Annotated in this window: 128 protein-coding genes, 1 tRNA gene and 2 other RNA genes (2 of these 131 cut by a window edge); 104 read left to right on the top strand and 27 right to left on the bottom strand. The window is 29.1% G+C overall.

Going from position 1 to position 113,399, the window contains the following annotated elements:
• Nucleotides 1–393, bottom strand: the 5' portion of a protein-coding gene (locus HMPREF9309_RS07285) for a DUF1804 family protein (protein WP_016647291.1). 69 nt of this gene lie to the left of the window's left edge; only the first 393 of its 462 coding nucleotides appear in the window; its start codon is at nt 391–393; its stop codon lies off the left edge, out of view.
• A gap of 254 nt (nt 394–647) precedes the next feature.
• Here HMPREF9309_RS07285 and HMPREF9309_RS07280 point away from each other — a divergent pair, with 254 nt between their 5' ends.
• From HMPREF9309_RS07280 to HMPREF9309_RS07170, 23 genes are all read left to right on the top strand, one after another.
• Nucleotides 648–1,484, top strand: a complete 837-nt coding sequence (locus tag HMPREF9309_RS07280; protein WP_016647290.1) for a phage protease — start codon at nt 648–650, stop codon at nt 1,482–1,484.
• Nucleotides 1,484–2,338: a Mu-like prophage major head subunit gpT family protein gene (locus HMPREF9309_RS07275; protein WP_016647289.1), complete on the top strand. Its 855-nt coding sequence runs from the start codon at nt 1,484–1,486 to the stop codon at nt 2,336–2,338. Before HMPREF9309_RS07280 ends, HMPREF9309_RS07275 begins: the two co-directional genes overlap by 1 nt.
• Before the next feature lie 272 nt (nt 2,339–2,610).
• Nucleotides 2,611–2,910 carry a hypothetical protein gene (locus tag HMPREF9309_RS07270; protein WP_016647288.1) on the top strand — a complete coding sequence of 100 codons (300 nt, stop codon included), beginning with the start codon at nt 2,611–2,613 and terminating at the stop codon, nt 2,908–2,910.
• Nucleotides 2,907–3,263 (top strand): hypothetical protein, encoded by a 357-nt coding sequence (locus tag HMPREF9309_RS07265; protein WP_016647287.1) that lies wholly within the window; start codon nt 2,907–2,909, stop codon nt 3,261–3,263. The genes HMPREF9309_RS07270 and HMPREF9309_RS07265 overlap by 4 nt, the downstream gene beginning before the upstream one ends.
• Complete coding sequence (locus HMPREF9309_RS07260) at nt 3,264–3,686, top strand: DUF5675 family protein (protein ID WP_016647286.1); 423 nt, start codon at nt 3,264–3,266, stop codon at nt 3,684–3,686.
• Nucleotides 3,683–4,015 carry a hypothetical protein gene (locus HMPREF9309_RS07255; RefSeq protein WP_016647285.1) on the top strand — a complete coding sequence of 111 codons (333 nt, stop codon included), beginning with the start codon at nt 3,683–3,685 and terminating at the stop codon, nt 4,013–4,015. Before HMPREF9309_RS07260 ends, HMPREF9309_RS07255 begins: the two co-directional genes overlap by 4 nt.
• Complete coding sequence (locus HMPREF9309_RS07250; RefSeq protein ID WP_016647284.1) at nt 4,005–4,298, top strand: hypothetical protein; 294 nt, start codon at nt 4,005–4,007, stop codon at nt 4,296–4,298. Before HMPREF9309_RS07255 ends, HMPREF9309_RS07250 begins: the two co-directional genes overlap by 11 nt.
• Nucleotides 4,291–4,632 (top strand): hypothetical protein, encoded by a 342-nt coding sequence (locus tag HMPREF9309_RS07245; protein WP_016647283.1) that lies wholly within the window; start codon nt 4,291–4,293, stop codon nt 4,630–4,632. The genes HMPREF9309_RS07250 and HMPREF9309_RS07245 overlap by 8 nt, the downstream gene beginning before the upstream one ends.
• A 71-nt stretch (nt 4,633–4,703) precedes the next feature.
• Complete coding sequence (locus HMPREF9309_RS07240) at nt 4,704–5,618, top strand: hypothetical protein (protein WP_016647282.1); 915 nt, start codon at nt 4,704–4,706, stop codon at nt 5,616–5,618.
• A gap of 57 nt (nt 5,619–5,675) precedes the next feature.
• Nucleotides 5,676–6,152, top strand: a complete 477-nt coding sequence (locus HMPREF9309_RS07235; RefSeq protein WP_016647281.1) for a hypothetical protein — start codon at nt 5,676–5,678, stop codon at nt 6,150–6,152.
• 128 nt (nt 6,153–6,280) lie between these two features.
• Nucleotides 6,281–6,460, top strand: coding sequence for a hypothetical protein (locus HMPREF9309_RS07230; protein WP_016647280.1), 180 nt, complete (start codon nt 6,281–6,283; stop codon nt 6,458–6,460).
• Nucleotides 6,453–6,674, top strand: coding sequence for a hypothetical protein (locus tag HMPREF9309_RS07225; protein ID WP_016647279.1), 222 nt, complete (start codon nt 6,453–6,455; stop codon nt 6,672–6,674). Before HMPREF9309_RS07230 ends, HMPREF9309_RS07225 begins: the two co-directional genes overlap by 8 nt.
• Nucleotides 6,671–9,010, top strand: coding sequence for a tape measure protein (locus HMPREF9309_RS08850; protein ID WP_016647278.1), 2,340 nt, complete (start codon nt 6,671–6,673; stop codon nt 9,008–9,010). Before HMPREF9309_RS07225 ends, HMPREF9309_RS08850 begins: the two co-directional genes overlap by 4 nt.
• 228 nt (nt 9,011–9,238) lie before the next feature.
• On the top strand, nt 9,239–10,408 hold the full coding sequence (locus HMPREF9309_RS07215; RefSeq protein ID WP_016647277.1) for a hypothetical protein: 1,170 nt from the start codon (nt 9,239–9,241) through the stop codon (nt 10,406–10,408).
• 2 nt (nt 10,409–10,410) lie between these two features.
• The gene (locus tag HMPREF9309_RS07210; RefSeq protein ID WP_016647276.1) at nt 10,411–11,478 is read left to right on the top strand and encodes a hypothetical protein; all 1,068 of its coding nucleotides are present in this window, start codon (nt 10,411–10,413) and stop codon (nt 11,476–11,478) included.
• Nucleotides 11,475–12,482 (top strand): hypothetical protein, encoded by a 1,008-nt coding sequence (locus HMPREF9309_RS07205; RefSeq protein WP_016647275.1) that lies wholly within the window; start codon nt 11,475–11,477, stop codon nt 12,480–12,482. The genes HMPREF9309_RS07210 and HMPREF9309_RS07205 overlap by 4 nt, the downstream gene beginning before the upstream one ends.
• Nucleotides 12,479–13,042, top strand: a complete 564-nt coding sequence (locus HMPREF9309_RS07200; RefSeq protein WP_016647274.1) for a hypothetical protein — start codon at nt 12,479–12,481, stop codon at nt 13,040–13,042. The genes HMPREF9309_RS07205 and HMPREF9309_RS07200 overlap by 4 nt, the downstream gene beginning before the upstream one ends.
• On the top strand, nt 13,035–13,781 hold the full coding sequence (locus tag HMPREF9309_RS07195) for a phage BR0599 family protein (RefSeq protein WP_016647273.1): 747 nt from the start codon (nt 13,035–13,037) through the stop codon (nt 13,779–13,781). Before HMPREF9309_RS07200 ends, HMPREF9309_RS07195 begins: the two co-directional genes overlap by 8 nt.
• Nucleotides 13,782–13,790: 9 nt before the next feature.
• Entirely contained in the window at nt 13,791–14,015 is a 225-nt protein-coding gene (locus HMPREF9309_RS07190) for a hypothetical protein (protein ID WP_016647272.1), read from the top strand.
• 1 nt (nt 14,016) lies between these two features.
• On the top strand, nt 14,017–16,071 hold the full coding sequence (locus HMPREF9309_RS07185; protein WP_016647271.1) for a phage tail protein: 2,055 nt from the start codon (nt 14,017–14,019) through the stop codon (nt 16,069–16,071).
• A gap of 11 nt (nt 16,072–16,082) precedes the next feature.
• Entirely contained in the window at nt 16,083–16,454 is a 372-nt protein-coding gene (locus HMPREF9309_RS07180; protein ID WP_016647270.1) for a hypothetical protein, read from the top strand.
• Between the two features lie 2 nt (nt 16,455–16,456).
• Nucleotides 16,457–16,846, top strand: coding sequence for a hypothetical protein (locus HMPREF9309_RS07175; protein WP_016647269.1), 390 nt, complete (start codon nt 16,457–16,459; stop codon nt 16,844–16,846).
• A 90-nt stretch (nt 16,847–16,936) separates the two neighbouring features.
• Nucleotides 16,937–17,728, top strand: coding sequence for a DNA adenine methylase (locus tag HMPREF9309_RS07170; protein ID WP_016647268.1), 792 nt, complete (start codon nt 16,937–16,939; stop codon nt 17,726–17,728).
• 26 nt (nt 17,729–17,754) lie between these two features.
• Here the strand turns inward: HMPREF9309_RS07170 and HMPREF9309_RS07165 are convergent, their stop codons facing one another.
• Nucleotides 17,755–17,970 (bottom strand): hypothetical protein, encoded by a 216-nt coding sequence (locus HMPREF9309_RS07165; protein ID WP_016647267.1) that lies wholly within the window; start codon nt 17,968–17,970, stop codon nt 17,755–17,757.
• Between the two features lie 154 nt (nt 17,971–18,124).
• Between HMPREF9309_RS07165 and HMPREF9309_RS07160 the strand changes: the two genes are divergently transcribed.
• Together HMPREF9309_RS07160 and HMPREF9309_RS07155 are read left to right on the top strand one after the other, a co-directional pair.
• A complete protein-coding gene (locus HMPREF9309_RS07160; RefSeq protein WP_016647266.1) occupies nt 18,125–18,784 on the top strand; it encodes a S24 family peptidase in 660 nt (219 codons plus the stop codon).
• Between the two features lie 119 nt (nt 18,785–18,903).
• Nucleotides 18,904–19,605: a sensor histidine kinase gene (locus tag HMPREF9309_RS07155; protein WP_081634534.1), complete on the top strand. Its 702-nt coding sequence runs from the start codon at nt 18,904–18,906 to the stop codon at nt 19,603–19,605.
• Here the strand turns inward: HMPREF9309_RS07155 and HMPREF9309_RS07150 are convergent.
• The 4 genes from HMPREF9309_RS07150 to glmS all read right to left on the bottom strand — a co-directional run bounded on the left by HMPREF9309_RS07150 (nt 19,602) and on the right by glmS (nt 23,497).
• Complete coding sequence (locus HMPREF9309_RS07150) at nt 19,602–20,378, bottom strand: cache domain-containing protein (RefSeq protein ID WP_016647264.1); 777 nt, start codon at nt 20,376–20,378, stop codon at nt 19,602–19,604. The genes HMPREF9309_RS07155 and HMPREF9309_RS07150 overlap by 4 nt on opposite strands.
• Before the next feature lie 272 nt (nt 20,379–20,650).
• Entirely contained in the window at nt 20,651–21,217 is a 567-nt protein-coding gene (locus HMPREF9309_RS07145; protein WP_016647263.1) for a YceI family protein, read from the bottom strand.
• An 84-nt stretch (nt 21,218–21,301) separates the two neighbouring features.
• Complete coding sequence (locus HMPREF9309_RS07140; RefSeq protein WP_016647262.1) at nt 21,302–21,670, bottom strand: HIT family protein; 369 nt, start codon at nt 21,668–21,670, stop codon at nt 21,302–21,304.
• 12 nt (nt 21,671–21,682) lie between these two features.
• On the bottom strand, nt 21,683–23,497 hold the full coding sequence (gene glmS, locus HMPREF9309_RS07135) for a glutamine--fructose-6-phosphate transaminase (isomerizing) (RefSeq protein WP_016647261.1): 1,815 nt from the start codon (nt 23,495–23,497) through the stop codon (nt 21,683–21,685).
• Nucleotides 23,498–23,674: 177 nt separating this feature from the next.
• On the opposite strand from glmS, the gene mqnE reads away from it, so the two are divergent.
• The 7 genes from mqnE (at nt 23,675) to HMPREF9309_RS07100 (ending at nt 30,247) form a co-directional block, all read left to right on the top strand.
• Nucleotides 23,675–24,751 (top strand): aminofutalosine synthase MqnE, encoded by a 1,077-nt coding sequence (gene mqnE / locus HMPREF9309_RS07130; protein WP_016647260.1) that lies wholly within the window; start codon nt 23,675–23,677, stop codon nt 24,749–24,751.
• The gene (locus HMPREF9309_RS07125) at nt 24,751–26,031 is read left to right on the top strand and encodes an NCS2 family permease (RefSeq protein ID WP_016647259.1); all 1,281 of its coding nucleotides are present in this window, start codon (nt 24,751–24,753) and stop codon (nt 26,029–26,031) included. Before mqnE ends, HMPREF9309_RS07125 begins: the two co-directional genes overlap by 1 nt.
• A gap of 8 nt (nt 26,032–26,039) precedes the next feature.
• Nucleotides 26,040–26,495, top strand: coding sequence for a phosphoribosyltransferase (locus tag HMPREF9309_RS07120; protein WP_016647258.1), 456 nt, complete (start codon nt 26,040–26,042; stop codon nt 26,493–26,495).
• Between the two features lie 35 nt (nt 26,496–26,530).
• Entirely contained in the window at nt 26,531–27,676 is a 1,146-nt protein-coding gene (locus HMPREF9309_RS07115; RefSeq protein WP_016647257.1) for an MFS transporter, read from the top strand.
• On the top strand, nt 27,673–28,881 hold the full coding sequence (locus HMPREF9309_RS07110; RefSeq protein WP_016647256.1) for a glycosyltransferase family 39 protein: 1,209 nt from the start codon (nt 27,673–27,675) through the stop codon (nt 28,879–28,881). The genes HMPREF9309_RS07115 and HMPREF9309_RS07110 overlap by 4 nt, the downstream gene beginning before the upstream one ends.
• A 33-nt stretch (nt 28,882–28,914) precedes the next feature.
• Nucleotides 28,915–29,622, top strand: a complete 708-nt coding sequence (locus tag HMPREF9309_RS07105; RefSeq protein WP_016647255.1) for a pilus assembly FimT family protein — start codon at nt 28,915–28,917, stop codon at nt 29,620–29,622.
• Nucleotides 29,623–29,689: 67 nt separating this feature from the next.
• Nucleotides 29,690–30,247, top strand: coding sequence for a pilus assembly FimT family protein (locus tag HMPREF9309_RS07100; protein ID WP_016647254.1), 558 nt, complete (start codon nt 29,690–29,692; stop codon nt 30,245–30,247).
• Between the two features lie 402 nt (nt 30,248–30,649).
• On the opposite strand, the gene rpoD is transcribed toward HMPREF9309_RS07100, so the two are convergent.
• Nucleotides 30,650–32,542: an RNA polymerase sigma factor RpoD gene (rpoD, locus tag HMPREF9309_RS07095; protein WP_016647253.1), complete on the bottom strand. Its 1,893-nt coding sequence runs from the start codon at nt 32,540–32,542 to the stop codon at nt 30,650–30,652.
• A 97-nt stretch (nt 32,543–32,639) separates the two neighbouring features.
• On the opposite strand from rpoD, the gene HMPREF9309_RS07090 reads away from it, so the two are divergent.
• Nucleotides 32,640–33,377, top strand: a complete 738-nt coding sequence (locus tag HMPREF9309_RS07090) for an AzlC family ABC transporter permease (RefSeq protein ID WP_016647252.1) — start codon at nt 32,640–32,642, stop codon at nt 33,375–33,377.
• On the top strand, nt 33,340–33,690 hold the full coding sequence (locus HMPREF9309_RS07085; RefSeq protein ID WP_034907913.1) for a branched-chain amino acid transporter permease: 351 nt from the start codon (nt 33,340–33,342) through the stop codon (nt 33,688–33,690). The genes HMPREF9309_RS07090 and HMPREF9309_RS07085 overlap by 38 nt, the downstream gene beginning before the upstream one ends.
• Before the next feature lie 132 nt (nt 33,691–33,822).
• Here the strand turns inward: HMPREF9309_RS07085 and HMPREF9309_RS07080 are convergent, their stop codons facing one another.
• Complete coding sequence (locus HMPREF9309_RS07080; protein WP_016647250.1) at nt 33,823–35,121, bottom strand: dicarboxylate/amino acid:cation symporter; 1,299 nt, start codon at nt 35,119–35,121, stop codon at nt 33,823–33,825.
• A 127-nt stretch (nt 35,122–35,248) separates the two neighbouring features.
• Complete coding sequence (locus tag HMPREF9309_RS07075; RefSeq protein ID WP_414526231.1) at nt 35,249–35,674, bottom strand: hypothetical protein; 426 nt, start codon at nt 35,672–35,674, stop codon at nt 35,249–35,251.
• A gap of 151 nt (nt 35,675–35,825) precedes the next feature.
• Between HMPREF9309_RS07075 and HMPREF9309_RS07070 the strand changes: the two genes are divergently transcribed.
• The 10 genes from HMPREF9309_RS07070 to glyS all read left to right on the top strand — a co-directional run bounded on the left by HMPREF9309_RS07070 (nt 35,826) and on the right by glyS (nt 43,896).
• The gene (locus HMPREF9309_RS07070) at nt 35,826–36,311 is read left to right on the top strand and encodes a 3-isopropylmalate dehydratase small subunit (RefSeq protein WP_016647248.1); all 486 of its coding nucleotides are present in this window, start codon (nt 35,826–35,828) and stop codon (nt 36,309–36,311) included.
• A gap of 3 nt (nt 36,312–36,314) precedes the next feature.
• The gene (gene leuB, locus HMPREF9309_RS07065; RefSeq protein ID WP_016647247.1) at nt 36,315–37,391 is read left to right on the top strand and encodes a 3-isopropylmalate dehydrogenase; all 1,077 of its coding nucleotides are present in this window, start codon (nt 36,315–36,317) and stop codon (nt 37,389–37,391) included.
• Nucleotides 37,378–37,605, top strand: coding sequence for a hypothetical protein (locus HMPREF9309_RS07060; protein ID WP_155827361.1), 228 nt, complete (start codon nt 37,378–37,380; stop codon nt 37,603–37,605). Before leuB ends, HMPREF9309_RS07060 begins: the two co-directional genes overlap by 14 nt.
• Nucleotides 37,602–37,994, top strand: a complete 393-nt coding sequence (locus HMPREF9309_RS07055; protein WP_016647245.1) for a CiaD-like domain-containing protein — start codon at nt 37,602–37,604, stop codon at nt 37,992–37,994. Before HMPREF9309_RS07060 ends, HMPREF9309_RS07055 begins: the two co-directional genes overlap by 4 nt.
• A complete protein-coding gene (locus tag HMPREF9309_RS07050) occupies nt 37,951–39,081 on the top strand; it encodes a tRNA nucleotidyltransferase/poly(A) polymerase family protein (RefSeq protein WP_016647244.1) in 1,131 nt (376 codons plus the stop codon). Before HMPREF9309_RS07055 ends, HMPREF9309_RS07050 begins: the two co-directional genes overlap by 44 nt.
• Nucleotides 39,082–39,152: 71 nt before the next feature.
• The gene (gene purU / locus HMPREF9309_RS07045; RefSeq protein WP_016647243.1) at nt 39,153–39,992 is read left to right on the top strand and encodes a formyltetrahydrofolate deformylase; all 840 of its coding nucleotides are present in this window, start codon (nt 39,153–39,155) and stop codon (nt 39,990–39,992) included.
• A complete protein-coding gene (locus tag HMPREF9309_RS07040) occupies nt 39,992–40,459 on the top strand; it encodes a tRNA (cytidine(34)-2'-O)-methyltransferase (RefSeq protein ID WP_016647242.1) in 468 nt (155 codons plus the stop codon). The genes purU and HMPREF9309_RS07040 overlap by 1 nt, the downstream gene beginning before the upstream one ends.
• Entirely contained in the window at nt 40,456–41,772 is a 1,317-nt protein-coding gene (locus tag HMPREF9309_RS07035; RefSeq protein WP_016647241.1) for an endonuclease/exonuclease/phosphatase family protein, read from the top strand. The genes HMPREF9309_RS07040 and HMPREF9309_RS07035 overlap by 4 nt, the downstream gene beginning before the upstream one ends.
• Nucleotides 41,769–41,891 carry a hypothetical protein gene (locus tag HMPREF9309_RS09225; protein ID WP_016647240.1) on the top strand — a complete coding sequence of 41 codons (123 nt, stop codon included), beginning with the start codon at nt 41,769–41,771 and terminating at the stop codon, nt 41,889–41,891. Before HMPREF9309_RS07035 ends, HMPREF9309_RS09225 begins: the two co-directional genes overlap by 4 nt.
• Nucleotides 41,875–43,896: a glycine--tRNA ligase subunit beta gene (gene glyS / locus HMPREF9309_RS07030; protein ID WP_016647239.1), complete on the top strand. Its 2,022-nt coding sequence runs from the start codon at nt 41,875–41,877 to the stop codon at nt 43,894–43,896. Before HMPREF9309_RS09225 ends, glyS begins: the two co-directional genes overlap by 17 nt.
• Nucleotides 43,897–43,990: 94 nt before the next feature.
• Here glyS and HMPREF9309_RS07025 read toward each other — a convergent pair whose 3' ends face one another.
• Nucleotides 43,991–44,698, bottom strand: a complete 708-nt coding sequence (locus HMPREF9309_RS07025; protein ID WP_016647238.1) for a lipid-binding SYLF domain-containing protein — start codon at nt 44,696–44,698, stop codon at nt 43,991–43,993.
• Between the two features lie 108 nt (nt 44,699–44,806).
• Between HMPREF9309_RS07025 and pgp3 the strand changes: the two genes are divergently transcribed.
• The 11 genes from pgp3 to HMPREF9309_RS06970 all read left to right on the top strand — a co-directional run bounded on the left by pgp3 (nt 44,807) and on the right by HMPREF9309_RS06970 (nt 54,164).
• The gene (gene pgp3 / locus HMPREF9309_RS09170) at nt 44,807–45,622 is read left to right on the top strand and encodes a peptidoglycan metallopeptidase Pgp3 (RefSeq protein ID WP_016647237.1); all 816 of its coding nucleotides are present in this window, start codon (nt 44,807–44,809) and stop codon (nt 45,620–45,622) included.
• Nucleotides 45,623–45,766: 144 nt separating this feature from the next.
• Complete coding sequence (locus tag HMPREF9309_RS07015; RefSeq protein WP_016647236.1) at nt 45,767–46,387, top strand: trimeric intracellular cation channel family protein; 621 nt, start codon at nt 45,767–45,769, stop codon at nt 46,385–46,387.
• On the top strand, nt 46,384–47,544 hold the full coding sequence (locus HMPREF9309_RS07010; protein WP_016647235.1) for an aspartate aminotransferase family protein: 1,161 nt from the start codon (nt 46,384–46,386) through the stop codon (nt 47,542–47,544). The genes HMPREF9309_RS07015 and HMPREF9309_RS07010 overlap by 4 nt, the downstream gene beginning before the upstream one ends.
• A gap of 5 nt (nt 47,545–47,549) precedes the next feature.
• Nucleotides 47,550–48,518, top strand: coding sequence for an SAM-dependent methyltransferase (locus HMPREF9309_RS07005; RefSeq protein ID WP_016647234.1), 969 nt, complete (start codon nt 47,550–47,552; stop codon nt 48,516–48,518).
• Between the two features lie 2 nt (nt 48,519–48,520).
• A complete protein-coding gene (locus HMPREF9309_RS07000) occupies nt 48,521–48,847 on the top strand; it encodes a hypothetical protein (protein ID WP_016647233.1) in 327 nt (108 codons plus the stop codon).
• A complete protein-coding gene (rsmD, locus tag HMPREF9309_RS06995; RefSeq protein ID WP_016647232.1) occupies nt 48,840–49,415 on the top strand; it encodes a 16S rRNA (guanine(966)-N(2))-methyltransferase RsmD in 576 nt (191 codons plus the stop codon). Before HMPREF9309_RS07000 ends, rsmD begins: the two co-directional genes overlap by 8 nt.
• Nucleotides 49,415–50,176, top strand: a complete 762-nt coding sequence (locus HMPREF9309_RS06990) for a TIGR02757 family protein (RefSeq protein ID WP_016647231.1) — start codon at nt 49,415–49,417, stop codon at nt 50,174–50,176. Before rsmD ends, HMPREF9309_RS06990 begins: the two co-directional genes overlap by 1 nt.
• A gap of 12 nt (nt 50,177–50,188) precedes the next feature.
• Nucleotides 50,189–50,947 carry a TSUP family transporter gene (locus tag HMPREF9309_RS06985; protein ID WP_016647230.1) on the top strand — a complete coding sequence of 253 codons (759 nt, stop codon included), beginning with the start codon at nt 50,189–50,191 and terminating at the stop codon, nt 50,945–50,947.
• A gap of 73 nt (nt 50,948–51,020) precedes the next feature.
• Nucleotides 51,021–51,704, top strand: a complete 684-nt coding sequence (locus HMPREF9309_RS06980; RefSeq protein ID WP_016647229.1) for a F0F1 ATP synthase subunit A — start codon at nt 51,021–51,023, stop codon at nt 51,702–51,704.
• Nucleotides 51,705–51,836: 132 nt separating this feature from the next.
• Entirely contained in the window at nt 51,837–53,261 is a 1,425-nt protein-coding gene (gene gatB / locus HMPREF9309_RS06975) for an Asp-tRNA(Asn)/Glu-tRNA(Gln) amidotransferase subunit GatB (RefSeq protein ID WP_016647228.1), read from the top strand.
• A 9-nt stretch (nt 53,262–53,270) separates the two neighbouring features.
• Nucleotides 53,271–54,164 (top strand): NAD(P)H-dependent glycerol-3-phosphate dehydrogenase, encoded by an 894-nt coding sequence (locus HMPREF9309_RS06970; RefSeq protein ID WP_016647227.1) that lies wholly within the window; start codon nt 53,271–53,273, stop codon nt 54,162–54,164.
• A 38-nt stretch (nt 54,165–54,202) separates the two neighbouring features.
• Here the strand turns inward: HMPREF9309_RS06970 and HMPREF9309_RS06965 are convergent, their stop codons facing one another.
• The 10 genes from HMPREF9309_RS06965 to HMPREF9309_RS06920 are packed head-to-tail and all read right to left on the bottom strand — an operon-like array spanning nt 54,203 to nt 61,648.
• Nucleotides 54,203–54,790 carry a YiiX/YebB-like N1pC/P60 family cysteine hydrolase gene (locus HMPREF9309_RS06965; RefSeq protein ID WP_016647226.1) on the bottom strand — a complete coding sequence of 196 codons (588 nt, stop codon included), beginning with the start codon at nt 54,788–54,790 and terminating at the stop codon, nt 54,203–54,205.
• Nucleotides 54,772–55,158, bottom strand: coding sequence for a DUF4878 domain-containing protein (locus HMPREF9309_RS06960; RefSeq protein ID WP_016647225.1), 387 nt, complete (start codon nt 55,156–55,158; stop codon nt 54,772–54,774). The genes HMPREF9309_RS06965 and HMPREF9309_RS06960 overlap by 19 nt, the downstream gene beginning before the upstream one ends.
• A 42-nt stretch (nt 55,159–55,200) precedes the next feature.
• Nucleotides 55,201–55,923: a 3-deoxy-manno-octulosonate cytidylyltransferase gene (kdsB, locus tag HMPREF9309_RS06955; RefSeq protein WP_016647224.1), complete on the bottom strand. Its 723-nt coding sequence runs from the start codon at nt 55,921–55,923 to the stop codon at nt 55,201–55,203.
• On the bottom strand, nt 55,920–57,353 hold the full coding sequence (gene thrC, locus HMPREF9309_RS06950; RefSeq protein ID WP_016647223.1) for a threonine synthase: 1,434 nt from the start codon (nt 57,351–57,353) through the stop codon (nt 55,920–55,922). The genes kdsB and thrC overlap by 4 nt, the downstream gene beginning before the upstream one ends.
• A gap of 2 nt (nt 57,354–57,355) precedes the next feature.
• On the bottom strand, nt 57,356–57,655 hold the full coding sequence (cutA, locus tag HMPREF9309_RS06945; RefSeq protein WP_016647222.1) for a divalent-cation tolerance protein CutA: 300 nt from the start codon (nt 57,653–57,655) through the stop codon (nt 57,356–57,358).
• Entirely contained in the window at nt 57,652–58,491 is an 840-nt protein-coding gene (gene argB / locus HMPREF9309_RS06940; protein WP_414526230.1) for an acetylglutamate kinase, read from the bottom strand. Before argB ends, cutA begins: the two co-directional genes overlap by 4 nt.
• A gap of 17 nt (nt 58,492–58,508) precedes the next feature.
• Nucleotides 58,509–58,814, bottom strand: a complete 306-nt coding sequence (locus HMPREF9309_RS06935) for a monooxygenase (protein ID WP_016647220.1) — start codon at nt 58,812–58,814, stop codon at nt 58,509–58,511.
• A gap of 39 nt (nt 58,815–58,853) precedes the next feature.
• The gene (locus HMPREF9309_RS06930) at nt 58,854–59,768 is read right to left on the bottom strand and encodes a tetraacyldisaccharide 4'-kinase (RefSeq protein WP_016647219.1); all 915 of its coding nucleotides are present in this window, start codon (nt 59,766–59,768) and stop codon (nt 58,854–58,856) included.
• Nucleotides 59,761–60,891: a DegT/DnrJ/EryC1/StrS family aminotransferase gene (locus HMPREF9309_RS06925; protein ID WP_016647218.1), complete on the bottom strand. Its 1,131-nt coding sequence runs from the start codon at nt 60,889–60,891 to the stop codon at nt 59,761–59,763. The genes HMPREF9309_RS06930 and HMPREF9309_RS06925 overlap by 8 nt, the downstream gene beginning before the upstream one ends.
• Nucleotides 60,872–61,648, bottom strand: coding sequence for an NAD+ synthase (locus tag HMPREF9309_RS06920; RefSeq protein WP_016647217.1), 777 nt, complete (start codon nt 61,646–61,648; stop codon nt 60,872–60,874). Before HMPREF9309_RS06920 ends, HMPREF9309_RS06925 begins: the two co-directional genes overlap by 20 nt.
• A gap of 131 nt (nt 61,649–61,779) precedes the next feature.
• Here HMPREF9309_RS06920 and HMPREF9309_RS06915 point away from each other — a divergent pair, with 131 nt between their 5' ends.
• From HMPREF9309_RS06915 to HMPREF9309_RS06900, 4 genes are all read left to right on the top strand, one after another.
• Nucleotides 61,780–62,478, top strand: coding sequence for a metallophosphoesterase (locus HMPREF9309_RS06915; RefSeq protein ID WP_016647216.1), 699 nt, complete (start codon nt 61,780–61,782; stop codon nt 62,476–62,478).
• A gap of 96 nt (nt 62,479–62,574) precedes the next feature.
• Nucleotides 62,575–63,777, top strand: coding sequence for a methionine adenosyltransferase (metK, locus tag HMPREF9309_RS06910; RefSeq protein ID WP_016647215.1), 1,203 nt, complete (start codon nt 62,575–62,577; stop codon nt 63,775–63,777).
• 137 nt (nt 63,778–63,914) lie between these two features.
• On the top strand, nt 63,915–64,886 hold the full coding sequence (locus HMPREF9309_RS06905; protein WP_016647214.1) for a hypothetical protein: 972 nt from the start codon (nt 63,915–63,917) through the stop codon (nt 64,884–64,886).
• 130 nt (nt 64,887–65,016) lie between these two features.
• Nucleotides 65,017–65,949: a hypothetical protein gene (locus HMPREF9309_RS06900; RefSeq protein ID WP_016647212.1), complete on the top strand. Its 933-nt coding sequence runs from the start codon at nt 65,017–65,019 to the stop codon at nt 65,947–65,949.
• Nucleotides 65,950–66,024: 75 nt separating this feature from the next.
• Here the strand turns inward: HMPREF9309_RS06900 and HMPREF9309_RS06895 are convergent, their stop codons facing one another.
• Complete coding sequence (locus tag HMPREF9309_RS06895) at nt 66,025–66,771, bottom strand: SDR family NAD(P)-dependent oxidoreductase (RefSeq protein ID WP_016647211.1); 747 nt, start codon at nt 66,769–66,771, stop codon at nt 66,025–66,027.
• A complete protein-coding gene (locus tag HMPREF9309_RS06890; protein ID WP_016647210.1) occupies nt 66,768–67,799 on the bottom strand; it encodes an HdrB C-terminal domain-containing protein in 1,032 nt (343 codons plus the stop codon). The genes HMPREF9309_RS06895 and HMPREF9309_RS06890 overlap by 4 nt, the downstream gene beginning before the upstream one ends.
• A gap of 85 nt (nt 67,800–67,884) precedes the next feature.
• On the opposite strand from HMPREF9309_RS06890, the gene HMPREF9309_RS06885 reads away from it, so the two are divergent.
• From HMPREF9309_RS06885 to HMPREF9309_RS06810, 17 genes are all read left to right on the top strand, one after another.
• Nucleotides 67,885–68,709, top strand: coding sequence for a thiamine-phosphate kinase (locus HMPREF9309_RS06885; RefSeq protein WP_016647209.1), 825 nt, complete (start codon nt 67,885–67,887; stop codon nt 68,707–68,709).
• Nucleotides 68,678–69,796 (top strand): tRNA pseudouridine(13) synthase TruD, encoded by a 1,119-nt coding sequence (gene truD, locus HMPREF9309_RS06880; protein WP_231370853.1) that lies wholly within the window; start codon nt 68,678–68,680, stop codon nt 69,794–69,796. Before HMPREF9309_RS06885 ends, truD begins: the two co-directional genes overlap by 32 nt.
• Nucleotides 69,797–69,851: 55 nt before the next feature.
• Nucleotides 69,852–71,189, top strand: a complete 1,338-nt coding sequence (gene hemG / locus HMPREF9309_RS06875; protein WP_016647207.1) for a protoporphyrinogen oxidase — start codon at nt 69,852–69,854, stop codon at nt 71,187–71,189.
• A 36-nt stretch (nt 71,190–71,225) separates the two neighbouring features.
• Nucleotides 71,226–71,554, top strand: an RNA gene (rnpB, locus tag HMPREF9309_RS08795) — RNase P RNA component class A.
• A 137-nt stretch (nt 71,555–71,691) separates the two neighbouring features.
• The gene (locus tag HMPREF9309_RS06870) at nt 71,692–72,645 is read left to right on the top strand and encodes an NAD(P)-binding domain-containing protein (protein WP_016647206.1); all 954 of its coding nucleotides are present in this window, start codon (nt 71,692–71,694) and stop codon (nt 72,643–72,645) included.
• Nucleotides 72,642–73,352, top strand: coding sequence for a tRNA1(Val) (adenine(37)-N6)-methyltransferase (locus tag HMPREF9309_RS06865; RefSeq protein WP_016647205.1), 711 nt, complete (start codon nt 72,642–72,644; stop codon nt 73,350–73,352). Before HMPREF9309_RS06870 ends, HMPREF9309_RS06865 begins: the two co-directional genes overlap by 4 nt.
• Nucleotides 73,345–73,716, top strand: coding sequence for a YkgJ family cysteine cluster protein (locus tag HMPREF9309_RS06860; protein WP_016647204.1), 372 nt, complete (start codon nt 73,345–73,347; stop codon nt 73,714–73,716). Before HMPREF9309_RS06865 ends, HMPREF9309_RS06860 begins: the two co-directional genes overlap by 8 nt.
• Nucleotides 73,692–74,954 (top strand): tetratricopeptide repeat protein, encoded by a 1,263-nt coding sequence (locus tag HMPREF9309_RS06855; protein ID WP_016647203.1) that lies wholly within the window; start codon nt 73,692–73,694, stop codon nt 74,952–74,954. Before HMPREF9309_RS06860 ends, HMPREF9309_RS06855 begins: the two co-directional genes overlap by 25 nt.
• On the top strand, nt 74,951–75,739 hold the full coding sequence (trpC, locus tag HMPREF9309_RS06850) for an indole-3-glycerol phosphate synthase TrpC (protein ID WP_016647202.1): 789 nt from the start codon (nt 74,951–74,953) through the stop codon (nt 75,737–75,739). Before HMPREF9309_RS06855 ends, trpC begins: the two co-directional genes overlap by 4 nt.
• 23 nt (nt 75,740–75,762) lie before the next feature.
• Nucleotides 75,763–76,260, top strand: coding sequence for an HIT family protein (locus tag HMPREF9309_RS06845; RefSeq protein ID WP_016647201.1), 498 nt, complete (start codon nt 75,763–75,765; stop codon nt 76,258–76,260).
• 13 nt (nt 76,261–76,273) lie between these two features.
• Complete coding sequence (locus HMPREF9309_RS06840) at nt 76,274–77,284, top strand: bifunctional 3,4-dihydroxy-2-butanone 4-phosphate synthase/GTP cyclohydrolase II (RefSeq protein ID WP_016647200.1); 1,011 nt, start codon at nt 76,274–76,276, stop codon at nt 77,282–77,284.
• Between the two features lie 8 nt (nt 77,285–77,292).
• Entirely contained in the window at nt 77,293–78,471 is a 1,179-nt protein-coding gene (locus tag HMPREF9309_RS06835; RefSeq protein ID WP_016647199.1) for a Y-family DNA polymerase, read from the top strand.
• 10 nt (nt 78,472–78,481) lie between these two features.
• The gene (locus HMPREF9309_RS06830; RefSeq protein ID WP_016647198.1) at nt 78,482–79,021 is read left to right on the top strand and encodes a hypothetical protein; all 540 of its coding nucleotides are present in this window, start codon (nt 78,482–78,484) and stop codon (nt 79,019–79,021) included.
• 14 nt (nt 79,022–79,035) lie between these two features.
• The gene (lgt, locus tag HMPREF9309_RS06825) at nt 79,036–79,860 is read left to right on the top strand and encodes a prolipoprotein diacylglyceryl transferase (RefSeq protein WP_016647197.1); all 825 of its coding nucleotides are present in this window, start codon (nt 79,036–79,038) and stop codon (nt 79,858–79,860) included.
• Nucleotides 79,861–79,937: 77 nt separating this feature from the next.
• Nucleotides 79,938–80,621 (top strand): fumarate reductase cytochrome b subunit, encoded by a 684-nt coding sequence (locus tag HMPREF9309_RS06820; RefSeq protein WP_016647196.1) that lies wholly within the window; start codon nt 79,938–79,940, stop codon nt 80,619–80,621.
• A gap of 13 nt (nt 80,622–80,634) precedes the next feature.
• Nucleotides 80,635–82,641 (top strand): fumarate reductase flavoprotein subunit, encoded by a 2,007-nt coding sequence (locus HMPREF9309_RS06815; RefSeq protein WP_016647195.1) that lies wholly within the window; start codon nt 80,635–80,637, stop codon nt 82,639–82,641.
• Nucleotides 82,634–83,353 (top strand): fumarate reductase iron-sulfur subunit, encoded by a 720-nt coding sequence (locus tag HMPREF9309_RS06810; RefSeq protein WP_016647194.1) that lies wholly within the window; start codon nt 82,634–82,636, stop codon nt 83,351–83,353. Before HMPREF9309_RS06815 ends, HMPREF9309_RS06810 begins: the two co-directional genes overlap by 8 nt.
• A 207-nt stretch (nt 83,354–83,560) precedes the next feature.
• On the opposite strand, the gene HMPREF9309_RS06805 is transcribed toward HMPREF9309_RS06810, so the two are convergent.
• From HMPREF9309_RS06805 to HMPREF9309_RS06795, 3 genes are read right to left on the bottom strand one after another with little or no spacing between them, the layout of a single operon-like run.
• Nucleotides 83,561–84,610: an AI-2E family transporter gene (locus HMPREF9309_RS06805; protein ID WP_016647193.1), complete on the bottom strand. Its 1,050-nt coding sequence runs from the start codon at nt 84,608–84,610 to the stop codon at nt 83,561–83,563.
• On the bottom strand, nt 84,597–85,610 hold the full coding sequence (gene ruvB, locus HMPREF9309_RS06800) for a Holliday junction branch migration DNA helicase RuvB (protein WP_016647192.1): 1,014 nt from the start codon (nt 85,608–85,610) through the stop codon (nt 84,597–84,599). The genes HMPREF9309_RS06805 and ruvB overlap by 14 nt, the downstream gene beginning before the upstream one ends.
• Before the next feature lie 5 nt (nt 85,611–85,615).
• On the bottom strand, nt 85,616–86,281 hold the full coding sequence (locus HMPREF9309_RS06795; RefSeq protein ID WP_016647191.1) for a tetratricopeptide repeat protein: 666 nt from the start codon (nt 86,279–86,281) through the stop codon (nt 85,616–85,618).
• A gap of 101 nt (nt 86,282–86,382) precedes the next feature.
• On the opposite strand from HMPREF9309_RS06795, the gene ssrA reads away from it, so the two are divergent.
• The 22 genes from ssrA to HMPREF9309_RS06695 all read left to right on the top strand — a co-directional run bounded on the left by ssrA (nt 86,383) and on the right by HMPREF9309_RS06695 (nt 107,017).
• Nucleotides 86,383–86,775: a transfer-messenger RNA gene (gene ssrA, locus HMPREF9309_RS08845) on the top strand.
• A 299-nt stretch (nt 86,776–87,074) separates the two neighbouring features.
• Entirely contained in the window at nt 87,075–88,343 is a 1,269-nt protein-coding gene (locus HMPREF9309_RS06790) for a tyrosine-type recombinase/integrase (protein ID WP_016647190.1), read from the top strand.
• 2 nt (nt 88,344–88,345) lie between these two features.
• Nucleotides 88,346–89,107, top strand: a complete 762-nt coding sequence (locus HMPREF9309_RS06785) for a hypothetical protein (protein ID WP_016647189.1) — start codon at nt 88,346–88,348, stop codon at nt 89,105–89,107.
• A 207-nt stretch (nt 89,108–89,314) separates the two neighbouring features.
• Complete coding sequence (locus HMPREF9309_RS06780; RefSeq protein WP_016647188.1) at nt 89,315–89,569, top strand: MerR family transcriptional regulator; 255 nt, start codon at nt 89,315–89,317, stop codon at nt 89,567–89,569.
• The gene (locus HMPREF9309_RS06775) at nt 89,566–89,889 is read left to right on the top strand and encodes a hypothetical protein (RefSeq protein ID WP_016647187.1); all 324 of its coding nucleotides are present in this window, start codon (nt 89,566–89,568) and stop codon (nt 89,887–89,889) included. Before HMPREF9309_RS06780 ends, HMPREF9309_RS06775 begins: the two co-directional genes overlap by 4 nt.
• Nucleotides 89,861–91,033, top strand: a complete 1,173-nt coding sequence (locus HMPREF9309_RS08790) for a hypothetical protein (RefSeq protein WP_016647186.1) — start codon at nt 89,861–89,863, stop codon at nt 91,031–91,033. The genes HMPREF9309_RS06775 and HMPREF9309_RS08790 overlap by 29 nt, the downstream gene beginning before the upstream one ends.
• The gene (locus tag HMPREF9309_RS06765; RefSeq protein ID WP_016647185.1) at nt 91,020–92,231 is read left to right on the top strand and encodes an AAA family ATPase; all 1,212 of its coding nucleotides are present in this window, start codon (nt 91,020–91,022) and stop codon (nt 92,229–92,231) included. Before HMPREF9309_RS08790 ends, HMPREF9309_RS06765 begins: the two co-directional genes overlap by 14 nt.
• A gap of 499 nt (nt 92,232–92,730) precedes the next feature.
• Entirely contained in the window at nt 92,731–92,934 is a 204-nt protein-coding gene (locus tag HMPREF9309_RS06760) for a hypothetical protein (RefSeq protein ID WP_016647184.1), read from the top strand.
• Nucleotides 92,921–93,199 carry a type II toxin-antitoxin system RelE/ParE family toxin gene (locus tag HMPREF9309_RS06755; RefSeq protein ID WP_016647183.1) on the top strand — a complete coding sequence of 93 codons (279 nt, stop codon included), beginning with the start codon at nt 92,921–92,923 and terminating at the stop codon, nt 93,197–93,199. The genes HMPREF9309_RS06760 and HMPREF9309_RS06755 overlap by 14 nt, the downstream gene beginning before the upstream one ends.
• A 1,066-nt stretch (nt 93,200–94,265) precedes the next feature.
• The gene (locus HMPREF9309_RS06750) at nt 94,266–94,475 is read left to right on the top strand and encodes a helix-turn-helix transcriptional regulator (protein WP_016647182.1); all 210 of its coding nucleotides are present in this window, start codon (nt 94,266–94,268) and stop codon (nt 94,473–94,475) included.
• 2 nt (nt 94,476–94,477) lie between these two features.
• Nucleotides 94,478–94,642 carry a hypothetical protein gene (locus tag HMPREF9309_RS08965; RefSeq protein ID WP_016647181.1) on the top strand — a complete coding sequence of 55 codons (165 nt, stop codon included), beginning with the start codon at nt 94,478–94,480 and terminating at the stop codon, nt 94,640–94,642.
• 395 nt (nt 94,643–95,037) lie between these two features.
• Nucleotides 95,038–95,682: an SEL1-like repeat protein gene (locus HMPREF9309_RS06745; protein WP_016647180.1), complete on the top strand. Its 645-nt coding sequence runs from the start codon at nt 95,038–95,040 to the stop codon at nt 95,680–95,682.
• A 611-nt stretch (nt 95,683–96,293) separates the two neighbouring features.
• Nucleotides 96,294–98,879 carry a DNA gyrase subunit A gene (gene gyrA / locus HMPREF9309_RS06740; protein ID WP_016647179.1) on the top strand — a complete coding sequence of 862 codons (2,586 nt, stop codon included), beginning with the start codon at nt 96,294–96,296 and terminating at the stop codon, nt 98,877–98,879.
• A complete protein-coding gene (locus HMPREF9309_RS06735) occupies nt 98,872–99,903 on the top strand; it encodes an aspartate-semialdehyde dehydrogenase (protein WP_016647178.1) in 1,032 nt (343 codons plus the stop codon). The genes gyrA and HMPREF9309_RS06735 overlap by 8 nt, the downstream gene beginning before the upstream one ends.
• On the top strand, nt 99,882–100,622 hold the full coding sequence (locus HMPREF9309_RS06730; protein ID WP_016647177.1) for a hypothetical protein: 741 nt from the start codon (nt 99,882–99,884) through the stop codon (nt 100,620–100,622). The genes HMPREF9309_RS06735 and HMPREF9309_RS06730 overlap by 22 nt, the downstream gene beginning before the upstream one ends.
• A 21-nt stretch (nt 100,623–100,643) precedes the next feature.
• On the top strand, nt 100,644–101,666 hold the full coding sequence (gene hemE, locus HMPREF9309_RS06725) for a uroporphyrinogen decarboxylase (RefSeq protein WP_016647176.1): 1,023 nt from the start codon (nt 100,644–100,646) through the stop codon (nt 101,664–101,666).
• Nucleotides 101,667–101,678: 12 nt separating this feature from the next.
• A complete protein-coding gene (locus HMPREF9309_RS06720; protein ID WP_016647175.1) occupies nt 101,679–102,980 on the top strand; it encodes an SH3 domain-containing C40 family peptidase in 1,302 nt (433 codons plus the stop codon).
• Between the two features lie 159 nt (nt 102,981–103,139).
• On the top strand, nt 103,140–103,541 hold the full coding sequence (locus tag HMPREF9309_RS06715; protein ID WP_034907908.1) for a hypothetical protein: 402 nt from the start codon (nt 103,140–103,142) through the stop codon (nt 103,539–103,541).
• Nucleotides 103,538–105,172: an FAD-binding oxidoreductase gene (locus tag HMPREF9309_RS06710; protein ID WP_016647173.1), complete on the top strand. Its 1,635-nt coding sequence runs from the start codon at nt 103,538–103,540 to the stop codon at nt 105,170–105,172. The genes HMPREF9309_RS06715 and HMPREF9309_RS06710 overlap by 4 nt, the downstream gene beginning before the upstream one ends.
• Nucleotides 105,156–105,512, top strand: coding sequence for a c-type cytochrome (locus HMPREF9309_RS06705; protein WP_016647172.1), 357 nt, complete (start codon nt 105,156–105,158; stop codon nt 105,510–105,512). The genes HMPREF9309_RS06710 and HMPREF9309_RS06705 overlap by 17 nt, the downstream gene beginning before the upstream one ends.
• 75 nt (nt 105,513–105,587) lie before the next feature.
• A complete protein-coding gene (locus HMPREF9309_RS06700) occupies nt 105,588–106,370 on the top strand; it encodes a patatin-like phospholipase family protein (RefSeq protein WP_016647171.1) in 783 nt (260 codons plus the stop codon).
• An 8-nt stretch (nt 106,371–106,378) separates the two neighbouring features.
• Nucleotides 106,379–107,017 (top strand): HAD family hydrolase, encoded by a 639-nt coding sequence (locus HMPREF9309_RS06695; protein ID WP_016647170.1) that lies wholly within the window; start codon nt 106,379–106,381, stop codon nt 107,015–107,017.
• A gap of 31 nt (nt 107,018–107,048) precedes the next feature.
• Here the strand turns inward: HMPREF9309_RS06695 and HMPREF9309_RS06690 are convergent, their stop codons facing one another.
• Nucleotides 107,049–107,540: a CreA family protein gene (locus HMPREF9309_RS06690; protein ID WP_016647169.1), complete on the bottom strand. Its 492-nt coding sequence runs from the start codon at nt 107,538–107,540 to the stop codon at nt 107,049–107,051.
• Nucleotides 107,541–107,644: 104 nt separating this feature from the next.
• Between HMPREF9309_RS06690 and HMPREF9309_RS06685 the strand changes: the two genes are divergently transcribed.
• The 5 genes from HMPREF9309_RS06685 to HMPREF9309_RS06665 all read left to right on the top strand — a co-directional run bounded on the left by HMPREF9309_RS06685 (nt 107,645) and on the right by HMPREF9309_RS06665 (nt 111,780).
• Nucleotides 107,645–108,574, top strand: a complete 930-nt coding sequence (locus HMPREF9309_RS06685) for an aspartate carbamoyltransferase catalytic subunit (RefSeq protein WP_016647168.1) — start codon at nt 107,645–107,647, stop codon at nt 108,572–108,574.
• Nucleotides 108,571–109,851, top strand: coding sequence for a dihydroorotase (locus HMPREF9309_RS06680; protein WP_016647167.1), 1,281 nt, complete (start codon nt 108,571–108,573; stop codon nt 109,849–109,851). The genes HMPREF9309_RS06685 and HMPREF9309_RS06680 overlap by 4 nt, the downstream gene beginning before the upstream one ends.
• 137 nt (nt 109,852–109,988) lie before the next feature.
• A tRNA-Asn gene (locus HMPREF9309_RS06675) sits at nt 109,989–110,063 on the top strand.
• Nucleotides 110,064–110,752: 689 nt separating this feature from the next.
• Entirely contained in the window at nt 110,753–111,013 is a 261-nt protein-coding gene (locus tag HMPREF9309_RS06670; RefSeq protein WP_016647166.1) for a C1 domain-containing protein, read from the top strand.
• Nucleotides 111,014–111,174: 161 nt separating this feature from the next.
• Nucleotides 111,175–111,780, top strand: coding sequence for an MBL fold metallo-hydrolase (locus tag HMPREF9309_RS06665; RefSeq protein WP_016647165.1), 606 nt, complete (start codon nt 111,175–111,177; stop codon nt 111,778–111,780).
• Here the strand turns inward: HMPREF9309_RS06665 and HMPREF9309_RS06660 are convergent.
• Nucleotides 111,777–112,868: an FtsW/RodA/SpoVE family cell cycle protein gene (locus HMPREF9309_RS06660; RefSeq protein ID WP_016647164.1), complete on the bottom strand. Its 1,092-nt coding sequence runs from the start codon at nt 112,866–112,868 to the stop codon at nt 111,777–111,779. The genes HMPREF9309_RS06665 and HMPREF9309_RS06660 overlap by 4 nt on opposite strands.
• Nucleotides 112,869–112,921: 53 nt before the next feature.
• Here HMPREF9309_RS06660 and HMPREF9309_RS06655 point away from each other — a divergent pair, with 53 nt between their 5' ends.
• A protein-coding gene (locus HMPREF9309_RS06655; RefSeq protein ID WP_016647163.1) for an RluA family pseudouridine synthase crosses the window boundary here: on the top strand, nt 112,922–113,399 show its 5' portion. Its footprint extends 485 nt past the window's final position; only the first 478 of its 963 coding nucleotides appear in the window; it begins with the start codon at nt 112,922–112,924; its stop codon lies beyond the right edge, outside the window.

The raw sequence follows: 113,399 nt of genomic DNA, 5'->3' as shown, positions 1-113,399 counted from the left end.
GTTTTCTTTTTTGGCAATATCAGCAATGATCTCAATTGCTTTGCTTATACTTTCTAAAATCTTGGCTTTATCATCTACTTTTAAAGGGGCTTTTAGTTTGTAGTAGGTATTTGTATATTCTTTTAAAATTTCAAGTTGGTCTTTTGGGCTTAGTTCTTTTATCTTATTAAAAGCTAACTCATAGCTATTTATTAGGGTTAAAATAAACTCATTTTCACTTAAACTTGCTTTGTTCCTACTTGAGTTTAATGCCAGTGCGTCCCAATCAATTCCGTTTTTTAAATCATCAGCTTTTTTATTATACACAGTTTGTCTTGTTATACCAAAGGTTGTAGCGATATCAGAAATGCTAAAACCTTTGATATACATATTTCTTAATTTTTCATTATTCAAATTTTATCCCTTTGTTTTAAAAACGAATTTTAAGGCGTTTAGAGGGCGTTTAGGATTTAAAATCTTTTTAAACTTATACAAAAGTATTAATCACACTTAAAACGTCTTTTAAAGCCCTTTAAAAACTTTCAAACTTATGAATCTGCATTTTACCTTTAAAAAAGTTTTCTTTCACTCTAGATAGCCCATATATAGAGTGATTTAAAGAGATTTTACAGCTAAAATTGTGCCAGTTTTTTTAAAAGGAGAGATTTTTGAACATCTTAAGCCTTAACTACAAAAATGGCGAACTTATAAAAGTTAGTCCTATTGGAGAGATTGAGGGAGCTGATGGAAGGACATTTAAAATCGATGCCAAAAAAATAATAGAAAATATCAAAAAAAGTGGTGTTGATATTGTTTTAGATGAAAACCATAGTTTCGCAGGTGCGGTTGGCTGGTTTGATAAGGATAGTTTTGAAGCAAAAGATGATGGAATTTATGCAAAACTTGAACTTAATAAAAGAGGAATGGAGTTAGTTAAAGACAAAATTTACAGATATTTAAGCCCTGTTTATGATCTAAGTGGCAGGGATGTTTTATCGATTGAAAGTGTGGGACTTGTTAATAAGCCAAATGTATTAAATAACGCATTAAACAGCAAAGGAGACAAAGTGGAAAAAGAAAAAAATAGTGAGCTTGATGCTCTTAATGAAAAAGTTAAAAAACTTGAAGAAACAATCACATCTTTAAACAAAGAACTTGAGGGTTTTAAAAAAGATGACGATAAGGCTAATGAAAGTGATAAGGCTAACGAAAGCCAAAAGGTTAATGAAAGTGGTAAGGTTGATGAGGACTCAAAAGAGTTAAACTCAAGAGTTTTAAAAATCGAAAACATTCTTAAAGATTTTAAAAAAATAAAAAATGAAAGTGATAAAAACAAAGAGGTAAACTCAAGGCTTGAAAGCATGGAAAATACCTTAAAAAATATAAGTTCGTTTTTTGGTAAGAAAAACTTAGAAACAAACTCAAAGTCTGATTTAAGTGATGATGAAAAAAAGGTCGCTTTAATGCTTGGACTTAGTTTTGATGAATACAAAGGAGCAAAATAATGGCACATTTCGAAGAAACAGCAATCGGCTTTAAAGCTATATTTCAAAAAACATTTAATGATGTTAAAAGCGAAGCTGATATTTTAGCTATGAGAGTAAATAGCAATAATTTAAGTGAAAAATATGTTTGGCTTGGAAATTTTCCGATGATGAAAGAGTGGGTTGGAGATAGAGATATCAAAAAGTTTAAAGACTATGGATATACCTTAGAAAACCAGCCTTTTGAAGCAACTGTAACAGTTCCTAATAACCACTTAGAGTATGACAAGGTAGGTTTATATAAACCAGCTATACAACAAATGGCATTTAATGCTAAAAAATTTGGTGCAAAACTAATAGCTGATATTTTAAAAGATGCTGGGACTAATAAATGCTATGACGAAAAGCCGTTTTTTAGTGACACGCATGTAATTGGAACTGATACTTATGCAAATTTAGGCACAGGGGTATTAAGCAGTGATAACTTATTAGCAGCAGAGGCTTATATGATGAGCATTAAAGGTGATACTGGTCAAAGCCTAGGTGTAATGCCAACTCATCTAATTTGTGGTCCTAAAAACTTAGCAAAAGCAATACAATCAATAGAAAAAGCATATCTAACAGGTGGGGAAACAAATCCAACCTACAAAAGATACAGCCTACTTGTGCTACCTGAAATAACTGATACTAGTTGGTATTTAATGGATCTTGGAAAGCCTGTTAAACCATTTGTTTTACAAGTTGCAAAGGATGGCGTGTTTGAGGCAAGTAATGACCATAAATTTATGAAAGATGCTGCACTTTTTGGATGTAAAAGTTTTATGAATGCAGGATATGCATTGTGGCAACTAGCCTATAAATCAAGTGGAGCTTAAAAAGATTTAAAATCTTGATGACCTTATTAAAAAACTCTTAAAAATCCATGGCGTCACATACAAGAAGTATGCTCCTTGTGGATTTTACGAGTTTTTTATAATACCGCCTATTTTTGAAAATCTAGGCTTTGGCGTAGTGAATTTCAATAAGGCTTAAAAATAACTTAGGAGAGAAAAGATGCATTATAGCGTTGATATGTTTAAGGAAAAAACTAGTTCTAGTGTCCAGACAGAACAAAACACAGATGATGAATTAATCAGTGGAGATAACGATGAACAAGAAACTAAAACTAAGAGCCAAACAAAGCCTACAAAACGAAGCAGAAATAACAGACAAAATAGTGGAAATAGCACTAAAAGAGGCAAAGGATCTAACGAAGAACTTACCTCTTCCTGAGGCTTTGATATTAGATATTGCGATGTTTAGGCTAAAGCTTTTATTAAAAATTGAACCAACGGAGCTAGATCTTATACTTTTTAGAGATGCTTTAAAAATGGCTGATAAATTTAATGAAAATGGTGAAATTGTAAGTAATAGTTTATATGGTATGAGAAAAAGCGAGTTTTTATGAAAACACTAAAAGAGGCATATGAAAAAGTAAAAGAGATTTACCCTGGGGCAGTTGATGTTAGTAGTGATGATATCAAACAACCTGGGATTTATCTTTTACTAAATGGAGTTAGCAAACTTGACTGGCAGGTTGATTTGGTAAGCTTTAAAATTTACGTTGCTGCAAGAAGTATGATGAGTGATAATTTAGGTGTTATAAGCTTACTTGATGAACTAAGGCTAAAAGCCATAAAAGAGGCTATTAATTTAAAAGATGATCCAATTAGTGAAATTTCATTTTTAGGCTTTAAAGATAGTCTTTATATTTATAACTTTGAAATAGGTCTTAAAATTTATAGAAGCAAGGAAAACTAAATGAAAAAGATGATTATAAAAAGAATTGAAGAGATAAAAGACGCAACAATTGGTGTTTTTAGTATCTTTGATGAGCTAGGGGATGAACTCCTTACTGGCTATACACTTGAACCAGAGGGACCTGATACAACTGTATCAAATCAAGATAAAAGGATTCCACAAGGAAGGTATAACGCTGTTTGGAGCTATAGCCCTAAATTTAAAAGAAAATTGCCACTACTTTTTAATGAAGCTGTAAGCAAGGATAGAAGGATTTTAATCCATCAAGGAAGATACGGCTCTGATACAAGTGGGTGCATAATAATAGGCTCGGATCTAGGAAAAAATGGAATTTTTAACTCAATTAAAAAGTTTAAAGAGTTTTTAGAAGTAGTTAAATTTGATGATTTTATAGTTGAGATTGATAACGCAGGTGCGATATGAAAGTATTAAACCTCATACTTAAATATAAAAATGCTTTAAATTTTGTAGGCATAGTTTTAAGCATAATTTATTTTATCTATTTATCACTTCAAATTTCAGCTAAAAATAGTGAGATAAAAACGCTTAAATTTGACCTAGCAAATGCTAAATTTGAGCTTTTAAAGTGTGACAAAAGTTTAGAGACTCAAAACAATGCTATTAAAGAGCTTGAAATAAAAGGCACTCCAAAAGAGCCTCCAGACGTAGAAAAAGTTAAAAAAATTTATATTAAAGATCAAAGTTGTGTAGCAGAGCTAAAAGCTTATAAGGAGCTTTTTGATGAAATCTAAATTTCTTATATGCCTAACAAATACCAGCTCAAAGTTACAACACTTAAAATTTATCTTAATTGTAGGTTTTTTAGCTCTTTTTACTGGTTGCAGCATCAAGCCCGAGCCTGTTTATAAAGAAGTTTTAACGCCTATTAGATGTCAGGCTAAAATGCCAGTTAAACCAGTAAATGACGGCAGTTTTGAAGCTCATAAAAATAAAATGATTTATTATCTAAGATGTGAAAGCACACTTAAATACTGTTTAGGGCTTAGCCAGCTAAAAGGAGATAAAGATGATTGAAAGCGATGTTATAGATAAAAGTGGAAATTTCATAGCTGGGGCTGATAAATGGGGAACTTTAAGCGTGACTGTGTTTTTTGTGATTATCTTTTTGCTTTTGATTGCGGGGTTATGCTACTTTATGAAGTTTTTGTTAGGTGAGATAAAAAGAAGTGTTGATGAAAACACAAAAGCTACAAGAGATAACGCAACTCTAAACAAAGAAATAGCCAAAGGCATAAGCGAATCAAACCAAAACACCTCCAAAAACAAAGAAGTAGTGAATAAAATTTCAATTAAACAAGATGAAATTCATGAAGATGTAAAAGAGATTTTACGTCTTACAAAAAAGTAGAAACAATGTCGCAAATACTGACTAAAAAGCTTTATTTGCTTAATTAATCAAAATTTAAACAAGGAGAGATAATGGCACGAGTATTAAGTAGAACTGGTTTAAAGGTAGGCATAGAAACAACATCAGGCACTTACAAAGAACCTACTCAAGTTTTAAAAGTTACTTCAAACATCCAGCCAAAAGTAAGCTTTGATGAAGTGGAAATTCCAAATTTTGGCTTTTTTGGAGGGGCAAAAGATGTTGTAACCATAGCGGACTGGGGACAAATGGAAATTGAGGCTTCAACTTGCCTTTATAAAGATATAAATTTTTATGATAATTTGTTTTTGATGTGTAACCTTAAAAGTAAAGAAGACACTACTAAAAAAACTATTACTTACACACCAGATACTCACTCGCCAACTACTGGAAGTGTGGATCTAATTTTGCCTGATAGGAAATTTAAAGGCAAAGGAGCAAAGGCTGGATTTTCAATAAGCGGCAAAGTTGGCGATAAATTAGAGATGAAATTTAACATTAAAGCTGCATATGATGGTGAAGTGGTTGAGCCTCAAAGTATAACTGATATTAAAGCTGGTGAGGCTTTACTAATAAGACGCTTAGGAGCTATGAGTTTAAATGGGGTGCAGATTAATCTAAGTGAGTTTAGCTTTGATATGGGAAATGTTATTAACTATGAGAAATTTACAAATATCGGTGAGTTTCATATGAGTGATTATGAACCAAAGCTAACTTTAAAAATGAGACTTGAAAGTGGTGGTGATAGTGGCTTTAGGGAGTTTGCAAGTGGCGATGTGATGAGTTTTGAGGCTATTTTTAAAGATAGTGCTGGAAAGGACATATTTAAGCTTAGCATACCAAGAGCAAAGATATCTAAAACACCTGAGTTTGAGGATATGGATGGGATTTATGTGATTGAGCGTGAATTTTTAGCGTTATCAAACAAAGGTGATGATAATTTTAGTTTAACTTACTATAAGGAGTAGGAAAGATTTAAAATCTAGGCTACGCGGTAGCAAAATTAAATTAAAAAGGATAAAGAAATGATAACAACAGAATATAAAATAAATTTAAAAATAGATGATGAAGTTTTTGAACTAGAGATAAAAGATCCAAGCAAAAAGGAAAAACAATCCTTAGAAGCTAAAGCAAACGAAAGCATGAAAACCTTAAACGAACTTCAAAATTTAAATGATGAGTTAAGTCTAAATGAGAGCATTATAAAAACAAACAGTGATTTAATTAAGCAAAACTCTGCCTTGGATAAAACTAAGCTTTTGCTAGAAAATAAAGAGCTTTATGTAAGAAATGCAGCCATTAAAAAAGATCTTTCAGATTTGCAAAACCAAGATGATATATCAGCAAACCTAGAAAGACTTTTTAGACTTAGAAGTGAGCTTTTTATTAGTGGTGGGGATAAAGAAAGGTTATTTAAAACCCTTGATGAAAAAGGGGTGAGATATGAGAGCTTATGGGAGCATTTAAATAAAGAGATTTTAAAGGAAAACGAAAAAAAGTAACTAAGCTTTGTAAATTTATAATCCAGCTTTATAAAAATAAGGAGTTTCCACCAACTCCAAAGAGCAAGGCTGATAAAGAAAATTTAGAAAGCTTAGGTGTTGTATTTTTAGATAGTGAGTTTGAGACTTTGGTAGTAAAAATCTTTTTAAACTCACTTAAAAGTCAAGATTTTGGATATGAGATGGAGTTTTTATATGTTAGGGAAATTTGCTTAAAGCATGGTCTTGATATAGAGATGATTTGGGAGATTTTAAATAAGATGCTAAATGCGCTAAATAGTGAGCTAGTAAGGAAAGTTAATGTTTAAGACTAAAACTACTACAAAAAACAATATAGAAAAAATACTATATGAAAATATCTTTTTAAAGTCGCTAAAGTTTGATCTTGGCTCACCCTTTTTTGGAAAAACAATTATAGCTAGTATAAAAAGTGCTATAAAAAGCGTTAATACTCCGAAATTTGGAACTAAAATCATTTTAAATCCTTTTATTTATTATAGCAAATTTAGGTTGAAAAAATGAAAAATTTAAATATAAAAATTTCAGTTGATAGTGCAAATGCCAACTCAAATGTCGATAAACTAAGCAAAAGTTTTAAAAACTTAAAAGATCGAGTGGACTTTGGAGCTCATTTATCACAGTTTGCAGCTGGACTTAGTGCTTTAAGTGGAAGCATTGCAGGTATGATAGATAGGTCTTTTGAACTAGCTGATAGTTATAAAAGCCTTGTTGCAAGAGTTAATCTAGTAAGTAGTTCAAATAACGAGTTTATAGCAGGAATGCGTGAAATATACGCTATCTCTCAAAGCACCGCATCAGGTTTTGAAAGCACTGCAGGGCTTTATACTTCACTTAAAACAGCTACTGAAAGTTTAGCCATTTCACAGCGTGATTTATTAGGCGTAACAAAAACAATCAATCAAACTTTAACTATAAGTGGAGCAAGTGCAAGTGCAAGTAGTGCTGCGCTAATTCAGTTATCCCAAGCCTTTGCAAGTGGAGTTTTAAGAGGTGATGAGCTTAACTCCATACTAGAACAAAGCCCAAGGTTAGCAAGAGCAATAGCTGATGGTATGGGTGTCACAGTTGGAGCACTAAGAGAGCTTGGAGCCCAAGGCAAACTCACTGCAGAAGAAGTTTTTAATGCTTTGCAAAATCAAGCAGATACTATTAATGATGAGTTTTCAAAGATGCCTTTAACCATCAGTAACGCAAGGGTTAAAATTTCAAACTCTCTTTTAAGCTTGGTTGGTGATTTAGATAGTGTTAGTGGGGCAAGTGGCGGTGTGGCTGATAGCTTAAATCAGCTTTCAAACTGGATAGATAAAAATAAAAGTAAAATTATAGAGTTTGGATCTGATACGTTTAAAAGCTTTCAGCTAATTGGCTCAAGCTTAATTTTAGTAGTAAATGCAGTTAGAGAAGCTTTTTTAAGTGCAGTTACTTTGGTAGCAAGTGGGGTTAAAAATCTAAGTGATAGCATAAATAAAACAATTAACTCTATCTTAGAAAAAGTTGAGATTGCAATAAATTCTTTTAATAATTTCATTGGAGTTGGTGAAATAAGCCTAGGGCGAGTTGATGTTGGAGCAAATATCAATTTAGATGCTTTAAAGGCTGAATTAAATAAAGCAAGAAGCACAACAGATGAAATTTTTAAAAGTATTAAATATCAAATTAGTGATATTGCTAAAGATAGTGCCGCCGAAGCTAATAAAGAGCTTGAAAAAATTAAAGTAAGCGATATTAAAAACAAAGTAAATAGCTCTAAAACACTTATTAAAGCCCCTTTAAAGGGTGTTAAAACAAAACTTATTGATCCAAAAAAAGAGTATTTAGATAGGCTAAATCATCAAATAGCTTATTATGATGCGATAGATGATCTAGAAAACAAACGCTTAAAACAAAGAGAAAAACGCTCATTTGAGTTAAAAGAACTTGGGCTTAATGAACTTCAAATTTCTAAAAAATTAGCCGATGAAGAGCTTAAATATAAGCAAGATAAAGACCTTGAGTTTTTACGGTTTAAAGAGAGGTATTATGAGCTTTTAGGAGATAAAGTAAAAGCAAGTAATTATCGCTTAAAAGGGCGTGAAATAGAGATGAGGCGTGATGGATACTCAGGTCTTGAGATCTCAGATGCCCTTTATGGTAAAGATGCAAGAGATCAAAACTATGAGAATTTAAACAGTTCTATGGGTTATGATCTAGGCATAACTAATCAATTTCAAAACAGACTTAATGCCCTTGATGAGTTCCAAGCCATGGAAGCAGCAAGAATTGAAGCTCACTATGCATCACTTGAGCAAACCCAGTCAAACCATAGAGCCAAGCAGCTTGAGTTAGATAGACTTGGGATGCAATACCGAATGAGCATAGCTGGTGCTGGGTTTGATGGCTTAGCAAATTTAGCAAAGATGTTTTATGATGCAAGTGGTGGCAAAAATAAAGCAGCTTTAAGAGCTTATCAATCAATGATGGTAGGAAAAGCTATTGTAAATACTTACACCGCTGCAACTAATGCTTATGCAACTGCTGGTAATCCATATCTTGGAGCTGCTCTTGCAGCTATTGCTATAGCTCAAGGAATGGCTCAAGTTGCAATGATAAAAGCGCAAAAATTTCATACAGGTGGGCTTGTAGGTGGTGGATTAGAGCGTGATGAAGTCCCAGCTATTCTCCAAACAGGAGAGTATGTTTTAAGTAGGCGTGATGTGGCAAATTTAAAGGATAACTCTAAAAATGAGAGCAATGATGGTGTTGTGATAGTTAATACTTTAGATAGTGCTGTGTTTGAGCAGTGGGCAAATAGTAGAAATGGAAAAAGGGTTATAAAAAATGTTATATCAGGGGAGTAGTTTATAAATCCCTTGTTCGCATCAAAAAACAGCCCCCACGATTGATGCTCACAAGGGATTTACTTTAAATATTTGATGAGTTTTAAAATAGCTTAGGATAAATTGGGGCGTATTCGTGCAAGTCGTAGTGAATTTACGAAGCGAGTTATCGTCTGATAATGAGCGAGTAAATTTGCTAGGACTTGTGAGAAGGTGTGGCTGTTTAGAAGTTTTAAAAAAGGAGTAAAGATGTATGTAGAAGGAACTTGCACTGGAATGTTTGAGTTACTTGAAGTTATAAAGCAAACTGCAATAAGTGTGGGGTGGGTGCTTCAAAAAGAGGTTAGCTTACCTTTTAATAAAGTTTATAACAACGAAAGCTTTATAAACTCAAACCCAAATTTAGTGGATGATTTATTAACTACAAAAGGGCTTGAGAGTTTTATAAACTTACCTAGAAAAGAGAGCATTAAAGGAGTTGTTATAAAAGGGCTTGAAAGTGGTGGAGTAGTTAGCATATATGGAGTGCTTGAAGACAATACCGAAATCTTAATCAAAGATAATCTAACAAAAAGTATAAATTTTGAGAGCTTACAAAAATATAATAGATACAAAACTTCATCAACTAAAAATGTATCAGAGATAAACTTAAGTATTAACTCTAATGATATAGTTCAAAAAGAGATCTATTTACAAAGTAGTGGAAGTAGCGATATGGAGCAAATTTGCGTTAATTTTAAAGCTTTTTTAGTTCCAAATGATTATACAAATTTAATGTGTAGCACGGCTTTAAGTTTTTCAGATGCACTTAGTTTTAATGACCAGCTTAATAGCCTAACTTCAAACATTGCAGGGCTTGATAATGAGATAAAATATTTTTTAAACATTGATAAAAACCGCATAATTTTAGCTATTAAAGTCTTTAATGAAAATGACCCATACCAAAAAGACCCCCTTTATCAAATCGGATACTTTGGAAAGTTAAGAATTTATGGTGGGGAGTGGAGTTTTAGTTCAAACTTTGCAAGTATTGGTGGAAGTTATGATTTAATGGCTAGATTTTCTAGTATAGAAAGAGGAAATTTAGAAAATCCAAAGCTTTTAATAAATCAAGAAATTGTAAATCCAAGCTCAAACATCACAAATTGGAATAAAGAAAACCTTGATATCTCACCTTATCCAAATGGTGAGCTATTTAGCACTCCTATATTTTACTATAAGAAAAATAGTAGAGATATTACACAAGGGGCAAACTCTAATGGAGGGATTTATGGAGAGCTTGATGGCATAGTTAAGATAGCTGCAACTACTAGAATTAACAATGAAGATTGTATTAGCATTAATGATAGTGAGTATGTTGTTATCCAGGATGGAAAGATTAATAGTGCATATAATTTGTTTGCTATAAAAAAGGAGTAAAAATGATAGTTGAAAGTGGAACTTGTTATGATAGATTTGAGTTTTTGATTATATTTTCAGCATTTGCGCAAAAATGCGGCTGGAGTGTAAATAAAGAGAGTAAAACAGAGCTTTATCTTAAAAATAGTCTAAATAACTACCTTCAAATTCAGCTTGATTATGTAAATGCAAATGGAGCTTTTGTTGCTTTGTTTGCAGGAGCAACTGGCTTTGATGAGAGTAAAGACTTTGAAAATCAACCAGGCTATTCAAGGCTTAATCAACATAGTGCTTATAAATCAGCCGCGCAGATAACAACAGCACTATTTTTTAACTATAAAAACAATGCTGATTATGATATGCAGGGGTATACCTTAGTTGGAGATAGTGATACTCTTTTTTGTAATATGGAGTTACGCCCTAATGCAACATACTCTTTTTTTAGCTCAAATTTAAAGAAATTTCACGATTTTAATGGCGGGCATATTATTTTTAGTGACTGTTTTGCTGGATATGGTCCATATGGAAGTTATAACCGTATGAGTAAAGGTGCAAAATGTATTATAAGCACTAACTATACACCATTTGAATTGGTTCAATATGAAGATAACAACTCATTGTTTAATATTTTAGTTGGTGGGAAGTGGCATACTAATCAATCAAATAGTCCAAGAGATACTTATAGTCTTATTACAAAAAGTAGGATTATGACAAATTTACAAGAGTGGAATAGGTTTTTAACTATTTTAAACAGTCAATCAAAAACAAGCTCTTATTACATAAACAACAAAGACTATATAAAACTATCAGCATTAAGTGTATATGAGATAGCTAAGGTTATAAAAGATAAAAACACAGGGCTTAATGTAATGATAGCTCCTGAGTTTTTCTATAAAAATGATTTAGAAAGCTGGACACATGCTGGAGTGCTTGAAAAGATAAGAGTAGTTGGCTTTTTAGGTCTTAAAAACAAAGCCCAGCTTCATATGGGAAGTGAAAAATTTATGGTGTTTGAACCACATGGAGATCTATATTACCGCAATAAAAAAGTGGATGAAAGAAACAAATTTGGTTTGGCGGTGAAGCTATGATGATAGGTTTAGCTGGAAATCAAAAGATCTTTACAAACTCAATAATCTTAACTTTAAGTAGTGGTAAAAATGCAAATTTAGTTAAAACCCATAAAGCCACTACCAAACAAAGAGATAAAGTTACAAAAATTTCAAATTTAAGCCATGCCTTTTACCACGATAAAGCAATGTGGGCTTATATCGTTAAAAAGGATAAAAATAACAAAGAATTTACCACTACTGATAGAAGCTTAGATTTTGAGATGATAACTTCTGATAAGGTCTTAAAACTTCGCCTTAGAAATGCTGATACCAAAGATAGCACCTTAGAAAATATAGACATAACATCAAGTGGAGTTATAGTCCAAGGCACTAAAATAGGTGATATTTATAAACCCAACGAGTGGCGAGAAGTTAGCATTATTGCCGGAGCTGTTGGTGATATAGACGCTGGTGGGGTAGTAAATTTTATCTTTACAAATCAAGCTATTACTATCTTAATCAAAGGCACAAGAGCTGTAATTTTTAGCTACAGACCAACTTATAACTACACTGAAGGCAAGATCTATAAAACTTCTATATTTACCTCCCAAAACGCTAAAGAAGTTCGCTACTCTTTGGCTGATGGTTTTAAGAAAAAAGTTAGTTTTAGTGTTACTTCAAAAGAAATCGAAAGTGGCGTGGCTGAGATATTAAGCTTTGCAATGCAAAGATATTGTTTAGTGCCACTTTGGAATAGCACTACAATTAGCAAAACAAGTGGAATGCTAAATGTATTGAGCTGTGATACTACTTTAAAAGAGTTTGATAAATACTTAGTAGTTTGGAGGAGTTTCAAAGATTTCGAGTTTGCAAAGATACTAAATTTAAGTGATGATAAAATCATAATCGATAAGCAAGTTAACATAAACACAGGAGATTTTATCATCCCACTACTTAAATCAACACCTAGGCAAAGTTTAAATTATAGCGTTTTAACAAGTGAAGTGAAAAGCTATGAGCTAGAGTTTATGGAGCTGTTATGATGAAATATTTAAATAAAGACATTTGGTTTAAAGCCCCTTTAATCAAGCCTAAAATCACTCTTAATAACAACTACACATTAGTTGGAAAAAATAGACAAACTAAGTGGAGTATAACGCCAAATGCTAGGATCATAACTCACAACTATTATGTGCATGATTTAAGTGAGTTAAGGGAGTTTGAGAGCTTTTTTGATGATAAAAAAGCAAGGGTTAAAAGTTTTTTCATACCAAGCCACACAAAAGATATTATCTCTTTAAAAGCTCCAAATGGTGTAACTTCATTTAAGGCAATTAGCTCAAACAAACCTTTTTGGATCTATAACCAAGCAAGGCATTTAATCTTTGATAGGAAATTTGCCAGTCAAATTTTAGATATTAAGCAAATCCAAGATTATGAAGAGATAGTTTTAAAAGACCCCCTACCTTTTGAGATAGATAAAAACACTTTGATTGAAGAGCTTATAAATGTTAGATTTAACCGCGATGAGATAGAGTTTATAAAAAGTGGTGCGGTTGGATTTAGAACAAACCTAGACTTTAAGGAGGTATTTTATGAATGAGCTTTACGAGTTTATCTTAGAAAACGAAGTTATTTACTACACATCAGACTTAAATGACATAGTAGTAAATAATCATACTTATAAATCAGCTAGTATCTATATAAAAGAGCTTTCAAAAGATAGTTTAAACGATGATGCGGCAATTGTTTGTGAGGCTTCAATTTATCCTATAAATTTGTTTAAATTTTTTAATCCAAGCGTAAATGTTTATGTGAGGATCTTAAAAGAAAACGGCGCTCAGATTTTTGTTGGGCGGGTAAAGGATTGTGAGTTTAGCTTAAGTGATGGAAAAGCAACTATTCGCCTTGCTACCTTAGGTGGGCTTATGAAAACAAAAATCCCAACTAGAACTTATAGTAGAAACTGCTCATTTGAGTGCTTTGATAAAAATTGTGCGTTAAATAAAGATAAATTTAAACTTACTTTACTAGGAAGTCAGTGTGAGATAGCAAAGGATTTTATGAGTATAAAGTCCCCTTTAATCAAAGCAAAGCCACTTAATTATTTTAGTGGTGGATATGTTGAGTTTAATCGCCAAAGAAGTTATATCACAAAAAGTGAAGGTGAGACGATTTATTTAATGTTTCCTTTGGCAAATTTAAACTCTACAAGTGTGATAAATTGCTACGCTGGGTGTGATAAGCTTTTAAAAACTTGTAAAAGTAAGTTTAATAATGGGGTAAATTTTGGTGGATTTGCGTTTGTGCCAAGTAAAAATCCAATTACAGATGGATATTAAGGAGTAATTATGTTTTATGCGATCATTGCAGCAATCGCTGCAGTAGCCTTAGTTGCAGTATATCTTATGATGCCAACTCCAACTATGGATAATGCCTCATCAGCTGGGCTTGATGATTTTAACTATCCAACAAACTCAAATGGCAGGGTTGTGCCAGAAGTTTTTGGAACATGTCATGTAAGAGGAAATGTTATCTGGTATGGAGATTTAAGAAGTTCTGAAATAAGGAGTTAAAATGGGAAAAGGTAGTGGTAGCTCATCTCAAGTTATAGGCTTTGCCTACTTTTTAGGACTGGCTTATGCCCTATGCACAAAGGTTGATGAGCTTTTGGAGTTTAGACTAAATGGAGATATTGGTGCAAAGCCCAATTTAAAAGGGTGTGGAAGTTTTGCTGCTGTAACTGGTAGAAATGCTCCAACTCATGGAAGTGGTAATTCAAAATCAACTATTCATTTTTACGATGGGACGCAGGACTTCCCTAATGAGTATCTAACAAATCAAACAGGAGAGAGTTTAGCCTATAAAAACACGGCTTATTTCGTATTGAATGGATTTATTGGTGACAATGTAAGAAGTGCACCAAATTACTCGTGCGTTGTAAAAAGAACTTCTTTAACTAATTGGGGTAATAATAATGAGATAAATGATGAGATAAATGGTGATGTTAATCCATCTTCAGCCCTATGGTATATGTTGGTAAATTTAATCGGACTTGATAAAAACGTCCTTGATGAGAGTAGTTTTATAAATGCCAATAAAGCACTAGTTAAAGAAGGTCTTGGCATTAGCTTTGTGATGAGTAAACCTCAAGAAGCTAAAGAGTGGGTGCAAGAGATTTTAAGAACAATTGATGGAGTACTTTGCATAAATCCAAGTAGTGGAAAACTAACTTTAAGATTATTAAGAGATAACTATAAACAAAGTGATCTGCTCCTAATAAATGAAAGCAATGTGGCAAATTTGAAATTTAAAAGAAAGGCCTGGGATGAGACATATTCAAGGGTTACGGTTAAATATACCCAGCGTGGTAGCTTTAGTGAGGCAAGTGTAAGTGCCATAAACTCAGCTACAAGGCAAACTCTTGGCTTTGAAAGAGCTTTTAGTGTTGAGTATATGAGTATAACAAATGCAACTAACGCAAATAAAGTCCTAACCAGACTTATGAGAAAACTTAGCTATCCTTTGGCAAATTTAAGATTTGAGGTAAGCAGTGATGAGTTTAAAAACTTGATGGTTGGAGATGTTTTACTTTTTTCAAATAAAGCTTTAGGTGTAAGTGATATGTCAATAAGAGTGCTAAATATAGGAAGTGATAAAGAAGGAAGCCTTAGCGTGGAGGCTTGTGAGGATGTATTTGCGCTAAAAAACATAACTATTACAAGTGTTCAAGATGATCTTTACAAGCCAATAGATTTAAGCATTGAGGAGCTAGAGCACTTCGGCGCAGTTGAAAGCACCATAGAAATGGGCGATGAGATGGGAGTTTTACCGCTTATGGTTAAACCAAAGGGCTTTATACAAAAGATGAGTGTAAGAGATGGCTTAAGTGGAAAAAGCGTGGATATTAAGCCATGGAGCTTAGGTGTTTTAAGTAAGGATTTTGAAATAAGCGAGGAAATGGGTGATGAGCTAAATTTCGAGATAGATGAGATAACTCCTTTATGGCCTGTAAAAGGAACAAGGGCTGGGTGGCAAAGAATTAAATTTACTTGTTTAATAGATGATGAGTTTATAAATTTTCAATTTAGACAGAGTTTAGGTGGTGGCAAATGGAGAGTTAAAACACTTATGAGAGGACTTAGTGGAACAAAGATATCAAGACATTTAAAAGGAGCTAAAGTTTGGTTTGCACCAGTTGATGCAAATGATCTTATCACCTTGCCACTCATTGCACCAAATACAACACTTTTTTATGAAGTATCAAATTTCGCTGTAAAAAGTGAAGTTAAAAAGCTTAGTTTTTCTCACTCACAAGGTGGTAAATATCCATACCCACCATCAAATTTAAAAGCTTTTAGAGAGGGTGAAAAAGTTATCTTAGAGTGGAAAAACTGCGTTAGACTTCATGGAGCAAACTACCGAAATGCTGATAATTTAATAGCAGGGGTTGATGAGGGGTTAAATGAAAATAAAATCATAATTAAGTGGTTTGAAGACAATAAAGAAAATGTATATGAAACAAAAGGTGAGAGATTTGAGGTAAAAGCAAGCCCAAGGACTACTTTTTATCTGTGGCAAGTAGCATATAAGGGTGGGTTTTTAAGTAAAGAAGTTAGTATAACTATTTAAAAGGAGAAACAATGGCAAGACTTACAAACGGACTTGAAACAATGGAACTTGGAGTTACTAGTTGGCGAATCATCATAAATGATAACTTTAAAAAGCTTTATACAAAAGATGAAGTTGATGCAAATTTAAAGAATTATCAGTTAAAAACTGAGCTAAATGAGACATTAAAGCTTTATGTAAAAGCCCAAAGCTTAAAAGACTACGCCCTTAAAAATGGAAATAAAGAAAATGATTTTTATACTAAGAATTTAAATGTGTTTGGAGAGTTGATACTAGCTAGTACAAGTGATTTAAACGAAACTACTTTGCCTCAAAGTCCAAGTGGCTTTATAAAGCTAAAAGTTGGCGATAAAGTGGTAAAAGTGCCCTATTATAAGGAGTAGTGATGAGCATATTTGAGATAATGCAGCGTTTGGTAGCCTTACTTAATGATATAGATGTAAAAAGCATTAAAATAGGACTTGAAAGAAGTATAAATATAGATGATTTCCCGCTTATAAGAGTAGTGCCAAATGATAATGAACTTGACACATTTGATGGGTGGGCTGAGGATATTTATTTTAGCATTTATTTGGGTGATAGTGTTGATGAGAATTTAGAACTTTGTCTTAAAAAACTTTATGAGTTAGAAGCAAGTATTAAGTTTAGACTGCATAATTACCAATTTAGTGATGGCGGACTAATTAGGTTCATAAAGACTTCTAAGAGTGATGAGTTTAGGCATTATACTTTATTAAGAAGTGATTTTAAGGTAGAGAGTATAAGGTTATTTTAGGGGGAAACCCCCCTTGTAAAACTTATGCAAGTGGCATTTTACCACTATTTAAAACTTATGCTAAAAAAATTACATTTTAAAAGGAAAGTTATGAAAAACTTTAAACTAAAATGTAAAACTTATGCAAAATGTCGTGCCCCATTTGCTTGGGTTGGTGGGAAGTCAAGGTTAGCAAAAGATATAATAGCCCTAATGCCAGAGCATAAAACCTATGCTGAAGTATTTGGTGGTGCTTTGAGCGTATTTTACCAAAAGGCTCCTTCAAAGCTAGAAATTATTAATGATATAAATAGTGATCTTATAAACTTGCACCGAATTATAAAGTCAAGACCCATAAGTCTTCAAATAGAGCTTAACAATATGCTAAGAAGTAGAGAGATTTTTGAGTTAATAAAAAATAAAGCTATAAAGCCAAGAAATAATGTGCAAAAAGCAGCGTTTTACTACTATTTGATAAGCCTTAGCTTTGGAGCTAAGATGGATAACTTTGCGATGAGTAAAAGCTTAAGAAGTCCAAAAAACATCTATAAAAGCTTTGAAATTTATAGTAAGCGTTTAAAAATGGCTGTGATAGAAAACTTAAGTTATGAAAATTTTATAAAAGAGTATGATGGCAAGGAGACTTTATTTTATTTAGATCCACCATATGTTGGAACTGAAAGTTACTACAAAATGCCAAGGACGTTTGATTTAAAAAGCCATGAGAACTTAGCTTTTATTTTAAAAGGTGTAAGGGCTAAATTTATACTTTCATATAATGACTGCCCGGTGGTAAGAAAGCTTTACAAAGACTTTAATATTAAAGAGGTTTCAACTAATTATAGCCTAAATATAAACTCAATAAATAAAAAGGCTAAAGAGCTTATAATAATGAATTACTAAGACTTTAAAGGGTGATTAATCGCCCTTTAATAACCAAGATTTATCTCACCATTTTTTAGATAAAGTGTTTTACCATCTAAATGCCCACTAACATAATAAAAAACGCTTTGAGCACTATTTGAGTTTTTTATATAACCTATTTTATTATCAATTTGAACAGCTGTATCGCTATAAACTTCTTCTTCCATAAAAAGCTCCTTTATAATGCTTATATCGTTTGCTTCTAAGTTTATAAATATCATTTTATCTCCTTTACTTTTATAAAAAGAGTATAACTCTACTATACTGTGCTTTGGCTGTTGTTTATAAAAATAAATTATAAAAAATAATATTTTATTAATTTAATACAAAAATATGCTAAATTTAGCTTATATTTTATAATTAAGGTAGCAAGAAATGACAATGGATCAGATAAATGAAAGATTAAAAGATATATTATCAAATAAATTTAAAGATAAACTCATAAAAGATAAAGACGTGGCTGATGCTTTGGGTATAGATCCAAATAACTACGCGCAACTTAAATTTAGAAACTCAGTGCCATATAAAGAGATAATGGACTTTTTGTTTAAAGAAGGGATTTCAATTAATCTATTTTTTTATGGCAAGGATGCTAGTAATAGCGATAATTTAAAAACATTAAGGATGTTTGATGTGGGGGCTTCTTTAGGAGGTGGGGCAAATAACGATGATGAAAGCTTTGAAAATGTGGTTATAAGTGAGCAAATTTTAGAAAAAAGTAATGTTAAGTTTTTAGGAAAGATTGATATAATCAAAGCCATTGGCGAGAGTATGGAGCCATATATAATGGATGGGGATAGTTGTTTTATAGCAGTGGGAGCCGAGTTTAAAGATGGTGAAATTTATGCCATAAACACACCTGATGGACTTATGATAAAAGAGTGCTACAAGCAAGGTGATGAGTTTATGCTAATATCTTATAATCCTATCTACTTGCCAGTAAGATACAGCATCTATGAGTGTAAGATAGTAGGAATGTTTGTAGGAATTATAAGAGGCAGGGGAAAGTTTAAGATAAATTTAAAAGAAGTTTAGAGCGTTTTTAATACTTAAATATTTAGTTTTTCGCATTAAAATGAGAAAAATGTAGCTCTTAATTTTCTCATTTAAGTAAAAACTTTTTTCTCATTTTTGTGGGGATTTACACATTGGTTATGTATTTTGTCTATGTCAGTATAACAAAGCCATATTTAGAGCAAAAAAAGATGATGAATACATTTTTCAATGATGCTATGCATGAGCTTAAAACCCCACTTGGTGTTGCAAGTATAAATTTAGAAATTTTAGAAACTAGAAATAAACAAACACATCGTATAAAAGCAGCCTTAAAACAGATGAAAATAACTTATGAAGATGTTGAGTTTTTTATAAAAAATGATCGTATAAAATTTCCAAAAAAAGTATTAAATTTTTCTAATTTTTTAGAAAATAGAATTCGTTTTTCAAGTACAATCGCCCATAGCAAAAAAATACAAATAATAAGTGAAATTTCACCAAATTTAAAGGTATTTTTAAGTGAAATTGAAGCAACAAGATTGATTGATAATAACCTATCAAATGCCATAAAATATTCAAACGAGGGTAGCGAAATAAATATTTATTTAAAAAGCGATGATAATTTTGTCATTTTTATAGTTGAAGATTTTGGATGTGGGATAAAAGATGTTGATACTATTTGGCAAAGATACACAAGACAAAACCAATCACAGGGTGGATTTGGATTAGGACTAAATATAGTTATGAAAATTTGCAATAAAAACGATATTTTATATGATGTTAAATCAACCCCTAAAAAAGGATCGATTTTTATTTATAAAATTCCACTCTATGAAGAAAAACTTTTAGATAATATTTAAAAAATATCATTAATTTTTGATTTGGAGTTTTTGTGCATTATGATATATCCAATATGATTATTTTTAAAATCATATAGTTTTTTTGAGTAAAAATAATCATTTTTAAGCTTAATAAAATTTTGATTTTTAAAGTCTATTTTGTCCAAAAAAGGTAAAATATTTAAATTTATATCATTTTTATCAATTATGTTAAAGCCATGAATTTTTATATGTGAGTTTTTAAAACATTCTATTTTATAGTTATCCTTTATAAGGATTAAAAGATCATATTTTTGTCTTTTTGAAAGAGTATAAAGATGATTAAAGCCAAGCATAACCTCAATGCTTCCTAAAAAATTACTATCTGCGAAAACAGGAGAAACCCCTCTTATAAAAACTCCACATTTTCCTATTTCTATTCCTGATGTTGGTGTTTTATTTTGTTTAGTTTCATATATAGTGTGTCTAAAATATCTTAAATCATCTCCCTTTTTTTCATCATCCCAACTTCTAATTACACTTTTTAAATCATTTGAATGTAGATGAATTAAAATATCCTTATATAAAGGAACATTTTGTAAAATTGATATATAAAATTTTAGATTTTTCTCACAGGTTTGTTTATTTTCATATTTTAAACAACTTTTTATATCATCATTTTGAGAAAGAATGAGCGATAATGCAAGGACATTAAGCCTTTCTTCTTCTATAGTATTTAGAAGGAGTTCAGCGTTAAAATCAAAAAATCTTTTTATTTTTTCATCGCTTTGATCTATTTTATACTCAAAAAACATATATCCTAAAATTAAAAAAGAAAATAAAAAAAATAAAATTATTAAATTTCTAAAAGTTTTGATTTCGCTTCCTTTTCTAATTTTTATAAATTAAACAAATTTATTTTGTGTATTTTATTTGACTTGAAAGTGGAATTATACCAAATTTATTTATGTCAATGCCGTAATTAGTTTTATATAATTGCAAAGAGAGCATTTAATTATATTGATAGTGTTATATTAGTTTTATAAATCCAACCTAAAAACTTAAGTTGGATTTTTTTTAATATTTATTATTTTGCGTCAGCTTCAATTTCAATATCAAGCTTTACTTCGCTTCCAATTGCTAGACTTTTTTCACCAACACCAAAGTCAGTTCTATCTATTTTTCCACTTAGATTAAAGCCTATTTTTTCAACATCTCCTTTTGATATACCACCAAATTCATACTCAAGCTCGATAGGTTTTGTAACGCCTTTTATTGTTAAATCGCCTTTTACAATACCTTCATCTTTTTCATCATCATCAAATTTAAAATCAGTCATTACAAATTTCATTTCAGGAAATTTTTTAGTATCAAAAAAGTCAGTATCTCTTAAATGCTCATCTCTTCCTTCATTTCCTGTATCAACTGAGGCTGTTTGAATTGTTGCTTCGAGTTTATTTAATTTCATAGTTTTTTCATCAAAATCAACAATTCCTTTAAAATCAGCAAAATTTCCTTTTGTATTGCTAATTTGCATATGTTTTATTTTAAACCCAACATCTGTGTGAGCTGTATCGACTATGTATTCTTTTGCATTTGCAAGACTAAGTGTTAAAAGCGAACAAGCCGCAAGTGAAAATAAAAATTTTTTCATTTCTATCCTTTTTAATTAAATTTAATATATCTTAATTAAATAGATTAAATAAATAATAAAGCAATAATTTTTTTATTTTTATATTTAGCAAATTTTTAAATTTTTAGCCAATTTTTCGCAAAAACTATCAAAATCTTTGCAAAAATTAATTTCTAAATCTCTTTGTTTTTTGCCCCACATTGATTCTGGAAAAAAATCATCATTTTCAAATCTTGCCATAACATGAAAATGCACTCTTGGAACATAGTTTGCAAAAGAGGCAATATTTATTTTTTTAGGCTTATAAAACTCAAGCATAGTTTTTTCACCTATTAAAACAGCTTCAAAAAGTCTATTTATAGTATCTTTATCGCAAAAACTAAGTTCTTTTTTACCATCATTTGTAAAAATTTTAATCCAAGGAATTTGAGAAATTTCTCTTTCGATAAAAATAAAGTCATCTTTAAAAATCATATTTATCTCTTTTTATTCCACGGTTACACTTTTAGCTAAATTTCTAGGCATATCAACATCATTTCCAAGTCTTATAGCAACTTCAAGTGCAAAAATTTGAAGTATTACAAGCATTTCAAAAAATTCGCTCATATAATGATTTTGTTTGCTTGTTTTTATAAAATCATCACTTAAATCAAACTCTTTTGGACTAAGTGCAAATACAAATCCGTCTCTTGCAACAATTTCTTCAACATTGCTTCTTGTTTTTTCATAAAGCATATTTTCAGGCATTAAAGCAATTGTATAAAGTCTTTCATCAACAAGAGCAATTGGACCATGTTTCATTTCTCCGCTTGCGTATCCTTCTGCGTGAAGATAGCTTATTTCCTTTAATTTTAAAGCTCCTTCAAGTGCAAGTGGATAAAAAACATCTCTTCCTATAAAGAAGAAGCCATGCCCATGAAGATAGTGCTTACTTAAACGGTGAAGTTTTTCTTGTAAATCAGATGGAACTTCTAAAATTTTTGGAATTTTAAGTAAAGTTTTAAGTTCTTTTTCAAACTCATTTTGACTTATTGTTTTATTTAAATTTGCTAGATACAAAACAACGAGCCAAAGTGTTATAACTTGTGTTGAAAAGGCCTTTGTAGAGGCAACTCCTTTTTCAATTCCAGCTCTTGTTAAAAGAGTATTATCAGCAAGTCGAACAATTGAACTATTATCAACATTACAAATTGCAAGAGTTTTAAGACCTGCTTCTTTAGCTATTTTTAAAGCCTCTAATGTATCAGCTGTCTCACCACTTTGAGAAATAACTATAAAAAGTGAGTTTTTTCTTAAAACTGGATCTTTGTATCTAAACTCACTTGCAACTTCAACTTTTGTTCTTATTTGTGCAACTCTTTCAAATAAATAGCTTGCTGTTATGGCTGCATGATAGCTTGTTCCACAAGCACACATTATAACTTCATCAATGTTATTAAAAAGCTCTTTATCAAGCTCTTCAAGATAAATTTGACTATTTTTTATTCTTCCCATTAGTGTTTCAGTTGCAACTACGCTTTGTTCATAAATTTCTTTTTCCATAAAAAATCTAAAACCCTCTTTTTGAGCAAAACTTCTATCGCTAGGAAGAGTTTTTTTAGCTGGATTTATCTCGTTTTCATCTTTAAAAAATTTAATATCGCCAAATTTAGCTACGCCATAAGTATTATCATCCAAGTACGCAACATCTTTTAAAAATCCTATTAATGGTGAATCTGATGAACTAAAAAAGATTTCACCATCATCGTTTTTGCCAGCTATTAAAGGAACTGCATTTTTTGCAAAAAATATCTCTCCATTTGCTTTTTTTGTTATTAAAAGTATCGCATAAGCTCCAACAAGTTTAGAAATAGTTTTTTTAAAAGCCTTAAATGGATCACTTTCTTTTTGATTTGTTTTTTCAAATAGTTTAACTATGACTTCTGTATCTGTTTGGCTTAAAAATTTAATACCATCTTTTTCAAGTTCATCTTTTAATTCTTTATAGTTTTCTATGATGCCATTATGGATTACAAAACTATATTCTCCAAAATGTGGATGAGCGTTTATCTCAGTTGGTTTTCCATGAGTTGCCCATCTTGTATGGCCTATTGCTATACCTTGTCCTGTTGAGCTGAAATTTTTAGTTTTTTCTTCTAAATTTTTTATTTTTCCAACAGCTTTAAAACAATCAATCTTTCCATTTTCATCCATAACAGCCATTCCTGAACTATCATATCCTCTATATTCAAGCTCTTTTAAGCCGTTTAATATTATACTTTTTTTCTCTTTTTTACCAATATAGCCAACTATACCACACATAAATTTATCCTTTTATATAACAAATATCTGTTTTTTAACTAAGCATTATACAAATTTAAGTTTAACAAAGGCAAATTTAGTAAATTTAACTTTAAAATTCATAAATTTATAAAAATAAAAGCTTTTTTAAGTGCAAAAGGCTTATAATGTAATTTCAATTTTATTTTTAGGATAAAAATGGAAATTTTAGAAAAATTAGAAAATGATATAAGACTTAATTACGAAGATGGATTAAAGCTTTATGATCTTGATCTTTATACTTTAGGAAAATTTGCTAATAAAAAAAGAGAGCAAATAAATGGCAAAAAAGTTTATTTTAATTTAAATCGCCATATAAATCCCACAAATTTATGTGCTGATGTTTGTTTGTTTTGTGCTTTTTCATCTCATAGAAAAAATGATAAAGCTTACACTATGAGTCATGAAGAGATTATGCAAATAGTTGATGAAACGGTAAAAAGAGGCACAAAAGAAATTCACATCGTCTCAGCCCACAATCCAAATGTTTCTTGGCAGTGGTATTTAGAAATTTTTAAAAAAATAAAAGAAAAATATCCTTTTTTACATATCAAGGCAATGACAGCTGCTGAGGTTGATTTTTTATCTAGAAAAAATGGTTTTAGCTATGAAGAAGTTTTAGAAAAAATGGTTAGCTACGGTGTTGATTCGATGCCTGGTGGAGGAGCTGAAATATTTGATGAAGAGGTTAGAAAAAAAATTTGCAATGGAAAAGTAAAAAGCAACGAGTGGCTTAAAATACATGAAATTTGGCATAAAATGGGGCGTGACAGTAATGCAACTATGCTTTTTGGACATTTAGAAACTAGAGCAAATAGAATTGATCATATGTTAAGACTTAGAGATGTGCAAGATAAAGCTATTAAAAACAAAAAAGGTGGATTTAATGCATTTATTCCACTTGTTTATCAAAGAAATAACAATTATTTAAAAATCAAGGAATTTTTAGGATCGGTTGAAATTTTAAAAACATTTGCTATTTCAAGATTAATGCTTGATAATATTAAACATATTAAAGCCTATTGGGCTACAACAACTATAAATTTAGCACTTGTAGCACAGGAGTTTGGATGTGATGATTTAGATGGCACTATAGAAAAAGAAAGCATTCAAAGTAGCGCTGGTGCAAGTAGCGATAAAGGCACTCAAGTTGGAGATTTTATAGAGCTTATTAAAACCTCTGGGCTTATTCCTGTTGAAAGAGATAGTTTATATAATGAAATAAAGGTTTATTAATGGATTTTTTCAAACTAAAAGAAAATCAAACTAGCGTTAAAACCGAGTTTGGCGCTGGATTTACAACTTTTTTAACTATGATGTATATAGTTCCTGTAAATGCAATAATTATGAGCAATGCTGGAATGCCTATGGAAGCACTCATCACAGCAACAGCTTTAATAACAATTTTTGCAACTGTTTTAAATGGAATTATTGCAAATACACCAATTGCAATGAGTGTTGGAATGGGGCTTAATGCTTATTTTACTTTTGGACTTGTAATGGGCATGAAAATTCCTTGGCAAACAGCTTTGGGGGTTGTTTTTATAAGTGGATTTATATTTTTAATTTTATCTTTTACTCAGTTTAGAGTTTGGATTTTAAAAAGTATTCCAAAAGATTTAAGACTTGCAATTAGTGCTGGAATAGGAGCTTTTATAAGTTTTGTTGGACTTAAGCAAATGGGTATAATAGTTCATAGTGATGCAACACTTGTAACTTTAGGAAATTTCCACGATACAAATACTTTAATTGGGCTTTTAGGACTTTTAATGGTGATTTGCTTTTGGGCATTAAGAGTAAAAGGAGCCTTTATAATAGCTGTTTTAACAACCTCAATAATTGCTTGGGTTTTTAAAATTTCACCTTATCCAACTAGCTTTTTTTCACTTCCAAGTTCGATTACTCCTATATTTTTAGAGCTTGATATAAAAAGTGCTTTAAGCTTAGCTTTACTTCCAGCAATAATTACATTTTTTATAACTCAGCTTTTTGACTCACTTGGAACACTTTCAGGTGTTGGAAATAGAGCAAGACTTTTTGATGATAAAAATGGTATGAAAAAATTTGAAAAAACTTTGGTGGTTGATGCTCTTGGTTCAACTACAAGTTCATTTTTAGGAACAAGCACAACAACGGCTTTTGCTGAGAGTGCAAGTGGTGTGGAAGAAGGTGGAAGAACTGGTTTGACTGCGGTATTTACTGGAATGTTTTTTATTTTAACTTTATTCATGCTGCCACTTTTTAAAGCAATTCCGCCAAATGCTATTTATCCAGTATTGGTTATGGTTGGGGTTTTGATGTTTAGTGAATTATCAAAAATAGATTTTAGTGACCAAGCTACAGCGGTTGCGGCGTTTTTTATAGTTATATTAATGCCTTTGACTTATTCTATAACAACAGGTTTGGCATTTGGATTTGTAGCTTACTTTTTTGTAAAGTTGGTAAAGAGAGAGCCTATAAATATCGGAATTTTAACTCTTGCTTTTATTAGCTTGTTGTCATTTATTATAAAATAGGAAAAAATATGGTTTATTACAGTTATGAAGAATTTGATAAAGATATAAGAGATTTAGCAAAAAAAATTAATGAAAATTTTAAGCCTGATGCTTTTGTTGCAATTGCAAGAGGGGGGTTAACAGCTGGACATTTTTTAGCTACTATTTTCAAAAGCAGAAATTTATTTGCACTAAATTCAGTTCATTATGATGATACAAAAAAACTTGATGAGGTTGAAATTTTTAATATGCCTGATTTAAGTAGTTATAAAAGAGTAGTTTTAGTTGATGATATGATAGATAGCGGTGAAAGTATGGTTGAAATTTATAAAGTTTTAACCAAAAAATACCCAAAAATTGAGTTTAAAATAGCGACTTTATTTTTTAAAGAAAGAGCTTTGATAAAGCCTGATTTTACAGTAAAAGAAGCTAATGAATGGATAGAGTTTTTTTGGGAAAATGATACCTTTGAATCAAAAATTTAAATTTTAAAATTTGGAGTTAAATTTAAGGATTTTAAGTGAGTAAATTTGAGCTTTTTGTGATGTATTTGTGTGCTATATTAACACTTTGTGTTATGTATGCCACCCAGCCACTGCAGCCACTGTTTGAAGAAATTTTAAATATCTCTAAATTTCAAGCCTCTCTTTTTACTACTTCTATTTTAACTCCTCTTGCCTTTGCAAGTATTTTTTATGGATATATTTTAGAAAAATTTGCTATTAAAAAGATACTTATTTTCGCTTTTTTAATATTTGGTATTTTAGAAATTGCTTTTGCAATTTCATCAAGCTATTTAGCTCTTTTGATGATTAGAGGGCTTCAAGGACTTATAGCTCCAGCTGCTTTGACTGGGATAATGAGTTATATTTCCATAAACTCACCAAAAAGTTCTGTTGGTAAAAATATAGGTATTTATATAGGAATTACCATTTTAGGTGGATTTTTGGGCAGATTTTTATCTGGATTATTTAACGATATTTTTGGAAATTGGAGAGTTTTTTTTATTGTAATTGGAATATTGCTTTTAATCGCATCGTTTTTAGTTACAAAAATTAGTGGCGCTAAAGGCTCAAATTTAATTAAGCCAAAAATAAGTGATATAAAAAATATGTTTTTAATAAAAGAAAATGCATTTATTTGTTTATATATATTTTTTATATTTTTCTCTTTTCAAGGAGTGCTTAATTTTTTACCATTTGAGCTTGTTAAAATAGATGGAAGTTATAGCGGTTCAAAAACAGGAATTATGTATGCAGGATGGCTTATAGGACTTATAATATCATTTAATATTGCTAAAATTAATAAATTTTTAAATGGTAGTAAAAATAGTATGATTTGTGGTGTGGTGATATTTATTTTAGGAACATTTTTGCTTCATACACATAATTTTTATATTATGTTTTTTGCTATGCTTGTTATATGTTTTGGTAACTTTTTATCGCACACTTGCGGCTCTGGATATATAAATTTAATAAATCTAAATCATAAAGGAATTGCAAACGGACTTTATGTAAGCTTTTATTATCTTGGTGGATCTATTGGTAGCTTTTTACCAGGGTTTATCTACACAAATTCCGGTTGGAGTGGATTTTTATTTTTTATGAGTTTTATGCTTTTTATATCTTTTATTTTTTCAATACTGCTTAAAAAGAGTTTAAATTGAGAAATTTTAATCAAATTTATAAAAATGAAGATTTTTTATTTGCTTTTATCTTTATGATAAATGCTATTTTTTTACTATATGCGATTTCAAATTTAAGTATAAGTTATTATGAGGCAAAGATTTTTTATAATGATACAAATCTAGCAAGTTTAATTATAAATTTATCTTGTAGAGTTTTTGGACAAAATGACTATGCTTTAAGGCTTCCTTTTTTAGTGATTAGTTTAGCAAATTCTATCTTGCTTTATAGGTTATCAAAAAGACTTTTAAAAAGAAAGATTGATAGGCTATTTTGCGTAGTTTTATATATGTTTTTGCCAGGAGTTATGACAAGTGCAATTTTAGTAAATATGGCAGGCATTTCTATATTTTTTACGCTTTTATTTTTGTATTTATTTGAGCTTAAAAAGACAAATTTAGCCATTTTTATTTTAATTATTTCAGTTTTTATAGATAAATATTTCAATATATTGTATTTAGGAGTATTTTTTTACGGGCTTTATAAAAATGAAAAAAAGCTTTTCATACCTTCATTTTTACTTTTTATTTTAACTTTTATTTTTTATGATTTTAATATAAGCGGAAAGCCAAAAAGCTATTTTTTAGATACTATTGGGGTTTATGCAGCTGTTTTTTCACCGCTTTTATTTTTATTTTTTATTTACTGTGTTTATAGAATTTGGGTAAAAGAGGAGAAAAATATCCTTTGGTTTATAGTTATAACCTCTTTTTGTGCAAGCCTTATACTATCTCTTAGGCAAAAGGTTGAATTAGAGGAGTTTTTGCCATATTGCGTTATAGGAGTGCCATTAATCATTAGAGTTTTTTTTAATTCTTATAGAGTTAGGCTTCCAAAATTTAGAAAAAAATATAATATTTTGGCTTTATTTTTAGGTTTTAGTTTGGCTTTTTCATCGCTATTTCTTGTTTTTAATCAGCTTCAATACTTTTTATTTTTTAAAAACAATCCACAAAAACATTTTATTTATAAATACGACATAGCAAAAGAGCTTGCAAAAGAGTTAAAAAAACTAGATTTAACTAAAATTGTAGTTTTTGACGATGAGCTTGCTTTAAGGCTAAAATTTTATGGCATAGAAAGAGGCTCAAGTCTTATCCTATCTAGTGAGGCAATCACAAATCCAAAACATATTATAAAGATAAAGAATACAGGAGTCTTAAAAGCAGAGTTTTATATTTTTTGATACAATATATAAAATTACTTTATAGGATTATATATGTTTTATAAAAAAGCTTTTACTATGATTGAGCTTATCATGATAATAGTGGTTGTGGGGATTTTATCTGTTGCCATTATACCCAGAATAGACAGAGATACTTTGCTTGAAGCAACAAATCAAATAGTTTCACACATAAGATACACACAACACCTTGCAATGATGGATAATAAGTATGACCCCAATGATCCTAACTGGCATAAAAAAAGGTGGATGATAGAATTTACTGCAAATGCTTATTCTATAAATAATAATAACTGTCAAGGAAACTGCCTAGCTTATCAAATTTATAGTGATACAACAACAAGTGGAAATTTAAACTCATCAAACGAAGTAGCAAAAGATCCTAATAATCCAAATAGATATTTAAGTGCTGGTTGGAGCGGTATGTCAAATTCCGATAAAGCAAAGAGAAATCCAAATTTAAATATAGAGAAAAAATATGGTATAAAAGAAATTAGTTTTTCCAAAAACTGCGGGGGAGGAACTAAAAACAATAATAGAAATAAATCAATTTCATTTGATGAAGTGGGAAGACCAATGCAAAAAGTTGCCACAACTGGCAATTATAAAAAAATAACTTATGAAGAATCCGTGCAAAGATATTTAAAAGACAATTGTACTATAACTTTAAGTGATGGCACAGATAAAAGAGCTATTATTACAGTACATGCAGAAACTGGATATGTGACATATAGGATAGAGTAGACTTTTTATCTAAGTTTTTATAAAAATATGCTATAATCTTAAATATTTATACAAAAGGTTGATTTTTATGAAATGTTATAAAAAAGCTTTTACAATGATTGAACTTATTATGATAATAGTTGTTGTTGGTATTTTGGCAGTTGCTGTCATACCTAGAGTAGATAGAGATACATTAGTTGAAGCAACTAATCAAGTAGCTTCACACGTAAGATATACACAACACCTTGCGATGTTAGATGACAAGTATGATCCTAAAGATCCTAATTGGTACCGAAATAGATGGAAAATAACTTTTAATAATAATAGTTATTCTATAACTTCAGGAAATACAAATGCTAAAAATCCACAAGCACCTGGTAAAGACTTAAATCCAACAGGCTCACCTGAGCTAAATCTTGAAAGAAAATATGGTATAACAAGTGTAAGTCTTATATGTGGAAATGATAGGCCAACTGAGATAATATTTGATGAGACAGGAAGACCTTATTCTAATTTCTCAGGCGTGGTTGGAGTAGATGGGCTTTTGGACAATGATTGCAATATAACAATAAGCGATGGTGGAAGTAAAAATGGCATTATCACCATATATAAAGAAACAGGTTATATAGCCCATTCAATACAATAAAAATAAAGATGAAATTTTAAATTTTATCTTTATTATCCAACGATTTTTATGTAGTGGTATAAATTTAGGGTATTTCAAAATAAATTTTTAAATATAGAGTTATTTTACTAATTTTATTCACAAAATCCATTAAATAAAATATAAAATTTTAAGCGTTTTAAAAAACTATATTTAATTAATTATTGCCTATTCGAATTTTAAAATTTTTGGTAATTTTACCATGTATTGGCTAATGATATATTTATTTGGTTTGTTGATAATACTGCTAAAATATTATTTTAAAAATTTTACAATATATTCAAATTTGTTAGAAATTCCAAAATCATTATAAAAAATCAGGGTAAAAATATGGCTCTTTAAAAATTATTATTTAAAAGAGCCATGTGTGTTTTTTAAATATATTTAATTTTTTGAAAAGTTCATTTCTATATAGTTTTTAAGCTCTCTTCCAATTTTTGGATGTTTTAGTTTTTTAATCACTGAGCTTTCTATTTGGCGAACTCTTTCTCTTGTTATGTTAAGTGCTTTTCCAATTTCTTCTAAGGTTCTATCGCTTTCATCGTCTAACAACCCAAAACGCATTCTAATAACAGTTCTTTCTCTTTCATTGAGTTGTTCTAAGACTGCATCAATTTGTTCTTTTAAATCATCGTTTAGTACATTGTCTATAGGTGAAGGTGAGCTTTTATCCTCTACAAAATCACCAAATTTTCCATCATCTTCATTTCCAATTGGTGCTTCAAGACTTATTGGCTCTTTTGTTATTTTAATAACTTGCTTTACCTTATCTATGCTCATGCCAATTTCTTCAGCAATTACATTAATATCTGCTTCTTTTCCTTCTTCTTGGATATATTTTCTATTTATTTTATTTATCCTATTTATTGTCTCTATCATGTGTATAGGAATTCTTATAGTTCTTGCTTGATCAGCAATCGCTCTTGAAATAGCTTGTCTTATCCACCAAGTAGCATACGTTGAAAATTTATAACCTTTTTTATATTCAAATTTATCAACTGCTTTCATTAAGCCAATATTTCCCTCTTGTATAAGATCTAAAAATGGAAGTCCACGGTTAGTGTATCGCTTAGCTATGCTTACAACAAGTCTTAAATTTGATCTTGCCATTTTACCTTTTGCTTTATCTGAAATATTTTTACCTCTTTTAATTTGCTCTAAAATAACTTCTAGTCTTTTTGGATCCATATCAAAGCTATCTTTACTTGCCTCTTTTGTTTGGAAAAGCTTTTTGATATCGACATAAGTAGAAACCATAGTTGCTTCAGGAACTCTTTCAGTTATTTCATCTTTGCTTAATTTTGTGATATCTTTTAAAATTTTAGCATGATTTTCCTTAAGCTCTGGGCTAAAAAGAGGGAGTCTATATTCAAGTCTTTTAAGCTCCTTATCAAAATGATCATCGCTTTTTAAAGCAGTTTCCATCTGTTTAACTATCTCATTTATAAGTTTGCTTGTAGGACCTAGATCCATAAGTTTTTCTTTTAAAATTTTCTTTTTAAAAGTAAGGCTAAGTTTTGCATAAAGCATATCTTCACCTTCTCTTATAATATCTTCGTTTTTTTCTGCATATTTAAGCCAGTCTTTTTTGGCTTTTTCTAGTGCTTTAAAACTTTCTGTGACTCTTACAGCTCTTTTATCGTTTCTTTTTTCTCTATTTGAGTTTTTATCCTCTTCATTTTCTTCAAAATCCTCATCTTCGATATCATCATCTTCTTCGCTATTATCTTCATCAAAGTTTTTAAATAGCTCTTTTACTCTTCTTTCGCGATTTATTAAAGGAACTTTATAATCAAGTATAAAGTCTATTAAATACGGAACCGAGCAAAAAGCATCTATTATGATATCCTCACCAAGCTCAATTTGCTTGCTTATTTCAATTTCTTCCTCTTTTGTTAGAAGTGAAATTTGTCCCATTTCTCTTAAATACATTCTTACTGGATTTTCACTTCTACCCCATTCTAAAAGTTCTGTTTCATTTGTTATATCAAATTCTTCATCTAAATTTTCTTCTATATATTTTTTAGCTTTTAATGCCTTTTTTTTGGCATCTTCGATATTTTTTATTTCCGCAACTTCAGCTGAGGTTTTTAGGGTAACTTTATATTTTTTAGCTAAAGACTCTATTTTTTTAGTATTTGCTTGGGTTGGACTTTTATCAAAAAGCTTAATAAGTTTTTCATAAGTTGCATACCCTTTTTCATTTTCTTTAAAAAGCTCTTCAACTTCTTCTAGTGATTGTTTTGCTGTAAGTGGTTTTTTTGTATTTGATGCCATTTGGGAAACTCCTTTGTAGTTTGTAGCAATAAAAGAATTAATTATACCGAAATTTTATTAAAAATAACTTAAATGAAATATATTTTTAAGGAAAATTATGTTAAAATCACAAATTTATAAAAATTTGGTGGAAAAATTGAAAAACAAAGATATTTTTAAGCTTACTTTGCCTGTTATGTTTGGTTATATTCCTTTAAGTATGGCATACTCGATTTTGGGTGTTAGCTGCGATATAGATGCTAGAGTGTTAGTGCTTTTTAGTTTTTTTGTTTATGCTGGAAGTGGGCAGTTTTTGTTAGTTGCTTTGCTTAGTGCTGGGACAAATTTAGCTGAAGTTTTTATAGCAACATTTCTTTTAAATTTACGCCACATGTTTTATACAATTTCATTAATGAGTGATATTGTAAATTTAAAATATAAATTTTATACTTTATTTGCTCTAACAGATGAGAGTTTTGCAGTTTTAAAAACTATTGAAATTAGTGATAAAAACAGAGATAAAATTTACTTTTTAATTCCTTTTTTAAATCAAATTTATTGGATATTTGGAACTATTATTGGTATTTTAATAGGCAAAAATATAGAGTTTAATAGCAGTGGAATAGAGTTTTGTTTAGTAAGTTTGTTTATAGTTTTAGCCTATGAAACCTTTAAACACAGTATGAATTTTAATCTTTTGGCTATTTCAATTTTGGTTGGAATTTTGGGCTTATTTTTACCAAAAGAGTATATGCTAGTTGCAAGCATTTTAGTTGGTTTTATTATAATTTTAAGCTGTAGGGAATTTTTTGGAGAGAATGTTGGATTTAATAAATTTAAAAATAGATTCAAATAGTTCGCTTTGGTTACTTTTATGTGTTATGGTTGTAGCAGGGGTTGCTACATTTTTAACTAGAGCTTTGCCATATTTTTTCTTAAAAAATAAATCGCAAAATAAAACTTTAATTTATTTAGAAAAAAATAGTGCTTTATTTGTAATGGTAATTTTGGTTTTTTATGCTTTAAAAACAACTGATTCAAACTCATACTACGTAGTTGAAATTTTATCAGTTTTAGTGTGTTTAATCATGCAAATTAGATTTAAAAATGCACTTTTAAGCATTGCAATTAGCACAATTTTTTATATGATTTTAGGTAGGGGTTTTTAAAAAAATCAGTTAAATACTTAAAATAATATTAAGCTATATAAATTTAAAGATAGTTTTTAAAATATAGATATTTTATTATATAAAATCGTAAATAAATTCATAAATTTTTAAGAGGACAAAGCCTCTTAAAAATTAAATGTGTTCCCATTTGCTTTCATCAAGTTCGCCTTCAGTTTTAGTAACCCAAATAGAAGCCACAACATCTCCAACGACATTCATAGATGTTCTTCCCATATCTAAAACTGCATCTATTCCTAGAATCATACCATAAGCAATTGCTACATTTCCTTCAACTTTTAGACCAATTGATTCAAGTATTAAAAGAAGCATTATAGCTCCAGCTCCAGGAATTCCTGCTGTTCCAATAGCTGCCAATATAGAAGTGATAACAATAGTTATATAATGTCCCATAGTTAGATCAATTCCACAAGCATTTGCTATAAAAAGTGAGCAAATTCCAAGATAAACAGTAGTTCCATTCATATTTACAGTTGCTCCAACAGGTAAAACAAAGCTATAAACACCTTTTGGAACACCCATTTTATGTTCAGCTGTATCCATAGAAATAGGCAAAGTTGCGTTTGAGCTTCTTGTAACAAAAGCTGTAAGCATTGGATCTTTTACTTTTTTTATGAAATCAATCGGATTTAGTTTCATAAGGAGACAAACTCCACAATAAACTAAAATTACTTGAAGTGCAAGTCCTACATAAAGTGCTATTGTAACATTTGCAAGTGATGAGAAAGCTCCAGCTCCACTTTTATTAAACACAGCAAACATTAGAGCAAAAACACCTATTGGAGCGTATTGCATAATCCAATGCACCATTTTAAACATTATTTCACTAACACCATCAAAAAAGTTAAAAACTGTATTTGCTGAGTTTTTTATTCTTTCATCACTGCTTTCTTTGCAAAAGGCTAAGCCAACACCAAAGAATATACAAAAACAAATTATTGCTAAAACATCTGTATTTGCCATAGAGCTTATTGGGTTTGTAGGAACTATGCTTAAAAATATTTCACTAATGCTTGGTGCGGTCGCAGTTTTAGAAACAGCAACTGATGCATCGCTTAGATCAAGCCCGCTTCCAGGATGAAAAACAAAAGCGCACGCTAAACCTATAATAATGGCAAAAAGAGTTGTTACAAAGTAAAAAAATACTGCTTTTCCACCAACTCTTCCAAGTTTTGATGGCTCGATTGAACTTGTTCCCATGATAAGAGAAGCTACAATAATTGGCACAATTATCATCTTTAAAAGTCTTATAAAAAGATCTCCAAATGGTGCAATTACGTTAAGTAAAGTTGTATTTCCAAATAAAATCACTCCTTTTGGAACCATCATTCCGATAATAGAGCCAATTACTAAAGCTCCTAGTATTCTATATGCTAAGTTTGATTTAAAATACCAGCCAAAAACTTTTTTCATCACTCACTCCTTTAAAATGAATTCATCGTTTCATTTTATCAAGTTTTGTTTTTAAAACAGCTATAAAAATGATTTTTACCAGTTTTTGTTCTTAAAAATGGAAAATTTGTTACAAATAAGCTTAAATTTATTTTAAAGTAAAAATTTCAACTACTAATTCATTAGGTTTTTTTGAATTTTTAATGGCAAATTCTTTTAAACTCATTTCTAAATTTGAACAGTCAAAGCTGTTTTTAGAACAAAATTTAGAAAAACTATTATTATTTATATCAAAGTAAAAAAGTGTATCATTAATGCTTTTATTAAGAGAAGTTTGCAATACATCGTTTAAAATTTTTCCTTTTTTTACTTTTTCTGGTTGTGGATAAAACAGATAAAAAACTACGCAAATTGTGATAAAAACAGCACCAAAAACAGCTCCTTTTTCTTTTGTAAAATAGCTTTTAAATGGCTTTAAATTTGTTATTGAATGTAAAAAAATATCTAAAATAAGTATTAATCCAACATATTCGTGTATCAAAACTAAGTTTTTTGTTTTAAGATCAATGAGCATTAAAACCACACTTAATCCAATTACTAAAAAACTCCACAAAATAATCGGTGTTGCAAATTTTTACTTTATTTTTAAAATTTAATAATTTTAAAGCCTAGTTTATATTTTTTTGGTAAAATCATAGCTTACAATTTTATTTTGAAGGAAAAAAATGGCAAAAGTTTGGAAATTTGGAGATAATATTGATACAGATATAATTATTGCTGCAAGATATTTAAACACATCAGATCCAAAAATTTTAGCAACACATATAATGGAAGATAAAGATAAAGATTTTTCTAAAAAAGTTAAAAATGGAGATATTATCGTTGCTGGAGAAAACTTTGGCTGTGGAAGTAGCAGAGAGCATGCTCCAATAGCTTTAAAAGCAGCTGGAATAGGCGCTGTAATAGCCAAATCTTTTGCAAGAATTTTTTATAGAAATAGTTTTAATACAGGACTTTTAATACTTGAATGTAAACAAAGTGATAAAATCGATGAAAATGATGAATTAAAAATAGATGTTAATAATGGTGTGATTACAAATTTGACTAAAAATGAAAAGTATAAATTTGAACCAATTCCTGAATTTATGCAAAAACTTTTAAAATCAGGTGGATTAATTAATTATGCAAAAGAAAATATTTTAAGGAAATAAAAAGTGAAAAAATATAATATTTGTGTTATAAAAGGCGATGGAATAGGACCTGAAATAGTTGATGAGGCTATTAAGGTTTTAGATACGGTTTCTAGCAAATTTGAATTTGAGTTAAATTACGAGCATGTTTTATTAGGCGGGGAAGCAATAGATGTTTTAGGAAATCCAATACCCAATGAAACGCTTGAAACTGCACTTAATTCAGATGCCGTATTGCTTGGAGCAATTGGCGGACCTAAGTGGGACAATTTAGAAAGAAACCTTCGCCCAGAAAGCGGACTTTTAAAACTTAGAAAAGGTCTTGGAGCATTTGCAAACCTTCGTCCTGCTATGGTTTTTGATGAATTAGTTGATGCATCAACTATAAAACCTGATGTTTTAAAAGGTGTTGATATGCTTGTTGTTAGAGAATTAACTGGCGGACTTTACTTTGGACAACCAAGAAAAAAAGAAGAAAATAATGCATACAATACTATGATTTATTCAAAAGAGGAGATTGAAAGAATTGCAGAAGTTGCTTTTGAAGCAGCTTTAAAAAGAAGTAAAAAAGTAACTTTAGTTGATAAAGCAAATGTTTTAGAAACAAGTCAGCTTTGGCGTGAAGTAGTTGCAGATATAGCTAAAAAATATGAAGATGTTAGACTTGATTATATGTATGTAGATAATGCAGCTATGCAGCTTATCAAAGATCCAAAGCAATTTGATGTACTTTTAACAGAAAATTTATTTGGTGATATTTTAAGCGATGAAGCAAGTATGATATGTGGCTCTATTGGACTACTTCCAAGTGCAAGTATTGGGGGCAAAGTTGGTATTTTTGAACCAATTCATGGAAGTGCGCCAGATATTGCAAAACAAGGAATTGCAAATCCTATCGCTACAATTTTAAGTGCTGCAATGATGCTAAAATATGCTTTTGGTGAGCATCAAGCAGCAAAAGCCATAGAAGAAGCAGTAAAAAAAGCTTTAAAAGATGGATATAGAACAAAAGATATTGCAAACTATGAAGCTAAAGAAGTTTGTACCACTGGTGATATGGGATCAATCATAAGTAATTATATAACAGATGATGAAAGATAATTTTACAAAAGCCTTGATTTATGAGTCTCAAGGACTTTTTTTAGATGCAAGCAGGATATATGAAGAAATTTTAAAAGATTATCCAGATGATGAGAGGGCAAAACTTTGCTTAAAAAGAGTCTTAGAAAAATTAAAAAACCCAATGTTAGAGCTTTTTTTAAGCAGTGATGAAAAAGATAATGAAAAATTTAAAAGGTGGCTTGTGGATATATGAAAATAGAAGAAATCACTAAAAAAATAATCGAAGAGTTAAAAAATTCAAATCAACTAAACTTTGATGAAAATTTCGATGAGCTTGAGTTTAAAGAAGATGAAAATAGCAAAGACTTTATAGATGATGCTGAAAAAAAAGAATATGAAAATTTACAAAAACTAGAAGAAGATAGCAAAAATTTAAAAGAGCATGAAGAGAAAGATTTAGTAAATATTTTAAGCCAAGAAGAATTTTTACTAAAAATAAAAGAGCGAATTTTAGTATTATTTGAAGGGCTTAATAGCTTTGATAAAGGCGATATTGAGGCAAGAGTTGAGTTGAGCTTGAAATTTATGGAGTTTTTACTTGCAAATATCGATAAACGAATTAGCGATATCCAAAAACAGTGATTTTATAAAAATTAAAGAATTACTTTCAAAACACACTAAAAGAGCGTATTTTGTAGGTGGTTTTGTAAGAGATTATTTTTTAGGCATTAATTCTTTTGACATTGATATAGAAATTTATGATATAAATGAGCAAGAATTTGAAATTTTAATGAGCAAGCTTGGTGCAAGCGGTGTTGGAAAAAGTTTTTTTGTTTATAAGTATAAAAATTTTGATTTATCACTGCCAAGAACTGAAAATAAGGTAAGCTACGGACATTGTGGCTTTGAAGTTAAAATTTGCAATAATGAAAAAATAGCTGCAAAAAGGCGTGATTTTACTATCAATTCTATTATGATTAATATCTTTAATGGCGAGATATTAGATTTTTATGATGGAACTAATGATTTAAAAAACAAAATTTTAAAAGTTGTTGATAAAAATACCTTTTGCCAAGATAGCTTAAGGGTATTAAGAGCTGTTCAGTTTGCTGCAAGATTTGATTTAAAAGTTGAAAATAAAAGCTTAAATTTAATGAAAACAATCAGCTTGGATGATCTTAGTGGAGATAGAATTCAAAATGAGCTTATTAAGCTTTTTAAAGCAGAATATCAAAGCGTTGGATTAAAGCTTATTTATGAGCTTAATATTTTTGAGTTTTTATTTTTAACTAAAATTTTAAAAAATGATTTTGAGATTTTGTCTAAAAAGTTAGAAAATGGCTCAAAATTTATTAAAAATGAGATGTATTTTCTCTATAATCTTTTAAATTTTTTAAACCTAAATAAAGAAAAAGTTTTAAAAAGATTAAATTTAAATACTAAGTTTAAAAAAATTGTAAATGAGCCATATTTAAAAAATCCAAGTTTAAAAGATTTGCTTATGATATCGCTTAAAATGCCTTTAAAAAATTGGTTAGGACTTGATAGTTTTGACTTAATACAAAAAGCTAAAAAATTAGATATTTACGATAATGTTTTTAAAACGAAAGTAAAAGCACAAGATATAATAAATGCTGGTTTTAAAAATGAAGAAATAGGTAAAAAACTTAAAAAAAAGCAAGAAGAAGAGGTTGATAATTTTTTAATTAATCTAACTAAAATGGCTTAATTTTAGAGTTTCAAAGCATAAATTTATCCAAATTTATGTAAAATAACAGCTTTATTTTAATAAGGAATTACATGAAAAAGTATATTTTAAAAATTTATAGTGAAGATGAAAAAGGACTAATTTATAGAATTTCAGATGTTATTTTTAAATTTGGTTTAAATATAGCTAAAAACCATGAATTTGTAGATCATGAAGTTAATAAATTTTTTTATAGAGCTGAAATTCACACTGATGAAGATATTGATAAGTGTGCTTTAACAGGGCTTTTAAGTGCGATGCTTGGCTCAAAAGCTCACATAGAATTAATAGAAGCAAAGAAAAAAAATATCGTTATTATGGCTACAAAAGAAACCCATTGTCTTGGTGATTTATTAATAAAAAATTACAGCAAAGAAATTAATGCAAATATTTTATCTGTTATTGCAAACTATGATGATTTAAGAGATTTGGTTGAGAAATTTGGTATAAAATTTCACTGTGTTGAGGCTGGAGATTTAGAGCGATTAGAGCATGAGAAAAAAGTACTAGAAGTTTTAAAAGAGTATGATATTGACTATATAGTTTTAGCAAAATATATGAGAATTTTATCACCAACTTTTGTAAATGAATATAAAAAGAAAATTATAAATATCCACCACTCATTTTTGCCTGCATTTATAGGTGCAAACCCATATAAACAGGCATTTGAAAGAGGTGTTAAGATAGTTGGAGCAACAGCTCATTTTGTAAATGATGATCTTGATGAAGGACCAATTATTACTCAAGATATAATTAGAGTAAATCATGAAATGAATTGGAAAGAGATGAGAGTTGCTGGTAGAAATGTAGAAAAAAATGTTCTTGCAAGTGCTTTAGAGCTTGTATTTGACGATAGAGTTTTTGTTTATAATAATAAAACAGTGATTTTTTAATGTTTAATATTGTTTTAGTCAATCCTCAAATACCGCAAAATACAGGTGCAATTGGAAGACTTTGTATAAATGCTAATTTAAATTTACATATCATAAAACCAACAGTTTTTAGTCTTGAAGAAAAAGCTGTAAGAAGAGCTGGATTAGACTACTGGAAGAAGCTTGATCCAATTATTTGGGATAGTTTGGATGAGTTTTTAAAATTTCATGAGGATAAATTTAATAAATTTTATTTTGCTACTACAAAAGCCAAAAAAAAATATTTTGACGTTAAATTTGAAGATGGGGATTTTATACTTTTTGGAGCTGAAAGCACAGGTCTTCCTATGTGGCTTATGGAAAGAAATTGGCAAAATGCAATAACAATTCCAATGGGAAAAAATGGAAGAAGTTTAAATTTAGCAATGAGTGTTGGAATAATCGCTTACGAGGCAATTAGACAAAATTTTAGCGAGATTAGCTTATGAGGTTATTTTTAACTTTAATTTTTAGTTTTTATTTTTTAGTTGCTGGTGAGCTTAAAATCGCTACTTTTAATGTTGAAAATTTATTTGACGCAACTATTCAAGGAACTGAATATAGTGATTTTAAAACAAATTGGAATAATGCTAAATTTAGAGCAAAACTTAAAAATATTTCAAATGTTATAAAAGATGTAAATGCTGATATTATCGCTCTTCAAGAGATTGAAAATAAAGGTGTTTTAAATGAACTTGCTAAAGAGTCTGGTTATAAATATATTTTATTTTCAAAAGATTTAAAAGCTCCAGTTGGAGTTGGAATAATGTCAAAAATTCCTTTTTATAACACAACTATAAAAAAAATAACAGAAGTTAAAACAAGGGATATTTTAAAGGCTGATTTTTTATTTGAAGGTCAGAAATTTAGTGTTTTTACAACTCACTTGCTAACATTTAAAAATGGTGAATACAAGAGAAAAATAAATGCAAAAGCCTTAGAAAATTTCACTAAAAATACTAAAAATGCTATTGTTTTAGGGGATTTTAATACGGAATTTAAACCAAATTCACTGGTTGCAGAAATATCTAAAAATAATAATTTAGTAAATTTATGGAGCACATTTTTTTCTAAAAAAAGCTCGCATATTAGCGGGCGAGCGATTGATCATATTTTACTTAGTAAAAGTTTTTTCAAAGATTCAAATTTAATTTATAAAAAAAATAGCTTTAATGTTTTTAATAATTCAAAATATTTTAATAGAAATTTAAATGTTTCAGACCATTATCCTTTGTTTTTTACTATCGTTACAAACTCTAAATATAAAACTCCAAATTTTATAAGCGATGTAAAAAAAATTGATGATTTTTATGAAAAAGATGATGTTTTATTTCCTTTAACGCTAAAAAACTTAGCTGTTGTTTATAAAGATAAATTTGGCTTTAGTTTGGCTGATGAAAACAAAAGAGGTGTTTATTTTTTTAGTAGAAATAATAATATAGAGCTATCTGATTTAGTAGAAGTTAAAATTTACAGCACCAATTATCATAATGGTAATTTTCAGGTTGATAAATTTGAGATAAAGAAACTAGGAAAAGTTAGAAATTTGACTGATTTTATGCTTGATAATCCTTTAAATTCAAGACATGGGGATGTTTTAAAAAGTATAAACGGCGATGTTTTTAATGGCTATATAAACACAAAATTTGGCAAATTTAAAATTCATAGTTTTAATAAAAAAATAAATAATGGTAAAAATCAGACCTTTGAGAATGTTTTTGTAACAAATTTTAAAGGCAGTAAGGAGCTTATTGTAAAATGATAAATTTTATTATAACTACATTGTTTATACTTTTTGTGGTATATTTAATAGTTGGTATGAACAAACAAATTTTAGATAAAAATAATAAAGATAGGAAAAAAGATGAGATTATTGATTGAAATTGGAGTTGAAGAACTCCCAGCAATTCCTTTTTTAAAGGAGTATAAAAATATTTTACCAAAATGGCAAAAAGTATTAGAAAAATATGAAATAAAGGCTGATTTTAGTTTTGATTTTACTCCTAGAAGAATGGTTTTAGATAGTAGTAATTTTCCAAATAAGCAAGATGATAGAGTCGTAGAGCAAATCGGTGCTCCAAAAAGAATAGCTATAAAAGACGGTATTTGGAGTAAAGCCGCAGTTAGTTTTGCTAAAAAATGCGGTATAGATGAAGATAAACTTGGATTTAAAAAAATAGGCAATGATGAGTTTTTATATTATGAGTACACTCAAAAAGGAAAAGATGTAAAAGAAATTTTATCTGATATGATAAATGACTTTTTAAAAGAGCTTCATTTTGGAAAAGAGATGAGATGGGGTAATGGAGAATTTGAGTTCATAAGACCTATTAGATCGTTAGCAGTTTGTTTGAATAATGAAAATGTTGAAATGCAAATTTATGGCGTGAGGTCAAAACTTGCTTTTTATCCGCATAGAAGCTTTGGTTATGATTTAGTTGAGTTTAAATCAGCTGATGAATACTACGAAAAACTTGCAAAAAATGGCATTATTTTAAACTCTAAAAAAAGAGAAGAAAAAATACTAAACGAGTTTAAAAATCTAGAAAAAACAAATTCATTTGAGATAGAAAAAGATAGAGATTTGTTAAATGAAGTAATAGCCATAACTGAACATCCAACTGCTTTAAAAGGGGAGTTTGATAAGGAATTTTTAAATGTTCCAGATGAAGTTATAATAACATCAATGAAGGAAAATCAAAGATATTTCCCGGTTTTTAATAATGGCAAACTAACTAACAATTTTGTGTTTGTAAGTAATGCAGTTTGTGATGATGACTCTCTTATTGTTAGTGGAAATGAAAGAGTTTTAAAAGCTAGACTTAGCGATGCGATGTTTTTTTGGCAAAGTGATCTTAAAAACGGTCTAAATCCAGATAGTTTAAAAAATGTTTTATATATAAAAGAACTAGGCTCGATTTATGATAAGGAGTTAAGAGAGATAAAAATTGCTCTAAATTTGGCAAAATTTTATAAAAATGAGCTTGAAAAAGAAGCTGGAAAAGAGTATGAAAAACTTTTAGAAAGAGCAATTATTTTAAGCAAGGCTGATCTTACAACTTTGATGGTAGATGAGTTTGGTGAGCTTCAAGGAATTATGGGAAGTTATTATGCAAAGGCAATGGGAGAAAATGAAAATATTGTAAAAGCCATAAAAGAGCAATATTTACCAGATGGTGAAAAAAGTGAGTTACCAAGCTCTATTTTTAGTAGTATTGTTGCACTTAGCTTTAAGCTCGATTCATTAATGGGGCTTTTTTCAGTGGGAAAAATTCCAAGTGGAACAAAAGACCCGTACGCTTTAAGAAGGTCTGCAAATGGTATAATAAAGATAGTTTTAAATAAAAATTTAAATTTTAATTTAAATAAAATTTTAGAAGAAATTTCTCCAAACTACACTAAATTTGACATTCAAATTTTACAAGATTTTATTTTTGATAGATTAAACACTGTTTATGATGTAAATATCTCTATTATAAATGCTTGTTTAAAAAGTGGTGAAAGTGACATTAAAAAGCTAAATAATTCAATTTTAGCTCTTGATGAAATAAGCAAAAAAGAAAGCTTTAAAGAAAATTTTTCTACATTTAAAAGACTTGCAAATATCATAAAAGATGAAAAAATTAAAAAAGTTGATGATAGCTTAATCTCACAAAATGCCGAAATGGAGTTAAATAATGCATTTAACTCTTTAAAACTTGATTTAAAAGATAGCAAAAGTTATTTAAATGAGCTTTTTGGATTAAAAGAAAAAATAGATAAATTTTTCGATGAAATTATGATAAATGTTGATGATGAGAGCTTAAAAGCAAATCGAATTGCAATAATAGGTCAAATTTATAATTCATTTTTAAAAGTAGCTGATATAAAAGAGATAAGTTTTTAAAATATATTTTGCCAAGCAGTTTAAAACATGCTTGGCTTTTTGTCTAAAGTGTTTTGTAAAAATTAAGTAGGAGATTAATCCTACTTTTTAAGTTTTATTTAACGATAAATTTATCAATATCGCATCTAAATTTTTCTCTATCATTTGCCAAATATACATTAAGAGCGTGTTTAAGCATCTTTGTATATTTTGAATCTCTTGGTGAACCATTTAAGATATCTTGGTAGTCATAGATTCTTTCATAATAATCATTTGTAGCTTGATCATCTATAACAATTCTTCCAAAATCTAAACTTGCTCCAAAATAAACACCGCTTGTTTTACCAGTTTTTACTATATAAGCTGAAACTTCAGGCAAATCAGTAGTTCTTCCTGCCATGCTTCCCTCTCCGATAGTTCCACCTGCATTTAAGCCAAGTAAATCTTGTCCTTTAAAAATATCTCTAAAAGATTTGCTTGTTTGGAAAAGTAGTATCATATCAGCTGATTCTATTCCTACTTGTGGACCTGCTCCAAAGCTTGAGTATGTTATCATAATTGGTGGTGTCCAGTTTCCATTTAAATCTCTCATAGAAAATACACCTTTTCCTCTTTGAGTTGAAGCAATAACACCTGTTCTAGTTACATCAGGGATAATTGCAACAGCTTTAATATTTTCTAGAAATTTTTCAGAAACTGTGTTGTTGTTATCACAACCAAAAGATTTTACAACATTAGCAGCAGCATAAACTTGTTCATTTTGAAAAACATCTGCACTAAGGCTTAAGCAAAATGCGAAAGCAAAAACTAATAATTTTTTCATATTCTACATCCTTTTGAAATAAAGTTTTATGTTATTATAACAATAAAATTTTATTTTGTCTTTAAATAGATGAGAATTTAACATAAATTTAATAAAAATGGAGCAAAAATGAGGAAAATCATTATTTTACTAGCTATTTTGCTAAGTTTAAATGCAAACGAGATTATAAATGGAGAAACTGAAATTCTAAAAGTTGATAGCAAGTTTGCAGGAAAACTTTTTATAAATGATAAAAAAAGCATTTGGCTTGATAATCCTGTTAAAAAAGGTGAAAAAATAGCTTTTGTTAGTTCAAATTATAGAAATAAAAATGATATTATTGTTAGGCATATATTTAATAACGACGAACAAATTATAAAATTTAAACTCATTGAGGGTAGTTATAAAAAAGAAAATATAACTGTTTCAAGCAGTAAAGCAAGTCCAAATAAAGAAAATTTAAAACGCATTAAAAAAGAAAGAGAGGAAGCTTACTCTATTTATAGAACAAAAACAGACAAACTTTTATTTAATTCCAAATTCGAACTTCCTATAAATTCAGTCATTACATCAAATTTTGGTAATGCAAGGGTTTTTAATGGAAATTTAAAAAGCTATCACTCAGGGACTGATTTTAGAGCTGGCGTTGGAACTCCTATAAAAGCTGTTAATGACGGGGTTGTAATGATAGCAAAAGAGAGATTTTATGCTGGAAATTCAGTTGTGATTAATCATGGTGGTGGAATTTATTCACAATATTATCATTTAAGTAAAATTAATGTAGAGGTTGGAAATTTAGTTAAAAAAGGCGAAGTTATCGGACTTAGTGGTGCAACGGGAAGGGTAAGTGGACCTCATCTTCATTTTGGAATAATGGTAAATGCAAATAGTGTTGAGCCTTTAAAATTTATAGAAGCTATAAATTATGCACTATTTGATAGGTAAAGCTTATTAAATTAACATTTTCTTCACAAATTTCATGCAAAGCAGACGGTAATAAAACTAAATTTATACTTGAATTTTAAAATTTAAACTAAGTTTTATAAGCTTAGTGTAAAATATCTTTTAAATTTTAAAACTAGGAAAACATTGACCGCTTTACTTCTAACTGAATATATTGGCATTGCATCAGCAGCACTTAGTGGTTATTTATATGGAGTTAAAAAAGAGTGTGATTTACTTGGCATTTTTATGGCTGCGTTTTTAACTGCTTTGAGTGGTGGAATTTTAAGAGATGTTTTAGTTGGTAGAGATGTTTATTCTTTTACTCACTATATGCCTATAAGTATTGTTTTGGTGGTGATTTTATTTGCTATGGCTTTTAAAATTCATACAAAAAGAGAAAGTCTTGATAAAAGCACACTTTTTGTTATGAGTGATGCTATAGATATAGTTAGCTTTTCAATTGTTGGCTCAATGGTTGCGTTAGAGTATGGATACAATATATTTGGAGTTTTATTAATAGCCCTTGCAAATGGCGTTGGCGGAGGAATTTTTAGAGATATGTTGTATAATGAAGTTCCATGGTTTATGAAAACAGGGTTTTATGGAACAGTTTGTATAGTAACTGGACTAATTTATTATTTTATGGATTTAGTTGGGTTAAACAATATGTTTTTTATAATGATACTTTTTGCTTTTGGTGTAGCTTTTAGGATGATTGCACATAAGAAAAATTGGAGATTACCAAAAATTGAGGAGGAAAAATGAGCTATTTAATGAGTAATTATAAAAAAGAAGATATAGTTTTTACAGAGGGGAAAAATTCTGTTTTAATAGATAAAAACGGTAAAGATTATATTGATTTTGCAGCTGGAATTGGAGTGTGTTCTTTAGGTCATGCAAATGATAAAATTTTAAAAACTATAAATAAACAAAGTAAAAAAATACTTCATACTTCAAATTTATATAAAAATGAAACGCAAGAAAAACTTGCTAAAAAAATATCAAAATTACTAGGCTATAAAACATACGCGTTTTTTTGCAACTCAGGTGCTGAGGCAAATGAGTGTGCGATAAAACTTGCTAGAAAATACGGCACCCAAAATTTTAAAGAAAAAAAATATGAAATTTTATCTTTAAAAAACTCATTTCACGGCCGAACAATTGCAACTTTAAAGCTAACTGGGCAGGATAAATTTCATCCCAAAGATTTTGCACCATATCCTGATGGATTTAAGTTTTTTGACTCAATTGATGAGATTATAGAAAACATTAATGAAAAAACTGTAGCTGTTATTATAGAGCTTGTTCAAGGTGAGGGTGGTGTAAAAGCTCTTGATAAAGATAGTGTTGCAAAGCTAAGCGAAGTTTTAAAGCAAAGAAATTTACTTTTAATAACAGATGAGGTTCAGTGCGGTGTATATAGAACTGGTGAGTTTGTAGCCTCTAAAGAGTATGGTATCAAACCAGATATCATAACATTTGCCAAAGGACTTGGTGGTGGTGTTCCAATAGGAGCTTGCGTAAGCAAAGAAGATATTTTTACATTTGGAGATCATGGAAGTACTTTTGGTGGAAATCATTTAGTAACAAATGTCGCACTTACAACGCTTAATGAACTTGTAAAACTTAAAAAAAGTGGTGATCTTGATAAAAATATTAAAAATTTTCAAAAACATTTAGATGAAATAATCAAAGATTATCCATTAATATTTGAAAAAAGAACCGGACTTGGTCTTATGCAAGGACTTGTTTTAAAAGATAGTAAAAATTTAGATATTATTTATAAAAAATGCCTTGAAAATGGACTTTTGATACTAAAATCAGGCACAAATATACTTAGATTTTTACCACCTTTAAATATAGATAAAGATGAAATCAAAGAGGGCTTTAAAAGATTTAAAACATCTTTAAAATGTTTATAAACTAGATGAAATTTAGTGAATTTATCGACAGCTGGCTTTTTAGAAAAGATGGATATTATCAAAAAGGTATAAAAATTGGCAAAAAAGGCGATTTTTATACCTCAGTAAGCGTGGGTTCTTTTTTTGGAATTTGTATTGCAAAATATATAATGAGTTTTAATAAAAACTTTGAAATAGTTGAAATAGGCGCAAACGAAGGGCATTTGATTTGTGATATAATCCAAGGAATTTATACTTTTGATAAAACAAAACTTAAAAATTTTGAATTTTTCATAGTTGAGCCATTTGAAAATTTAAGAAAAATTCAAAAAACAAATTTTGAAAATAAAATAGGAAAAGAAGTAAAACTAAACCATCTTTCAAACCTTAAAGAAGCTAAGTTTAAAAATGCTTTTTTTATATCAAATGAGCTTTTTGATACTTTTAAATGTGAAGTTGTGGATAATGAAAAGATGCTGTTTATTGAAAATTTTAAACCTATATTTAAAACGGCTTCAAAAGAAATTGTGGATTTAGCTAAAAAACAAGGCATTAAAAAAGGCGAAGTTGTTTTGGGATTGGATAAATTTTTATTAAAAATTTATCAAAGTTCAAAAAAATTTAGATTTTTAAGTTTTGATTATGGTGATTTTGCACCAAGAAATGATTTTACTTTAAGGGTTTTTTCAAAACATCAAGTTTATAATTTTTTTGATATTAAAAATTTAAAAGAATTTTATCAAAAAAGTGATATTACTTATAATGTTGTTTTTAAAAATATTAAAGATGAGTTTTTGAAATTTAAAGATGTGAAATTTGAGAATTTTTGCTCTCAAAGCAAGGCGTTAATAAATTTTAAAGCAGATGAAATTTTAGAAACTCTACTTAAAAATGCTGGTGAAAATGCCTATAAAAATGGTGTTTTGCAGCTTAAAAGACTGATTATTGAAATGGGTGAAAAATTTAAAATGATAGAGTTTAGCAAAGGATATTAAAAGTGAAAATTGCGATTAATTGTGAATGTTTGATTATGCAAAAGACTTTAGAAATTTTTTTAAAAGATTATTTGGTAAATGAAGAAGAGGCTGATTTTATCCTAAGTGATATAAACAAAAAAAGCAATAAAAGAGTTTTTTATATAGGAGATGATTCACCATATCTTACTCTTCCTTTTAGTAAAAAAGATCTTTTGTATGCACTTGAAGAGTTTGATTTTATTGTTAAAGATAGCAATTTAAAAGAAAATTTAGAAGATAAAATATCTCTACTTGTAGATGAGTTTAAGTCAAAATTAATAAAATTGGTAAAAGAGCATTATGAATAAATTATTTACTCAGATAAACAGCGGAAAATTTAAAGGAAAAAAACTCTTAATTCCTTCAAAGACAACAACTAGGAGTACAAAAAGCTTGGTTAAAAGCTCTTTTTTTGATACTTTTAGATTTGAGTTTGCAGATAAAGTATTTATAGAGATGTTTGCAGGAAGTGGCGTAATGGCGGCTGAGGCGTTAAGCAATGGTGCGAAAAAATGCTATGGTTTTGAAAAAGATAAGGCTGCATTTGAAATTTTAAAATCAAATTTTAAAGGTATAAGTAGTGATTTAATCGCAATTAACAGTGATTGTTTTAACGGCTTGCAAGCTCTTTTAAAAGAAAATAATGATGAGTTTATAATCTATTTTGATCCACCATTTGACATAAGAGATGGCTATGATGATATTTATAAAAAAGTGTATGAAACAATAAAAAATTTATCTAATTACAATGCTTTTTTAGTGGCGATTGAGCACAATAGCGATGTTAAATTTGATGAAACAATAGGCAAATTTAAACTTTTTAAATCAAAAAAATTTGGAAAAACAAGCATGACTTATTTTAAAAAAGAAATTTAATGCAAAATCTTAAAACCTTACTTGATTATCACGCTGATATTAAAAATTGTAACGAAAATTTATATGCGAATCCAGATCCACTTTGGGTTGCTGCTAAGTTTAAAGAGCCAAATATCGCATTAATTAGTGCTTTATTTGCTTATGGAAATGCTAGATTGATAGTTAAATTTTTAAATTCTTTAAATTTTGAACTTTTAAACGAAAACGACAATGAAATAAGAAATTTCTATAAAAATAAAAAATATAGGTTTCAAAACTCACGCGATGTTGCCGAGATATTTATAACTATAAAGCGACTTAAAAATGATGAAAATATAGAAAATTTGATAAAAAAAGGCTTTGAAAAAGGCGAAAATTTAGCTTATGGTATTAATAATTTAATTTCTACAATTTATTCACTAAACAATTATAGAAGCGATGGTTATGAGTTTTTCTTTGGTAAAAACTTTGATAAAAAACCAAAATCCCCTTATAAAAGATACAATATGTTTTTAAGATGGATGGTAAGAGATAAAGACATTGATTTGGGGCTTTTTAAAAGTATTGATAAAAAAGATTTATTAATGCCGCTTGATGTTCACACTCACAGAGTTTCTTTAAAATTAGGTTTAATGAGTAGAAAAACTTATGATTTTGAAGCAGTTTTAGAATTAACTAATAAACTTAGAGAATTTGATAAAAATGATCCCATAAAGTATGATTTTGGACTTTATAGGCTTGGTCAAAGTGGTGAAATAGATGAAATTTTAAAAGATATTTAACGGGAGAAAAAGATGGAGTTTGAAATTTGGCAAATTTTAATTTTAGTTGGAGTTGCTTTTATTGGCGGTTTTATTGATGCAATTGCTGGTGGTGGAGGACTTATTTGTTTGCCCGCACTTATGGCAGTTGGGGTACCACCTCACGCAGCACTTGCTACAAATAAACTTCAAGGATGTTTTGGGACACTTTCAGCAACTGTAAATTTTACTAGAAAAGGTTTTATAAATTTTAAAGAGATTTTTATAGGTATTATTTTTACGCTTATTGGTGCTTGCACAGGAACTATAAGTGTGCTTTTTATAGATCCAAAATTTTTAAATTATATAATTCCTATTTTACTTATTTTTGTTGTGATTTATACCATTTTTTCACCAAATTTAGGCGAAACCCAGAAAGAAGCAAAGATGAGTAAAAATGCGTTTTTTATTATTTTTGGGCTTTTGATAGGATTTTATGATGGATTTTTAGGACCTGGAACTGGTAGTTTTTGGACTTTTGCATTTCTTGGTGTTTTAGGACTATCGATGAAACAAGCTGTCGCAAACACAAAAATTTTAAACTTTACTTCAAATATTGTGGCTTTAATAGTATTTATATTTGGCGGGCATATTTTATGGCTTATTGGGCTTTTAATGGGTGTTGGGCAGATGATAGGCGGATATATGGGTTCAAATATGGTGATTAAAAAAGATGTAAAATTTATAAAAACTCTGTTTTTAATCATGGTTTGTGCGACAATTTTAAAAATTTTATATGATATTGTAAAATAAAAAGTAAAATTTAAATATTGTTTAACCAAAAATAGTGTAGAATAGCTTATTAATTTTTATTTATGGGGTTAGAATGCTAAAAGATATATTTTTATTTGCTGGTAGTTTGATTACTTATAATCATACTTTTATTTATGTATTTCACTTTTTGCTTATAGTTGCTATTGTTGTTTTACTTGCTAGAATGGCGACAAACTCACTTCAACTTGTGCCTTATGGTGCTCAAAATATTTTTGAAGCTTATATAAACGGCATTATTTCTATTGGAAAAGATGCAATGGGAAGTTATGAGTTAGCAAGAAGATATTTACCACTTGTTGGAACTTTAGGCCTTGTTATTTTTACTGCAAACATTGTTGGTATGGTTCCTGGTTTTGAGGCACCAACAGCTAGTTTAAATCTAACCTTAGCTCTTACAACTTGTGTTTTTCTTTATTATCACTATCAAGGTGTTAAAATAAATGGATTTTTTGGATATATGAAAAGTTTTTGTGGTCCAATAAAAGTCATGGCTCCATTTATATTTGTAATAGAAATAGTTTCTCACCTTTCAAGAGTTGTTTCTTTGTCATTTCGTTTGTTTGGAAATATAAAAGGTGATGATTTATTCTTATTGGTTATGCTTACACTTGCACCTTGGTTTGTTCCGATGATTCCTTATGCGCTTTTAACTTTTATGGCTATACTTCAAACATTTATTTTCGTTGTTTTAAGTTATGTTTATTTAGCAGGTGCTGTTGTAATCGACGAACATTAAAATTAAATTATTAAAATTTAGCTCAAAATTGGGCTAAATTTGCTTTTTTATTCTTTTTATTACAAAACTTTATCAAATTTAAAAACTTTTTATAGTAAAATAACGAATTAGAAATTTTATAAGGATTATTATATGGTATTTGAAACAGTTATCGGTTTAGAAGTTCATTGTCAGTTAAATACAAAAAGTAAGATTTTTTGTTCTTGCTCTACAAGTTTTGGAGATAAACAAAACACTCATGTTTGTCCAGTTTGCTTAGCGCTTCCTGGAGCTTTGCCAGTTTTAAATAAAGAAGCTGTTAAAAAGGCAATTAGTTTTGGAACAGCTGTAAATGCAAAGATTAATCAAAACTCTGTTTTTGATAGAAAAAACTATTTTTATCCAGATCTTCCAAAAGCCTATCAAATTTCTCAATTTACTATTCCTATTGTTGAGCATGGAGAGTTATATATAGACACAGATGAAGTAAGCAATAAGCGAATAGGCATTACAAGAGCACACTTAGAAGAAGATGCTGGTAAAAACAACCACGAAAAAGATAGAAGTTTGGTTGATTTAAATAGAGCTGGAACTCCGCTTTTAGAAATCGTTAGCGAGCCTGATTTAAGAAGTAGTGATGAAGCAGTTGCATATCTTAAAAAACTTCACTCAATTTTAAGGTTTATTAATATAAGTGATGCAAATATGCAAGAAGGAAGCTTTAGATGCGATGTTAATGTTAGTATTCGTCCAAAAGGTGAGAGTAAATACGGCACAAGAGTTGAGATAAAAAATTTAAACTCATTTAGATTTATACAAAAAGCAATTGAGTATGAGGTAGATCGCCAAATTGCAGCTTATGAAGATGGCAAATATGAAAGTGAAGTTGTTCAAGAAACAAGGCTTTTTGATACAACTAATTTGACAACTAGATCAATGAGAAGCAAAGAAGATAGTGCAGAATACCGCTATTTCCCAGATCCTGATTTGCTTCCTGTTCATATAAGTGATGAAATGATGAAAGAAGCTACTAATATACCTGAGCTTCCTAGTGCAAAGCTTAAAAGATATGTTGAAAAGCTTGATATAAAAGAAAGTGATGCAAAAGTTATTATTGATGACTATGCCATGGCTGTTTATTTTGAAGATTTGATCTCTAAAGGACACGATCCAAAGCTTTGTGTTACTTGGCTTACAGTTGAGCTTTTAGGAAGACTTAAAAATGGTTTAACTATAGAAACAAGCCCAGTTGATAGTTTAAGAATGAGTGAACTTTTAAAAAGAATTGAGGATAATACTATATCTCAAAAAGCAGCAAAAGATGTGCTTGATAATATGATGGAAAACAATGCAAAAGTTAATGATATTATCGATAAGCTTGGCTTAAAGCAAATTAGCGATGATGCTTCAATTTTAGCAGTTATAGACGAAGTATTATCTAAAAATGGTGATAAGGTTGCTGAATACAAAAGTGGAAAAGATAAACTTTTTGGATTTTTTGTAGGACAAGTTATGAAGGCCGGAAAAGGTGCGTTTAATCCTGCAAAAGTAAACGAGCTTTTAAAAGCTAAACTTTAAGGTTTGTTTATGGCTAAGATAGCAGTTATTGGAGCTGGAAAATGGGGAAGTGCGCTTTTTGATGCTTTTAGCTTTCAAAATGAATGCGTTATAACTTCAAGAACTAAAAAAGACATACCTAACTTTGTTGGTTTAGAAGAAGCTTTAAAATGTGAATATTTAGTTTTTAGTCTTTCATCTCAAATAACTAAGTCTTGGCTTGAGAAAAATTTTGTTTATAATAACCAAAAAATTTTAGTCGCCTCAAAAGGGATAAATGCCAAAAGTGGAGAGTTTTTACATGAAATTTTTGCTAAATTTGTTGGTGAGGATAGTTTAGCAACTCTTTCAGGGCCGTCATTTTCAAGCGAGGTTTTAAAAAAACTTCCTTGTGCTGTTGTAGTTAGTTCTAAAAACGATAACTTAGCAAAAGAGTTTTGCTCATTTTTTCCATATTATATTAAAGCTTACTTATCAGATGATGTTATAGGAGCTGAAGTTTGCGGTGCATATAAAAATGTCATTGCAATAGCAAGTGGAGCATGCGATGGGCTAAATTTAGGCAACAATGCAAGAGCTAGTCTAATTTCTCGTGGTCTTGTAGAAATAGCAAGGTTTGGTAAATTTTTTGGTGCAAAAGATGAAACTTTTTTAGGGCTTAGTGGTGCAGGGGATCTGTTTTTAACTGCATCAAGCAATTTATCAAGAAACTATAGAGTAGGCTTTGGTTTGGCACAAGGTAAAAAAATAGATGAAATTTTGGAAGAATTGGGCGAAGTTGCTGAGGGGATTTTAACCTCAAAGGCTATTTTAAAACTAGCAAATTTGCATAATATATATACACCAATTGCAAGAGAAGTTGCACTAACAATAGATGGAAAAGATCCTAAAAAAAGTCTAATTGATCTTTTAAGACATAAATAAAATCTAGTTTTATAAAATATTTCTATATTTTTAAAGGTCTAATTTTCATAGATTATTTCTATATTTTCATCATTCCATATTGCTTTTGGAAAAAGATACTCTTTTTCTAGTAGTGGTAAATTTACCTTTGTATATGAAAGATTCATTTCTTTAAATTTATTAAGCTCATTTACTATAAATGTTGTGCAGTAAAGTCCATTTTTATCAAGTGAAAACTTATTTCCAAGTTTTAATTTTAAATTATTTAGAAAAATTAAAGTGTTATTTTTGTCTAAAAATTTAACTCTTGCTACGCCAAAATCAGTAGCATTTTCTAAAAAATCATCTAAATTTTCTATAATAACACCATTTTTATTTTTATAATCATCTGGTAGAGAATGTATAACTTTTGTAGGATTTAGTGATAATATAACTCCCACATGTGAGTATTTAAAATCGCTTGCTTTTGTTATTAGAAAACTATCCATTGTGTTTCCATGTCTAAATATAAGATCCCCAAGCTTAAACTCAGGGATGTAGCTAAAATTAGGACTTTTTAGTTTGGTGTTTTTATATGTAAAAAAACCTACTAATATAAAAAATATTAATAAAAAAGGAAATATTTTCTTTATAATCTTATCTTCCACTTATTATTGATTTTTATAAGATCCATCGTGTCAGCTTGGGTTGAGCCATCTTTAAATGTGGTTTGGACTCTAATGCTGGCAGTATTTCCATCAATGTCTTTTTTTATAACATCAGCTTTTTTAAATCCTCCTCTTTTTTTTGCTTTTGCTTTATTTTGCTCTAAAACAGAATCAATTTTTTGAAATACAAAGTCCATATCCGCTTTTGTTGGTTTTTCATCACCTAAATAAAGCATATCAACAACTGTTTTTGTGTTGCTTGTATAAAGTTTTTGTGTAAAATCAACAGCTGTTTTTTCTGCACTTGAACCACCACATCCAATTAAAATAAATGTAAAAAAAGTTAAAATTGTTAAAATCTTTTTCACTTCTTTCTCCTTAATATATCATAAAACTGTATCTAGAAATAGCTAAATTTGGCTTTTAAATTTTTTAAGTGCCAATTCCAAATCTTCTTTCGTATCAATTCCAATGCTTTCAGTAACAAGCTCGCACATTGCGATTTTTTTACCATTTGATAAAGCGCGAAGTTGCTCAAGTTTTTCTGTGTTTTCTAAAATGCTTTCATCAAAATCACAAAACTCATTTAAGCTTTTTACGCTATAAGCATAAATTCCAATATGTCCTCTATAGCCATTAAAACTTTCTCTTGGATATGGAATTTTTGCCCTTGAAAAATAGATTGCATTATTTAAGTTATCGCAAACAACTTTTACTAAATTTGGATTGTTTGCATCGCTTTGACTTATTTTTTTATACGCACTTGCCATAAAATAACCTTTTTTTATTATGGCAATATTTGCAAATTCTTTAAATTTAGCTAAATTTTCAGTTTCAAAAAACGGCTCATCGCCTTGTAGGTTGATGATAATCTCATCATCTTTTAAACCTATTTTTAAAACAGCTTCATTAATTCTATCTGTTCCACTATTGTGTGATGTAGAGGTTAAAACAGCCTTAAAGCCGTGATTTAAAGCGATATTTAAAATACTTTTTTCATCAACTGCTATTAATACATCATCAACTTTTTTAGCATTTTGTGCAGTTTTTATAAACATTGGAACTCCGCCAATATCAGCTAAAATCTTATCTTTAAAACGAGTTGATTTAAGTCTTGCAGGGATTACTATCATTTTTTTATCCACTCTATTATTGTATTTTTAATCTCTTCTTTTTCGACTATTTTTTTATGCTTTTCTTCATTGCTAAAAAGAGATAAAATTTCATTTGGAACTTTATCATTAAACTCTTTTGCTAAATTTAGCATATCATTTTTTTCATCTTTTACTTCACCGTTTTTAATAGCTTTTATCATTGATGGTGTAAATTTCACCCAATGAGCAGTTGATGTTATAACAGTTGGTTTTTTAACTGGTGTAAATTTAAAACAAGTTGCAGTGTGTGGATCTATTAATTTTCCTTTTTTACTAATTTCTTTTATAAAATTTATGCACTCCTTATCAGTGCAAAATTTCGCCTCAAAACCTTCTATTTTAGGTATTTTATAGCTTTTATTATCTTTTAAATTTTGCATTAATTCTTTTGTTTTGATATCTCCAAATTTATCAAATAAAAGCCTCTCAACATTTGATGAGACTAAAATATCCATTGCAGGGCTTATTGTTTTAATTAAGCTTTTATTTTTTATATCATAAATTCCATTATTAAAAAGATTTGTCAAAACATTGTTTTGATTAGAAGCTATTTTTATAACACCAATTTTTGCCCCCATTTTTTTAGCATAATACGCTCCTAAAGCATTTCCAAAATTACCACTTGGAACTATGATGTCAAATGTTTCGTTACCTTTTAAAATGCCGTTTTTAAGAAAATTTACATAATCGTAAAAATGATAAATAATTTGAAATAAAATACGACCAAAATTTACAGAATTTGCAGCACTTAAAAATAAATTTTCTTTTTTTAATGTGTTTTTAAAATCCTCATCGCCAAGTAAAGTTTTAAGAGCTTTTTGTGCATCATCAAAATTTCCTTTTATTCCGATAACTTTTAAATTTCTATCATTTGAAGTTACCATTTGTAGTCTTTGAACTTCGCTTGTTCCTTCATATGGATAAAGGCAAACTACCTTTACATTTTTTGAGTTTTCAAAAGCTTTTAAAGTGGCTGGTCCAGTGTCACCACTTGTTGCACAAATTATTAAATAGTTTTTATTATCTTTTTTTGCAAGCTCATCTATGATTATGCCAAAAGGTTGTAAAGCCATATCTTTAAATGCTCTTGTAGGTCCATGATACAGCTCATTTATATATAGGTTTTCGCTAATTTTTTCTATTTTTAATGGAATGTTTTTATCATCAAATTTATCATAAGAATTTAAAGCAAGTTTAAAAATTTCTTCATCTATATTAAAATCAAAACTATTAATTATCTCAAGTGCAAGCTCTTTATAGCTTAAATGAACTGCTTTTTTAAAAAATTCATCATCAAATTTAGGAAAATTTTTGGGAACAAAAAGTCCACCAAAATTTGCACTCGGGTTTAAAAGTGCATAACTTAAAGCAACACTTTGGGTTTTATCTCTTGTGGAGGTTAAATTCATTTTTATCCTTTTATGCTATTTTTAATCCATTTTTTATATTTTTTATATACTTTATTAAATTTTAGAGATATTATCTCAGGTGTATCGTAAGAATGGTGTTTTAAAAGAATTTTTTTTACTTTTTTATAGTTATTTGTTTTTATGATAAGTTGAAATTCTTTTTCTTTATGAAGTTTTTCTTTCCAAAAATAAAGGCTTTTTATCTTATAAAAATTAACACAAGCCGCTGCTTTTTTATCAAGAAGTTTTTTTGCTATGAAAATGGCTTCTTTTTTAGATGAAACTGTTGTTAAAACTATCATTTTACCAAAGTTCCTATGCCAGTATCTGTAAAAATTTCAAGTAAAATTGAGTGAGAAATTCTGCCGTCTATGATGTGAGCTCCATTTACACCATTTTTTACACACTCCAAACAAGCATCTATTTTTGGTATCATGCCTCCACTTATCGTGCCATCATTTTTAAGATTTTGAATTTCATCGCTATTTAAAGTGCTTATTAATTCACCATTTTTATCTAAAACGCCTTTTGTGTCTGTTAGAAAAATAACCTTATCAGCTTTTATGCATTTTGCGATACTACTTGCGCAAAGATCGGCATTTACATTATAGCTTTGTGAATTTTCACCAACTGAAATTGGCGCGATAACAGGTATATATCCACCATCTAAAATATAATCAAGCATATTTTTATTTACACTATTTATCTCTCCAACAAAGCCATAAGCTCCATTTTTAAGTGGTTTTGAGCTAAGCAGGTGCGAATCTTTCCCACTAAGTCCAATTGCTTTTGCACCATTTTCATTTAAAAGTGCAGTTATTTCTTTATTTATTAGACCGCTTAGTACCATTTCAACGACATCAATAGACTCTTTTGTTGTAACTCTAAGACCATCTTTAAACTCGCTTTTTATTCCAAGCTTATCAAGATAGTAGTTTATCCTTTTTCCACCGCCATGAACTACTATAACCCTTACGCCAACCATACTCATTAGCACTATATCTTTTGCAAAATCACTTTTAAGCCCTTCATCTATTTGAGCCGAGCCACCGTATTTTACAACAAAGATTTTATCTTTGAATTTTCTTATGTATGGCAAAGCTGAGAGGATTATCTCAGCTGTTCTTGACTTTGCCATTTTTAATTTTTTTTGCATTATTTTGTTTTAAAATTTGTAATTTGACTTAATTCATCGTTTGTGTTTAAAATTTCGTAAGTGAAATTTGACGCCACACCAAAATCAGAAAGTCTTTTTTTATGCATTGTGATATAGTTTTTAGCATTTTCTTCATTATCAAATGCATATATTCCACCAGCTTTTTTATCGTCTTTGTTTTCTGTCCAAATTTTCCATAAAAAGCCTTTTTCTTGATTTATTGAATTTGCTAAATCTTTACACTCTTTATACATCTCATCGCCAAAACCGCCTTTATAATCAAACAATACTTGCAAAATTACCATTTTTTCTCCTTTAAAAATTTATCTTATTTTAGCATATTCTTACTTTATGTAATTTGAAATAGCTTTTATAAGAGTTTGACTAAGCGAAATTTCAAGTTTTATAATTGAAGTTGGCAAACCAAAATCTTTGATTTTAACATAATCTTTCATTGTCACTAGAAGTGAAGTTGCATTATATTTTTCTAAAATTTGAGAAAGTTCATCTTTTGTAAAAGCATGATGATCTGGGAAAAATTCTTTTCCAATACATTTATTAAAATGCTCTTTTAAGCGCTTCGGATTTGCAATTGCGGTTACTAAAACCATATTTTTAGTTTCATTTTCTATAAAAGAGCGCTTTTTGTTTTCGCTATTTTCTACTATAAAGTCTCCAAATTTATAAAAAAACAGTGGATATCTATAAGCTCCACTTGGTAAAGCAAAGTTAAAATATGGTCTAATCGGTGGTTTTAGTAAAATATTAAATTTCTTAATATTAAATTTAGAAAACCCATCATCTAGAATAATTAAATTTGCTCCTAAGCTTTTAGCTTTTTGTATTGCATTTATCCTATTTTCGCTAACTATTACATTTGCGCTATTTAGTGCATATTCCATAGCCTCATCACCACTTTGTTTTACATCAACTAAAATTTTATTATCAATGCAAACTTCAACTAAGCCTTTAGAAGATCTTTTATATCCTCTTAAAATTATAAATGTTTTATAATTTTTACTAAAATGTTTATAAAGTGCAAGCGTTAATGGGGTTTTTCCACTTCCTCCAATTATTAAATTTCCAACACTTATTATTTTTATATTTAGATCTTTTTCTTTGCTTAAAATTTTTTTAATAATTACTATAAAAGCATAAATATAGCTTAGTGGAAGCAGTAGTTTTGCAATGAATTTTTGCCAAAAATTTGGTGAGTAAAAGTATTTGTTTACCCAGTTGTGAAAATTTTTTTTAGACATGTTTGCTTGCTACAAATTTTACTTTTTCGCAGACATAATGTGCCTCTTCATCACTTAAATCAGCATAAATTGGTAAAGATAAAATTTGTTGATAAGTTTTTAAAGCTATTGGAAAGTCATTTACTTTATGTCCGTATTTTTGTTTATAGTATGAAAGTAAATAAAGTGGAATATAATGAAGTGAGACATTTACTCCGACTTCTTTTAGTTTTCTTGCAAAATCATCTCTATTTCTATCTATTTTTATGATGTATTGAGTATAAATGTGATCTTTTTTTGCTACTGGAGTAGTTACATGAGGGCAGTTTTTAAGCTCTTCGTTATAAATTTGAGCTATTTCTTTTCGCCTTTTTATGAAATTTGGTATTTTTTTAAACCAAGATGAGGCAAAAGCTGCGCAAACTCCACTTAAATCATACTTTTCACCAATATCAACAACATCATAAATATAATCCAAACTTCCATCTTTTTGAGTATTTGTAACTATTGCATGATTTCTTATAAGTTTTGCTTTTGAAGCAATTTTTTCATCATTTGTTGTGAAAAATCCAGCTGTTGCAACTGCTTTTTTAAATTGTGGATTTAGCTGAAAAGTTGAGATAAATGAGTCATTTATAGAGCCTATTTTTGCATTATTATACATAGCTCCTACGCCGTTACTTGCATCATCTATGACTTTTAAATCAAATTTTTTAGCAAGTTCATAAATACTATTTAAATCAGCACTTTGACCTGCGATATGAGATACAAAAATAGCTTTTAATTTTTTATGATTGTGTTTTTGCAAAACAGCTTCTAAGCTTTCAATATTCATATTAAAATCAGATTCATTAATATCTGTAAAAATTGGCTCTGCATCAAAATGTCTTATAACTTCAGCTGTGCCTGGGAATGAATTTACAGAGCAAATTATTTTATCTGCTCTTTTTATGTCCATAGCTCTTAAAGCAAGGCGTTGAGCGGTTGTGCCGTTGTTTGTAGAAATAGCGTATTTGGAGTTAAAAAAATTTTTAACTTCATTTTCAAAACTTAGTACCGCATCAAATGTTGGATCATCTAAGATTTGATTTATACTACTTTTTTCATCATCTGTAATTTGTGGTCTAAAAAATGGTATTTGCACTACTTTTCCTTATATTTGCAATTTTTGGCATACGCCTTTTAAAGCTATTTTGCTCTATTTTAGAAGTTATAAATTTAACTAAACTCTCATCAAAAATCTCACAAAGTTCTTTAAAGCTTAATCCATCATCATAAATTTTTTTAAGTACTTTATCCAAAGTTTCATAATCATACCCAAGATCTTGTTCATCACTTTGACCTTCAAAAAGATCAGCTGATGGTTTTTTAGAAATGATTTTTTCATCTATCTTTAAAAATTTGGCAAATTCAAAAATTTCAGTTTTAAAAATTTCTCCAATAGGATTAAATGCACATGCCAAATCACCAAAAATAGTTCCATATCCAAGCATTAACTCACTTAAATTTGAAGTTCCTACAACGACAGCATCAAGTTCTTCGCTAAGATCATATAAAACCATCATTCTAATTCTAGCAGATAAATTTCCAATTCTATGAGTAGAGATTTTTTTATTTAAAAAGATTTTTTCATAAGTTTTTATTAGTTTGTCAATTGGGCAAATTTCATAGTTTATATCAAATTTTTTGCAGTGATTTATCGCATCATCTAAATTTGCTTGATTTGATGAGTTTGTGGGCATTATTTTTGCATATGTTGGAGCTACCTTTTTACAAAGCACAGAAACAACAGCTGAATCAAGCCCGCCACTAACTCCTAAAATAAAATTTTTTCTACCTGTGGCTTTTAGGTTTTTGTCTAAAAAAATCAATAAATCTTTTTCTAAATTTTTAAAATCCATAGTTTTTCCAAAATAAATAATGTTGTATTTTATCATAGTTTTGTTAAAATATGACTTTAAAGCATAACGACAATTGCATTTAAAATTTTTAATAAAACATAAAAAATAATAAAAATTATAAAGGAAGAAATGTGCTAAAAATAGAAAATTTCGATGAGAATATATTTGATAAAATTTATGTTTTTGGAGATCTTCATGGAAATTATGATTTGTTTATTAAAATGCTTGAAAAGATAAAATTTACAAAAGATGATTTAATTGTGATTTTAGGTGATAGTTGCGATAGAGGCAATAAAACTGCTGATTTATACTATAAATATAAAGAGCTTATGGAAAATGGATATACAATAAAACATATCCTTGGAAATCATGAAATTATGATGTATAAAGGTGGATTTTGTAATGATATAGCAATAAAAAGAATTTGGAGATTAAGCGGTGGTAAAAATACAGAGTTATCTTTTAGAAAATATCCTAAATTTAAAAGTGTTTGGCATGGATTAGATGGCGAAGAAAGCTTAAAATGGCTAAAAGAGTGGCTTGAGAAAATGCCTCATATTTTAATCTCACAAAGCTATATTTTTGTTCATGCTGGATATGATGGGCGAGTTGTTGAACAAAATGAGGATTTTGTGCTTTGGAGTAGGGAGAGTTTTTGGGATTATAATACTACTGGTAAGGAAATCTATCACGGACACACACCAAGCGTAATAAATCAAATCCACAAACGACCTAATAATGTTTATAGTATGGATGTTGGAGCTAACTTTTGTAAAAATTTAAAGATACTTGAAATTAAAAGCAAAACTGAGTTTGAGGTTGAAATTTGAGTTTTAAAATAAAACAAAACTAGATAAATTTGCCAAATTTACCATAATTTAAAAAATAAAAGCTAGAATTTGAAATTATTTCTTTTAAGGAGATTTATGTATTTATTTACATCAGAAGTTGTAAGTCCTGGTCATCCTGATAAATGCGCTGATATTATAGCTGATAGCATTGTAGATGAGGTTTTAGGAAAAGATAAAGATGCAAGACTTGCAAGTGAGGTTTTCGTTGCAGGAAACCATATAGTAATAGGCGGTGAAGTCAAATCAAAAATAAAATTTAGTCAAAGTGATTATGAAAATATTGTAAAAAATGCACTTTTAAACATAGGTTATAGTGCAAATCCACACTTTACAAAAGAGCAGTGTCTTCACCTAGATGATATCGAAGTTCATGTATTTTTAAACGAACAAAGTCCTGATATAAGTACCGGAGTTGATCAAAGCTCAGGTGAAATAGGAGCTGGAGATCAAGGTATAATGTTTGGTTTTGCAAGCAATGAAACAAAAGAATTTATGCCAGCGGCTATCACTTATGCTAGACTTTTATGCGATAAAGTTTATGAATATGCAAAAGCTCATCCTCATGAGCTTGGAGTTGATATCAAAACTCAAGTAACGCTTGATTACGGCTCAAAAGATAATTTTGAAAACTGCAAGCCTTTAAAGATACATACTATCGTTGTTTCAGCTCCGTGTGTTGAGAGCATGAGTATTGAAAAAGTTAGGGAGTTAATAAGCGGTTTGATCGATGAAGCAGGACTTCCAAAAGAGCTTTTTAATAAAGATGAAACTATAATTTATATAAATCCAACAGGTAGATATGTAAATCATTCAAGCCTTCATGATAGCGGACTAACCGGTAGAAAACTTATAGTTGATAGTTTTGGTGGATATTCGCCAATTGGTGGTGGAGCACAGTCTAGTAAAGACTATACAAAAGTTGATAGAAGTGGACTTTATGCTGCAAGATGGATCGCAAAGCATATAGTTGCTGCAAATTTGGCTAAAAAATGCATTGTTCAGTTAAGCTATGCTATTGGTGTGGCAAGACCAGTTTCAGTTAGTGTTGATTGTATGGGAACGCATGTAAAAGGCGTTAGCGATGAAATTTTATCAAATTTTGTATTAGAGAATTTCCCTCTAACTCCAAAGTGGATAACTGATAAATTTGGACTTGATAAACCTAGTAAAGATACTTTTTTATACGCAAATGTTGCAGCTCATGGACAAGTTGGAAACCCAGACTATCCATGGGAAAAACTTGATAGTTTAGAGTTTTTTAAAAATATATTAAAATAAATTTAGGCTTTTTAGCCTAAATTTATAAATTAAGTTTTTTCTTGAAATAATCTTTTACGAAAATTTTAATAAACAAATTAATTTAAGCTTTTAAACGATAAAATATAGCATTTAGTTGAGTAATAAAAGGCTAAAATTTGGATGATGAAAAAAGAGAAAAACTTAGAGAGTATCTTAGAAACAATAGACCTAAAAATAGAGTGAATTTAGGCAATAGCTCTGATAATAAAGAGAATTCTAATAAAAATTTAGAAAACAAATCAAATTTTAAAAAATTAAATTTGCGAAATTATGATGAAAATCCGATTGTAATAGGTGATTTTTCGGTGTTTTCATTGTTTTATCTATTTTGGTTTTTGTCCTTATTTGGCTTATTGTTTTTTGCTTATATTGTAATTTTTGCAGATAATTTTACCAATAGAAATATATTTGGTTTATTTATTGCTGTCTATCTCGTATTTGTTTCTATAAAAAATTTCATAACAATGAAAGAATACAAACAACAAAACAAAAGCTACTTTTCTTTCACAAAACAATCAATCACAAGCACAAGAGATTATATAATTTCTGATTTATTTTCTAAAAATAAATACATAAGCGAAAACAAAACTATTCCAAACCCTGCATTAAATTTAGAAAAGGTGTATTTTTGCGTGGTTTGCGAATTGCAGTCAAATTACGGCAGATTTCATTATTTCACACCTTATGAGCTATACAAAAAATCGAGCATAGGCGTTCATATTGGTAAAATAGTGCTTTATATGAGACATTTTATTTTGTATATGCTTTTTGCCTTGCCTTATAAATTTTACAAACTAAAAAAAGCAAATGAACCACTTTGGCTACTTAAAAAGAATTTTGTCATTAGGTGCAAAAATAGAAATTATCTTTTAGTAAATGTCTATTCAACGAAAGAATACAACGAACTTTTACAATATTTTCAATCGCTAAATATTGAGATAGAAAACAAAACAAAATTTATCCCACATATTCAAAATGACGGTTGGTTTCAAGATAAAAACGAAATTTGGAGCGATGATTTTAGTGATACAGAAATTCCAAAAGATACTTTTAAAAAGAAACTTAGGAGATTTTTTAGTTTAGATTAAAATTTGGACTTATAGTCAAACATTGATAATAAAATTTAAAAAGGAGATAGTATGAGTGATACTACGCAAAACAATAACACAACAAACAATGAGAATAATAGTTCTTTAACGGCAGTTGAGATTGCAAAAAATGCAGGATGATGAAAAGTATAAAAAAATAAAAGAAGCGCTGGATAGGCTTCACAAACAAAAACAAAATTCTAAAGAAAATTTAAATTCTCAAACTTTATGCAACAATAATACTATAAACAATCAAAACTTAAATTTAAAAAATATCAACTTACCCAATTCGAAAGATAATTTAAATAATCAATCATATTTGCAAAACAACGCAAAACAAAATTTTAAGAATTCAGACAATGATTTAAATTTCAATAAAAATAAGAGCTCATCAAATTCTACAAATAAGCGAGATTATGATAAAGAACCGCTTTTTATAAAAAATCATAATCCAGATGTTTCTAGTTTTCGTGGGTTTTGTTTTTTAGTATTAGTTTTTATTAGTTTATTTATTGCTGATATTCCTACGGATAGAAAAATATTTAATTTTTTTGCTGCCATTATTCTTGCTAGTAGACTTGCAACCGACCCAAATAAAGGCAAAATAATAGAATTTAAAAATGATAAAATAGTATGTTATAAAGAATCATTTCAAAAAGAGATAAAAATATCAAGCAAACTTAAAATTAAAAAAACGGTACAAATGTTCTATGGATTTTACAACTATAATTTAGGAAACTTTAAGCAAAATATACCTTTTTTTATAGTTTTGTTTTGCTTTGCTTTGATTTTTATCCAAATTTTTATAGAAAATTTATATTTATTTATCTTAATTTTTATTGGTATAATCTCTTTATTTTTTCTACCTAGTATATTGATGCATTTAAAAAGAGACAAAGACATACCTGATTTGATTTTTGACAATATTGTTGTAGATGATGGAGAAAACAAAACTAGTATATTGGTTATGAGTCTTGATGAATATTTAGCAATAAGAAAATATTTTTTAGACATTATTCTTATTGACTTGGATAAAAAACTTAATTTAAAGAGTAAACCATGAGTAGAGAAAGCGTTGAAAAAACAGCTTGAAATTTAACTATAAAAAACAACAAATTTTTTTATAGTAATTATAAACTCATTTTATTGTAAATCCACCATCAACGACTAAATTTGCTCCTGTTATCCACTTTGCTTCATCACTTGCTAAAAATAACGCTGCATTTGCCACATCTTCTACGCTTCCAACACCGCCGAGTGGATGAGGTTTGTTAAACATCTCATCAAACGCCTCATTTCCGATTTGTTTTTCTAAATTTGCCACGGCATTAGTTTTTATGGTTCCAGGAGATATTGAATTAACTCTTACATTAAACTTTGCCACACTTAAAGCATCTTGTTTTGTCATGGCTATTATCGCGCCTTTGCTTGTGCTATATACGCTAAAAGCCTCACTTGCAACCATTCCAAGAACGGAGGCGATATTTACTATATTGCCACTTTTTTGTTTGATCATTTCTAAAAGTGCGTATTTACTCATTAAAAAAGTACCATTTATATTTAAGTTTATTACCTCGCTCCATTCATCAAAGCTAAGTTCAAATGATGGTTTTGTCGGACCTGTAATTCCTGCATTGTTTACCAAAATATCAATTTTCCCAAAGCTTTTTATGGCAAATTTATAGATTTCTTTTACACTGTTTTCATCTGTTATATCAGCGCTAAAAAATTTTGCATTTTTCCCAAGATTTTTAATAAGCTCTTCGTTTTTATGTCTTGCTATGATTAAAACTTTAGCTCCGTTTTTTATAAAAGTTTCAGATATTTTTGCACCAATTCCACTTGTTGCACCAGTTATAATAGCGACTTTATCTTTTAATTTCATATTATTTTTACCTCTAATTTATGATTTTTAAACTCTATATTTTCACCTTTTAAAAGTGATAAAAACTCATCTGCCATTAGTATATAGAAGTTATTTAAACTTCTATTTTGCGCTTTTTGAAGCTCTTTACTAAGTGTGTCAAACATATAAAAAGCTCTTTTATCATTTACTAGTAAAAAATCAGCCCCACTATCATAAGCGTTAAATAAAATTTCACCTGCCAAATTTAAAGCAACTTTTTTATCAAATTTTAAAATATCATATCCGATATTTTCATTTTCAAGCTCAAAATTAACTAAATTTGCTACAACTTTAACCAAATTTTGCAAATTTTCATCATTATACACAGCAATATTAAATTTTGAAAAATCAACTTTTTTTGTTGCATTTTTTATCTCTTCATCGCTTACCATATTCTCTTTTTTTGAGAAATTGAAATTTAACATTTTAGCTAGATTTTTTATGATCTCATCGGTTTTAAAAGGATCTTTTAGTAAAAATTGTGGTTTTATATAATAGATTATTTCATTTTTGATTAAATTTAAAATTTCATCCTTTTTACAAGGAAATTTTTCTATTAGATAGTTTGAAAAAACAAATGCCGAATTTCCTAAAAAATCCTCTTTAAATTCTCTTATTTTACTTGAATAAAACAAAGGCTCTAATTTTAAAAAAAACTCTTTTTCATCGTTTTGGCCTAAAATTTCACTAAATTTATCATAGGTTTTTATAAAATCATCATTATTAATTATCAAATCTTTTGTAGAGCGAATTTGGCAAAGTGCAGAGATTTTTATAAAATTGCCAGTTTTTTTAAAAATTTCATCTAAATTTTCATCCAAATTTACAATTTTTTCATTTATTTTTACAAATTCAGTTTTTCCAAATTTAAAGTATGGATCATTTCTTTTAATGTCTAGTAAAAGCTCTCTTAAAGTTAAAAACTCAAAATCCTCATAAATATAAGGCTTATAATAACTTTCTGAATCTATTTTTCTATCAAAACGAAAAAGCGATATTTCAACCATATTTTTCCTTTAAAATTTCGTTAAATTGTATCAAATTTAATCTTATAAAGAGTTTTTTATCAAAATTAATATAAAATAATAAGTTATGGATAAAGAAAGTTTTGTAATATCAAAATTTAGTAATAAATTTATCGGAGATGACGGCGCAGTGCTTGGAAAATGGGTTTTAAGCAAGGATCTATTTTTGGAAAATTCCCACTTCAAAATGGGCTGGTTAAGCTTTTATGAAATAGGAAAAAAGGCAATGAGTGTAAATTTAAGCGATGCTATTGTGATGAATGCAAAGCCCAAATTTGCATTAATTGGTTTAATGCTTCCTAAAAATATAACTTTTAAAGAAATTGATGAACTTAAAAATGGAATTTTAGATATTTCAAAACAATACGGAGTTAAGATAATTGGTGGAGATACAGTAAAGTCCGATATTTTAGGAATTAGTGTAAGCATTATATCTTATGCGAAAAAACCAATTTTTAGAAAAAAACTTAAAAATGGTGAGCTATTAGCTTTTACAGGGAATTTAGGAGAAAGTCTAAAAGGACTTAAAACGCTTCAAAGATGTGCGAAAAACTATAAAATTCTTGGAAAAAACTCACGATTTAGAAATATTACTTTAAGGGATAAATTTTTTTACAACTCATCAAAATTCATAAACTCAGCTATGGATATAAGTGACGGGCTTGCGTGTGATTTGCCTAAATTCGCAAAAAATAAAAATATTAAATTTATAAAAAAGCTTAAAAAATACGAGTTTTTAAGTGGTGAAGAGTATGAGGTGCTTTTTAGTTTTAGTAAAAAAAACAAATTTAGAATCATAAACGAGGCTAAAAAAGCTAGGATAAAACTTACTATTTTTGGAGAAACAATAGATGGAAAATATAAAAAACGAGCAAGAAATTGGCATTTTTAAACCACTTTTCACTCTTGATCATTCACCCATAAATGTACATTTTAGTAAAAATTCAGATGATTTTGTAGTTAGAGAAATTCCACTTTATGAATTTAGCGGTGAGGGTGAGCACTTGATACTAAATATCGCTAAAAAAGGACTTACAACTTTTGATGCACTTCATATTTTAAGTGATTACTCAGGCGTTAAAATGAGGGATTTTGGATATGCAGGACTTAAAGATAAAGAGGGTTTTACAACTCAGTTTATCTCACTTCCTAAAAAATTTGAAAAAAACTTAGCAAATTTTTCTCACGAGAGTTTAAAAATAACTGATACTTTTACACATAAAAATAAACTTAGAATCGGTCATTTAAGCGGAAATAGTTTTTTTATAAGACTTAAAAAAGTTAGTGAGGTTGATGCTTTAAAGCTTAAAAATGCTCTTTTAAATTTGGATAAAAATGGCTATGCAAACTATTTTGGCTTTCAAAGATTTGGTAAATTTGAAGATAATGCAAAAGAGGGTGAGGAAATTTTAAGTGGAAATTTAAAGATGAAAAACCCAAAAATTAAAAATTTCTTAATTTCAGCTTATCAAAGTGATCTTTTTAATAAATGGCTTAGCAAAAGAGTTGAAATTTCAAAATTTGTAAGAGATTTTAATGAAAATGAAATAAATAAAATTTATGGATTTGATAAAGAAATTATAAAAGATTTAAAACTTCAACCTAATTTTTTCAAGATTTTTAATGGTGATGTTTTGGGGCATTATCCACATGGAAAACTATTTTTATGCAAAGATTTAACAAGTGAGGTTGAAAGATTTTTAAAGCGCGATATTACTCCTTTTGGCTTGCTTCCTGGAAATAAAGCTTTTTACAGTGAAGATTTAGCTAAAAATATAGAAGATGAAATTTATCATCCTTCATTTAAATTTATTGAAAAAATGAATGGAAGTAGGCGTTTTGCATGGTGTTTTTTAAAAAATGTTAGTTATAAATACACACCTGAATTAGCTCAATTTAGCATGAGTTTTGAACTTACAAAAGGAAGTTATGCAACTGTGGTTTTAAGAGAGATTTTGCATAAAGAAATTTTTGATTAAGTCAAGTTTTTATAAATTTATTGTAATATAAGGTTTAAATTTACAAGGAGAGAGTATGAAAATAGCAGTCATCGGCGGAGGGATAAGTGGCTTAACAACAGCTTTTTATCTAAATTTTTTTGGTAATAGCGATGGTGATAAATACGATATAACAGTTTTTGAAAAAGAAAAAGAACTTGGTGGAAAAATGAGAACTAAAAACATAAAAGGGTTTTTAGTTGAAGAAGGAACTAATGGTTTTTTATCAAATAGACCTGATACCTTAGAGCTTTTAAAATATGCAGGCATAGAAAATTTACTTTTAAAGAGTAATGACAATGCAAGAGTTAGATTTATTTATAAAGATAAGCTTTATAAAATGCCAGAGAGTGCAAAAGATTTCTTTTTAAGTGGGATTATGTCGCCACTTGGAAAAATCAGAGTTGCATGTGAGTATTTTATACCGCAAAAAAAAGATGACATGGAAGAAACACTGCAAGAGTTTGGTTATAGAAGAGTTGGAAAAGAATTAACTGAAACTTTTTTAGATCCAATGGTTGCAGGAGTTTATGGCTCAAGTCCTGATAAAATTTCAGTTAATGCAAGTTTTGAGAAGATAACAGCTATGGAAAAAAAATATGGCGGACTTATAAAAGCAATGCTTGCTATGAGAGCCAAAAGTGCTGCTCCAAGTGGAGTTTTAATGAGTTTTAAAGGTGGATGTGAGACTTTAATAAAGGAAATTGCCAAAAAGTCAAACGCTAAGATTATTACGAATTTTGAAATTTCAAAAATAGAAAAAAAAGATGATAAATTTATACTAAATGGTGATAAAAATTTAGAGTTTGATAAAGTTATTATTTCAACTCCTGCTTATAGAACTTGCGAGCTTTTAAACAAGCTTCTTCCAGATACTTCAAAAAGACTAAAAGCTATTGAATACACTCCTATTTCTGTAGTTGGGCTTGGATATGAAAACCTTGATCACGCTTTAAGAGGTTTTGGACTTTTAACAACAAGTTCATCAAAGCAACCAGTGCTGGGAATTTTATGGGATAGCTCGATATTTTTTGATAGAGCACCTGATGGTAAGGTTTTACTTCGCGTTATGATAGGCGGTCAAAGGGATAAAGATCTAGCCTTAAAAGATGAAAAAACATTAGTTGAGCTTGCAAGACTTGGCATAAGAAATACGATGGGAATTTCTGATGAGCCGGTAATGACATACGTAAAAAGACACGAAAAAGGCATACCAAATTATAATTTAGGTCACTTATCAAATGTGGCTGAAATTTTTAAAGATATAAGGCAAATAAAAGGACTTTATTTAAACTCAAACGCCTATAAGGGTGTTGCTATGAATGATTGTATTAAAAATTCACGAGAATGCGCAAGGGATGTTTTACAAGGTTAAAACAAAACTTAGGAAAAATATGTTAAAATCAACCTTTCGGTGCAATGAACGATCGCGTTAATACGAGGAAAGTCCGAGCTGCTCTAAGATGTAGTTCCATTTAACGAATGGCTGGGGTAACCCAAGGGATAGTGCAACAGAAAGTAAACTACCACTTTATTTTGATGAGGTGGAAAAGGTGAAATGGTGGGGTAAGAGCCTACCAGCGTTTTTGGTAACATCAACGGCTTTGCAAACCCAACTTGCAGCAAGAAGGGATGGTTTAATCTTAGAATAAAACCCTTCGCTTGAACTAAATTGTAAAATTTAGTCTAGATAAATGATCGTTTGAAAAACAGAACTCGGCTTATAGTTGCACCGAAATTTAAATAAAATATTAAAGCTATTATTACTATTTTTTACATTTTATTTAATTTGGTAAAAATGACTTTGGATATTTGCATTTGTTTATCAAAATGGTATTATAATATAGCTTTAAAATGATTTACAAAAAGGTAATATTATGCAAACAATTTATGACCTTGCCATTATAGGTGGCGGACCGTGTGGGCTAGCCTCGGTTGTGGAGGCCAAAATAAGTGGAATTAATAAAGTCTTACTTCTTGAAAAAGGCTCAAACCACTCTCAAACAATAAGAACTTTTTATAAAGAAAATAAAAGAGTTGATAAAGAATATAAGGGCTTAGATAGCGAAACAAAAGGTATGGTAAAGTTTGAAACTGGCACAAAAGAAGATGTTTTAAACTATTTTGATACCCTTTTGGATAGTGAAGATATTGATGCATTTTTTAATACAGAAGTTGAAAAAGTTAAAAAAAATGAAGATGGATTGTTTGAAATTTATGCTCCAAAAGCTCATTATTACGCTAAAAAAGTAATAATTGCAATAGGAAGAATGGGAAAACCTAATAAGCCTGATTATAAAATTCCAAGGTCACTAAATCCCGTTGTAAATTTTAATCTTGATAAGTGCGGAAGTCATGAAAAGATTTTAGTTGTAGGTGGTGGAAATTCAGCTGTTGAATATGCTATAAGCCTTTCTAGTAATAATATTGTAACACTTGCTTATAGAAAAAGTAATTTTACAAGATTAAATGCGATAAATTTAAAAGATATCGCCCATGAAGAAAGATATGGAAATATTATTTTAAGATTAAACTCAGATATTGAAAGTCTTGAAAATGAAGAGGGAAAAGTTGTTGTTAAATTTAAAGATGGCAAAGAGTTTGTTTATGATAGAGTTATTTATGCCATAGGTGGCACAACTCCGGTTGATTTTTTAAAAAACTCAGATGTTGAAATAGATGAAAATGGTATTCCAATAGTTGATGAAAATTGCCAAACACATATCAAAGGTCTTTATATTGGTGGTGATTTAATAACAAAAAATGGCGGATCAATAGTATTTGCCCTAAATCACTCAAGTAAAATTGTAAATCATATAAACTCTTTATGATAATTTATCAACTAAAAGATGGCTATCGCTACAATAGTGATACCATCATGCTTTATAATTTTATTTTTGATATTAATCCAAGAGGTGATATTTTAGAAGTTGGGGCTGGATGTGGAGTTTTAGGACTTTTATTAAAAAGAGATTTAAAAAATGCAAATTTAACTTTAATGGACATACAAAAAGAAAATATAAAATTATGTGAAATAAACTCGGGCAAAAACAGACTTGATATAAATACTATTCTTGCTGATTTTAAAGAGTTTAAAAGCGATAAAAGATATGATGCAATCATCTCAAATCCACCATATTATCACGATGGAGTTATAAAAAGTGAAAATTTACATCTAAATATAAGCAGATATTCATCAAATTTAAGCCTAAGTGATTTAATCCAAAACTCAAGCACTCATCTTAAATCGCACGGATCTCTTATATTTTGTTATGATGCAAAACAGCTTATGAATGTAGCTTATTTACTTTTAAAAAATAAATTTTGCATGACAAAACTCAAATTTATTTATCCAAAAATTGGTAAAAAAGCAAAAATTGCCTTGATAGAGGCAAAGAAAAGTTCAAAATCTTTATGTTTGGTTGATGAGGGATTTTATTTAAGTGATGAAAATGGCTATACAAAAGAGGCTTTAAAACTTTTTAAAAAAGCCAATTTAGAAAGTAAAGATATTGTTTTAGGTAAAAATTATGATTAAAAAAGATGGGTTTAATTATTGCTTTGATGAAAAAAAATGCGAAATTTGCAAAGGAAAGTGCTGCACTGGAGAAAGTGGTTATATTTGGATAGATGAAAGTGAAATTAAAGCTTTGGCAAAATATTTAAATTTAAGCTTTGATGAGTTTAAATTTAAATATTTAGAAAAATTTGGAGTTAGGTATAGTATAAAAGAAAGCGTTTATAAAAATGGTTATAAATGTGCTTTTTTTGATGAAAAAAATCTAAATTGTTCTATTTATGAATATCGCCCAAAGCAGTGCAGAACTTTTCCGTTTTGGGAATATTTCAAGAAAAATTATAATGAATTGGAGAAAGAATGCATAGGTGTAAAACAATTATAAAATGCCTTTTTATAGCACTTTTTTGTGTAAATTTAAATGCCTTTGATACAAAATCTTACGATGAAAGCTTAAATGTATTTAAAGCGCTTTTACTAGAAGAAAAAGACCCAAAAGATTCAGTTTCAATTTTTACATATTTATATGACAAGACAAAAAAACCTGAGTATTTAAAAGAGGTTATAAAGATACTTTATAATTATGAGGATTTTACAAATTTAGGTTTTTATCTTGAAAAAGGAAGTACTGTATTAAAAGATGATGATGAGTTTTTAAGGATAAAAATAGCCTATCTTTTATCTAAAAATAGCCTTTATGAAGCTTTAAATTTAGCAAGAAATCTTACTAAAGTAGATAATAGCTCAAGAAGTTTTATTATTTTAGGAAAAATAGAAGAAGTTTTAAATTTGCAAAATGAAACTTTTAAAAGCTATAAAAAAGCCTATGAGTTAGATGAAAACGAGATAAATTTTTTAAGATATGTAAAAGTTTTATTAAGTATGAAACAAACAGATGAGGCATTAAAAGAGCTAGAAAGCTATAAGAAAGAAAATGGCTGTTCTTTGGCAGTCTGTAGTATGTTAGTTGATATTTATAGACAACAAAATGACTTTGACATGGTTGTAAAAATTTGCGAAGAGCTTTATGAAGATACAAAAAATAACAAATTTTTAGACTATATTCTTAGTTTTTACATAACCTTTGAAGAGTATGATAAGGCTGTAGATTTGTTGAAAAAATATGACTATAAAAATAAAATGCTAGTTGAATTATATGGTTTTTTAAAACAAAATGATGAGGCCATAAAACTATCAAAAGAGTTTTTTAAAAAGACAAATGATACAGAGTTTTTAGCACTAGAAGCGATGAATTTATATGAAAAAAATGCTCCTAATGTAAATCAAAAATTACTAAAAGAGATTTTAGATAAATTTGATAAATCTATTAAAGACTTAAATAATGCAACTTATGAAAACTATTATGGATACTTATTGATTGATCATGATGTTGATTATAAAAAAGGCATTGAGCTTGTTAAAAAGGCACTTTTAAAAGAGCCAGATTCTCCTTATTATTTAGATTCGCTTGCTTGGGGGTATTATAAGTTAAAAGAGTGTAAAAAAGCTGATGAAATTATGAAGCAAATCAGCTATAAATTTAGTGATTTTTTAAACAGTAGCGAGGCAAAAGAGCATCTTGAGGCTATAAATAAGTGTTTAAAGAGCGGAGATATAAAATGATACTTGATGAAATTTTAAAAAAAACAAAATCTGATTTAGAAAAAAGAAAAAAAGATATCCCTTTTGATGTTCTTGGTAGAAGCCTTTCGGCTAATCCTTTTATCCCAAGAGATGTAATAACTGCTTTAAAAACAGAAGAAAAAGATAAATTTAAAATAATAGCTGAAATCAAAAAAGCAAGTCCTAGTAAAGGCGTTATAAGAGATGATTTTGAGCCAGTAAATATTGCAGTAGAGTATGAAAAAGGTGGAGCAAATGCTTTTTCTGTTTTAACAGAGCCACACTATTTCAAAGGAAATTTAGAGTTTATCCCACAAATTAGACGCTATACAAAAATACCAATTTTAAGAAAAGATTTTATTGTTGATGAATATCAAATTTTGGAAAGTTTAGTTTATGGGGCTGATTTTATTTTATTAATTGCCAAAGCACTAAGCAAAAATGAGCTTAAAAATTTGCTTGAATTTGCTCATAGATTAGGGCTTGAGGCTTTGGTTGAAACACATGATAAAAAAGATGTTAAAAATGCTATTTTTGCTGGAGCAAAGATATTTGGTATAAATCACAGAGATTTGCAAACTTTTAAGATGAATATGAGCTTAAGTTCTGATTTGATTCCACTTATTCCAAAAGATAAAATAATCGTTGCTGAAAGTGGGCTAAAAGACAGTGAGCAATTAAAACAATTGCATAAAATCGGTGTTGATGCATTTTTAATAGGTGAAACTTTTATGAGACAAGACAATGTTAAAAAAGCTGTTTTAAAAATGAAAGGTTTAGAATAATTTTTTAAAAAAAAGGAATTAAAATGGGCAATAAGTTAGAATATCTTTGCGCTCCTTGGAGAAGCGAATATTTTAGTCATAAAAAAAGTGAATGTGTATTTTGTGATATTGTAAATGGTAGAGAAAATGATGAAAAAAATGGTGTTATTTTTAGAGCAAAATACTGTTTTGGTGTGATGAATTTATATCCATACAGCCCCGGAGCTTTTATGGTAATTCCTTATAAGCATATTGACAATATTGAGGGTTTAGATGATGAAATTTGGACTGAAATGAGCAAATTTGTTAAAAAAGGTGTTGAAGTCTTAAAAAAATATATCGGTGCAAGTGGCGTAAATATAGGCATGAATTTAGGAAGTGCAGCAGGAGCAGGGATTGCCCAGCATGTGCATTATCATTTAGTTCCAAGATGGAATGGGGATACAAATTTTATAACTACAATAGGCTGTGTTAGAGTAAATGGTGTGCCTTTTGGAGATATTTATGAAAAAATTCAATTAGGTTTTGAAGAACTAAAATAATAAGGAGAAAAAAATGGGTTTTGCGAGTATAGAAGAAGCTATAAAAGATATAAAAAATGGGAAAATGATAGTAGTTGTTGATGATGAGGATAGAGAAAATGAAGGAGACTTAGTTTTTGCTGGAGCTTTTAGTGATGTTGAGAAAGTAAATTTTGCCATAACTCACGCAAAAGGAGTTTTATGCACACCAGTTAATAAAGAAATTGCTAAAAAACTTGGTTTTGATCTTATGGTAAAAGATAATACTTCAAATCACGAAACCGCTTTTACTATAACAGTTGATGCCAAAAAAGCAACAACTGGAGTAAGTGCAGTTGAGCGTGATATGACTATAAAGCTAATTACAAATTTTTCAACTTCGACAAAAGATGATTTTGTCTTTCCAGGACATATTTTTCCATTAATTGCAAAAGATGGTGGAGTGCTTGAAAGAATTGGTCACACAGAAGCAAGCATTGATCTTTGCAAACTTGCTGGACTTGCCCCAGTAAGTGTAATTTGCGAAATAGTAAATGAAGATGGAACCATGGCAAGAAGAGATGATTTAGATAAATTTTGTAAAAAATTTAATTTAAACATGGTAAGCGTGGCTGATTTAGTAAAATACCGTCTAAAAAATGAGACTTTGATAAAATTTAGCGAATTAAAATATGGAGAATTAGCTGGCATTAAGGTTAAGTTTTATGAGGTAATTGACCATAAAAACAACATTCAAAGAGTTTATATTTTTGGAGATATTTCAAAAACTTCAAATGTTAAATTTCATAAAATTTCAAGCGATTATGAGTTTTTAACAACTGATAAATTTAATGAATTTAAAAGAAGCTTAGATATTTTAGAAAACGAGGGTGGGGTTTTAATAATGTTTGACGCACTTCAAAATGGCTCTATGAAGGATTATGGTATAGGAGCTCAAATCTTAGCTCATTTAAAAATAGAAAAAATAAATATTATTAGTAAAAGTCATAATAGAGATTTTGCTGGACTTAGCGGTTTTGGACTTGATATTATAGGCTATAAATAGGTTTAAATTTGATTTTACACATTGATTTAGATTGCTTTTTTGTAGCAGCTGCAAGGATAAAAGATAAAAGCTTAATTGGTAAAAATGTAGCTGTTATTGGAGGTGGGCTGAATGAAGACTTTGGCGAAACTAGTGGTGATATAAACAATTCAGTTGTTTTAAGTGCTAGTTATGAGGCTAGAAAGTATGGAGTAAAGTCTGCTATGGTATTAAAACAAGCTAAAATACTTTGCAAAAATTTAATAGTTGTAAAATCAGATCACCATTTTTACAAAGAACTTTCAAAAAAACTTTATAAATTTTTATATACATTTACTCCAGATATCGAGCAATTTAGTATTGATGAGTTTTTTTTGGATTTAAGTGGAACAAATGCTATGAAAGATCCATTAAAATTTGCCAAATTTTTACAAAATGAAATTTTAAATAAATTTGAACTTCCATCAAGTATTGGCATAAGTGATGCAAAATTTATAGCTAAGCTTGCAACTGATTTGGCAAAACCATTTGGTATAAAATTTATAAAAAAAGATGAACTTGATACGACTTTAAAAAATATTGATATTTCTAAATTTCCTGGTGTTGGAAAAAGCGCTTTAAAGCGCCTTAATAAGTATGGTATCTTTACTCTAGGAGATGTAAAAGAGTCTAAATTTATTTTTGAAAAACTTGGTAAAAATGGTATAAAATTATATGAAAACATTATAGGAAATGGTAAAAACATAGTCGAAACAAACTCAAAAAGAAAGAGTTTTTCGCATGGCAGGACTTTTAAAGCTGTAAGTAGTAGAGATGAGATTAAAAGGCGAATTTTAATTCTTTGTAGATATTTGTGTTTTGATATCTATAAATTTGGTCAAAATCCAACTAAATTTGAACTCAAAATAAAATATTTAGATAAAATTACTATCACTAGATCTCTAACTTATAAGTTTAAATTTTATGAAAGTGTTTTGCATAAAATTATGAATGAGCTTTTTCAAAGATGTGATGAGTTTATAAATAAGCCAATTATTTATATAAGTGTTGGAGTTGGTGGTTTTGTTGAAGAGAAAAATATAGAAAAAACTCTTTTTAATGAGATAAAACAAAGTGATATTGAGATAGATAAGGCAGTGCAAGTTATACGAGAAAAATACGGTGTAAATTCACTGCTTTTTGCAAAAGAGATAAAAGCTAAAAATTAAAAGGAAAAATATGAAAGTAAGAGATCTTTATGCGATGATTTGTGTGATATTTGCTACAAATTTTAAAGGTGTTATCAGCGAAGATAATTTTAAAAAAATGGCTCCTAAGTGGATTTTACAAAATGAAACAGTATCCAATAAAACAGCTCATGAAATTTGGCAAAAAGCTTTAAAAGAAGACTATGGTGAAATTTGCAAAGACTATGATAATTTAAAAAAGTTTTTTAAAATGGATTATTACTGCCTTATAAGTAAAACAGATATGAGTTTGTTTTTTGAAAAAGCAAGATATCAAAAACCTTTTAAAGAGCTAGATGAAAGCCATGCTGCAAATATGCTTGCATTTTTAGCAGCAATTTTAAAAAGCGATGATGGAGAAAAAACACATAATTTTTTAGGTCTTTATTTAACAAAATATTTTATGGAAAGTTTTAGAGCTTTAAGTGAAATTTTAAAAACAAAATCAAAAAGTGATTACTATAAAGCACTTGGCTGGTTTTTAGAAGATTACTTAAATATGTTAAAAACTACTTTAGGGCTTAAAATTTAAAAAATTGGAAAAATATGAATTGGTGGAATGAAATTTATAGCCATTTTGATCCAGTGGCATTTGAAATTTTTGGCCTAAAAGTGCATTGGTATGGACTTATGTATGTTATAGCGCTATTACTAGCACTTTTTTTAGCTAAATATTTCGCAAAAAGAAGTAATTTTCCTTTTAGCGATGAAGTGCTTGATAAATATTTCATATTTGTTGAAATAGGTGTTATTTTGGGTGCAAGACTTGGATATATTTTTATCTATTCAAATGAGCAAATTTTTTATTTAACTCATCCTTGGGAAATTTTTAACCCATTTTATAATGGTGAATTTGTAGGGATTAGTGGCATGAGTTATCATGGCGCTTTAATTGGCTTTGTGATTTCTACTTATATTTTTTGTAAAAAGTATAAAGAAAATTTATGGCTTTTGCTTGATTTGGTGGCTTTAAGTGTTCCGCTAGCTTATGTTTTTGGAAGAATTGGAAATTTTTTAAACAAAGAGCTTTTTGGTAAAGTCACAGAAGTTCCATGGGGAATTTATGTGGATGGAGCTTTGCGTCACCCAAGCCAACTTTATGAAGCTTTTTTAGAAGGCATTTTAATTTTTATAATTTTAATTTTTTATAAAAAATATAAGAAATTTGATGGAGAGCTAATATCTATTTATGTTATATTGTATTCATTAATGAGATTTATAAGTGAAATATTTAGAGAGCCAGATATCCAGCTTGGTGTATTTGTAGGCTTTAGCATGGGGCAAATTTTATCTTTTTTAATGCTTATTTTAGGTGTAATTGTTTATTATTATCGTTTAAAAAAATATAAACAAACAATCAAAAAAATTTAAGCAATTAAAAAGAAATTTTAAGATATAATTAAACAATAGTGAAACATAGTTAAAATTTTACTAGTAAAGGAGTTCTTATGGTAAATAAGATTGAGGGATTTTTAGGTAAATCCGTTGATGGCAAAAAGAGCCGTATTCCGGCACTTCAAGATAAGTTACAAAGTATCACTGGACTTATTTTGGCAGCTTTTATGATCTGTCACATGCTTTTTACAGGTTCTATCATCATCGGTAAAGGTGTTTTTGAAGGCATTGTAAGTTTTGCTGAGCCTTTTGGAATTTGGCAAATTACAAATTTAATTGCTTTTTTTATCTTTTGTGTTTTTGTTCTACATGCGTTTTTAGCAATGAGAAAATTTCCGCAAAATTATGCGGCTTTTAGAGCATTTAGAGCTCACAAAATTAGATTTAATCACTGCGATACTACTTTATGGTGGTTTCAATTCATTACAGGATTTTTATTATTTTTCTTTGCGAGTGCGCATCTTATAACTATTATTTTTGGTGAACAAATTACAGCCGAGGTTTCAGCTTTTAGATTTGGTCAGTTACATCTATTTTATTTTGCACTTTTACTATTTACTGTAGTTCATGCTGGCATTGGAGTTTATAGACTTTATGTAAAGTGGGTAAGTATTGATGGTGCCAAAAAAGAGGAAATGATAGCTCATAGACAAAAAGTTAAAAAAATTATATTTATAGTTTGGGGCTGTTTATTTGTGCTTTCAGTAATAGCTGATTTTGTTTGGATAGCTCAGTAAGAAAGGGAAATTTATGAAAATAATATATTGCGATTCTTTAGTAATTGGCGGTGGTTTAGCAGGTCTTAGAGCTGCTGCGGCAACTGCTGCAAAAGGAAATAGCACAATAGTTTTAAGTCTTTGTCCGGTTAAAAGATCTCACTCAGCTGCTGCACAAGGTGGTATGCAAGCAAGTTTAGCAAATTCAAAAATGAGCGAAGGCGATAACGAAGATGTGCATTTCGAAGATACAGTTAAAGGAAGCGACTGGGGATGTGATCAACAAGTTGCTAGGATGTTTACTCAAACAGCACCAAAAGCAATTAGAGAACTAGCTAGTTGGGGTGTTCCTTGGACAAGAATAACAAAAGGCGATAGAGATGCGATTATTAACGCACAAAAAACAACTATCACTGAAAAAGATGAAGTTCATGGCTTAATCCACTCAAGAGATTTTGGTGGTACTAAAAAATGGAGAACCTGTTTTACAGCTGATGCTACAGGACATACAATGCTTTTTGGTGTTGCGAATGAATGTACAAAACACGGCGTTGATATAAGAGATAGAAAAGAAGCTATTGCACTTATCCATAAAGATAATAGATGTTATGGTGCTATAGTAAGAGATTTAATAGATGGTAGAATAGAAGCCTATGTTGCTAGAGGAACTTTAATAGCAACAGGTGGTTATGGAAGAATTTATAAACAAACTACAAATGCTACAATTTGTGAAGGAATAGGTGTAGCAATAGCACTTGAAACAGGCGTTGCACAACTTGGAAATATGGAAGCTGTTCAGTTTCACCCAACACCAATTGTTCCAAGTGGAATTTTATTAACCGAAGGTTGTAGAGGTGATGGTGGAATTTTAAGAGATGTTGATGGACACCGTTTTATGCCTGATTATGAGCCTGAGAAAAAAGAACTTGCTAGCCGTGATGTTGTTTCAAGAAGAATTATGGAACACATCAGAAAAGGAAAAGGTGTAAAAAGCCCTTATGGTGATCATGTTTGGCTAGATATTTCTATATTAGGAAGAGAGCATATAGAGAAAAACCTAAGAGATGTTCAAGAAATTTGTGAAACTTTCAATGGCATTGATCCAGCAGATACTGAAAAAGATGAAAATGGTATTGGAAAAGGTTGGGCTCCAATTTTACCAATGCAACACTATTCAATGGGTGGTATTAAAACAAAACCAACTGGAGAAAGCCCTACATTAAAAGGACTATTTAGTGCTGGAGAAGCAGCTTGTTGGGATATGCACGGATTTAATAGACTTGGTGGAAACTCAGTTGCTGAGACAGTTGTAGCTGGTATGATAGTGGGTGATTATTTTGCTGATTATTGTAAAGAGCATGATATTGATATAAACACAAAAGATGTTGAAAAATTTGTAAAAAAAGAAGAAGATTATTTAAAAAGTCTTGTCGAAAAAGATGGCAAATACAACGTTTATGAGATAAAAAATAAAATGAAAGAAGTAATGTGGGAAAATGTTGCTATCTTTAGAACAGGTGAGGGACTTGAAAAAGCTGTAAAAGAACTTGAAGAACTTTATAAAAAATCACTTGATTTAAAAGTTGAAAATAAAGCTTTATTTGGAAATCCTGAGCTTGAAGATGCATACAGAACACCTATGATGCTTAAACTTTCACTTTGTGTTGCAAAAGGTGCGCTTGATAGAACTGAAAGTAGAGGAGCTCACTATAGAGAAGATTATCCAAAAAGAGATGATGCAAACTGGCTAAAAAGAACCCTTGCTTCATGGAAAGAGGGCGATACAATGCCAACTATCACTTATGAGCCGCTTGATATAATGAAAATGGAAATTCCTCCTAAATTTAGAGGTTATGGTGCAAAAGGAAATATCATTGAGCACCCTGATAGTGCAAAAAGACAAAAAGAGGTTGATGAAATAGTTGCTAAAATGAAAGAAGAAGGAAAGAGTAGATATGAAATTCAAGATGCGTTAATGCATTATGAGTTGCAGCCTAAATTTAAAGCACCAAATGAAAGAGTAGGAGTTGGAAATGAGTAGAAAAATAATTATAAAAGCATTAAAATATAATCCTTTAAGTAAAATTTCAAAGCCACATTTTGCTTCATATGAGCTTGAAGAAACTTCAGGTATGACTTTGTTTGTGGCACTAACTCAAATAAGAGAGAAATTTGACCCAGATTTAAGTTTTGACTTTGTTTGTAGAGCCGGAATTTGTGGAAGCTGTGGTATGCTTGTAAATGGCAAACCAAAACTTGCTTGTAGAACTCTAACAAAAGATTATGAGAGTGGAGTAATTGAGCTTATGCCACTTCCTGTGTTTAGCTTAATTAAAGATTTAAGCGTAAATACTGGAAAATGGATGGCAAATATGGATAAAAGAGTTGAGAGCTGGATACATACTACAAAACAAACTGATATCTCAAAACTTGAAGAAAAAGTTGATCCTGAACTTGCTCAAAAAACATTTGAGCTTGATAGATGTGTTGAGTGTGGGCTTTGTGTTGCAGCTTGTGGAACAGCCATCATGAGAAGTGACTTTTTAGGAGCTGTAGGACTAAATAGAATAGCAAGATTCCACCAAGATCCACTTGATGAAAGAACCGATGAGGACTTTTATGAGTTAATCGGAGATGATAGTGGTGTGTTTGGCTGTATGTCGCTTCTAGGATGCGAGGATGTTTGCCCTAAACACTTACCATTACAAAATCAAATAGCATTTATACGCCGCAAAATGGCAAGTGCGAAGTAGAAATTTACTACACAAAATTTAGCAAGGTTTTTTTCCTTGCTAAATTTACTTTTTTTACACTTTTAAACTAAAATTTTAAAAATAATCATTTTAGACTGGTTAGTAAATTTATATAATATTTTAATAAATAATAGAATTTATAACGCTATAAATTTAACAACTGTAAAAATTTAACTATTAAATAATTAAATTTTCACAAGTTTAAAGTTAGTCTAAATTATCAAATTCTTTTGTCATTATTCTGTATGAATTTAATGAAGCAATAAATAGTGTTACAATTGCAGGCCCTAGGATAATTCCCCAAAAGCCAAATGTTGAGAGTCCAGCAAGCATGGCAAAAAATATTAAAAGCTCATTTATATTAGCAGGGCTACTTACAAGTTTTGAGTTTATGAATCTAATTATTAATGGTTTTATAAAGTTATCAGCAATAGTTGCTATCATAATGATTGAATATAAAAATATTATAATTGCATTTAGTGTATTGCCATTGGCTAATTCATAAATACTAATTGGCACAAATATCAAAGCTCCACCAACTATTGGCACAAGTGATGCAAAGGCATATAAAATTCCCATTAAAAAGCCATCATATCCATAAAATGATAGAAAAACACCAAATAAAAATCCTTGTAAAACAGCAGTTGCTATGGTTGAGTATAAAACAACACTCATTGTATTTGCTACTTCATGAGAGATTGAATCTATATGTGAAGCCTCAACTGGCAAAGTTTCTTTTAAAAAATTCATAAGAGATTTTCCATATAAATTTGCAAAAAAGTAAAATGCTATTATAAGACCCATATCTACAATAAATTTTGCACTTGATTTGCCTATGGTAGAAAGATAAGTTGCGCCTTGTTTTACTAAGGAATTTATGTTTATTGAGGCTATAAATTCTTTTATCTTTGGTTCAAAAGATGCAAATTTTTCAGGCAAGTGAAAATTAAAATTTTGTATATAATTTAATACAATAGATGTATTTTTCATATCAAAATTTGATGCGTATTTTGCAAGTTCAATAACTGCATACATAAATGGCACTAAAAAAAATAGTGCTAAAACAAGAGTTGTAGAGGTTGCTGAGAGTAGAGTTTTATCATTTGTTAGTTTAAGGAAAAATCTATTAATATTTGCAGTTGAAACAGCTAAAAGTATCCCAATAGCAATTGTAAGCAAAAAACCGTTAAAAAGATAAATCACAAAACAAAATAAAAAAAGTATAAAACCTACAAAAAAGTATTTACTCGTCTTCATCAAAAAGTCCTTTTTGGTATGGAATTTTAAGCATTTCATAGCTTTTGTAAGTTGCAATTCTACCTTTTGCTGTTCTTTGTATATAGCTATTTGCAAGCAAATATGGCTCTATTACATCTTCAATAGTTCCTTCATCTTCGCTTAATGCGGCTGAAATTGTATTTAATCCAAGTGGTTTTTTATTTGCTTCAAATAAAATTCCCAAATATTTTAAATCAAGCTCATCAAAGCCAAGTTCATTTACTCCAAGTTCATCCAGTGAAGTTTTTGCTCTATTTAATGATATGTTTTCTTCATCATTTATATCAGCAAAGTCTCTTATTCTTTTTAGTAGCCTTAGTGCTATTCTAGGAGTTCCACGACTTCTTTTTGCTATTTCAAGTGATGCATCTTTATCAATGCTTTTATTTAATTTTAAAGAAGCTTTTTGAGTTATGCTAGCTAGCTCATCTGGTGAGTAAAACTCAAGTCTAAAAGAAATTCCAAACCTATCTCTAAGTGGAGCTGAAATCATACCAGCTTTAGTAGTTGCGCCAATTAGTGTAAATTTTGGGATATCTATTTTGATAGTTTGTGCAGCAGGACCTGAGCCAATTATAATATCAAGTCTAAAATCTTCCATGGCAGGATATAAAATCTCTTCAATAGACGAGCTTAGGCGGTGAATTTCATCTATAAATAAAACATCACCTTCTTCTAAATTTGTTAAAATAGCTGCCAAATCACCAGCTTTTTCTATCATTGGTGCGGCAGTTATTTTTATATTTGCATTCATTTCATTTGAGATTATATGAGCCAATGTTGTTTTTCCAAGCCCTGGAGGTCCATAAAAAAGAGTATGATCCAAAACCTCAGCTCTTTTTTTTGCAGCGCCTATAAAAACTTTTAAATTTTGTTTTATTTTTTCCTGGCCTATGTATTCATCAAAATTTAGCGGTCTTAGGCTTACTTCATACTCTTTTTCAAAATTTACTTTTTCTATTTCGACGATTCTGTCCATTGCTTTTAAATTTCACCCTTTAACTTTAACTCTTTTAGTTGTGTTTCATATTTGCAACCTTGCTCATGTCCTAAGTCACAACCTTTTGCAAAGTACTCACCAGCTTTTTCAATATCGATTTTTACACCATTTCCATTGGCATAAAGAGTTCCTAAATTTGTACATCCTTCACCATATCCAAGTTGGCATGATTTATCATAGTATTCAAAAGTTTTATGGATATTTGTTTCTACACCATCGCCAAATTCATACATATATCCAACTTGCGCACATGATAAAGGGTGGTTTAACTCACAAGCTTTTTCATAGTATTTAAAAGCTTTTTCAAAGTCCATTTCTACAACTTCACCTTTAAAATACATTGTAGCTATGTTCGAGCAACCCTCGGCACTGCCTAATTCACAGCCTTTTTCGTAAAGCCTTATAGCCTCTTCTTTATCAACTTCTACACCTAAACCATTATCTAAAAGCCATGCTAAATTTGTACAGCTTTTGCCATCGTTTTCATTACAAAGTTTAGTCCAAATTTCTTTTGATTTTTCATATTTGTTTTCAACAAATGCTTGATGCCCATCATCAACATTTAAATCTTCACTAAAATAATCTCTTGTTTTTTCACTTGCATTTAGACTAAGTGATAATAAAATAGATAAAATAATAGTTTTTTTCATTTTTGCCCTTTTTTTTGTTAAAATTAAATGTATATTCTACCAAAATAATATAAAAATTTGACAAAAAGTAGTATTTTATGTAGAATTACGCACATTTAAATGGGGGTGACTTGGCTTCGACAGGAGTTAAACGGTCACGGTTGCATGTCGCTTTGAGCAAAGCGTTAAAAGCTCAAATTAAAATTAAACGCAAATAACGTTAAATTTGCTCCTGCTTACGCTAAAGTAGCGTAAGTTCAGTTGAGCCTTGCATTTGCTGATACTATTTAGGCAAAGTAGCAAGTCATTTAAATAGTGTAGTTTAAATGTTTGACAAGCATTTAGATGAAATTCTTGTCTTAGTTTAAGAGTTTGGTTTTTTGCTTAGTTGTTATTTTAACTGCTAGCAAAATGAAAGTGGGCCTTCTTAAACGAAATTTCACTTTCGCTAAACATGTATAGAGACTTTGGTCTTTTGCTTTTGGACTGCGGTTCGACACCGCACACCTCCACCAAGTAAGTTTATTTTAAGTTTTCTTAAGTTATTTTGATTTATTTTTGTTGAAACAATAAGCCGTTAAAATAATGTTTTAACTTCTTTTTACTTCTTTTTACTTCTTTTTATGTTACAATAAACTCTAAATTATTAAGGTAGTTTTTAAGGTAGTTAGTAATTTTTTATGGGAGTTTAGCAAATACCCGTGAAGTGAGATTTTAAAATTAGTGTTTAGCTACTAATTTTTTTTACTTAACTATAAGCAAATAAAAACTAATTCTTATATTTTTTTAAAAATCATAAATTTAAGGTAAAGTTATGGCAAATGTAACAAAAACTTATTTAACCGATAAAAACATAAGGGAGTTAAAACCAAAATTAAGGCAGTATAAAAAAGTTGTTGGAAGTCCTAAAGAGCTTTATATTTGGGTAAATCCAAGTGGAATAAAAACCTTTTTTTTAAGGTTAAAAAATGATAAAACTAAAAAAATAAATGAGTTTAGAGATGGAATTTATGGTGTTAATGAAGCTAGAAAAGAAGCGGTTGATTTACTCAAAAAGCTAAATATTGGGCTTAGTTTAGAGGCTTTATCAAACCAAGACCAATACTCTTTTAAGGGTTTATATGATAGATTTATTAAAATTAAATCAGATAGTGTTAGTAGTGAATATTTAAAAAATATCAAGCGTAGGCACGAGCTTTATACTTTACCAAATTTAGCAAAGCTTGACTGCAAAGAGATAACCTCATCAAAACTTAGCGATATGTTAAGACCACTTTTTAATAAACACAACACAGACCAACCAACAAGACTTGAAACAATACATAGAATAATAAATGATTTAAAAAATATCTTTGATTTAGCCATTAAAGATAGGTATTTGACTTACAACCCCGCTTTTAAATTGGAAGATGAATTTCCAACTTCACATAAATTTAATAAGAACAAAGGGATAGATACTCGTTATAGTGCGATTATAGATAAAAACTTATTAGCTGATTTTATAAAAGATTTGAAATATGATAACGCAATGGACTTACAAACTAAAAGAGCAATTTATTTACTTCTTTTAACGGCTAATAGACCCGCTAATATTGTAAGTGCAAAATGGCAAGATATTGATTTAAACGCCAAAAAGTGGGATATTGTAGCTACTGATATGAAGATGAGATTATCCCATACAACTGCATTAAGTGATGAATCTGTAAAGATACTAAAAGAGCAGTTTATTTACTCACAAAATTATAAATTTGTTTTCCCTAGTATGACAACCAAAACAGGGTATTTAAACAGAGATACATTAAGCAAAGCTATAAGAACGCTAAATAATGGAAAGTATAAAGGTGTCGCTACCCCGCACGGATTTAGAGCTACTTTTAAAACAACTTGCACTTTGAATTTATCTACTCTTTACAGGTTAGGGATAAGTGAAAAAACAATAGAGGAAGTATTAGCACACAAAGAAAATAACAAAATAACACAAGCATACGAACGACAAAGGGCTACATTTAACACAAAACTAAAACTTATGCAGTGGTATAGTGATTATTTAAACAATTTAGAGAATTTAGGAATAGGTGGTTAAAAATGGCTTACAATTACGAACAAAAAGAACAAAAAGATAAAGAAACAGACAAGCAAGTTTTAGATTTTTTTAAAGAAGTTAAAAAAAATTTAAGTAAGAGAGAAAGGGTTATTTTTTACGAAGATATTATAAATAGTGAAAACATATGGATAAAAGAGGATGAAGACACGTATATTAAGGCAGTAGAGCACGATAAATTTGATGATATTTTAAATAATGCTTTATCTGAATTTAGAAAAATGGAAATAGATATTAAAAATGGAAACACTGAAAATTTAAATTTTAGTGATTTTGAACCATTAACTAGATTTAAAAAATATGAAATTGGATACCTTTGTGTTGTTTCAGAATTTGCACTATTTTTTATAAAAATTACACAAATTAAAAATATTATTGATGATAACTCTAAAAGTGAAAATTTAATAAGATATGAAAAATACTTAGAAGCTATGAAGTTGTTAACATTTGCAATTGGTGGAGTTAGTAATATTGTAATAGAAACCGAAAATTTAGAAAATAAAATGCAAAAATCTTTTATGGAATTTTATGAAAGTGCAAATAACTATTTTAAAAAAATAGGTGCTTTTGTAGAAAAAGAAAATTTCGATATTAAGACAAATTATAATAAAAATATTAGCGATATTATTTCTAATTTTAAAAATTCAGTGTTAGAAAGTGCAAAAATTTATAATGTTGATATTGTAAACACAATAGAAAGGAATGAGCTTGCAAACAAAATAAAAAAATATTTTCAAATAAAATAGATACCTTTCACAAATGGCTTTGTGTTTATTGCAAAGCCCCTTAAAATAAGACTTTTAAACTCACACAACAATAAAAATTTTATATTTTTTTCTCATTAAACACAAGCACTTTTGCGTTGCTGTTTTTTAAAATTCTTTTTAAAATGCACTCAGAATAAACGAAACTAGCTAGAAAGTTTATCAAAATAACTTAAATAGGATAAATAAATGCAAGAATTAACAACTTTACCGAGCAAAGAGAGCTTAGGCACCGAGTGGCTTACCCCTGCAGAGCTAGAAAAAGAATTAGGGTTAGCTATTTCATATCAAGAAAAATTAAGGATGAGAAAAACGCAGTTAAATAGTAAAAACCCTTTACCATTTGTAAAAATAGGGAAAAAGATACTTTATAACAAAGACCAAATTCATAGTTGGTTATTAAGTCATCAAAAAAGTAAAGCAATTTCAAAGGATGAAAAATGACCCTTAAAGCTTTAATTAAAAATTACAACTCTTTAGATAGAGATTATATAAATAGCCCTTATCCTTTAATTGATTTTTCAAATTTAAAAGATTTAGGAATAGATACTAATAAGCTAATTTTAGGTATTGATTTTAAAGTTAGACAAGTAGCCTTTAAAACAGATACAGGCTTTATCTCTTACAATAAAGACCCTTTTTACTTTACAACAAGAGGGCTAAAAAAACTTTATAAAAATAAAAAGGTAAGAAATAGTTTAGAAGCCATTATTAACAAAGCTTTGGAGGATGATAATGAGTTATCCAACAATAGCCGAAATTAAGCAACAGCTAAACAGAGATATTGTTATAGCTATACTCAACAGCCAAGGCTTTAACATTCCTCCTAAAGGCAATTTTAGGCTTAGAGATGATGATAAAAACCCAAGTGCTTCAATTGCTAAGAATGGACTACTAATTACAGACTTTAACGGTAGTTTTAGTGGTGATGTTATTGATGTCTTACAGAATTATAGAGGTATGAGTTTTAAAGAGGCTTTAGAGTATGTAAAAGGCTTTTTAGGTATGGGAGCTATACCAAGTAACACATTTGCAACCTCATCGCTTAATAAGCCTATTAAAGAGCCTATAAAAGAAAAATTTGAACCAAATTTACAAGTCGATGAGGTTATAAGTAGAAATAATGATTTTCTTAAAATTATCTTTGATAATGGATTGGCTAATAATCTTTTGATAATGCCAAACGCTAAATATAAAGATGAAACTAAGATAATAAAAGACTTCCTAAACACTCACTTAGGAAGTAGCTTTATAACTTACTTAGACACTCAAGGAAGTTTATTACACTTTAAAGAGGCTTTTATTAAATACATTGCTTTTTTTAATAATGAAGTGCAGTTAAAATTTACTGATGAAAATAACCATTTAAGGCTACTTAAATACAGAGTTGATAAGTGGTGGTTTTCAAAAGAAATAAGGTTTAAAAATGGCAATAAGATAAAAAATATCCCAATGGATACGAAGTTTATATCTCATCATTGCTTTAAAACTGATGATTATATTTTTATCAGTTTTCACGCAATAGATAGCTTTATATTTCATTCTTTAGGACTTAACTACATAGTTTTACAAAGTAGTAACACTTATGTAGATAATAACACCTTTAAAGAAGTAGTTAAAAGCTTTGGAGCTAATGCAACGGCTGTTTTTTTAGTGGATTATGACAAAAAAGAGATTTTAGACCTAAATGCTGATTATAAAGCAAGTGAAAGGCTAAAAGACTTCTTTAACTTCTCTTTTTATAGGCTAATGGGCATAACACAAAACGAAAAAGATATAAAACAAGATTTAAGAGATATGTTATTAAGCCTTGATAACTTCTTATATGAAAATGCACGCCATTTTTTAAAAAATATAAAAGAAATATTAATTAAAAAAGGAAAGGACTTTAAAAATGAAAATAAGTAATACCAATAAGGAATATCATAATTTTTTAAATGAAATTAATTCTTTTGACCCATATAAAGATGATGAAGTCGATGAGGTAAGCAATGATAAAAATGCCCCCTTGACCGACAAAAAAGGGAGCAAAATGATAAAACGCGATAACGTTATTATACCAAAAGAAAGCAACAATATCAACGTTTTAGCCAATAAAAGAAAAAAAGAGTATATACCTCTAACACCTGATAATATTGATGACTTTGCACTTACACCCGAGGAAATAGAGGGCTTTGATGATAGTTGGCTTATAAATGGCTTTATTACTAATCAAAGCTTAGGAATGATTTACGCAGAGGCTGGAAGTGGAAAAAGCTATTTTTCGATATTTTTATCCCTTTATATGTTAAAAAATAATATTGCTAAAAAGGTTTATTACCTAGATGCCGACAATGGCAATCAAGTTGTTAAAAAAAGGAAAATAGACAAAATTATAAGGTTTAGCGATAATAAAATAAAATATTTACACTCAAAGAAGTTAAACCCATTTAAAAAAGATAGGCTATTAAGCGATTTTGTTAAACCCTTAGAGCAAAAACCTAGCGACTTTTATAATGATACATTTTTTATCTTTGATAGTGCTAGAAACTTTATAAGTGGTGATTTAAGTGCTGATTATAAGGTAAAGCCTTATTTAGATGATTTACAAACTTTAAGAGATTATGGAGCTAATGTTATATTTTTACACCACCAACCAAAACAGCCACTAAACAAAGATGAAAATAACGGCTTATACAAGGGAGCAACTGCATTTAATGACAGTGTAGATTATTCTTATCACTTATCATCTAAAAAGCTAAGTGATGATAAAATGCTTATCCTTTTAAAGGCAATAAAGAGCAGGAACCTAGAGAAAAATCAAGCTTTTATATTAGACACTATGACTTTTAACCTTGAATTCGTTGATTATGATGATTATTCAATGAGTGATAAAGAGTTAGACACAATAGAGGTTATACAAGAGATTTTAAACGAAAATAGGGCAGGTATAAGCAAAAGAAACCTTATAGAGAAAATACTAGAAAGAGCAAAGTTTAACAGAATAGAAGTTTTAGGAGGTAACGCATTAAGGGAGTTTTTACCAAAGCTAAAAAATAAGTTTTTAACTTTTGAGAAAACAGATGAAAAAAAGCGAAATTCATTAGAGATTTACAGACCTCTTTAACTCTTTTTTTAATGGCTTAGTTGTATTAATCATAGTAGCACACTATACATTACGATAAAAAGGGACTTTTAAAGCTTTTAAACATAGCTGTGTTAAGCTGTGTTAAGCCTTTAACACAGCTCCTAACACCGATAATAAGGGGCTTTGTGATATGTGTGTGTTAAATATCTTTATATGTATAGATTTTTATAATTATTCATTCTTTTTTTATCGGCTGTATTGATGGTTTTTTATATAAATACACAACTTAACACACCCCCCAAGCAAACACCCATTACACCGAGTTTAAGAGCTGTGTTAAGCCTTTAACACACCTTAACACACCTAATTAAAACACCCATTTTTAGGGGATTAAGCTGTGCTACCCCTTTAACACAGCTATAAACCACCATTACAAGGGAGTTTTAACGATTTTTCCTTTAAAGGATAAAGCCACTAATTAAAAATTTACCATTTTTTAGCTAGACTTCTAAAAAATTAAGTAAGGGAGTTTTACAAAATGCAAACTATAACTTTACACGCTGATAAAAATGCAATAGATAAAATATTAGAGTTTATAAGTGCTAATAACTTAAATATCAAAATAGACAAGCAAGACAAAATTAAAGATGAGCTTTTAAAGGATATTAACGACTATAAAAACGGAAAATTAAAAGTAAGTCCGTTAGGCAGTAATTGGAAGTATCTAAATGCTAATAATTGAAAGTAAAAGATTTACTGATGAATTAAATAGTATTTGTGATTTTATCGCAAAAGATAGCATTAACAGAGCTATTGCATTTCAACAAGAGCTTAAATCAAAGCTTGATAACATTGCTTTTATGCCTTATCTAAATAGAAAATCAATTAAATTCAATGATGAGAATATAAGAGACTTCATTTTTAAAGGCTATGTGATACCTTACTTAATAGATGATGACAAGATAGTTATTTTAGGCATTTATAAACGCAATCTTTGGAATAAATAGCAACTTTTTTCTTTAAAGGCTAATAAAAAGCCATTAAAAGCAATAAAACGCTAATAAACGAACGCTAAGGCACTTAAAACGCATTTTAATCAATTAGACACCTAATCACAAAGGAAAACATTTTTAAACGGCTAATTTTAGCCACTAGAGAAAGATTTTATTTTAATATTTGCAAGTTGCAATTACCATTACAAAAGCACTTAATAAACCTTATGCGAAAATAAAGCTAACTTTTTAAATGATTAAAAATGTAACTTAAATATTACTTTAAATAGATGAGGTTAGAAGTTGTGTATTTAAAGGCTTTATGTATAAAGACCCCTCACCCTTTAATTTTTCTACAAAGTTATTATATTATCCTACACAGAAAATTTTTAAATTTTTCAAAACTCATCTACTAAATAGCTAAAAATAAATTTCTCTTTTTAATGGCTTTAGTAATCAAAAAAGGTTAAATGTGATTAATTTAAATTAAAAAAAAATTTTTGCAAAGTATATAATATAATATTAATAATATAAATAATACTACTTATATTTTATACTTAGGAAAGAAAGCGAATTTTAATCTCTAGTAAGGAAAAAACAGCTTTTATTATTAGTAACCCTTTAAAACCTTTAAAAAAGAAAAAAGCCTTTTTATCTTTAAAGGAAAAAAAAGAGCTGTAAGCGTAGATGATTTATTAATGAGATGAGAGGGGAGAGGTTAGACCCAATAAAGAGAAAGAGCCTAAAAATTAAAAACAATCAAGCTAAATTTAATTTATTTTCGGTAAAATTTCATCTTTAAAGGTAACATTAAATAAAACAATATGAGTTTAAATGATATTACCTTAAATTAAGAATTGAGTAAAAAAATGATGAAAATTCATCAATTCTTAAGAGAAATATAACACTTTAAGGTTACGAACCTTAAATTCACTTTTAAAGAAAGTTAGAAACCGTCTAAATAGGGCTATTGTAGTTTTTTGTATTGAAAATTATTGTTTTCATTAGTTTTTTTAAAAATGATGAAAACTTAAGGCGGTAAATGATTTAACTAAAATACAAAAAGAAAGGAATTTTTAAAATGGAAAATACCATTACAAAACAAACCCCTAGAATGTTAAGAGCTAGTCAAGTTGCCAAATTATACAGCGTATCAATTCCAACAGTATGGAGGTTAGTTGCTAGTGGCAAATTAAAGACTATAAAGCCAACAGCTAATATTACGCTTTTTAAAGCTGATGAAGTAGATGAGTTTTTTACAACAGATATAAGAACCGATAAGAAAGATTAGAAATGTTAGCTAATTTTGAAGTTGATAAAAAGTGCTTTGGCTATGGTAATAAGGCACTTATGAAAGAATTTAGAAAAAAACTTTATCTTTATAGGATAAAAGACACTAAAGAAATACCAAAAGAAATGTTTAACCTAGCTTATGACTTATTTTATATCACAGAATGACAAAGAAAAAGTATCTATTAAAATTTAATAAAAAAATGTTTAGGCTTGTTGCATTCTATTTATAGCCATTAAGGGAGTAATTAAGGTAGTTATTTATTTTTTGTAATCTTAAACTACCAAATTATCAATGTTATAAGGGTGCAGTTAGAGAGAGCACACCTCCACCAAGTGATAATATTAAGGCTTTGCTATTTTTAAGTTAAATTTATAAAATACGCCTCATATCACACCTAGTATTATGCAAAAACATAAGCTATCAATATGTTTTGTAACTATAAAATATTTCTAAATTTAAAAATTAATATGTTTTAATCTAAACAATATTTTAAATCCAAATTTGATACAATATCCCAGAAATTTAAGATTTATGTTTTATTTGCCAAAAGGATTAAATTTTGAATAAATTTAAAAAATACGCATTAATTTTATATATAATTTTTGCGGTAATTGTTTTATCTCGTGCTTTTGCACATAAAAAAGAACAAATTGCATATAAAGATTCACAAGGTTCTATCAGTTATACAAATCCAAAAATTTTAAAGAAAAAATGTAAAAATGGTGATTATAATGCATGTGCTCATCACACCGAGCTTTTAGGTTGGCTTGAAAAAATAAATATAGATGAAGCTTACAAGAGATACCAAAAATATTGTGATTTGGGTGGTGGTTATGGATGTATGATGATTTACTCAAGTATTCAAGGAAATAGTGATGGAGGTTATAGCAAAAAAAAGTTTAACTTACTTGAAAAAGCTTGTCAAGGTAACGACTCGGATGGTTGTATGCGTCTTGGCAATTATTATTTTTATAATGCAGGTCAAACAAAAGAAAACATTGACAGAGCAATGAAGTATTATGAAAAAGGTTGTGAAGTTTTAGAAGATAAGATGACTTGCGTTATTTTATCTCAAATATATACTTATGATACAGAGTTTGTAAAAAAGAGCGATGAACTAAGCAAAAAATATTTTGAGTTAGCAGAAAAATTTGAATCTTACGATGAAAAAAATGCTGTAATTATGGGAACACTTAAATATTAAATAAAAAGGAAAAAATATGAGCAGAGAATCAGAAGCAAATAGAGTTTTAGATACTATTTTTATTGACTTTGATAAAAAATTTAATTTAAGGAGTAAATCATAAGTAGAGAAAGCGTTGAAAAAAACAGCTTGAAATTTAATTATAAAAACAACAATTTTTTTTAAAAAACATTTAAGATAAGATAAAATTTGAATAGTATTAAAATTTAAACTATTAAAATAAAATAGTTTTTATAAAAACAAAAAAGACTAAAATTTGAGCGATGAAAAAAGAGAAAAACTAAGAGAAATATCTGAGAAATAATAAGCATAAAAGCAAAATAAATTCAAATAATAGTTCTGGCAATAAATAAAATTCTACTGAAAATTTGGATAATTTAAATTTAGATAATAACTCAAATTTTAAACAATAAAATAAATTTTTAAAAAAGAGATTATGATAAAGAACTGATTATTATAAAAGATAATAATTTAAATTTAATAAACAATTGCTTATTAGCTAAACAAGCAAAAATACGAAATCCAGTTATAAATCAGTTTTGAAAATGACTAATTTTTGGATATAATGTCTAGTATTTTTGAAAAATAAATGTGTAAATATAAGGAATTTTATGGAAAATAATCTTTTTGATGAAAATGTCGAGATAATAGATGTTGAGGATTCGATAAAGACTAGCTATCTTGATTATTCTATGAGTGTTATCATAGGTAGAGCTTTACCTGATGCAAGAGATGGGCTTAAACCAGTTCATAGAAGGATACTTTATGCTATGAATGACTTGGGTGTTGGAAGTAGAAGCCCATATAAAAAATCAGCCCGTATCGTAGGAGATGTTATTGGTAAGTACCACCCACATGGTGATACTGCAGTTTATGATGCATTAGTTAGAATGGCTCAGCCTTTTAGTATGAGAATAACAACTGTCGATGGACAAGGAAACTTTGGTTCTGTTGATGGTGATCCTGCTGCTGCTATGCGTTATACAGAAGCTAGAATGACAAATTTAGCAGAAGAGCTTTTAAAAGACTTAGATAAAGAAACTGTTGATTTTACACCAAATTATGATGGAAGCATGAGTGAGCCAGATGTTTTACCTGCACGCGTTCCAAATTTGTTATTAAATGGCTCAAGCGGAATCGCAGTTGGAATGGCTACAAACATCCCTCCGCACAGCCTTGATGAGCTTGTTGATGGACTTTTGGTTTTACTTGATAATAAAGATGCAACACTAAAAGAGTTAATGCACCACATTAAAGGACCAGATTTTCCAACAGGTGGTGTTATATTTGGTAAAAAAGGCATTATTGAAGCGTATGAAACAGGTCGCGGACGAATTAAAATAAGAGCAAAAACTCATATTGAAAAGAAAAATAATAAAGATATTATCGTTGTTGATGAACTTCCTTATCAAGTAAATAAAGCAAATTTAATAGAAAAAATAGCAAATTTAGTAAAAGATAAAGAAATTGATGGAATTAGCGAAGTAAGAGATGAAAGCGATAGAGAAGGTATGCGTATGGTAATTGAGCTAAAACGCGATGCCATGAGTGATATTGTCTTAAATCATCTTTTTAAATCAACCATGATGGAGACAACTTTTGGTGTTATAATGCTTGCCATTGATAACAAAGAGCCAAAAGTTTTCACACTAAAAGAGCTTTTACAACTTTTCCTAAATCATAGAAAAACTGTTGTTATAAGAAGAACTATATTTGATCTTCAAAAAGCAAGAGCTAGAGCTCATATTTTAGAAGGTTTAAAAATAGCCCTTGATAACATAGATGAAGTAATTGAACTTATTAAAAATAGTGCAGATACCAGCTCAGCAAGAGATGGATTAATGAGTAAATTTGGACTAAGTGAGCTTCAATCAAACGCTATTTTGGATATGAGACTTAGTAAGCTTACTGGACTAGAGAGAGAAAAACTAGAAACTGAGTTAAGAGAAATTTTAGAATTAATTGAAAATTTGGAAAAAATATTAAAAAGCGAAGAGCTTATTGAAGGCATTATAAAAGATGAGTTATTAGAAATAAAAGATAAATTTAAGTGCCCAAGAATTACTGAAATAGTTGATGATTATGATGATATTGATATAGAAGACTTAATACCAAATGAAAATATGGTTGTAACCATAACTCACCGCGGATACATAAAAAGAGTTCCAAGTAAAACCTACGAAAAACAAAAACGAGGTGGAAAAGGAAGAGTTGCATTAACTACTTATGATGATGATTTTATAGAGAATTTCTTTATCTGCGATACTCACGATACGCTTATGTTTATAACAGATAAAGGACAGCTTTATTGGTTAAAAGTTTATAAAATTCCAGAAGGAAGCAGAACTGCAAAAGGAAAAGCAGTTGTAAATTTAATAGATCTTGCACCTGATGAGCAGATTATGGCTATCATCCCAACAACTGATTTTGCTGATAATAAATTCTTAACAATATTTACTAAAAATGGAATTGTAAAAAGAACAAAACTAAGTGAATATGCAAACATAAGAAGTGTTGGAATAAAAGCTATAAATTTAGATGATAATGATACTGTAGTAACATCTTTAATTATAGAAAAAGGCGAGCTTGATACAGATGATGATGAAATCATTGATGATGAAAATATAGATGATGAAGTAGTAGATGAGATAGAAGATGAAAGCGAAGTCGCACCACATGGTCAAATGCTTTTGGTTGCTACTAAAAAGGGAATGTGTATTAAATTTAATGTAACTGATGTTAGAGAAACTGGAAGAGTTACAAGAGGTGTTACTGCAATTAAATTTAAAGAAAAAGATGATAGTGTAATAGGTGCTGCAGTGCTACAAACAAATGATCAAGAAATTTTAAGTGTTGCAAGTAAAGGCATTGGCAAACGAACCACAGCTGAAGAGTACAGACTTCAAAAAAGAGCTGGAAAAGGTGTTATTTGTATGAGACTTACAAATAAAACAGGCGATTTAGTTGGCATTGTCATAGTTGATGATGAGATGGATTTAATGGCCTTAACAACTAGTGGTAAGATGATTAGAGTGGATATGCAAAGCATTAGAAAAGCAGGTCGAAATACAAGTGGCGTAAAAGTTGTAAATGTTGATGGAGAAGAGGTTGTAAATATTGCAATTTGTCCAAAAATAGAAGATGAAGAAACCAGTGAAGAGTCAGATCAGTTAAATTTAGGAGAATCCGATGAGTAAAGAGCGTTTTAATGTTGCAGTTGTAGGAGCTACAGGTGCGGTTGGAGAAGAAATTTTACTAATACTTGAGGAGATGAATTTTCCTATTAATGAATTACTTTTACTTGCAAGTTCAAGAAGTGCTGGGGAAAGGCTAGAGTTTTGCGGTAAAGAGTATGTTGTAAAAGAGCTTACTGAAACTATTTTTGATGAGCATGATGTTGATATTGCATTTTTTTGTGCAGGCGGTTCGGTATCAGCTCATTTTGCTAAATTTGCAACTCAAAGTGGAGCTTTGGTGATTGATAACACAAGTCATTTTAGAATGGAACCAAATGTTCCTTTAGTTGTGCCTGAGTGTAATCCAAAAGATATAAATTTATGGCAAAATACAGGAATTATTGCAAATCCAAACTGCTCAACAATACAAATGGTGCAGGTTTTAAAACCACTTGATGATATTTTTAATATTTTAAGAGTTGATGTAAGTACATATCAAGCAGCAAGTGGAGCAGGAAAAGAAGGAATGGAAGAGCTTGTTAATGAAATGCAAGCGTTTTTTGCTTTTAAGCTTGATGAGTTTGAAAATAAAGTTTTTCCACACCAACTTGCTTTAAATGTAATTCCTCATATTGATGTATTTTTGGAAAATGACTACACAAAAGAAGAGATGAAAATGGTAAATGAAACTAGTAAAATACTTCATAAAAATATTCCACTTTCAGCAACTTGCGTTAGAGTGCCAGTTTTAAGAAGTCATAGTGAGGCAATTACTATTAAATTTGAAAGAAATTTTGAAGTTGAAGAAGTTAGAGAAATTTTAAGAAATGCTCCAAGTATAAAGCTTATTGACGATGTTAAAAATAACTCTTATCCAATGCCAACTATTTCTACAAATACTGATTATACTTATGTCGGTAGGATTAGAAAAGATAATTTTGATGAAAAAATACTTCATCTTTTTTGTGTAGCTGATCAAGTAAGAGTTGGCGCTGCTACAAATGCTGTGAGAATTGCACTTAAATGGATAGATTATCAAAGATAAATTATGAAATTTATAAGCCTAGTGGAAATCCCACGGCTTTAATTTATATTAAATCTAGTCAAAAACTTGATAAAAGTTTAAATGATTTGATTATGCAAAAACACCCATTTGTTGAACAAGTGGGTTTTGTTGATGATGATTTTAACCTTTACATGGCAGGTGGTGAGCGCTGTATAAATGCCATAAGGTGTGCAGGGCTTTTTTATATGGATAAATTTAGTCTTGATGAGATTAAGGTTAAAAATTTAGGTGAAGTTTTTAAATGTGGCAAGGATGAGTTTGGCATTTTTACAATTTCAAATTTTAGTGATAAATTTGATATAAAAAAGCTAAATGATTTTGAATATTTAGTAAATTTAGATGGTATTACTCATATTATAAATTTAGAAAATTTAGAGTTTAAAAGTGATGATGAATATAAAAAATTTGGCTTTGAAAAGATAAAAAGTTTAAATTTGACTAACCTTAAAGCAAGTGGTTTTATAAATGTAAAAGATGAAGTTTTAAAACCTGTTGTTTTTGTAAGAGATATTAATACTTTATTTTATGAAAGTGCTTGTGCAAGTGGGAGTTTGGCAGCTTCAGTTGTTTTAAATTTAATTAATCACAAAATTTTTTTTAAGCTTGTTCAACCAAGCAATAAACCACTTTTTGTTGAAATTTACAAAGAATTTGATAAATTTATTAGCTTTAAAATAAGCGGAGAAATTTTAAAATAAAATCAAATAAAAGGATAAATAATGATATTTGTAGATGCGTGTTTAAAAAAAGAAGTTCCTTATACTCCAGTTTGGATGATGAGGCAAGCGGGGAGATATCTACCTGAATATAGAGCAGTTAGAAAAGATGCAGGTGGTTTTATAAGTTTATGTAAAAATCCAAAAAAAGCAAGTGAGGTTACACTTCAACCAGTTGATATAGTTGGTGTTGATGCCGCTATTTTATTTAGTGATATTTTGGTTGTTCCTATGGAAATGGGAATGGATTTAGAATTTATAGTTGGTCGCGGTCCAGTTTTTAGTGATCCAGTTGTTTGTGAAGAGGATTTAAAAAAGCTAGATATCCAAAAAGCTGTTAAAAATCTAGATTATGTTTATGAAACTATTAAAATCACTAGAGAAAAACTTGCAAAAGACAAAGCATTAATTGGTTTTTGTGGGGCACCTTGGACTGTTGCAACATATATGATAGAGGGTGGAAGCACAAAAAACTATGCAAAATGTAAAAAACTTTTATATCAAAATCCTGAATTTTTACATCAGATTTTAAGCAAAGTTACACAAGCAACTAAAATTTATCTTGAAAATCAAATAAAAGCTGGCGTTAATGCTGTTCAAATTTTTGATAGCTGGGCAAGTGCGTTAGAAAAAGATGTTTATTTTGATTTTAGTTGGAAATATATTTTAGAAATTGTTGATTACTTAAAGGCAAAATATCCTGAAATTCCAATTATTGTTTTTCCAAAAGGTATTAGTGCATATTTAGATAAAATTGATGGAAATTTCGATGTTTTTGGAGTTGATTGGAGTACTCCTTTAGCTCTTGCAAGAGATATTTTAAGCCATAAATATACACTTCAAGGAAATATGGAGCCTTGCCGTCTTTATAGTAAAGATGCTATTAAAGAAAGCGTTGAAAAGATAGTAAAAACAATGAAAGGAAAATCTCATATTTTTAACTTAGGACATGGAATTTTACCTGACATTCCAGTTGAAAATGCAAAATATTTTATAAATTTAGTTCACGAGCTATCGGCCAAATAAAGATATTTTACAATGGTTTTGAGGTGGTTTTTAAGCTTAGTTTTAGTTTTATTTTTTGCTGGTTGTGCCACTAAAAATGAAGTAATAAACCAAAATCAAAAATATGAAATTTTAAAGCTTGAATTTCCTCAAAACTCTAAAATTCTACCAAAAGTTAAAAATCCTAAACTTTTTGATAAAGGACCATTTTTAGAGCGTTTTTTTAGAGTTTGGGATTTTAGTCAAGAAAACAGACCCAAAATTTCTAAAAAAGAGGCTTTTTGGGCGTTAAATGCATATAAAAACACAAAACATAAAAAATATTATTCACCAAGTAGAAGAGTTTATGATGATAAATTCTTTGATGAAATTTATGAAAATGCAAATACTAATAAATTTGGTGAGTTATTTCTTCCTGCAATTACTTTAAAAAATACTTTTTTAAGAAATGCTCCAACAAATGAACCAATTTTCACAAGCTTTAAAGATGCAGGCGAGGGCTATCCGTTTGATTATTTTGCAAACTCAACTTTAGGAGTTAATTACCCAGTTTTAATTTCTCATTTTAGTAAAAACAGAGATTTTGTTTTTGTACAAACTGACTCTGCTTGGGGTTGGATAGATGCAAGAGATATAAAAATTTTATCGCAAAATGAAACAAATTTAATAAAAAATTCTAAATTTATAACTATTTTAGAGGATAAAATACCACTTTTTAATTTAAATAATAAGTTTTTATTAAATGCAAGAGTTGGGACACTTTTAATGCTTCATAGATATGACGATAAGTATTATTATGGTGAAATTTTCACAAAACATGGTTTAGAAAATTATAAAATTTCTAAAAAAAGTGCTTCTAAATTTCCTGCTGCTTTAAATGATGAAAATGTTAAAAAAGTAATAAATAGTATTTTGGGTGAGCCTTATGGTTGGGGTGGGTTTGGATATTATAGAGATTGTTCACTTTTTACAAAAGATGTTATGACATCTTTTGGCGTATGGCTTGGAAGAAACTCAAAAGCCCAAACTGTCGGGCATAAAAGCATAGATTTAAGTTTTTTAAGCAGTGATGAAAAGCTTGAAACAATAAAACAAAATGCTACGCCATATCTAGCTCTTATTTATATGCCAGGGCACATTATGCTTTATAGTGGTATTATAAATGGTGAAGTTAGTGTTATTCATAATGTTTGGGGCTTAAAAACAGTAGATAATGGACGAGCTTTAATTGGTCAAACTGCAATCACATCTTTAAAAATAGGTCAAAATAATCCAAATATTATGCAAAGCAACTTACTTTTAAATAAAATCACAAAACTTATTTTACTTGATTAAAAATTTTAAAATTTCTAATAATTATAATTTTTTTATGAATATATTTTAAAATATTAATCTATCTTTAAAAAAAATATCTAATTTTTAATTTCTATTTTAAATTTTTATTTGATTTGATAAAATAACTTTTAAGTTACATTATCATATAAAAGGAGTTAAATGATGAGTGAAATTTCAAGAAGAGATTTTTTAAAAACTGGCGTTTTATCTACTTTTTTTCTTTCTAATTACTCTTTTGCTGATTCTTTTAAATTTGAAGATAAGAATTTCTTAATCTATGATGAAAATTTAAAAATAAGCAAAAACTATGCATTTACTTTTGTAAATAAAGAAAAACTAAGGATAAATCAAGATGTAAGTGAGATTTATTTTGATTTAAAAGATAAATTTAAAAATGACTTTATCTCATCTGGCATAACATCAAAAGAAACTTTTTTTGTTATTAAGAATATAGCAAAAGATTTTTACTATCAAAGTAAAGAAAAAGTTTTAGATGATGGTTTGATATCTTGGATTTTATTTCCAAGCAGTAATCTAAATATAAAAAGGAGTTTAGCATGATTTTACCAAATGGTGTAAGTGTTGAAAATTTTAAAAAAGCTGTAAAAAAATTTAAAGAAATTGTAGGCGAAGATAATGTTATAGATAATCAAAAAGATATATATTTGTATAGAGATGCTTATTCTCCTGAATGGGATGAAGAAACTGAGCCAATCCCATCACTAGCAATAACTCCTAAAACTGCCGAAGAGGTAAGTAAAATTGTTAAAGTAGCAAATGAGTTTAAAACACCACTTTTTCCTATCTCAACAGGCAAAAATTTAGGCTATGGCTCTTCAGCCCCAAATAACCGTGGTGATATAGTAATTGACTTAAAAAGAATGAATAAAATCATAGAAGTTGATGATAAGAGAAATTTCTGTATTTTAGAACCAGGTGTTAGTTATTTTGACTTTTATAAATACTGCGAAGATAATAACTTAAATGTTTTTATGGATATGCCAGATCCTGGTTGGGGAAGTCCTGTTGGAAATGCACTTGATCATGGTTGGGGATATACTTATGGAATGTATAGAGATCATTTTGGAGCACATTGCGGAATGGAAGTTGTTTTAGCAAATGGTGAGATAATGCGAACTGGCATGGGAGCTTTACCTGGAGCTAAAACTTTTGCTGAAAACAAATATGGATATGGTGCTTACTTAGATGGTCTTTTTGCTCAATCAAATTTTGGAATCGTTACAAAAATGGGCTTTTGGCTTATGCCTAAACCTGAGTATTACGCACTTTACTCATTGGAAGCTAAAAAAAGAGATGACTTAATAAAAATAGTTGAGATATTAAACTATTTGGAAGATTCTTTTATTATCGGTTGGCCACTTTATAGAAGTCCTTTAAATCCACCTCATGGTAAAGAGATGAATGCTGAGTTAAAATCATATCTAACCTCAAATGGTGGCAAACCAGATCTTGAAAAAATTCAAAACTACGCGTTAAATAATAAAATTCCTTACTGGCAAATTGATATCCCAATTTATGGAAACAAAGAATCAGTTAGAGCAAATGCCAACTATATAAAAAGTAGATTTGATGAAGTTGAGGGTTCAAATTTCAAGCTCGTTCAAGAGTTTTCACTTCCTTTAAGCAAAGATGATATTAGTAAAATGAAACATAAAATTTCCCTTGGAATTCCAAATATGGAGATTTTTTGGCTTAGTACAAGAGGAGAAAGTTTAGAGCCTCAAGATGGGCATGTGTGGTTTTCGCCAATTATACCAAGAGATGGAAAAGAGCTTTTAAAATGTCAAGAGGTATATATAGATGTTTTTCACGAGCTTGGCATGCCTTCGCCGATTACACCATTTTCACATCCTAGAAGCTGGATGTATAGAGCGTTTTGTTTTATGCTAAATTTTGGAAACTCAAGAACAGATATTGAGCATAATAAAAATTTAAGAAAAGCTTATAGAAAGATGATTGAAGTTGCTGCAGAAAATGGCTGGGGAGATTATAGGGCTGCTCCAACTTTTCAAGATGATGTTTATAATGTATATTCTTTTAATAACCATATATTAAAAAGATTTACACAAGAGTTAAAAGACGCAATAGATCCAAATGGGATAATTGCACCAGGAAGAGGTGGAATTTGGCCAAAACATTTAAGAGGAAAAAAAGATGAAAAACTTAGTTAAGATTGTGATTTTTATAGGAATTGTTTGTTTTATAAATTTAAATGCTAAAGAAAAAGATGCTTTAAGTGGTGGCGTTGAGGCAAAGATGCCAAAAACAGGAGAAGAAATTTATAATTATTGGTGTCTTCCATGTCATGGGGCAAATATGCCAGGAACAAATGCATTACAAGTATTATATCAAGGTTCAATTCCTGCTGAATTAACAAAAAGAGATGATTTAAATCCTGAGTTGATTGAGTTTTTTGTAAGAGAGGGAAAGCATAGTATGCCTTTTTTTAGAAAAGTTGAGATAAATGATGAGGAACTAAAAGCTTTAGGTAAGTACTTATCAAAAGAGTAATTAAAATGCCCAAATTTTTGGGCATTTGTTTAAAAACAATCTGTAAAATTAAGCATTTAAATAAAAGGCTTAATTTTGGATATAAACTTATCACTTTCAGGCGGAGCCGCAAGAGGCGCATATCATTTAGGCGTTCTTCAAAAACTTGATGAAATTGGCGTTTATGTAAAGCGCATTAGTGGGGCAAGTATAGGATCATTTGTAGCTGTGGCGTATGCAAGTGGATTTAAACCGCTTGAAATTTTAGAAATTATTAAAACTAATGAGTTTAAAAGCGCATTTAGTTTAAATTTAGACTTTAAAAGCTTTGCAAAAATTAAGCTTAACAACAAAATTATACAAAATTTGCTTAAATTTGAACGCTTAGAAGACCTTAAAATTCCTGTTTATTTATCGGCACTTGATTTAAAAAGTGGTGAGATAATTTACTTTAATAAAGGCGATACTTTAAAAATAGTTTTGGGAAGTTGTGCATTAATACCTATCTTTGAAGCGGTAAAATATGATAACTATTTTTTAGCAGATGGTGGATTTAAAGACAATCTCCCAACAAAACCTTTTGAAAAATTTAAAGAAAAAACCGTAGCTGTTGATTTACAGCCAATTTCAAATTTGATAAATAAATATGATATCTCACTTCCTTTTAAAAAACCAAAATTTAAAGATGATTTTAATCTAATAACTGGCGTAAATAGAGCCTTAAGAGTTATGCTTAGTCCCCAAAAGCCAAAAATATCAAAAGATACAATTTACATTTCATCAAATTTGATTAAAAAATATTCACTTTTTAGTTTTAAAAACTTTGATGAGCTTTTTGAACTTGGTTATAATAGTGTTGATGAAGAAAAATTTAGATAAGGAAAATTATGACTTTAACAGTTTTTGATCTTGATAAAACACTAATTAATGGTGATAGTTATGATTTGTGGCACGAATTTTTACTTGAAAAAGGTATTTTAAAAGATGATTTTATAAGAGAAAATCAAAAAATGATAGAGCTTTATGATGAAGGAAAGCTTAATATGGAAGAGTATTTGAAATTTTCAATAACTTCACTAAAAAGCCTTAGTTTGGATGAAATTTCAAACTTAATACCTGAGTTTTTAGAAACTAAAATTAAACCTATTATTTATAATGAAGCTAAAATTTGGATAAAAACTCTAACTCCAAATTTGATAATTTCAGCAACACCATCTTATATAGTAAATCCAGTTTCAAAATACCTTGGAGTAAAAGAGGCAATTGGCGTAAATCTAGTGGTTAAAAACTCTCATTATACAGATGAGTTTATACCTCCTTTAAGTTTTCAAGAGGGCAAAGTTGAGGCTTTAAAAATTTATTTAAAAAACAAAAATTTAAATCCACAAAAAATAGTTTTTTATACAGATTCGATAAATGATCTTGCAATGTGTGAGTTTGCACACTCTACAAACTGTATAAACCCTGATGATAAGTTAAGAAAAATAGCACTTGAAAAAGGTTGGAATATTATAAATTTAAAATAAAAAATTTACTTAAAATCTTAGCAAATTTCAATTATTTTATAAACTCGCACACATTTCCAACTGCTTGGTTGCATGGAACTACCGAAATTGAGTTATTAGGAGATCCATCAACTAACTTATCAGAGTAGGCTAGATAAATTATTGCATTATCTTTTTCATCATACATTCTTACAACTTGCGTTTTTTTAAATAAAACTGAACTTCGTTTTTTAAAAATATTTTCTTTGTCTTTTGAGATATCTTCTTTTATGGTAATCTTTTTTGCAGTTTGCACACATGAAACTGAGGCATTGCTAGTATCTTCTTCAAGTCCTACTATTTCGCTTGCTCCACCTTTTTTAGCGTAAGATAAAAAACAAGTTATTCCATCTATTTTTGGATCTTTTACAGATATTATCTCTATCCTATCATTTTTACCAAGCAGTTTCCAAGCCGTATTTACCGAGTCTATTTTGTTTATAGCATCATCATTTGCAAGCAAATTTAATGTTAAAATAGAAAGTATTAAAAATATGTTTTTCATTTTTTTCCTTTTTAAAAAGTATTAAAATTTTATCTTAAAAAGTTAAATTTTCAAATTTTAAGGAAAAATTTGCTATCATAAATTCCCGAAAATGGAGAAACACAATGAATTACACACGAAAAGACTTACTTGGACTTAGGGATTTAAGCGTCGATGAGATGAGCTGTTTTTTAAACTTAGCTAAAAAATACAAAGCTCTAAACAATAGTGATATTAAAAAAAGTGATGCTTTGCGTGGCAAAACTGTGATAAACGCTTTTTTTGAAAACTCAACTAGAACTAGAATTTCTTTTGAAACTGCTGCTAAAAGACTTGGTGCTGATGCTATAAATTTTTCAGCTGCAAGTAGTAGTACAAAAAAAGGCGAAACTTTAATGGATACCATCAATAACCTAGAAGCCATGAAAACTGATATTTTTGTCCTTAGACATTTTTCCTCAGGGGCTGCATCATTTATCGCAAAACACACAACTTCATCAGTTGTAAATGCAGGCGATGGGTTAAATGAACATCCTTCTCAAGGACTTTTAGATATTTTTACCATAATGGAACATAAAGGTGATTTAAAAAATCTTAAAATTTCTATTATAGGCGATATCGAGCATAGCAGGGTTGCAAGAAGTGATATTTGGGCAATGAGTAAATTTGGTGCTAAATTAACACTTTTTGGACCACCAATGATGATGCCACTTGGCGTAGAGGCTTTTGGTTGCAAGGTAGCAAAAGATATGGAAGAAGCAGTTGATGGAGCTGATGTTATTATAATGCTTAGAGTTCAGCTTGAAAGACAAAACGCTTCAACACCTTTTCCAAGCAACCGTGAATATAGTAAATTTTTTGGACTTACAAAGGCAAGAGTTCTTTTAGCAAATGATCCTTTAATAATGCATCCAGGTCCTATAAATAGAGGCGTTGAAGTAAATTCAGATGTACTTGAAGGGGATTTTAATATGGTATTTAACCAAGTTGAAAATGGAGTTGCTGTAAGAATGGCTATTTTAGATATTTTAAACTCAAATAGGAGAAAAGCGTGAAAACTCTAATAAAAAATGGTCTTATAATAAATCATGATAGTTCAAAAAAAGCAAATATTTTAATAGAAAATGATAAAATTGTAAAAATAACTGATGAAATTTTAGAAGCTGATAAGATAATAGATGCTAAAAATATGCTTGTAATGCCAGGTTTAATTGACATGCATGTGCACTTTCGAGATCCTGGATATGAGTATAAAGATGATATTAATTCAGGAAGCGAGTGTGCAGTTGCAGGTGGTGTGACAACTGCACTTCCTATGGCAAATACAAATCCAGTAAATGATAATGCTGCCATCACAAGAGATATGATACAAAAAGCTAAAAGAAGAGGACTTATAGATCTTTTGCCAATTGGCGCTATTTCAAAAAGCCTAAAAGGTGAGGGCATAACTGAGATGGGTGATATGATAAGTGCTGGGGCTGTGGCGTTTAGTGATGACGGGCTTCCAGTAAGTTCTAGTGATGTCATGCGTGCAGCACTTGAGTATTCAAAGCATTTTGGATCGTTTGTTATAAGTCATTGTGAAGACTGTTCAATGTGTAGAAGTGGTGTAATGCATGAGGGAAAAGTTTCAGCAATTCTAGGCTTAAAAGGTATGGCAAGAGAAAAAGAAGAGATTATGGCAAGTCGTGATATGCTTTTAGCAAAGTTAACAGGCGGGCATATTCATATTGCACATGTTAGCTCAGAGTATTCACTAAAACTTATAAAAAGAGCAAAAGAAGATGGTATAAATGTAACTTGTGAGGCTACACCGCATCATTTTAGCTTTACAGATGAGTGCTTAATGGACTATAATACAAATTTTAAAATGTCTCCACCTTTAAGAGAAGAAAGTGATAAACTTGCTATTAGAAAGGCCTTAAAAGATGGGCTTATAGATGTCATCGCAACAGATCATGCACCGCATAATGTAGATGATAAATTTACAGAATTTGACAAAGCGAGTTTTGGAATTTTAGGACTTCAAACACTTATACCGCTTACTTTAAAACTTGTTGAAGAAGATGTTATAGATTTAAACGATATGGTAAGGCTAACTTCTTTTAATCCTGCTAAAATTTTAAATTTAAAAAACAAAGGTGAGATCAAAGAGGGATTTTTAGCTGATATTACTATAATAGATCCAAACTTAGAGTATATGTATGATGAGTTTTTAAATAAATCAAAGTCTTTAAATTCCCCACTTCTTGGTAAAAAACTAAAAGGCATAGCTTTTATAACCATAAAAAGTGGAAAAATAGTGTGGGAATATCCAGATTTTATAGCTTAAATTTAGATATTTTTATAAATTTATGTAAATTTGCAGATTTTTTATAAAATTTTGCAAATTTACTTGACAAAGAAATTTTTTTGTATTATAATTACAACTCTTTTTTACAGAGTTTTAGTTTAAAACTTCTACTTTATTCCGGATTAGCTCAGCGGTAGAGTAGGCGGCTGTTAACCGCTTGGTCGCTGGTTCGAATCCAGCATCCGGAGCCATTAAGAAAACTTTAAGTTTACTTTCCCTATATATTGTTATTCTACTAATCAAAATCTTTAAGAATTAGTTCCATAATCTTACCAATAATTTTACTATCAAGTCAATAAAAAAATACCATTAAATTCATTTAAGTGTGAATAATTTAAATTTGTAAAATATTAAATAATTTAGTTATAAAAAATGACTAAAATTATAAAAACAAAAAAATGATATATTTTAGAATAATTCTTAATAGTAACTCTTATATAAAAACTTTGTAATTATAATATAGATAGTAAAATTATATATTTTTTATTCTCATTATTATTATAATTAGGATAAAACACTATTTTATCTGAATGAATAATTTTCTCTAATTATTTAAATTTTTATTTTATTTTTTTTAAATATCATGCTTATGAATATCACCGCGTTTCAAGTAAATACACTAATGAATAAAAGAATAAAAGATGAAATATTTCAATTTTATAAAATAGTTTAAATTTATTGTTTATGGTATTTTGATTTGACTTCCCATGAAGCTGAGTCTCAGCTAGTATGTTATTGTCTTTTTAAAATTTTAGTCTATATATGGCTTATTTTTTCATAGAAAAAAGTAAAGTTAGCAGGTGAAAAGTAACTAACTAATAACTAAAAATATTTATAATTTTAAAAGTTGTAAATTTGCTGCATAAAAAAGGAAAAACAAATGGGATTTTTTTATAAAAAATGTGAAGTTTGTGGAAATAAAATGAGTATATTAAAAATATTTTTAAAAAATCCTACTACATTAGAATGTAAAAATTGCAAAACTAAATATCAGGCGAAAGAGACTGGATTATATACGGCAATTAATTTTTTGCTTGAAAATTTAGGTGTTTTTATAATTCTTTTTTTTATCCGCTTATACTACTTGTTTATATTGATAGTGAAATTTATAAACTTGATGCTGGGTTGTTTTTTGGATTAATGGTGTTTTTATGGTTAATTTTTTGTTTTATATTTTTGTTTTTCTACCTTTTAGTTATATCAAATTTAATTAAATTTGAGATAATAGAATAAAATAATAAAAAAGATTAAATATAAAAATAAATTTTATAATTTGTTTAATTATTTTAAAAAGGGAAAAATATGAAAATTCTTAAAAAAAGCTTCGGGATTGCTGTAACAAATTGTTATATTTTAAAAGGCTCAAGCGGCGATATTGTAATAGATCCTGGCGAAAATGCGTATGAATGGGTTAGAAAAAACTCAGACAATGTTTTAGCTGTTTTTAATACTCATGGTCATTTTGATCATGTATATGATGATTATAAATTTAAAGAAGATGGTGTTAAAATTTATATTCATAAAAATGATGCATTTATGCTTGAAAATGATAACTTCAATATGCTTGAAAAAACTTGCAAGGCAGATGTTTTAACTGCTGATAAAGATGAGTTTAAAGTAGGGGATTTTAAAGTTATTTTTCACCATTTTCCGGGCCATACACCAGGATGTTGTATGCTTGAAGTTTGTCAAAATGATGAAAAGCCAGTATTGTTTAGTGGGGATTTTTTATTTAAAAATAGCATTGGAAGATATGACTTTCCTTTTTCAAATGCCTTTGATATGAAAGAAAGTATTTTAAAAGTTTTAAGTTTTAAAGATGATTTTGAGCTTTTTCCAGGTCATGGAAATAGTAGCTTTTTAAGTGCTGAAAAACCAAATTTAGAGCATTTTTTAAACTATTTTTAAAGTTTATAGCTATCTTTAAATTTAAAAGTAAGTAAATTTTGAAGCATTCCAAACAAACACATAAAAGTTATAAAGCTACTTCCACCATAGCTAAAAAATGGCAATGGAACGCCCACAACTGGTGCTAACCCGATTGTCATTGAGATATTAACCCCTGCATAGATAAAAATCAAAACCCCAATGCTTGTTGCTACAACTCTTGTAAAGTAGTCCTCTTTTAGTTGATAATTTAATGTAATTAAGTGTATTATCAAGCATAAATAAAGCACCATTAAAAATAAATTTCCCATAAATCCAAATCGCTCGCTATTATACGCAAAGATAAAATCACTTGTTGCAATCGGCAAAAATTTAAAGTGTGTTTGAGTGGCTTCATCTTTTGGTTTTCCACTCATTCCACCATTTGAGATAGCGATGATTGACTGCTTTACATGGTAGCTTGACTCTTCTGATAAAAACTCAGTTATTCTTTTTTTTTGATAATCATGCAAGCTTTGATACATCACAGGTGAGGCCACAGACATGGCTAAAAACAAGCTTATCCAAATTTTTTTATTAACATGAATTATAAATAGTGTGCCAAATCCGCCAAGTAAAAGTATCATAGCTGTTCCAAGATCTGGTTCTTTAAGTATTAAAATAAATGGTAAAAGTATGATAAAACTAAATTTTAAAAAGCTTTTTAAGTCGTATCCGTTACTAGGCGGAGGATTTTTTTTAACCATATAGGCAAGCATTAATATAAATGCCGGTTTTATAATTTCACTTGGTTGGATTGTAAAATTTATAAGTGGTATTTCAAGCCATCTTTTTGCGCCAAGCTTGCTTACGCCAAACAGATCAACGCTTATTAATAACACTATTCCAAACCAGTAAAAAAATGGAATTATCCATTCAAGCTTTCTAAAAGGAATTATAAAAAAAAATAAAAACACTCCAAAGCCAAGTGCGTAGTAGATGTATTGTTTAAAAGCTAAAATTTCATTTGCTTCAGATATTAAAATATGCGATAGCACCAAAATAGGAATTATAAAAAGTAGCTGAACAAAGTCAAAATGTGCTAAAATACGCTTATCAAAAATTATCAATTATGTCTCCATTTAAAATTTCTAAGGGGATTATAACAAAAAAAGGTATCAAATTGAGTGATTTTATAGTAGATGAGAGTTTAAGATTAGATGTTTTTGTAAGTAAAATGTTGCAAATATCAAGAAATAAAGCCTCAAATTTAGTAAAGGATGGTTCAGTAATTTTAGATAAAACACCTATTTTAAAGCCATCTTTTATAGTCGAAGTTGGAAAAAAGATTTCTATAAATTTGGATGAAAAAGAAGATAAAAAAGAAAATTTTAAAACTGATTTTAAAATACCAATAATTTATGAAGATAGTGATATTTTAGTTATAAATAAACCTGCAAATTTAGTAACTCATCCAGCACCAAGTGTAAAAGAACCAACTCTTTCAGACTGGCTTTTAGATAAAAACTATGCTCTTTCAAATTTGAACAATACAAGAAAAGGTATTGTTCATAGACTTGATAAAGGTACAAGTGGTGCACTTGTTATAGCAAAAACAAATAAGGCACATTTGAGTTTAGCTACTCAGTTAAAAGACAGAA

Source organism: Campylobacter ureolyticus ACS-301-V-Sch3b, from assembly GCF_000413435.1.
Lineage (GTDB): Bacteria > Campylobacterota > Campylobacteria > Campylobacterales > Campylobacteraceae > Campylobacter_B > Campylobacter_B ureolyticus_A.
Note: the sequence above shows the minus strand (reverse complement) of the source record. Positions and strands in the feature narration are given on the sequence as shown.

Excerpts from the sequence above, each read along its gene's own strand:
- HMPREF9309_RS06730 (WP_016647177.1), top strand. The coding sequence starts at position 99,882 with ATGGATAGATTATCAAAGATAAATTATGAAATTTATAAGCCTAGTGGA.
- gatB (WP_016647228.1), top strand. The coding sequence starts at position 51,837 with ATGGTATTTGAAACAGTTATCGGTTTAGAAGTTCATTGTCAGTTAAAT.
- cutA (WP_016647222.1), bottom strand. The coding sequence starts at position 57,655 with ATGATAGTTTTAACAACAGTTTCATCTAAAAAAGAAGCCATTTTCATA.
- HMPREF9309_RS07200 (WP_016647274.1), top strand. The coding sequence starts at position 12,479 with ATGATGAAATATTTAAATAAAGACATTTGGTTTAAAGCCCCTTTAATC.
- HMPREF9309_RS06920 (WP_016647217.1), bottom strand. The coding sequence starts at position 61,648 with ATGGATTTTAAAAATTTAGAAAAAGATTTATTGATTTTTTTAGACAAA.
- pgp3 (WP_016647237.1), top strand. The coding sequence starts at position 44,807 with ATGAGGAAAATCATTATTTTACTAGCTATTTTGCTAAGTTTAAATGCA.
- HMPREF9309_RS07080 (WP_016647250.1), bottom strand. The coding sequence starts at position 35,121 with ATGAAAAAAGTTTTTGGCTGGTATTTTAAATCAAACTTAGCATATAGA.
- HMPREF9309_RS07225 (WP_016647279.1), top strand. The coding sequence starts at position 6,453 with ATGTTTAAGACTAAAACTACTACAAAAAACAATATAGAAAAAATACTA.
- HMPREF9309_RS07085 (WP_034907913.1), top strand. The coding sequence starts at position 33,340 with ATGTTGGATTTAATAAATTTAAAAATAGATTCAAATAGTTCGCTTTGG.
- HMPREF9309_RS06985 (WP_016647230.1), top strand. The coding sequence starts at position 50,189 with ATGGAGTTTGAAATTTGGCAAATTTTAATTTTAGTTGGAGTTGCTTTT.
- HMPREF9309_RS06980 (WP_016647229.1), top strand. The coding sequence starts at position 51,021 with ATGCTAAAAGATATATTTTTATTTGCTGGTAGTTTGATTACTTATAAT.
- HMPREF9309_RS06695 (WP_016647170.1), top strand. The coding sequence starts at position 106,379 with ATGACTTTAACAGTTTTTGATCTTGATAAAACACTAATTAATGGTGAT.
- HMPREF9309_RS06765 (WP_016647185.1), top strand. The coding sequence starts at position 91,020 with ATGAAAATAAGTAATACCAATAAGGAATATCATAATTTTTTAAATGAA.
- HMPREF9309_RS07100 (WP_016647254.1), top strand. The coding sequence starts at position 29,690 with ATGAAATGTTATAAAAAAGCTTTTACAATGATTGAACTTATTATGATA.
- HMPREF9309_RS06720 (WP_016647175.1), top strand. The coding sequence starts at position 101,679 with ATGGTTTTGAGGTGGTTTTTAAGCTTAGTTTTAGTTTTATTTTTTGCT.
- mqnE (WP_016647260.1), top strand. The coding sequence starts at position 23,675 with ATGGAAATTTTAGAAAAATTAGAAAATGATATAAGACTTAATTACGAA.
- HMPREF9309_RS07180 (WP_016647270.1), top strand. The coding sequence starts at position 16,083 with ATGGCAAGACTTACAAACGGACTTGAAACAATGGAACTTGGAGTTACT.
- hemE (WP_016647176.1), top strand. The coding sequence starts at position 100,644 with ATGATATTTGTAGATGCGTGTTTAAAAAAAGAAGTTCCTTATACTCCA.
- purU (WP_016647243.1), top strand. The coding sequence starts at position 39,153 with ATGAAAAAGTATATTTTAAAAATTTATAGTGAAGATGAAAAAGGACTA.
- HMPREF9309_RS07255 (WP_016647285.1), top strand. The coding sequence starts at position 3,683 with ATGAAAGTATTAAACCTCATACTTAAATATAAAAATGCTTTAAATTTT.
- kdsB (WP_016647224.1), bottom strand. The coding sequence starts at position 55,923 with ATGATAGTAATCCCTGCAAGACTTAAATCAACTCGTTTTAAAGATAAG.
- HMPREF9309_RS07140 (WP_016647262.1), bottom strand. The coding sequence starts at position 21,670 with ATGATTTTTAAAGATGACTTTATTTTTATCGAAAGAGAAATTTCTCAA.
- HMPREF9309_RS07240 (WP_016647282.1), top strand. The coding sequence starts at position 4,704 with ATGGCACGAGTATTAAGTAGAACTGGTTTAAAGGTAGGCATAGAAACA.
- HMPREF9309_RS06670 (WP_016647166.1), top strand. The coding sequence starts at position 110,753 with ATGGGATTTTTTTATAAAAAATGTGAAGTTTGTGGAAATAAAATGAGT.
- HMPREF9309_RS07105 (WP_016647255.1), top strand. The coding sequence starts at position 28,915 with ATGTTTTATAAAAAAGCTTTTACTATGATTGAGCTTATCATGATAATA.
- HMPREF9309_RS07145 (WP_016647263.1), bottom strand. The coding sequence starts at position 21,217 with ATGAAAAAATTTTTATTTTCACTTGCGGCTTGTTCGCTTTTAACACTT.
- HMPREF9309_RS07245 (WP_016647283.1), top strand. The coding sequence starts at position 4,291 with ATGATTGAAAGCGATGTTATAGATAAAAGTGGAAATTTCATAGCTGGG.
- HMPREF9309_RS06935 (WP_016647220.1), bottom strand. The coding sequence starts at position 58,814 with ATGGTAATTTTGCAAGTATTGTTTGATTATAAAGGCGGTTTTGGCGAT.
- HMPREF9309_RS06710 (WP_016647173.1), top strand. The coding sequence starts at position 103,538 with ATGATTTTACCAAATGGTGTAAGTGTTGAAAATTTTAAAAAAGCTGTA.
- HMPREF9309_RS06690 (WP_016647169.1), bottom strand. The coding sequence starts at position 107,540 with ATGAAAAACATATTTTTAATACTTTCTATTTTAACATTAAATTTGCTT.
- gyrA (WP_016647179.1), top strand. The coding sequence starts at position 96,294 with ATGGAAAATAATCTTTTTGATGAAAATGTCGAGATAATAGATGTTGAG.
- HMPREF9309_RS07120 (WP_016647258.1), top strand. The coding sequence starts at position 26,040 with ATGGTTTATTACAGTTATGAAGAATTTGATAAAGATATAAGAGATTTA.
- lgt (WP_016647197.1), top strand. The coding sequence starts at position 79,036 with ATGAATTGGTGGAATGAAATTTATAGCCATTTTGATCCAGTGGCATTT.
- HMPREF9309_RS06755 (WP_016647183.1), top strand. The coding sequence starts at position 92,921 with ATGCTAATAATTGAAAGTAAAAGATTTACTGATGAATTAAATAGTATT.
- HMPREF9309_RS08850 (WP_016647278.1), top strand. The coding sequence starts at position 6,671 with ATGAAAAATTTAAATATAAAAATTTCAGTTGATAGTGCAAATGCCAAC.
- HMPREF9309_RS06840 (WP_016647200.1), top strand. The coding sequence starts at position 76,274 with ATGGGTTTTGCGAGTATAGAAGAAGCTATAAAAGATATAAAAAATGGG.
- HMPREF9309_RS07205 (WP_016647275.1), top strand. The coding sequence starts at position 11,475 with ATGATGATAGGTTTAGCTGGAAATCAAAAGATCTTTACAAACTCAATA.
- HMPREF9309_RS06750 (WP_016647182.1), top strand. The coding sequence starts at position 94,266 with ATGGAAAATACCATTACAAAACAAACCCCTAGAATGTTAAGAGCTAGT.
- HMPREF9309_RS06855 (WP_016647203.1), top strand. The coding sequence starts at position 73,692 with ATGCATAGGTGTAAAACAATTATAAAATGCCTTTTTATAGCACTTTTT.
- HMPREF9309_RS07150 (WP_016647264.1), bottom strand. The coding sequence starts at position 20,378 with ATGTTTTTTGAGTATAAAATAGATCAAAGCGATGAAAAAATAAAAAGA.
- HMPREF9309_RS06860 (WP_016647204.1), top strand. The coding sequence starts at position 73,345 with ATGATTAAAAAAGATGGGTTTAATTATTGCTTTGATGAAAAAAAATGC.
- HMPREF9309_RS06760 (WP_016647184.1), top strand. The coding sequence starts at position 92,731 with ATGCAAACTATAACTTTACACGCTGATAAAAATGCAATAGATAAAATA.
- HMPREF9309_RS06990 (WP_016647231.1), top strand. The coding sequence starts at position 49,415 with ATGCAAAATCTTAAAACCTTACTTGATTATCACGCTGATATTAAAAAT.
- HMPREF9309_RS06705 (WP_016647172.1), top strand. The coding sequence starts at position 105,156 with ATGAAAAACTTAGTTAAGATTGTGATTTTTATAGGAATTGTTTGTTTT.
- HMPREF9309_RS08965 (WP_016647181.1), top strand. The coding sequence starts at position 94,478 with ATGTTAGCTAATTTTGAAGTTGATAAAAAGTGCTTTGGCTATGGTAAT.
- ruvB (WP_016647192.1), bottom strand. The coding sequence starts at position 85,610 with ATGGACAGAATCGTCGAAATAGAAAAAGTAAATTTTGAAAAAGAGTAT.
- HMPREF9309_RS07250 (WP_016647284.1), top strand. The coding sequence starts at position 4,005 with ATGAAATCTAAATTTCTTATATGCCTAACAAATACCAGCTCAAAGTTA.
- trpC (WP_016647202.1), top strand. The coding sequence starts at position 74,951 with ATGATACTTGATGAAATTTTAAAAAAAACAAAATCTGATTTAGAAAAA.
- thrC (WP_016647223.1), bottom strand. The coding sequence starts at position 57,353 with ATGAATTTAACCTCCACAAGAGATAAAACCCAAAGTGTTGCTTTAAGT.
- HMPREF9309_RS07165 (WP_016647267.1), bottom strand. The coding sequence starts at position 17,970 with ATGATATTTATAAACTTAGAAGCAAACGATATAAGCATTATAAAGGAG.
- rsmD (WP_016647232.1), top strand. The coding sequence starts at position 48,840 with ATGAATAAATTATTTACTCAGATAAACAGCGGAAAATTTAAAGGAAAA.
- metK (WP_016647215.1), top strand. The coding sequence starts at position 62,575 with ATGTATTTATTTACATCAGAAGTTGTAAGTCCTGGTCATCCTGATAAA.
- HMPREF9309_RS06845 (WP_016647201.1), top strand. The coding sequence starts at position 75,763 with ATGGGCAATAAGTTAGAATATCTTTGCGCTCCTTGGAGAAGCGAATAT.
- HMPREF9309_RS06930 (WP_016647219.1), bottom strand. The coding sequence starts at position 59,768 with ATGTCTAAAAAAAATTTTCACAACTGGGTAAACAAATACTTTTACTCA.
- HMPREF9309_RS07075 (WP_414526231.1), bottom strand. The coding sequence starts at position 35,674 with ATGCTCATTGATCTTAAAACAAAAAACTTAGTTTTGATACACGAATAT.
- HMPREF9309_RS06820 (WP_016647196.1), top strand. The coding sequence starts at position 79,938 with ATGGTAAATAAGATTGAGGGATTTTTAGGTAAATCCGTTGATGGCAAA.
- HMPREF9309_RS06885 (WP_016647209.1), top strand. The coding sequence starts at position 67,885 with ATGGATAAAGAAAGTTTTGTAATATCAAAATTTAGTAATAAATTTATC.
- HMPREF9309_RS08790 (WP_016647186.1), top strand. The coding sequence starts at position 89,861 with ATGAGTTATCCAACAATAGCCGAAATTAAGCAACAGCTAAACAGAGAT.
- HMPREF9309_RS07025 (WP_016647238.1), bottom strand. The coding sequence starts at position 44,698 with ATGAAAAAATTATTAGTTTTTGCTTTCGCATTTTGCTTAAGCCTTAGT.
- HMPREF9309_RS07275 (WP_016647289.1), top strand. The coding sequence starts at position 1,484 with ATGGCACATTTCGAAGAAACAGCAATCGGCTTTAAAGCTATATTTCAA.
- HMPREF9309_RS07265 (WP_016647287.1), top strand. The coding sequence starts at position 2,907 with ATGAAAACACTAAAAGAGGCATATGAAAAAGTAAAAGAGATTTACCCT.
- HMPREF9309_RS07235 (WP_016647281.1), top strand. The coding sequence starts at position 5,676 with ATGATAACAACAGAATATAAAATAAATTTAAAAATAGATGATGAAGTT.
- HMPREF9309_RS06895 (WP_016647211.1), bottom strand. The coding sequence starts at position 66,771 with ATGAAATTAAAAGATAAAGTCGCTATTATAACTGGTGCAACAAGTGGA.
- HMPREF9309_RS07170 (WP_016647268.1), top strand. The coding sequence starts at position 16,937 with ATGAAAAACTTTAAACTAAAATGTAAAACTTATGCAAAATGTCGTGCC.
- HMPREF9309_RS07035 (WP_016647241.1), top strand. The coding sequence starts at position 40,456 with ATGAGGTTATTTTTAACTTTAATTTTTAGTTTTTATTTTTTAGTTGCT.
- HMPREF9309_RS06870 (WP_016647206.1), top strand. The coding sequence starts at position 71,692 with ATGCAAACAATTTATGACCTTGCCATTATAGGTGGCGGACCGTGTGGG.
- HMPREF9309_RS07195 (WP_016647273.1), top strand. The coding sequence starts at position 13,035 with ATGAATGAGCTTTACGAGTTTATCTTAGAAAACGAAGTTATTTACTAC.
- HMPREF9309_RS07190 (WP_016647272.1), top strand. The coding sequence starts at position 13,791 with ATGTTTTATGCGATCATTGCAGCAATCGCTGCAGTAGCCTTAGTTGCA.
- HMPREF9309_RS06715 (WP_034907908.1), top strand. The coding sequence starts at position 103,140 with ATGATGAGTGAAATTTCAAGAAGAGATTTTTTAAAAACTGGCGTTTTA.
- hemG (WP_016647207.1), top strand. The coding sequence starts at position 69,852 with ATGAAAATAGCAGTCATCGGCGGAGGGATAAGTGGCTTAACAACAGCT.
- HMPREF9309_RS06685 (WP_016647168.1), top strand. The coding sequence starts at position 107,645 with ATGAATTACACACGAAAAGACTTACTTGGACTTAGGGATTTAAGCGTC.
- HMPREF9309_RS06795 (WP_016647191.1), bottom strand. The coding sequence starts at position 86,281 with ATGAAAAAAACTATTATTTTATCTATTTTATTATCACTTAGTCTAAAT.
- HMPREF9309_RS06900 (WP_016647212.1), top strand. The coding sequence starts at position 65,017 with ATGCAGGATGATGAAAAGTATAAAAAAATAAAAGAAGCGCTGGATAGG.
- HMPREF9309_RS09225 (WP_016647240.1), top strand. The coding sequence starts at position 41,769 with ATGATAAATTTTATTATAACTACATTGTTTATACTTTTTGTGGTATAT.
- HMPREF9309_RS06970 (WP_016647227.1), top strand. The coding sequence starts at position 53,271 with ATGGCTAAGATAGCAGTTATTGGAGCTGGAAAATGGGGAAGTGCGCTT.
- HMPREF9309_RS07155 (WP_081634534.1), top strand. The coding sequence starts at position 18,904 with ATGTATTTTGTCTATGTCAGTATAACAAAGCCATATTTAGAGCAAAAA.
- HMPREF9309_RS07010 (WP_016647235.1), top strand. The coding sequence starts at position 46,384 with ATGAGCTATTTAATGAGTAATTATAAAAAAGAAGATATAGTTTTTACA.
- HMPREF9309_RS07260 (WP_016647286.1), top strand. The coding sequence starts at position 3,264 with ATGAAAAAGATGATTATAAAAAGAATTGAAGAGATAAAAGACGCAACA.
- HMPREF9309_RS07005 (WP_016647234.1), top strand. The coding sequence starts at position 47,550 with ATGAAATTTAGTGAATTTATCGACAGCTGGCTTTTTAGAAAAGATGGA.
- HMPREF9309_RS07160 (WP_016647266.1), top strand. The coding sequence starts at position 18,125 with ATGACAATGGATCAGATAAATGAAAGATTAAAAGATATATTATCAAAT.
- HMPREF9309_RS07070 (WP_016647248.1), top strand. The coding sequence starts at position 35,826 with ATGGCAAAAGTTTGGAAATTTGGAGATAATATTGATACAGATATAATT.
- HMPREF9309_RS06665 (WP_016647165.1), top strand. The coding sequence starts at position 111,175 with ATGAAAATTCTTAAAAAAAGCTTCGGGATTGCTGTAACAAATTGTTAT.
- HMPREF9309_RS06815 (WP_016647195.1), top strand. The coding sequence starts at position 80,635 with ATGAAAATAATATATTGCGATTCTTTAGTAATTGGCGGTGGTTTAGCA.
- rpoD (WP_016647253.1), bottom strand. The coding sequence starts at position 32,542 with ATGGCATCAAATACAAAAAAACCACTTACAGCAAAACAATCACTAGAA.
- HMPREF9309_RS07185 (WP_016647271.1), top strand. The coding sequence starts at position 14,017 with ATGGGAAAAGGTAGTGGTAGCTCATCTCAAGTTATAGGCTTTGCCTAC.
- HMPREF9309_RS06890 (WP_016647210.1), bottom strand. The coding sequence starts at position 67,799 with ATGGTTGAAATATCGCTTTTTCGTTTTGATAGAAAAATAGATTCAGAA.
- HMPREF9309_RS07055 (WP_016647245.1), top strand. The coding sequence starts at position 37,602 with ATGAAAATAGAAGAAATCACTAAAAAAATAATCGAAGAGTTAAAAAAT.
- HMPREF9309_RS07215 (WP_016647277.1), top strand. The coding sequence starts at position 9,239 with ATGTATGTAGAAGGAACTTGCACTGGAATGTTTGAGTTACTTGAAGTT.
- glmS (WP_016647261.1), bottom strand. The coding sequence starts at position 23,497 with ATGTGTGGTATAGTTGGCTATATTGGTAAAAAAGAGAAAAAAAGTATA.
- HMPREF9309_RS06790 (WP_016647190.1), top strand. The coding sequence starts at position 87,075 with ATGGCAAATGTAACAAAAACTTATTTAACCGATAAAAACATAAGGGAG.
- HMPREF9309_RS06805 (WP_016647193.1), bottom strand. The coding sequence starts at position 84,610 with ATGAAGACGAGTAAATACTTTTTTGTAGGTTTTATACTTTTTTTATTT.
- HMPREF9309_RS06780 (WP_016647188.1), top strand. The coding sequence starts at position 89,315 with ATGCAAGAATTAACAACTTTACCGAGCAAAGAGAGCTTAGGCACCGAG.
- HMPREF9309_RS07125 (WP_016647259.1), top strand. The coding sequence starts at position 24,751 with ATGGATTTTTTCAAACTAAAAGAAAATCAAACTAGCGTTAAAACCGAG.
- HMPREF9309_RS06735 (WP_016647178.1), top strand. The coding sequence starts at position 98,872 with ATGAGTAAAGAGCGTTTTAATGTTGCAGTTGTAGGAGCTACAGGTGCG.
- HMPREF9309_RS07175 (WP_016647269.1), top strand. The coding sequence starts at position 16,457 with ATGAGCATATTTGAGATAATGCAGCGTTTGGTAGCCTTACTTAATGAT.
- HMPREF9309_RS06785 (WP_016647189.1), top strand. The coding sequence starts at position 88,346 with ATGGCTTACAATTACGAACAAAAAGAACAAAAAGATAAAGAAACAGAC.
- glyS (WP_016647239.1), top strand. The coding sequence starts at position 41,875 with ATGAGATTATTGATTGAAATTGGAGTTGAAGAACTCCCAGCAATTCCT.
- HMPREF9309_RS07060 (WP_155827361.1), top strand. The coding sequence starts at position 37,378 with ATGATGAAAGATAATTTTACAAAAGCCTTGATTTATGAGTCTCAAGGA.
- HMPREF9309_RS06865 (WP_016647205.1), top strand. The coding sequence starts at position 72,642 with ATGATAATTTATCAACTAAAAGATGGCTATCGCTACAATAGTGATACC.
- HMPREF9309_RS07040 (WP_016647242.1), top strand. The coding sequence starts at position 39,992 with ATGTTTAATATTGTTTTAGTCAATCCTCAAATACCGCAAAATACAGGT.
- HMPREF9309_RS06830 (WP_016647198.1), top strand. The coding sequence starts at position 78,482 with ATGAAAGTAAGAGATCTTTATGCGATGATTTGTGTGATATTTGCTACA.
- argB (WP_414526230.1), bottom strand. The coding sequence starts at position 58,491 with ATGGCAAAGTCAAGAACAGCTGAGATAATCCTCTCAGCTTTGCCATAC.
- HMPREF9309_RS07270 (WP_016647288.1), top strand. The coding sequence starts at position 2,611 with ATGAACAAGAAACTAAAACTAAGAGCCAAACAAAGCCTACAAAACGAA.
- HMPREF9309_RS07090 (WP_016647252.1), top strand. The coding sequence starts at position 32,640 with ATGTTAAAATCACAAATTTATAAAAATTTGGTGGAAAAATTGAAAAAC.
- HMPREF9309_RS06810 (WP_016647194.1), top strand. The coding sequence starts at position 82,634 with ATGAGTAGAAAAATAATTATAAAAGCATTAAAATATAATCCTTTAAGT.
- HMPREF9309_RS06775 (WP_016647187.1), top strand. The coding sequence starts at position 89,566 with ATGACCCTTAAAGCTTTAATTAAAAATTACAACTCTTTAGATAGAGAT.
- HMPREF9309_RS07210 (WP_016647276.1), top strand. The coding sequence starts at position 10,411 with ATGATAGTTGAAAGTGGAACTTGTTATGATAGATTTGAGTTTTTGATT.